Source organism: Mycobacterium simulans (assembly GCF_900232995.1).
Lineage (GTDB): Bacteria > Actinomycetota > Actinomycetes > Mycobacteriales > Mycobacteriaceae > Mycobacterium > Mycobacterium simulans.
The window spans coordinates 1,051,890-1,141,777 of the sequence record NZ_OCVX01000003.1 but is presented as its reverse complement, the minus strand read 5'-3'; the positions used below and the strand labels follow the sequence as shown (position 1 = coordinate 1,141,777).

Annotated in this window: 91 protein-coding genes and 3 pseudogenes (1 of these 94 only partly in view); 49 read left to right on the top strand and 45 right to left on the bottom strand. The window is 64.0% G+C overall.

Annotation, left to right across the window (positions count from 1 at the left end; all coding sequences use genetic code 11):
- Nucleotides 1–364 precede the first annotated feature (364 nt).
- Entirely contained in the window at nucleotides 365–607 is a 243-nt protein-coding gene (locus MSIMFI_RS05920; RefSeq protein ID WP_224770096.1) for a hypothetical protein, read from the bottom strand.
- Between the two features lie 86 nt (nucleotides 608–693).
- Here MSIMFI_RS05920 and MSIMFI_RS05915 point away from each other — a divergent pair, with 86 nt between their 5' ends.
- The gene (locus MSIMFI_RS05915) at nucleotides 694–2,049 is read left to right on the top strand and encodes an alpha/beta hydrolase-fold protein (protein WP_191496504.1); all 1,356 of its coding nucleotides are present in this window, start codon (nucleotides 694–696) and stop codon (nucleotides 2,047–2,049) included.
- Nucleotides 2,050–2,098: 49 nt separating this feature from the next.
- Here the strand turns inward: MSIMFI_RS05915 and MSIMFI_RS05910 are convergent, their stop codons facing one another.
- Together MSIMFI_RS05910 and MSIMFI_RS05905 are read right to left on the bottom strand one after the other, a co-directional pair.
- Nucleotides 2,099–2,701: an RES family NAD+ phosphorylase gene (locus tag MSIMFI_RS05910; protein ID WP_191496503.1), complete on the bottom strand. Its 603-nt coding sequence runs from the start codon at nucleotides 2,699–2,701 to the stop codon at nucleotides 2,099–2,101.
- Complete coding sequence (locus tag MSIMFI_RS05905; protein ID WP_186240968.1) at nucleotides 2,698–3,093, bottom strand: XRE family transcriptional regulator; 396 nt, start codon at nucleotides 3,091–3,093, stop codon at nucleotides 2,698–2,700. The genes MSIMFI_RS05910 and MSIMFI_RS05905 overlap by 4 nt, the downstream gene beginning before the upstream one ends.
- A gap of 169 nt (nucleotides 3,094–3,262) precedes the next feature.
- On the opposite strand from MSIMFI_RS05905, the gene MSIMFI_RS05900 reads away from it, so the two are divergent.
- The 4 genes from MSIMFI_RS05900 (at nucleotide 3,263) to MSIMFI_RS05885 (ending at nucleotide 6,908) form a co-directional block, all read left to right on the top strand.
- Complete coding sequence (locus MSIMFI_RS05900) at nucleotides 3,263–3,481, top strand: type II toxin-antitoxin system CcdA family antitoxin (RefSeq protein ID WP_186240969.1); 219 nt, start codon at nucleotides 3,263–3,265, stop codon at nucleotides 3,479–3,481.
- Entirely contained in the window at nucleotides 3,478–3,894 is a 417-nt protein-coding gene (locus MSIMFI_RS05895) for a type II toxin-antitoxin system VapC family toxin (protein ID WP_224770095.1), read from the top strand. Before MSIMFI_RS05900 ends, MSIMFI_RS05895 begins: the two co-directional genes overlap by 4 nt.
- A 428-nt stretch (nucleotides 3,895–4,322) precedes the next feature.
- Nucleotides 4,323–5,315, top strand: coding sequence for an ArsR/SmtB family transcription factor (locus MSIMFI_RS05890; protein WP_191496502.1), 993 nt, complete (start codon nucleotides 4,323–4,325; stop codon nucleotides 5,313–5,315).
- 60 nt (nucleotides 5,316–5,375) lie between these two features.
- A complete protein-coding gene (locus MSIMFI_RS05885) occupies nucleotides 5,376–6,908 on the top strand; it encodes an FAD-dependent monooxygenase (RefSeq protein WP_191496501.1) in 1,533 nt (510 codons plus the stop codon).
- Nucleotides 6,909–6,994: 86 nt separating this feature from the next.
- Here the strand turns inward: MSIMFI_RS05885 and MSIMFI_RS05880 are convergent, their stop codons facing one another.
- Nucleotides 6,995–8,419: an aldehyde dehydrogenase family protein gene (locus MSIMFI_RS05880; protein WP_191496500.1), complete on the bottom strand. Its 1,425-nt coding sequence runs from the start codon at nucleotides 8,417–8,419 to the stop codon at nucleotides 6,995–6,997.
- A gap of 93 nt (nucleotides 8,420–8,512) precedes the next feature.
- Here MSIMFI_RS05880 and MSIMFI_RS05875 point away from each other — a divergent pair, with 93 nt between their 5' ends.
- Together MSIMFI_RS05875 and MSIMFI_RS05870 are read left to right on the top strand one after the other, a co-directional pair.
- On the top strand, nucleotides 8,513–8,854 hold the full coding sequence (locus tag MSIMFI_RS05875) for an ArsR/SmtB family transcription factor (protein WP_191496499.1): 342 nt from the start codon (nucleotides 8,513–8,515) through the stop codon (nucleotides 8,852–8,854).
- Between the two features lie 3 nt (nucleotides 8,855–8,857).
- Nucleotides 8,858–9,343 (top strand): SRPBCC family protein, encoded by a 486-nt coding sequence (locus MSIMFI_RS05870; RefSeq protein ID WP_191496498.1) that lies wholly within the window; start codon nucleotides 8,858–8,860, stop codon nucleotides 9,341–9,343.
- Between the two features lie 37 nt (nucleotides 9,344–9,380).
- Here the strand turns inward: MSIMFI_RS05870 and MSIMFI_RS05865 are convergent, their stop codons facing one another.
- Both MSIMFI_RS05865 and MSIMFI_RS05860 read right to left on the bottom strand, forming a co-directional pair.
- Nucleotides 9,381–10,409: a fused (3R)-hydroxyacyl-ACP dehydratase subunits HadA/HadB gene (locus tag MSIMFI_RS05865; RefSeq protein WP_191496497.1), complete on the bottom strand. Its 1,029-nt coding sequence runs from the start codon at nucleotides 10,407–10,409 to the stop codon at nucleotides 9,381–9,383.
- A 52-nt stretch (nucleotides 10,410–10,461) separates the two neighbouring features.
- Nucleotides 10,462–11,142 (bottom strand): DUF998 domain-containing protein, encoded by a 681-nt coding sequence (locus MSIMFI_RS05860; RefSeq protein WP_191496496.1) that lies wholly within the window; start codon nucleotides 11,140–11,142, stop codon nucleotides 10,462–10,464.
- Between the two features lie 77 nt (nucleotides 11,143–11,219).
- On the opposite strand from MSIMFI_RS05860, the gene MSIMFI_RS05855 reads away from it, so the two are divergent.
- Both MSIMFI_RS05855 and MSIMFI_RS05850 read left to right on the top strand, forming a co-directional pair.
- Nucleotides 11,220–11,864, top strand: a complete 645-nt coding sequence (locus MSIMFI_RS05855; protein ID WP_191496495.1) for a TetR/AcrR family transcriptional regulator — start codon at nucleotides 11,220–11,222, stop codon at nucleotides 11,862–11,864.
- A gap of 50 nt (nucleotides 11,865–11,914) precedes the next feature.
- The gene (locus MSIMFI_RS05850) at nucleotides 11,915–12,742 is read left to right on the top strand and encodes an SDR family NAD(P)-dependent oxidoreductase (RefSeq protein WP_186240976.1); all 828 of its coding nucleotides are present in this window, start codon (nucleotides 11,915–11,917) and stop codon (nucleotides 12,740–12,742) included.
- A 168-nt stretch (nucleotides 12,743–12,910) separates the two neighbouring features.
- Here the strand turns inward: MSIMFI_RS05850 and MSIMFI_RS05845 are convergent, their stop codons facing one another.
- On the bottom strand, nucleotides 12,911–13,561 hold the full coding sequence (locus tag MSIMFI_RS05845; protein ID WP_191496494.1) for a hypothetical protein: 651 nt from the start codon (nucleotides 13,559–13,561) through the stop codon (nucleotides 12,911–12,913).
- Between the two features lie 88 nt (nucleotides 13,562–13,649).
- Here MSIMFI_RS05845 and MSIMFI_RS05840 point away from each other — a divergent pair, with 88 nt between their 5' ends.
- The 9 genes from MSIMFI_RS05840 (at nucleotide 13,650) to MSIMFI_RS05800 (ending at nucleotide 22,079) form a co-directional block, all read left to right on the top strand.
- On the top strand, nucleotides 13,650–14,225 hold the full coding sequence (locus MSIMFI_RS05840; RefSeq protein ID WP_191496493.1) for a TetR/AcrR family transcriptional regulator: 576 nt from the start codon (nucleotides 13,650–13,652) through the stop codon (nucleotides 14,223–14,225).
- Nucleotides 14,226–14,274: 49 nt separating this feature from the next.
- On the top strand, nucleotides 14,275–15,777 hold the full coding sequence (locus tag MSIMFI_RS05835; RefSeq protein ID WP_191496492.1) for an FAD-dependent oxidoreductase: 1,503 nt from the start codon (nucleotides 14,275–14,277) through the stop codon (nucleotides 15,775–15,777).
- Nucleotides 15,774–16,403, top strand: coding sequence for a TetR/AcrR family transcriptional regulator (locus tag MSIMFI_RS05830; protein ID WP_191496491.1), 630 nt, complete (start codon nucleotides 15,774–15,776; stop codon nucleotides 16,401–16,403). Before MSIMFI_RS05835 ends, MSIMFI_RS05830 begins: the two co-directional genes overlap by 4 nt.
- Before the next feature lie 35 nt (nucleotides 16,404–16,438).
- Nucleotides 16,439–17,068 carry a winged helix-turn-helix transcriptional regulator gene (locus MSIMFI_RS05825; protein ID WP_191496490.1) on the top strand — a complete coding sequence of 210 codons (630 nt, stop codon included), beginning with the start codon at nucleotides 16,439–16,441 and terminating at the stop codon, nucleotides 17,066–17,068.
- A complete protein-coding gene (locus MSIMFI_RS05820; RefSeq protein WP_191496489.1) occupies nucleotides 17,065–17,796 on the top strand; it encodes a hypothetical protein in 732 nt (243 codons plus the stop codon). The genes MSIMFI_RS05825 and MSIMFI_RS05820 overlap by 4 nt, the downstream gene beginning before the upstream one ends.
- Nucleotides 17,797–17,818: 22 nt before the next feature.
- The gene (locus MSIMFI_RS05815; RefSeq protein ID WP_191496488.1) at nucleotides 17,819–18,331 is read left to right on the top strand and encodes a nuclear transport factor 2 family protein; all 513 of its coding nucleotides are present in this window, start codon (nucleotides 17,819–17,821) and stop codon (nucleotides 18,329–18,331) included.
- Between the two features lie 330 nt (nucleotides 18,332–18,661).
- Nucleotides 18,662–20,098, top strand: coding sequence for an FAD-binding oxidoreductase (locus tag MSIMFI_RS05810; RefSeq protein WP_191496487.1), 1,437 nt, complete (start codon nucleotides 18,662–18,664; stop codon nucleotides 20,096–20,098).
- An 86-nt stretch (nucleotides 20,099–20,184) separates the two neighbouring features.
- Nucleotides 20,185–21,573 (top strand): ATP-binding protein, encoded by a 1,389-nt coding sequence (locus tag MSIMFI_RS05805; protein WP_191496486.1) that lies wholly within the window; start codon nucleotides 20,185–20,187, stop codon nucleotides 21,571–21,573.
- A 53-nt stretch (nucleotides 21,574–21,626) separates the two neighbouring features.
- Entirely contained in the window at nucleotides 21,627–22,079 is a 453-nt protein-coding gene (locus MSIMFI_RS05800) for a PaaI family thioesterase (RefSeq protein WP_318187377.1), read from the top strand.
- Between the two features lie 27 nt (nucleotides 22,080–22,106).
- On the opposite strand, the gene MSIMFI_RS05795 is transcribed toward MSIMFI_RS05800, so the two are convergent.
- The 5 genes from MSIMFI_RS05795 to helR all read right to left on the bottom strand — a co-directional run bounded on the left by MSIMFI_RS05795 (nucleotide 22,107) and on the right by helR (nucleotide 27,418).
- On the bottom strand, nucleotides 22,107–22,535 hold the full coding sequence (locus tag MSIMFI_RS05795) for a pyridoxamine 5'-phosphate oxidase family protein (RefSeq protein ID WP_191496485.1): 429 nt from the start codon (nucleotides 22,533–22,535) through the stop codon (nucleotides 22,107–22,109).
- 63 nt (nucleotides 22,536–22,598) lie between these two features.
- Complete coding sequence (locus MSIMFI_RS05790) at nucleotides 22,599–23,390, bottom strand: PIG-L deacetylase family protein (protein WP_191496484.1); 792 nt, start codon at nucleotides 23,388–23,390, stop codon at nucleotides 22,599–22,601.
- A gap of 18 nt (nucleotides 23,391–23,408) precedes the next feature.
- Nucleotides 23,409–24,266: an LLM class F420-dependent oxidoreductase gene (locus MSIMFI_RS05785; protein WP_191496483.1), complete on the bottom strand. Its 858-nt coding sequence runs from the start codon at nucleotides 24,264–24,266 to the stop codon at nucleotides 23,409–23,411.
- Between the two features lie 63 nt (nucleotides 24,267–24,329).
- The gene (locus tag MSIMFI_RS05780) at nucleotides 24,330–25,214 is read right to left on the bottom strand and encodes an amidohydrolase family protein (protein ID WP_191496482.1); all 885 of its coding nucleotides are present in this window, start codon (nucleotides 25,212–25,214) and stop codon (nucleotides 24,330–24,332) included.
- Complete coding sequence (gene helR, locus MSIMFI_RS05775; protein ID WP_191496481.1) at nucleotides 25,211–27,418, bottom strand: RNA polymerase recycling motor ATPase HelR; 2,208 nt, start codon at nucleotides 27,416–27,418, stop codon at nucleotides 25,211–25,213. The genes MSIMFI_RS05780 and helR overlap by 4 nt, the downstream gene beginning before the upstream one ends.
- Nucleotides 27,419–27,680: 262 nt before the next feature.
- Between helR and MSIMFI_RS05770 the strand changes: the two genes are divergently transcribed.
- Entirely contained in the window at nucleotides 27,681–28,337 is a 657-nt protein-coding gene (locus MSIMFI_RS05770) for a hypothetical protein (RefSeq protein WP_224770094.1), read from the top strand.
- On the opposite strand, the gene MSIMFI_RS05765 is transcribed toward MSIMFI_RS05770, so the two are convergent.
- From MSIMFI_RS05765 to MSIMFI_RS05755, 3 genes are read right to left on the bottom strand one after another with little or no spacing between them, the layout of a single operon-like run.
- Nucleotides 28,300–29,505 (bottom strand): glycosyltransferase, encoded by a 1,206-nt coding sequence (locus MSIMFI_RS05765; RefSeq protein WP_191496479.1) that lies wholly within the window; start codon nucleotides 29,503–29,505, stop codon nucleotides 28,300–28,302. The two genes, MSIMFI_RS05770 and MSIMFI_RS05765, sit on opposite strands and share 38 nt — an antisense overlap.
- A gap of 13 nt (nucleotides 29,506–29,518) precedes the next feature.
- Nucleotides 29,519–30,982 carry an FAD-dependent oxidoreductase gene (locus MSIMFI_RS05760; RefSeq protein WP_191496478.1) on the bottom strand — a complete coding sequence of 488 codons (1,464 nt, stop codon included), beginning with the start codon at nucleotides 30,980–30,982 and terminating at the stop codon, nucleotides 29,519–29,521.
- Nucleotides 30,979–31,386, bottom strand: a complete 408-nt coding sequence (locus MSIMFI_RS05755; RefSeq protein WP_191496477.1) for a hypothetical protein — start codon at nucleotides 31,384–31,386, stop codon at nucleotides 30,979–30,981. Before MSIMFI_RS05755 ends, MSIMFI_RS05760 begins: the two co-directional genes overlap by 4 nt.
- A gap of 94 nt (nucleotides 31,387–31,480) precedes the next feature.
- Here MSIMFI_RS05755 and MSIMFI_RS05750 point away from each other — a divergent pair, with 94 nt between their 5' ends.
- Nucleotides 31,481–32,038 carry a TetR/AcrR family transcriptional regulator gene (locus tag MSIMFI_RS05750; protein WP_191496476.1) on the top strand — a complete coding sequence of 186 codons (558 nt, stop codon included), beginning with the start codon at nucleotides 31,481–31,483 and terminating at the stop codon, nucleotides 32,036–32,038.
- Here MSIMFI_RS05750 and MSIMFI_RS05745 read toward each other — a convergent pair.
- On the bottom strand, nucleotides 32,014–32,613 hold the full coding sequence (locus MSIMFI_RS05745; protein WP_191496475.1) for a PadR family transcriptional regulator: 600 nt from the start codon (nucleotides 32,611–32,613) through the stop codon (nucleotides 32,014–32,016). The genes MSIMFI_RS05750 and MSIMFI_RS05745 overlap by 25 nt on opposite strands.
- A 121-nt stretch (nucleotides 32,614–32,734) precedes the next feature.
- Between MSIMFI_RS05745 and MSIMFI_RS05740 the strand changes: the two genes are divergently transcribed.
- The gene (locus tag MSIMFI_RS05740) at nucleotides 32,735–33,166 is read left to right on the top strand and encodes a nuclear transport factor 2 family protein (protein ID WP_191496474.1); all 432 of its coding nucleotides are present in this window, start codon (nucleotides 32,735–32,737) and stop codon (nucleotides 33,164–33,166) included.
- A 2-nt stretch (nucleotides 33,167–33,168) separates the two neighbouring features.
- Nucleotides 33,169–34,209 carry an LLM class F420-dependent oxidoreductase gene (locus tag MSIMFI_RS05735; protein WP_191496473.1) on the top strand — a complete coding sequence of 347 codons (1,041 nt, stop codon included), beginning with the start codon at nucleotides 33,169–33,171 and terminating at the stop codon, nucleotides 34,207–34,209.
- On the opposite strand, the gene MSIMFI_RS05730 is transcribed toward MSIMFI_RS05735, so the two are convergent.
- Together MSIMFI_RS05730 and MSIMFI_RS05725 are read right to left on the bottom strand one after the other, a co-directional pair.
- Entirely contained in the window at nucleotides 34,206–36,440 is a 2,235-nt protein-coding gene (locus MSIMFI_RS05730) for an NADP-dependent isocitrate dehydrogenase (protein WP_191496472.1), read from the bottom strand. The genes MSIMFI_RS05735 and MSIMFI_RS05730 overlap by 4 nt on opposite strands.
- Nucleotides 36,441–36,578: 138 nt before the next feature.
- Nucleotides 36,579–37,148 (bottom strand): TetR/AcrR family transcriptional regulator, encoded by a 570-nt coding sequence (locus tag MSIMFI_RS05725; protein ID WP_191496471.1) that lies wholly within the window; start codon nucleotides 37,146–37,148, stop codon nucleotides 36,579–36,581.
- A 19-nt stretch (nucleotides 37,149–37,167) separates the two neighbouring features.
- Here MSIMFI_RS05725 and MSIMFI_RS05720 point away from each other — a divergent pair.
- Nucleotides 37,168–37,770: pseudogene (locus MSIMFI_RS05720) on the top strand (oxidoreductase); the annotation flags it as partial.
- Nucleotides 37,771–37,774: 4 nt separating this feature from the next.
- On the top strand, nucleotides 37,775–38,719 hold the full coding sequence (locus tag MSIMFI_RS05715; RefSeq protein WP_191496470.1) for an alpha/beta fold hydrolase: 945 nt from the start codon (nucleotides 37,775–37,777) through the stop codon (nucleotides 38,717–38,719).
- Here MSIMFI_RS05715 and MSIMFI_RS05710 read toward each other — a convergent pair.
- The 4 genes from MSIMFI_RS05710 to MSIMFI_RS05695 all read right to left on the bottom strand — a co-directional run bounded on the left by MSIMFI_RS05710 (nucleotide 38,679) and on the right by MSIMFI_RS05695 (nucleotide 43,976).
- Nucleotides 38,679–39,155, bottom strand: coding sequence for a hypothetical protein (locus tag MSIMFI_RS05710; protein ID WP_224770093.1), 477 nt, complete (start codon nucleotides 39,153–39,155; stop codon nucleotides 38,679–38,681). The genes MSIMFI_RS05715 and MSIMFI_RS05710 overlap by 41 nt on opposite strands.
- Nucleotides 39,156–39,168: 13 nt before the next feature.
- Complete coding sequence (locus tag MSIMFI_RS05705) at nucleotides 39,169–40,764, bottom strand: FAD-binding protein (protein ID WP_191496469.1); 1,596 nt, start codon at nucleotides 40,762–40,764, stop codon at nucleotides 39,169–39,171.
- 95 nt (nucleotides 40,765–40,859) lie between these two features.
- Nucleotides 40,860–42,203, bottom strand: coding sequence for an aromatic ring-hydroxylating oxygenase subunit alpha (locus tag MSIMFI_RS05700; RefSeq protein WP_191496468.1), 1,344 nt, complete (start codon nucleotides 42,201–42,203; stop codon nucleotides 40,860–40,862).
- A 12-nt stretch (nucleotides 42,204–42,215) separates the two neighbouring features.
- On the bottom strand, nucleotides 42,216–43,976 hold the full coding sequence (locus MSIMFI_RS05695) for an N-acyl-D-amino-acid deacylase family protein (protein WP_191496467.1): 1,761 nt from the start codon (nucleotides 43,974–43,976) through the stop codon (nucleotides 42,216–42,218).
- Between the two features lie 191 nt (nucleotides 43,977–44,167).
- On the opposite strand from MSIMFI_RS05695, the gene MSIMFI_RS05690 reads away from it, so the two are divergent.
- Entirely contained in the window at nucleotides 44,168–45,616 is a 1,449-nt protein-coding gene (locus MSIMFI_RS05690) for an FAD-dependent monooxygenase (protein WP_191496466.1), read from the top strand.
- 125 nt (nucleotides 45,617–45,741) lie between these two features.
- Here the strand turns inward: MSIMFI_RS05690 and MSIMFI_RS05685 are convergent.
- From MSIMFI_RS05685 to MSIMFI_RS05675, 3 genes and pseudogenes are all read right to left on the bottom strand, one after another.
- Nucleotides 45,742–47,025 (bottom strand): annotated as a pseudogene (locus MSIMFI_RS05685) (acyltransferase family protein); the annotation flags it as partial.
- Nucleotides 47,026–47,185: 160 nt separating this feature from the next.
- Complete coding sequence (locus MSIMFI_RS05680; RefSeq protein WP_191498044.1) at nucleotides 47,186–47,626, bottom strand: DUF5078 domain-containing protein; 441 nt, start codon at nucleotides 47,624–47,626, stop codon at nucleotides 47,186–47,188.
- Nucleotides 47,627–47,876: 250 nt separating this feature from the next.
- Complete coding sequence (locus MSIMFI_RS05675; RefSeq protein WP_224770092.1) at nucleotides 47,877–48,254, bottom strand: hypothetical protein; 378 nt, start codon at nucleotides 48,252–48,254, stop codon at nucleotides 47,877–47,879.
- 204 nt (nucleotides 48,255–48,458) lie between these two features.
- Here MSIMFI_RS05675 and MSIMFI_RS05670 point away from each other — a divergent pair, with 204 nt between their 5' ends.
- The 3 genes from MSIMFI_RS05670 (at nucleotide 48,459) to MSIMFI_RS05660 (ending at nucleotide 51,557) form a co-directional block, all read left to right on the top strand.
- Complete coding sequence (locus MSIMFI_RS05670) at nucleotides 48,459–49,508, top strand: ABC transporter permease (RefSeq protein WP_186241005.1); 1,050 nt, start codon at nucleotides 48,459–48,461, stop codon at nucleotides 49,506–49,508.
- Between the two features lie 2 nt (nucleotides 49,509–49,510).
- Complete coding sequence (locus MSIMFI_RS05665) at nucleotides 49,511–50,503, top strand: ABC transporter ATP-binding protein (protein ID WP_191496465.1); 993 nt, start codon at nucleotides 49,511–49,513, stop codon at nucleotides 50,501–50,503.
- Between the two features lie 160 nt (nucleotides 50,504–50,663).
- A complete protein-coding gene (locus tag MSIMFI_RS05660) occupies nucleotides 50,664–51,557 on the top strand; it encodes a fructose bisphosphate aldolase (RefSeq protein WP_191496464.1) in 894 nt (297 codons plus the stop codon).
- 115 nt (nucleotides 51,558–51,672) lie between these two features.
- Here MSIMFI_RS05660 and MSIMFI_RS05655 read toward each other — a convergent pair whose 3' ends face one another.
- Both MSIMFI_RS05655 and MSIMFI_RS05650 read right to left on the bottom strand, forming a co-directional pair.
- The gene (locus MSIMFI_RS05655) at nucleotides 51,673–53,094 is read right to left on the bottom strand and encodes an RtcB family protein (RefSeq protein WP_191496463.1); all 1,422 of its coding nucleotides are present in this window, start codon (nucleotides 53,092–53,094) and stop codon (nucleotides 51,673–51,675) included.
- Between the two features lie 13 nt (nucleotides 53,095–53,107).
- Entirely contained in the window at nucleotides 53,108–53,530 is a 423-nt protein-coding gene (locus MSIMFI_RS05650; RefSeq protein ID WP_191496462.1) for an archease, read from the bottom strand.
- A 285-nt stretch (nucleotides 53,531–53,815) separates the two neighbouring features.
- Between MSIMFI_RS05650 and MSIMFI_RS05645 the strand changes: the two genes are divergently transcribed.
- Complete coding sequence (locus MSIMFI_RS05645) at nucleotides 53,816–54,046, top strand: DUF1918 domain-containing protein (protein WP_085250371.1); 231 nt, start codon at nucleotides 53,816–53,818, stop codon at nucleotides 54,044–54,046.
- Between the two features lie 12 nt (nucleotides 54,047–54,058).
- Here the strand turns inward: MSIMFI_RS05645 and MSIMFI_RS05640 are convergent, their stop codons facing one another.
- The 3 genes from MSIMFI_RS05640 to MSIMFI_RS05630 all read right to left on the bottom strand — a co-directional run bounded on the left by MSIMFI_RS05640 (nucleotide 54,059) and on the right by MSIMFI_RS05630 (nucleotide 55,928).
- Nucleotides 54,059–55,177 (bottom strand): CapA family protein, encoded by a 1,119-nt coding sequence (locus MSIMFI_RS05640; RefSeq protein ID WP_191496461.1) that lies wholly within the window; start codon nucleotides 55,175–55,177, stop codon nucleotides 54,059–54,061.
- Between the two features lie 78 nt (nucleotides 55,178–55,255).
- Complete coding sequence (locus tag MSIMFI_RS05635; protein ID WP_191496460.1) at nucleotides 55,256–55,717, bottom strand: DUF5709 domain-containing protein; 462 nt, start codon at nucleotides 55,715–55,717, stop codon at nucleotides 55,256–55,258.
- A gap of 67 nt (nucleotides 55,718–55,784) precedes the next feature.
- Nucleotides 55,785–55,928 (bottom strand): hypothetical protein, encoded by a 144-nt coding sequence (locus MSIMFI_RS05630; RefSeq protein ID WP_191498237.1) that lies wholly within the window; start codon nucleotides 55,926–55,928, stop codon nucleotides 55,785–55,787.
- Here MSIMFI_RS05630 and MSIMFI_RS05625 point away from each other — a divergent pair.
- Nucleotides 55,902–56,306 (top strand): annotated as a pseudogene (locus MSIMFI_RS05625) (acyl-CoA-like ligand-binding transcription factor); the annotation flags it as partial. The gene MSIMFI_RS05630 and the pseudogene MSIMFI_RS05625 sit on opposite strands and share 27 nt — an antisense overlap.
- 6 nt (nucleotides 56,307–56,312) lie before the next feature.
- Here the strand turns inward: MSIMFI_RS05625 and MSIMFI_RS05620 are convergent.
- Complete coding sequence (locus tag MSIMFI_RS05620) at nucleotides 56,313–56,771, bottom strand: ATP-binding protein (RefSeq protein WP_191496458.1); 459 nt, start codon at nucleotides 56,769–56,771, stop codon at nucleotides 56,313–56,315.
- Nucleotides 56,772–56,830: 59 nt separating this feature from the next.
- Entirely contained in the window at nucleotides 56,831–57,211 is a 381-nt protein-coding gene (locus MSIMFI_RS05615; RefSeq protein WP_186241016.1) for an STAS domain-containing protein, read from the bottom strand.
- Nucleotides 57,212–57,570: 359 nt separating this feature from the next.
- Here MSIMFI_RS05615 and MSIMFI_RS05610 point away from each other — a divergent pair, with 359 nt between their 5' ends.
- Nucleotides 57,571–58,182 (top strand): hypothetical protein, encoded by a 612-nt coding sequence (locus MSIMFI_RS05610; protein WP_191496457.1) that lies wholly within the window; start codon nucleotides 57,571–57,573, stop codon nucleotides 58,180–58,182.
- 13 nt (nucleotides 58,183–58,195) lie between these two features.
- Here the strand turns inward: MSIMFI_RS05610 and MSIMFI_RS05605 are convergent, their stop codons facing one another.
- A complete protein-coding gene (locus tag MSIMFI_RS05605; protein WP_186241019.1) occupies nucleotides 58,196–59,026 on the bottom strand; it encodes an alpha/beta fold hydrolase in 831 nt (276 codons plus the stop codon).
- 62 nt (nucleotides 59,027–59,088) lie between these two features.
- Between MSIMFI_RS05605 and MSIMFI_RS05600 the strand changes: the two genes are divergently transcribed.
- On the top strand, nucleotides 59,089–59,694 hold the full coding sequence (locus tag MSIMFI_RS05600) for a TetR/AcrR family transcriptional regulator (protein ID WP_186241020.1): 606 nt from the start codon (nucleotides 59,089–59,091) through the stop codon (nucleotides 59,692–59,694).
- On the opposite strand, the gene MSIMFI_RS05595 is transcribed toward MSIMFI_RS05600, so the two are convergent.
- Nucleotides 59,669–60,634 carry a LysR family transcriptional regulator gene (locus tag MSIMFI_RS05595; RefSeq protein ID WP_191496456.1) on the bottom strand — a complete coding sequence of 322 codons (966 nt, stop codon included), beginning with the start codon at nucleotides 60,632–60,634 and terminating at the stop codon, nucleotides 59,669–59,671. The genes MSIMFI_RS05600 and MSIMFI_RS05595 overlap by 26 nt on opposite strands.
- Nucleotides 60,635–60,728: 94 nt before the next feature.
- Here MSIMFI_RS05595 and MSIMFI_RS05590 point away from each other — a divergent pair, with 94 nt between their 5' ends.
- From MSIMFI_RS05590 to MSIMFI_RS05575, 4 genes are read left to right on the top strand one after another with little or no spacing between them, the layout of a single operon-like run.
- The gene (locus tag MSIMFI_RS05590; protein ID WP_222106454.1) at nucleotides 60,729–61,841 is read left to right on the top strand and encodes a hypothetical protein; all 1,113 of its coding nucleotides are present in this window, start codon (nucleotides 60,729–60,731) and stop codon (nucleotides 61,839–61,841) included.
- Nucleotides 61,842–61,872: 31 nt separating this feature from the next.
- Entirely contained in the window at nucleotides 61,873–62,460 is a 588-nt protein-coding gene (locus MSIMFI_RS05585; RefSeq protein WP_191496455.1) for a UGSC family (seleno)protein, read from the top strand.
- Nucleotides 62,457–63,725 carry a CaiB/BaiF CoA transferase family protein gene (locus tag MSIMFI_RS05580; protein WP_191496454.1) on the top strand — a complete coding sequence of 423 codons (1,269 nt, stop codon included), beginning with the start codon at nucleotides 62,457–62,459 and terminating at the stop codon, nucleotides 63,723–63,725. The genes MSIMFI_RS05585 and MSIMFI_RS05580 overlap by 4 nt, the downstream gene beginning before the upstream one ends.
- Entirely contained in the window at nucleotides 63,668–64,303 is a 636-nt protein-coding gene (locus MSIMFI_RS05575) for a hypothetical protein (protein WP_191496453.1), read from the top strand. The genes MSIMFI_RS05580 and MSIMFI_RS05575 overlap by 58 nt, the downstream gene beginning before the upstream one ends.
- Nucleotides 64,304–64,316: 13 nt before the next feature.
- Here MSIMFI_RS05575 and MSIMFI_RS05570 read toward each other — a convergent pair whose 3' ends face one another.
- Both MSIMFI_RS05570 and MSIMFI_RS05565 read right to left on the bottom strand, forming a co-directional pair.
- Entirely contained in the window at nucleotides 64,317–64,871 is a 555-nt protein-coding gene (locus MSIMFI_RS05570) for a DUF3558 domain-containing protein (RefSeq protein WP_191496452.1), read from the bottom strand.
- Nucleotides 64,872–64,884: 13 nt separating this feature from the next.
- Nucleotides 64,885–65,682, bottom strand: coding sequence for a PaaX family transcriptional regulator C-terminal domain-containing protein (locus tag MSIMFI_RS05565; RefSeq protein WP_191496451.1), 798 nt, complete (start codon nucleotides 65,680–65,682; stop codon nucleotides 64,885–64,887).
- A 107-nt stretch (nucleotides 65,683–65,789) separates the two neighbouring features.
- Here MSIMFI_RS05565 and MSIMFI_RS05560 point away from each other — a divergent pair, with 107 nt between their 5' ends.
- From MSIMFI_RS05560 to MSIMFI_RS05535, 6 genes are all read left to right on the top strand, one after another.
- On the top strand, nucleotides 65,790–66,941 hold the full coding sequence (locus MSIMFI_RS05560; RefSeq protein ID WP_191496450.1) for an aromatic ring-hydroxylating oxygenase subunit alpha: 1,152 nt from the start codon (nucleotides 65,790–65,792) through the stop codon (nucleotides 66,939–66,941).
- A gap of 58 nt (nucleotides 66,942–66,999) precedes the next feature.
- Nucleotides 67,000–67,677 carry a TetR/AcrR family transcriptional regulator gene (locus tag MSIMFI_RS05555; protein ID WP_186241028.1) on the top strand — a complete coding sequence of 226 codons (678 nt, stop codon included), beginning with the start codon at nucleotides 67,000–67,002 and terminating at the stop codon, nucleotides 67,675–67,677.
- A 71-nt stretch (nucleotides 67,678–67,748) separates the two neighbouring features.
- Nucleotides 67,749–68,954: a cytochrome P450 gene (locus MSIMFI_RS05550; protein ID WP_186241029.1), complete on the top strand. Its 1,206-nt coding sequence runs from the start codon at nucleotides 67,749–67,751 to the stop codon at nucleotides 68,952–68,954.
- Nucleotides 68,955–69,078: 124 nt separating this feature from the next.
- Nucleotides 69,079–70,050 carry an enoyl-CoA hydratase/isomerase family protein gene (locus MSIMFI_RS05545; protein ID WP_191496449.1) on the top strand — a complete coding sequence of 324 codons (972 nt, stop codon included), beginning with the start codon at nucleotides 69,079–69,081 and terminating at the stop codon, nucleotides 70,048–70,050.
- Nucleotides 70,051–70,069: 19 nt separating this feature from the next.
- The gene (locus MSIMFI_RS05540) at nucleotides 70,070–72,364 is read left to right on the top strand and encodes a CaiB/BaiF CoA-transferase family protein (RefSeq protein ID WP_191496448.1); all 2,295 of its coding nucleotides are present in this window, start codon (nucleotides 70,070–70,072) and stop codon (nucleotides 72,362–72,364) included.
- On the top strand, nucleotides 72,361–73,125 hold the full coding sequence (locus tag MSIMFI_RS05535; protein WP_191496447.1) for an SDR family NAD(P)-dependent oxidoreductase: 765 nt from the start codon (nucleotides 72,361–72,363) through the stop codon (nucleotides 73,123–73,125). The genes MSIMFI_RS05540 and MSIMFI_RS05535 overlap by 4 nt, the downstream gene beginning before the upstream one ends.
- Before the next feature lie 66 nt (nucleotides 73,126–73,191).
- Here MSIMFI_RS05535 and MSIMFI_RS05530 read toward each other — a convergent pair whose 3' ends face one another.
- Nucleotides 73,192–73,995 (bottom strand): polysaccharide deacetylase family protein, encoded by an 804-nt coding sequence (locus MSIMFI_RS05530; protein WP_191498042.1) that lies wholly within the window; start codon nucleotides 73,993–73,995, stop codon nucleotides 73,192–73,194.
- Nucleotides 73,996–74,489: 494 nt separating this feature from the next.
- Between MSIMFI_RS05530 and MSIMFI_RS05525 the strand changes: the two genes are divergently transcribed.
- The gene (locus MSIMFI_RS05525) at nucleotides 74,490–74,963 is read left to right on the top strand and encodes an SRPBCC family protein (protein WP_085250427.1); all 474 of its coding nucleotides are present in this window, start codon (nucleotides 74,490–74,492) and stop codon (nucleotides 74,961–74,963) included.
- A 1-nt stretch (nucleotide 74,964) separates the two neighbouring features.
- Here the strand turns inward: MSIMFI_RS05525 and MSIMFI_RS05520 are convergent, their stop codons facing one another.
- The 3 genes from MSIMFI_RS05520 to MSIMFI_RS05510 are packed head-to-tail and all read right to left on the bottom strand — an operon-like array spanning nucleotide 74,965 to nucleotide 77,222.
- A complete protein-coding gene (locus MSIMFI_RS05520) occupies nucleotides 74,965–75,519 on the bottom strand; it encodes a pyridoxamine 5'-phosphate oxidase family protein (RefSeq protein WP_191498041.1) in 555 nt (184 codons plus the stop codon).
- A complete protein-coding gene (locus MSIMFI_RS05515; protein ID WP_191496446.1) occupies nucleotides 75,519–76,565 on the bottom strand; it encodes an LLM class flavin-dependent oxidoreductase in 1,047 nt (348 codons plus the stop codon). The genes MSIMFI_RS05520 and MSIMFI_RS05515 overlap by 1 nt, the downstream gene beginning before the upstream one ends.
- Before the next feature lie 3 nt (nucleotides 76,566–76,568).
- Nucleotides 76,569–77,222 (bottom strand): TetR/AcrR family transcriptional regulator, encoded by a 654-nt coding sequence (locus MSIMFI_RS05510; protein WP_191496445.1) that lies wholly within the window; start codon nucleotides 77,220–77,222, stop codon nucleotides 76,569–76,571.
- Nucleotides 77,223–77,344: 122 nt separating this feature from the next.
- Here MSIMFI_RS05510 and MSIMFI_RS05505 point away from each other — a divergent pair, with 122 nt between their 5' ends.
- The 4 genes from MSIMFI_RS05505 to MSIMFI_RS05490 all read left to right on the top strand — a co-directional run bounded on the left by MSIMFI_RS05505 (nucleotide 77,345) and on the right by MSIMFI_RS05490 (nucleotide 83,382).
- A complete protein-coding gene (locus MSIMFI_RS05505) occupies nucleotides 77,345–77,989 on the top strand; it encodes a TetR/AcrR family transcriptional regulator (protein WP_191496444.1) in 645 nt (214 codons plus the stop codon).
- A gap of 51 nt (nucleotides 77,990–78,040) precedes the next feature.
- A complete protein-coding gene (locus tag MSIMFI_RS05500) occupies nucleotides 78,041–79,801 on the top strand; it encodes a flavin-containing monooxygenase (RefSeq protein WP_191496443.1) in 1,761 nt (586 codons plus the stop codon).
- A gap of 123 nt (nucleotides 79,802–79,924) precedes the next feature.
- Nucleotides 79,925–81,424 (top strand): flavin-containing monooxygenase, encoded by a 1,500-nt coding sequence (locus MSIMFI_RS05495; protein ID WP_224770091.1) that lies wholly within the window; start codon nucleotides 79,925–79,927, stop codon nucleotides 81,422–81,424.
- 320 nt (nucleotides 81,425–81,744) lie between these two features.
- Nucleotides 81,745–83,382 (top strand): PE family protein, encoded by a 1,638-nt coding sequence (locus MSIMFI_RS05490; protein WP_191496441.1) that lies wholly within the window; start codon nucleotides 81,745–81,747, stop codon nucleotides 83,380–83,382.
- A gap of 5 nt (nucleotides 83,383–83,387) precedes the next feature.
- On the opposite strand, the gene MSIMFI_RS05485 is transcribed toward MSIMFI_RS05490, so the two are convergent.
- Nucleotides 83,388–84,206, bottom strand: a complete 819-nt coding sequence (locus MSIMFI_RS05485; protein WP_191496440.1) for an SDR family oxidoreductase — start codon at nucleotides 84,204–84,206, stop codon at nucleotides 83,388–83,390.
- Nucleotides 84,203–87,361 (bottom strand): ATP-binding protein, encoded by a 3,159-nt coding sequence (locus MSIMFI_RS05480; protein WP_191496439.1) that lies wholly within the window; start codon nucleotides 87,359–87,361, stop codon nucleotides 84,203–84,205. The genes MSIMFI_RS05485 and MSIMFI_RS05480 overlap by 4 nt, the downstream gene beginning before the upstream one ends.
- A 49-nt stretch (nucleotides 87,362–87,410) precedes the next feature.
- On the opposite strand from MSIMFI_RS05480, the gene MSIMFI_RS05475 reads away from it, so the two are divergent.
- Entirely contained in the window at nucleotides 87,411–88,004 is a 594-nt protein-coding gene (locus tag MSIMFI_RS05475) for a class I SAM-dependent methyltransferase (protein WP_396820147.1), read from the top strand.
- On the opposite strand, the gene MSIMFI_RS05470 is transcribed toward MSIMFI_RS05475, so the two are convergent.
- The 3 genes from MSIMFI_RS05470 to MSIMFI_RS05460 are packed head-to-tail and all read right to left on the bottom strand — an operon-like array spanning nucleotide 88,001 to nucleotide 89,645.
- Nucleotides 88,001–88,819, bottom strand: a complete 819-nt coding sequence (locus tag MSIMFI_RS05470) for an SDR family NAD(P)-dependent oxidoreductase (RefSeq protein WP_191496437.1) — start codon at nucleotides 88,817–88,819, stop codon at nucleotides 88,001–88,003. The two genes, MSIMFI_RS05475 and MSIMFI_RS05470, sit on opposite strands and share 4 nt — an antisense overlap.
- On the bottom strand, nucleotides 88,820–89,233 hold the full coding sequence (locus tag MSIMFI_RS05465; RefSeq protein WP_191496436.1) for a nuclear transport factor 2 family protein: 414 nt from the start codon (nucleotides 89,231–89,233) through the stop codon (nucleotides 88,820–88,822).
- On the bottom strand, nucleotides 89,220–89,645 hold the full coding sequence (locus MSIMFI_RS05460) for an MDR/zinc-dependent alcohol dehydrogenase-like family protein (RefSeq protein WP_224770090.1): 426 nt from the start codon (nucleotides 89,643–89,645) through the stop codon (nucleotides 89,220–89,222). The genes MSIMFI_RS05465 and MSIMFI_RS05460 overlap by 14 nt, the downstream gene beginning before the upstream one ends.
- Before the next feature lie 113 nt (nucleotides 89,646–89,758).
- Here MSIMFI_RS05460 and MSIMFI_RS05455 point away from each other — a divergent pair, with 113 nt between their 5' ends.
- Nucleotides 89,759–89,888: the 5' end (the start) of a helix-turn-helix domain-containing protein gene (locus MSIMFI_RS05455; protein ID WP_191496435.1), read on the top strand. Its footprint extends 701 nt past the window's final position; only the first 130 of its 831 coding nucleotides appear in the window; it begins with the start codon at nucleotides 89,759–89,761; its stop codon lies beyond the right edge, outside the window.

The following is an 89,888-nucleotide window of genomic DNA, read 5'->3' as shown; positions in this document are numbered from 1 at the left end:
CTGCCGATGCACGTCAAAACCGCCTACCATCGTCATCAGCGGGACCTCCTCGAGCTCCTGAAAAATTACCGACGCATAGATCATCGAGCGTCTGTGCCGAGGGGGTCCCCATCACATGTCATCTTTCTCGTGTCACTACCAACAGTGGAATGCAACCTCAGCGCGATCGAACGCGCGGCGCGGACGCCGAACGCCGGTACGTACCGAATCCTACGTGGGCTCAGACAACGACCGCCGCGGCAACGCCAGCCGCGAGAATGGCTATTACATAAGCCTTTTGCCGAAGCGGCATTGGTGAACACGGGCGGTGGCCTGGCGGTGGCAGCGTTTGACCTCGGCGGGATCTTGGAGCTCGATCGCGACCTTAACGCCGGCCGCAGGCGCTTCGAGCAGGTTCTGGTCGGTCGGACACGGCGTGGCTGCAAAATTCATCGCGGCGCGCGACGAGAGGGAAGCGATACAGCCGCAGCGACACGACCACCTCGATGAGTTGCGCCCGTTCGCCGAGACCGGCAGGCCCGCCGATTGCAGGATCGTTGGCGCCGGGTCGATACGGATTGGCAAAGTCCAGGGATGTCTGTAATGCCTTGTAAGTCAATCGTTTCACGCTTTTGCGCGCCTACAATTGGTGGTGTCAGCGCAACCGTCTTCACTAGCGGAAGTTGGCGCCAGTGCGACTGAAGGGGTGAACGCATGGTCAGAACACATACGGTTGTGGCGGGGGACACGCTGTGGCAATTGGCGTTGCGCTTCTATGGTGACGCGGAACTGTATCGGTTGATCGCGACCGCCAGCGGGATCGCCGATCCCGGCGCGATCGATGTGGGGCAGCGGCTGATCATTCCCGACTTCACGAGATACACGGTTGTCGCGGGGGACGCGCTGTCGGCGTTGGCTACGCGTTTCTATGGTGACGCGCAACTGTATCGGTTGATCGCCACTGCCAGCGGGATCGCCGATCCCGGCGCGATCGATGTGGGGCAGCGGCTGATCATTCCCGACTTCACGAGATACACCGTTGTCGCGGGGGACACGCTGTTGGCGTTGGCTACGCGTTTCTATGGTGACGCCTCGTTCTATCCGCTGATCGCCAGCGTCAATGGCATCGCCGATCCCGCCGTCATCGACGTCGGGCAGGTACTGGTCATATTCCTCGGGCGCAGCGACGGGTTCGGGCTGCGTATCGTGGACCGCAACGAGAACGACCCTCGCATGTGGTACTACCGGTTCCAGACCGACGCGATCGGCTGGAACCCCGGTGTCAACGTCCTGCTGCCCGACGACTACCGCACCAGCGGACGCACCTATCCCGTCCTCTACCTATTCCACGGCGGCGGCCCGGACGCGGACTTCCGCCAGTTCGACTTTCTAGGCATCCGAAACCTGACCTCCGGAAGGCCGATCATCGTTGTGATGCCCGACGGCGGGCACGCGGGCTGGTACTCCAACCCGGTGGGCTCGTTCGTCGGCCCGCGAAACTGGGAGACATTCCACATCGCCCAGCTGATCCCGTGGATCGACGCGAATTTCCGAACGTATGCCGAGTACGACGGCCGTGCGGTCTCGGGGTTTTCGATGGGTGGGTTCGGTGCGCTGAAATACGCAGCCAAGTACTACGGCCACTTCGCCTCGGTGAGCAGCCACTCCGGCCCGGCGAGTCTGCGCCGCGACTTCGGCCTGGTCGTGCATTGGGCAAACTTGACCTCGGCGGTGCTAGACCTGGGCGGCGCCACGGTCTACGGCGTGCCGTGGGACGAGGCCAGGGTCAGCGCCGACAACCCGGTCGAGCGTATCGACAGCTACCGGAACAAGCGGATCTTCCTCGTCGCAGGCACCAGCCCGGACCCGGTCAACTGGTTCGACAGCGTGCAGGAGACCCAGGTGCTTGCCGGCCAGCGGGAGTTCCGCGAACGCCTCGGCGCCGCCGGCATCCCGCATGAATCGCATGAGGAGCCCGGCGGCCACGTCTTCCGGCCCAATATGTTCGTGCTCGACCTCGACGGCATCGTCGCCCGGCTGCGCCCAGCAAGTGCCGGTGTAGCACTATAAGAACTCGCCAATAGCCTGGCACTGCCGCAGGCACTTGCCCGACGGTTAGTTAAGACGCTTTCTGCATTTTGAGCTTCCACTCACCCGTGACAGTCAAAAGTGCATCGGGAGGCGGATCGGTCAACGCGACGACATCGCCCGCCTGGTGCACGATGCCGCGCCCTTCGAAGAGTGCGATACAGACCTTGCCGTCCAACCGGGACGGAAACTGCACAGCGGCAGCGCCGCGGTCGAACAGATCACTAGCAATCGTCTGTGTGACCTTGCGTCGTTTCGTCGTAATCTCGCTCAGATCGAGATGCTCTAGGCCGTACTCGACCAATAGTGCCGCGTGGCGGTCCTCAAGCTCTTGGCGGGTATCAGCGTCGAACTGGTGCCACTTCGCCGTCACAGGCGCGACCGGAAAATCATCGGCGGCCTCGGGTCCGTAACGCTCGATGTGGCGTTGACGTGCAGCCAGATTCGGCCGGAAGTCCGCCAGCACCTCGCGCAGGCTCGTCACCTCGAACTCGGCAAGATACAGTGTTCGGAACCGCTGGTCGACATCGCCGAACCGGTGCGAGAATCCGTACAGGTCCAGCGGAGTGAAATCAACTGGTGCGCGGTGATATCCGACTCGCCATAATGGGCCGTCGACCGGGCTGCCGCTCACGCCTGAAAGGTAGCCACCTGGCGCGCCGCTTGTATCACCATTGTGAAATCCGCTGTTTCAGTCGCGGCCCCTAGGACCTCGATCGGCGCTTGATCGTCCAGGCGCGTGTTTGTGCCGAACAGCCATGCTTTGGCGGTCTCGTCGTCGTACGCATCGACGAGCATCCGGACTACCTTGTAGCCTTCGCGCAGCCGACGGTCGGTCGTCGCGTGCGGTTGCGGGCCGTCCTCGCGGGTATAGCGGCCTATCTGTTTGGCGTCGGCCAAGCCAGCGATCGCCGCCGAGACGCGCTGGCCAACGGTGTCCTGCAAATACCTGGCGATCTCACGGATCGACATCGAAGCCGCGTCGATTTCGAGCCTGTGTGCAGCTGAAGGGGTCAGAACGGGCATCCCGCGCCTCCATCGCATGTAAAGCGGAAGATCCATACAAACAATACCGCCTACACCACAGTAAACCACCATTAAAACAACACCGCACTCCATCTGAGGACGCGCGGGTCAACTGATCAGGCTCAGGTCAGGTACACCAGCCGTTCAGACTGTGTGTATATTTGTGTGTATGGCAAGGCTGAATGTGTATGTGCCGGATGAGCTGGCGCAGCGTGCACGGGCGCGGGGGTTGAATATTTCGGCGCTGACGCAGGCGGCAATCAGTGCCGAGTTGGAGAATTCCGCAACTGATGTGTGGCTTGAGGGGTTGGAGGCCAGAAACACTGGTGCTCGGCATGACGACGTGCTGGCCGCGATTGATGCCGCTCGCGATGAGCTTGGCGCGTGAGCCAGGCCGCGTCCTCGCCGCCGGCAGAGCCTGTCGTCGTCGATGCCAGTGTGATGGTGGATTTGGTTGCACGCACTGATGATCGGTTCGCGCCGGTGCGTGCGCGGCTGGCTGGAACGGTGATGCATGCTCCGGCGCATTTCGATGCGGAGGTGCTGTCGGCGCTCGGGCGCATGCAGCGCGCCGGCGTGCTGACTGTTGCGCAGGTTGATGTGGCACTGGATGAGCTGCGTCAGGCGCCGGTGACTCGTCACGGCCTGCCGTCGTTGCTTGCCGGGGCGTGGGCGCGGCGCGAAACCTTAGGTCTGGCCGATGCCCTGTACGTCGAGTTCGCCGATACGGCGGGTCTGGTGCTGCTGACCACGGATCACAGGCTAGGCGGCGCGTGGCCCTCGGCCGAGGTCATCGCCTAATCGCAGCTTTCGCTGGCCGGAAGCAGATGCAGCAGGCCGACTGAAGGGCAGCGCATAACCACATTGGTAATCTATTGGCTCGATAGCCCCAATCCGACGGAGTGCCGGGCGCGCAGCGGCGGACCTGGCCCTGTTTGACGTTCACCGTCCGATCGCTGGCTGAGCCTCGGACCGACCCACGACTCCGCGACATCAAATAGCAACGGCCCTAATGCATTTCCCGCTGCGCTTGATGGTGGATCCGTAGCCAATCGGCGGACAACTCTGTGCGGTTGATTCGAAATAACCTGCAAAACTGCATAATTCGTGTCATCCCGTGATAGACCAAGAACGGGACCAGCGCAACGTCAACCGCGAATCGCCCGGCACCATGCTCGCCGGGATGACCACCCGGTACCCGTGCCGATCGAGTCGTAAAATGGATTGGCATGCTGCGGCTGTTCTTCACCGCCAACGATTTCGCGTCGACGCACTTCTTGGCTCAGCCCGCCCCGGCCTTGGAAATCAAGTTCGCGGCGCGCGCGTTGCGCCAAGGCATTTCGACACCGTGGGGTGCGCGGTGGCGATGTAGTGCGCTCGCGGCGCCGTCCACGTCGTCAGCATCGGTGCGGACCTTGACGGGCCCCTTCACGTGGTCGATCTCGCCGACCGTGATTGCGGACGACCTCGACGAGAGCCTGGAGACGGTCTCGAGGTTGAGCACACGCCAACTGCGCGCTGAGCTGGAACAGTTTCGTAGCTGTCCCTACGTCGGAGTTCCGCCATTCCTTCGGTACGCCCTCGAGGGCGACCGACAAGCCACGTTGTCGTTGTGCCGCGGGACGAGGAACCTGTTCACGACGGTGCTCGAGCCGCACTGGCCCGATATTCGGGCCAACCACCGCAGCGAGCGTGTCCGGCGCGGTCGCCTCGTGGCAGACCGCGGTCTGCGCACTGCGTTGACCGCCACCGTCCCCGGCTCCCGGTGGAGCGGCGACTGCCTGGAAATCAATACTCCGCAGGAGCGCACGGTGCGCTTGGCCGGCCGGGGTGTGGTGTTGACGCCCGTCGTCTTCTGGACGGGACCACCGCTGGTCGGCGACCTCGGCGACCAACCGGTCGTGCTCGCCTATCCGGCGCCGGCCGAGTTGACGTTTCGCGTCGGCAGCGAATCCGACACGCTCGCCGCCATTCTCGGATCCACCCGCGCGGCAGTGCTGCGGTTGTTGGTCGATGAACACACGACCGGCGACGTCGCGCGAACCCTCGGTATCAGTCCAGCGTCGGCGTCCGAACACACCTCGGCGCTACGGGCCGCTCGCCTGGTCAACAGCCGCCGCGACGGCAAAGCCGTCGTCCATCACGCCACCGGTCTCGGCGTCGACCTGCTCGATGCGAACCGCCGCCAGCCCGGCGTGAGGTTTCGGTCGTCCCCGAATTGATTGCACAACGCCGTCGCCTAGTCGCAGTGTCGGCGGTAACGCGTTGCCGGGAGGCGAGTCGTGGATGTAGTGATTGTCGGAGGTGGCCCGGTCGGGTTGATATTGGCCTGCGAGCTGAGCTTGGCCGGTGTGCGTCCCGTTGTGCTGGAACGGCTCGCCCAGCCACCCGACGAGACCCGTGCAAACGGATTGGTCGGTCAGGTGGTCCGGATGCTCGACCGGCGAGGCCTATATCAGCGGCTGACCGGGGATTCCGAGATTCCCCAGCCGGCCCCGACGTTTTTCTTCGGGGCACTGCCTCTAGATCTGGCCGCACTCGACGACAACCCGTTCTATCTTCTGCCGGTGCCGCAGCCACGCATTCAGCAAGTCCTGGACGAGCGTGCCGCCGAGCTGGGGGTGGAAATCCGCCGCGGTCATGAGCTCACGGGCCTGTCACAACGCGCCGATGAGGTGATCATCGAGGTCAACAGTCCCGGGGGCCGCTACGAGATGCGCTGCCGCTACGTCGTCGGGGCCGACGGCGGCCACAGCACGACCCGCGAGTTGGCCGGTATCGGCTTTCCGGGCACGACAAACGACGACGTGGTAGCCCGCACCGTCGAGGGTGCGGTGCCCGCCGACCTGGTCGATACCGCCACCGGTGGGCTGAATGTGCCTGGTTATGGACACATCCCGCCGTTCATCTCGCAACGCACCGACACCGGGCTGTTTGCCTTCGGGAATCTACCGTCACGTCCTCCGTTGATGTTCACGGTTGAGTGGACCGCCGGCGGCGTCGACGAAACGGTGCCATTCACGCTTGGCGAATTCCGCGAGAGTGTCCGTCGAGTGCTGGGCGCCGATCTGCCCCTACAGCCGCCAGCGCATCGGCTCACCCGCACGACCGGTGTCAACACCCGTCTGGCCGAGCGTTTCTCCGATGACCGCGTGCTCTTGGTGGGCGATGCCGCCCACGTTCAGTTCGTGCTCGGCGGCCCGGGATTAAATCTCGGCCTGCAGGACGCGATCAACGTCGGTTGGAAACTCGCGGCGTCGATACGCGGCTGGGCGCCGCGACGCCTGCTGGACACCTACCACGCCGAGCGCTGGCCAGCCGCGCGCCGGGCCGCCTTACACACCCAGGCACAGCTCGCGCTGCTCGCACCCGGCGCCGAAGTCACCGCGCTGCGGGAACTGTTCACCGAACTCCTCGACGACGTGCACACAGTCGCCCACATCGCGAACTTGATGGCCGGTGCTGACGTTCACTACGACATGGGCGCCGCCGGCGCCCACCCACTCGTCGGCCGCTGCGCCCCGGACCTGGTGCTCGATACTGGCCACGGCACGCTGCGACTGGCCGAGCTGACCAGGACCGCCCGACCACTCCTGCTCGACCTCACCGAAGACGCCTGCTACGCAACCGAAGTCGATGGGTGGCGGGACCGCGTCGATACCGTCACCGGCTGCACACGCGACTCCCGCGCGTGCGCCCTGCTGTTGCGCCCGGACTGCTACGTCGCCTGGGCCACCGACACAGCTCGGCCTGATCATGCACTTCGGGAATCGCTGCGCGCTGCACTCGCCACCTGGTTCGGAGCTGCGGCGTGACCAGTTCCTCGCCAGCTCTCGTGCGCCGCGATCCGGTCGAAATCGATTCCGTACTAGTACTTTTCGCCGGGCGCGACTGCTGCGGGCTACTGGGGCGCGTAGCCGACGGTGCCCTTGACCTCCAGGTACTCGTCGAAGCCGAACTCACTCCATTCGCGACCATTGCCGCTGCGCTTGTAGCCACCGAAGGGTGAGTTCAGGTCGAACGCGTGGTTGATCGCGACCTGACCGGCACGAATCCTGCGGGCCACCGCACGCGCCGCCTCTATGTCGCCGGCCGAAACATAGCCCGCCAGGCCATAGTCGGTGTCATTGGCGAGTTCCACCGCGTGATCGACGTCGTCGTACTCCAGGATGCACAGCACCGGCCCGGAGATCTCCTCGCGCGCGATCGCCATGTCATTGGTGACATCGGCGAACACCGTCGGCCTGACGTAGTAGCCGGTGTCGAGACCGTCCGGTCGGCCGAGGCCGCCGGCAACGACGGTGGCGCCCTCGTCGATGCCCGACTGGATCAGGCGCTGGATCTTGTCGAACTGTGCCTTCGACGCCACCGGACCGATCGCCGACTTGTCATTCGGGTCGCCAACCTTCACCGACTCGGCGGCGGCCCGGGCGGCGGCGAGGGCCTCGTCCTTGCGCCCCTTCGGCACCAGCATGCGTGACGGCGCGTTACAGCTCTGACCCGAGTTCGGCATCATCGCCTTCACACCGATCGCGACGTTCCGCACGAAGTCGTCGTCGTCGAGCACGATGTTCGGGCTCTTTCCGCCCAGCTCCTGCGTCACGCGCTTCCCCGTCGCCGCGGCGTTCTTGGCGACGTCGATGCCCGCGCGCGTCGAACCGGTGAATGACCCCATGTCGATGCCGGGATGGCTCGCCAGCGCCACGCCGACACCGGCGCCGTCACCGAAGACCATGTTGTAGACGCCCGCCGGTACCCCTGCCGCCTCGATCACCTCGGTGAAGATCTGCCCCGAGTACGGCGCGACCTCGGACGGCTTGAGGATCATTGTGCAACCGGTTGCCAGCGCGGGGTACACTTTGCAGGCGATTTGGTTGAGCGGCCAGTTCCACGGCGTGATCAGGCCGCACACCCCGATCGGCTCCTTGGTCACCAGCGTCGACCCGCGCGATTCCTCGAACGAGAAGTTCTTCAGCGCATCGATCGCATTGGTGAGTTGTCCGAGGCCGAGGTAAACCTGGGTACCCGAACCGAGCGACGGCGGCGCGCCCATCTCCTCGGAGACCGCCTCGCCGAGGTCGGCGGACCGCTTCTGATACTCGGCGAGGATCGCCCGCAGCAGGTCGAGGCGCTCTGCCCGGCTGCTCGTCGACCAGGTAGCGAACGCTGTCCTGGCGGCCTTGACGGCCTTATCGACGTCGGCCGCCGAACCCAGCGCGATCTTGCCGCTGACCTGCTCGGTGGTCGGATTGTCGATGTCGAGGCTGTTGGGCTCGACCGGATCGACCCACTCGCCGTCGATGTAGAACTTCAGATATTCGCGCATGGCTGTACTTTTTCACCACTGCGTGCTGCACACCAGGTTCGGAATTCGGCGAGGGCTTGACAACATACAACCGATCGGTTGTATGTTTGACGAGTGATCGGGATCGACGAGGACCGGGCGGACGCCCTGTTCCACGCGCTCGCCGACCGGACCCGGCGTGACATCATGCGCCGGGTGCTGGCTGGGGAGCACTCGGTTTCCACGCTCGCAGTGAAGTACGAGATGAGCTTTGCGGCGGTGCAGAAACACGTCGTCGTGCTGGAAAGGGCCGGGCTGCTCACCAAGCGACGCAGCGGTCGCGAGCAGCTGGCCAGCGGCGATGTGGCGGCGGTGCGGTCGGTGGCGTCCATGCTCACTGAGTTGGAACAGGTTTGGCGTGGTCGCATCGCACGCATCGACGAACTCATCTCATCCGACTCAATCAAGGAGGACTGAACCATGCCGGTGACCGACGTCCAGCAGGATCTCGACAACCTGACCCTGACCATCACCGCCGACTTCGCGGCGCCGGTGGCGCGGATCTGGCAGGTCTACGCCGACCCGCGTCAGCTGGAAAAGGTGTGGGGGCCGCCGACCTATCCGGCGACCGTGGTCGACCACGACCTCAGGCCAGGTTGCCGCACAACGTATTTCATGACCGGCCCGGAGGGTGACAAGCATGCGGGATGGTGGCAGATCACGGCCGTGGACGAGCCGACGAGCTTCTCCTTCGACGATGGCTTCGCCGACTTGGACTTCAACCCGCTCCCCGGAATGCCGGTCTCCCGGAACGTCTACACCTACGTCGAGCACGACGGCGGCACTCGCGCGACCTATGTGAGCACCTTCGAGTCCGCCGAGGCGCTCCAGCAGGTGCTGGACATGGGCGTGATCGAGGGCGCCTCAGCGGCGATCAACCAAATCGACGACCTGGTTGCCTCCTGAATCGCGCCGACGGGCGTGCCGGAGCAGGGACGCCAGATCAGCGGAAGCGGACGTTCATCGTCGCCAAGCCGAAGATCTTTCGGCCACCGGACCTGGCGGCAAGAACGACAACACCGGTGCGCGTGGCCGGGTCTAGTGACTTGATCCGGCCGCTGAATTCAATGTCGGCGCCGTCGATCGCCGGCACGATTGCGGGCGCGGACAGCCGCACCGCGTAGCGGCTGACCGCGCCGGGGTCGCCCGACCAGGCGGAGGCGAATCCGGCACCCAAACCCATGGTGAGCATTCCGTGGGCGATCACGTCGGGCAGTCCAGCCAGCTTGGCGAGGTTCTCGTCCCAATGAATGGGGTTGGCATCGCCGGCCACGCCGGAATAGTTCACTAGGTCGCCGCGGGACAGTCGGGCGTGGCGGACCGGTAGTTCGTCACCTACCCGCACGTCATCGAAGGACGGTGTCCCTGGCGTGCGGGTAGTGCCGCCCTCGGCAATCCGAACTTCGCCCTCGGGGCGCACCGTCTTGTGATAGGCGGCATCGGATTCGCCGATTGGGAGCGCGTACGCATCGTGCATCATCGCGTTCTGCACGGCGGACTTGATCGCCGGATCGACATCCTCGGCGGTGAGGCCGACGACGGTGGTGTGCAGGGTGTGCACCCGCTCGCCGGCAGTGTCGGTGAAGGTGTTGGTCACGGTGATCAGGTCTCTGCCAGCAATCCTGCGAACCGACGTCAGTTCGACGTCAACGTGCAGCTCGTCGCCGGCCACGATCGGGCGGTGCTGCTCGAAGACCTCTTCGGTCTGCACGTAGGTGTCGTAACCGACGACCACCGATTCGAACATGCGGCGATTGCAGGCCATGCCGGGGACCGACGTAAACGTGAGCGGCGCCACCAGGCCCGAATATCCCAGTTCTGCGGCGGCGGCGACATCCCAATGTGCTGGGTGGCTATCCTGCACTGCCCGGGCGTACTCGCGTACCTTCTCGCGGCCAACCAGGTAGGTGTCATCCATCTGGTAGTAGTGGCCAACCCGCGATTCGATCGCCGACGCTTCTGTTGTGGTCATGAATGTGCTCAACTTTTCTATCCGCCTGTTCGCTGAGGCGGACCAAAGCACACTAACGTGCGGACCCCGTAGCCGTATGGCCGACGTTGCGGTACAGCTTGACCGAGACGGCCGTTAGCCACGCCCAGACCACCACGACGGCCGCGGTGAAGGCCAAAATCGAAGCGGTGCTACCGGAGGACATCGTGAGGAAGCTTCCCGCGAACAAAAACCCGGCGATGCGCGAAAACCACGCCCAGCCGGCGCCGCCGGGTCCTCGCGCAAACCATCCGCCAACCACGAAACACGCGGCGACCAGGCAGATGAAGCCCACCGTAGCGACGGCGAAATGGGTCATGCAGTGCCAGCTCGGATGACCCATGCCCGGCGGTGTGCCGGGCGGGAACCCGTCGGACGGGTCGGCGCGAAAGGCCGCCGCGATCATCAAAGCGAGTCCATAGCCACCCAGCAGACCGGCCGCCCATGCTGAGCGACGTCCCTCGCCGAGTGCGCGGCGGAACCCTACGGCCGCCGCGATCGTCATCGCGCCGGTGATCAGAAAGGTCGCGATCTGGATCCACCCGAGGTCTCCGTTGGCGAGCTGGCTGGCGGCATGTCGGGTCGGGTCGAACCCGTCACGAGTGGCCGCCTGGGCGCCAACCGACAGCACATAGATCGGGCCGGCGATGACGCCGTATCCGAGAAGCGATTTGGTGATGCGGCCCGAAAGGGGCGGGCAATCGGTGATGGTCAAAGCGGGCCTCCGTGTCACTATGGAACTAGACCGTACAGTACCAAAAACTAGACTGTCCAGTACTCTCCGGAGGTGACATGACCGAGCCACTGGGTCGTTCCGCCCGCAAACGAATGACCATCCTGTCCGCGGGTCGGGAACTGTTCCTGGGCAACGGTTATCAGGGCACCAGCGTTGATGCGATCGCGGCGTCGGCCGAAGTGTCGAAACAGACGGTGTACAAACACTTCGGCGACAAGCACGAACTGCTGATGGCCATCGTGAACGAGGCCTTGGAGACCACGGTCTCCGCGTTCGTGGCCCGCGCATCGATGCTCGCGGAAACCACCGATCTGGAAAAGGACTTGATCGCACTGGCCGGCGACTACCTGCGCGCGGTCCTACAAGAACCCGTGGTGCAGCTGCGCCGGTTGGTGGTCGGTGAGGCCAACCGCCTACCCGACCTCGCTGCGCTCTACTACGACCGAGCCCCGAGCCGGATGCTGTCGGCGTTCGCCGACTGCTTTGCCCGGCTGGACCAGCGCGGCCTGTTGGAGGTACGTGAACCAGACACTGCCGCTGAGCATTTCGCGTTCCTCGTGGTCGGCCGATGCATCGACCAGGCACTGTTCTACGGCGGGCCACGAGTGGAGTCCGCCATCGACGTCGACCGCCACTCACGGTCCGCCGTACGAGTGTTCCTCGCCGGTTATCGGCCTGCCGGAAAGGCGCGCCGACGCTAAGTTCCGGACGTGGTCGCTGGGTCGACGCGTTAGCAGGGTATAAGACGTATATGCAATCCGTTAGCGGGATCAATGTCCTAGTCACCGGGGCGGCCATGGGCCTTGGCAAGCTGTTCGCCACCAAGGCCGTCAAGGAGGGGGCCGCGGCGGTGGTCCTTTGGGACGCCAACGAAGCCGCGCTGAAGGAGACCGCTGCCGAGTTAGAAGCCGAGCTGAAAGCGGCTGGGGGCACGATCCATTGCGAGACCGTCGACGTCACCTCGCAAGCCGGGGTGGCCGAGGCGGCCGAGCGGGTCCGCGCCACTGTCGGCACGATTCATGTGCTGTTCAACAACGCTGGCATCGTGCGTGGCAACGGCTACTTCTGGGAGAATCAGCCGCGCGATTTCACGCTCACCATGGAAGTCAATTCCATTGGCCCCATGCTGGTGGCCCGGGAGTTCCTGCCGGCGATGATCGAGTCGGGCGCGCAGTGTCGCGTCGTCAATATCGCATCGTCGGCCGGGCTGAACGCCATCCCTCGCATGGCCGCGTACGCCGCTTCCAAGTGGGCGGCGATCGGCTTTTCTGATTCCGTTCGGCTGGAGCTTGAACAGGCCGGTCACGAGGAGGTCAGGGTCACGACCGTCTGCCCTACCTACATCAATACCGGCATGTTCGACGGCGCTAAGGGCATCCTGTTCACTCCGATGCTCAAGCAGGAAGACGTTGTCGAGCAGACATGGACAGCGATGTTGGAGGGCCGGCCGTTCGTCATCATGCCGTGGACGTCGAAGATGAATAAGGTGCTATCGGCTGTGCTGCCTACCCGGCTGCGCGATGTGTACCTCCGGCGCGTCGGCGTATACAACTCCATGGACGAGTTCCGCGGGCATTAGGTCCGGACGCAACGGGCCATCGCATGCCATGCGGATATCCACCTCCACCGAAGCGAGAAGGCTTGGGCCATGGATCATTCCGCGACGGTGATCGTCGACTGGTTTACCCATACGACGTTGAAGTAGACCGGGGCCGGCCGACGTGTTTGGCTGCTTCGACCGCGATGATCACCGTGCCGCGGCGACGGTGTGGGTAGATCGACCTCGTTCATCCGATGAATTTAGTTGGGGTAGCAGATATTCCAGCTGACCAACCTCTTCGATGTTGTGCCTGATCCAGGCATGGAGCATGTCGTCGGGGAAGCGTCTGCAGGCGATGCGGTTGATCGGCGCGAACAGCGGCGTGCGCGCCCCGACGTCGAGCACGGTGACGTAATGGACGCCATCCGGCCCCGCCGACCAGGTGTGCTCGAGCTGAAAGGCGATGACGCCGGCAACCCGCTCCACCAGGCGAATGCCCGTCTCGTCCAGCTTTTCTACGCGGTCGACGACGTCGACTTTGAACTCTGGCCTAGCGCCGAAGGCTTCGACGATGCGAAAGCGGGCTCCCTCGGCTGCGCCGCCCCCTGGCGCCGGCTTCGCCAATTCCCAGTGAATGTGATCGATCGGGTGCCACGCGAGGTAGCGGGGGATGATCTCATCGCCGTACGGCATGGTTCCGTCCAGCTGGGTGAACCAATCGAAAAGCATCGTCGGGGTGACGTCAGCTAGCACTCGATGGTCGATGGTGACGCGACGGCGGTGATGCGCAAATCTGCTGAAGCGCACAGTCGCGGTGTCTACCGAGCGCAGCGGGTACAAAACCGGTCGTGCCTTCATGAGGACCTCCAAGATACGATACCGTTTCTTGCAACAGAGAGTACGAGTCGGAGCTAAGAAACGCAATCGTTTCTTGGAAGGATCGTCGATGCGGCGACGCCACGGTCAGGAACTCGATGCGGCGATCAGGGACGCGGTGCTCCGGCTCGTCGTTGAGCACGGCGCGGCCAGTGTCACCATGGAGGCCGTCGCGAGCGCCGCGGGCACCAGCAAGGCGGTGCTCTACCGGCGCTGGCCCGACAGCCCGGCGCTAGTCCGAGACACTCTGCTACGCATAGCTGTCGCAGCGATCCCACACGAGGACACCGGGAGCTACCGCCAGGACATGCTGGCGGTACTTCGCGGCTGGGCTGACCTATTCACCGGTCCACAGGCCGCCGTCATCCAGGCCGGGATCGCCGCGGCCGCACACGATTCCGAACTCGCCGAGGCCTTCCGCACCGACGTAATCGGCTGGCGCAAAAAGGAGATGGCTGATCTGCTGGCTCGTGGTGTCGCCCGTGGCGATGTGCGCGCAGACGTGCCGATCGAGATCGCCCGCGAGCTCGGTCAGAGCGTGCTGTGGCACCGGCTGCTGGTGACCGGCGACCCGATCAACGACGAGCTGATCGTGCAACTCGTCGACGAGGTGCTCGTACCGTTCGTCACGCCTCGACGGTCCTGAGGACGATTTTGTTATCGATAACGTACCGTTAATAAACTACGCTGGCAACATGCATAACCCTGAGGTTCTGGTCGTCGGCGCGGGCCCGACGGGTCTGACGCTGGCCTGTTCGCTGCGGTTGCACGGGATTTCGGTATGCGTCGTCGATCGTGCACCCGGCCCGGCGACGACGTCACGGGCCAACTTCATGCCCGCCCGCGGGTCCGAGGTGCTCGACCGGCTGGGCGCGCTGGGCACCCTGCCGGACGAGTCGCTGCGCGCGATGCGGGTCACGACATACCTCGGCGACCGCCCGATCATGAACCTGAAGTTCGGCGATCCCGGACTGCGAACCGCCGGCCCGCCAATGGTGGTGTCACAGACCAGGGTTGAGGCGGCCCTTCGCGCTCGGTTGGCCGAACTCGGCGGGGCCCCGGGGTGGAACAGCCCGCTCGTCGAGGTCCAGCAGGACGAGAACGGCGTCACCGCCGTACTGGGCAACGGCCGCTCGGTGCACACGCGATGGCTCGTCGGGTGTGACGGCACGAGCAGCACCGTGCGAGAGCTTGCCGGCATCGGTTTTCCCGGCGTCAAACTCACCGAACGCTTCCTGTTGGCTGACCTGCACCTGGACTGGGACCTCGATCGAGGCGGAACCACCGGCTGGATTCATCCGACGGGCATGATTGGCGTGATGCCGATGCCCGACCCGGGTGGACGAAATGACCTGTGGCGGATCATCGCCTATGACCCCGGTTACGACGAAAAGCCGAGCGACCAAGACATTCTCGACCGACTTCGACAGATCCTGCCCGAGCGAACCGAGCGCGATGTCCTCATCGGCGGGGCCGAGTGGGTTTCGCTCTTCTCGGTGCATCGCCGGCTTGCCGACAGCTACCGTCGAGGCCGGATCCTGCTCGCGGGCGACGCAGCCCACGCGCACGCGCCGTTCGGCGGGCAGGGAATGCTCACCGGTGTTGGGGATGCGGAGAATCTGGCGTGGAAACTCGCTCTCATCTTGCGCGGCAAGGCGATCGAGTCGTTGATCGACACGTATCAGGCCGAACGCCGGCCGCTGGCCGCCGAGGTGCTGCGGGGCACCAGCACGGTGACCCGAATCAACATCGCGAGCAGTTCGGTGGGTCGCTTTCTGCGGGACCGAGTTGTCGCCCGGCTGTTCAACGTCCCCGCAATCCAGCGGTGGGCCACCTACACCACCTCGCAGCTATGGGTGAGCTACCGCAAGGGCCCGCTGGGCGGACGCGGGCGCAAGCCGCGGCCCGGTGATCGGATCGCCGACGTTGAATGCGAACGCGAAGACGGGTCGCCGTCGCGGCTGTACGCGGAGCTTGGCAGCCACTGGGCGCTGTTGGCTCCGAAGAGTGTCGAGCCCGCCTGCGAACCAGCCGCCCGCCGGCGCATCGGCGAATATCTCGGAGTACTGCGCTACGACGGTAATCAAGCGATGCTCGTGCGTCCGGACGCCCACCTAGCCTGGCGGGGCGAGCCGGACGATGCCGCGGGCCTTGACCGCTGGCTGGCGAATGCCTTGTCGGAACCTTCAGTTCGATGACGCAGAGCCGAAGCCGTGGCCGACCACGGGACCCCGCCACCGATGACGCGATCCTGCGCGCTGGCCTCGAGCTCTTCATCGAACGTGGCATTGACGGTGCCAGCATCGAGCAGATCGCAAAGCGTGCTGGCGTCGGCAAGCTAACCATCTACCGCCGATGGTCCAGCAAGGAGGAGTTGATTGCCGCGGCCATCGAAACGCAGGTAGCGCATGAGGTGGAGTGTCCATCAGAAGATTTGATTAACCGGGTTTCGCCACATCAACTGGTTGAGGCCGCGCTGTCGAAAGCGGCCGAAACGGGTGCGGCGCCCGAGTTCCGGGCACTCGTCGCGCGGATTCTGGGCTCTACCGTCAGCCATCCATCGCTGATGGCGACCTATTGGAAGCATTACGTGCTACCGCGCCGCCACCTCGTGGCGCGGCTGCTCGAACGGGCACGCAACGCCGGCACGGTAGCGGCCGACGCAGATCCAGATGTGCTGATCGACATGATGGCCGGCGCGGTGATGTACCGGGTGCTCCAGCCCGATCCGCCCGATGTACCCGAGATGGTGGCCTACCTCAAGGCGATCTACCGTCAGGTCGGCCTCCTTCCGCCGGCGCAGGACGGCGGGCCGCAAGACTAGATTCTATCAAGCGCGCTTGATATTCTCAAGCAAGAATGAGTCGAAGCTACGGCCAGTACTGCGGTCTCGCTCGGGCGCTCGATGTGGTGGGCGACCGGTGGAATCTGCTGATCGTTCGCCAGCTCCTCATGGCACCCGCCCGCTTCCGCGAGCTGCTCGACGGGCTCCCCGGCGTGGCCACCAACCTGCTCGCCGACCGCCTCCGCGGCCTCGAGACCGCCGGCGTGGTCGAGCGACGGCTGGCCGAGGAGGGCAATGCCATCGTGTACGCGCTCACCCCATGGGGCGCTCAGCTGCGTGAGCCGATTGAGGGCCTCATCCGCTGGTCCGCGCCGCTGATGGAACGCGGCCCAGGCGGCGACATCCTGCAGCCTCGCTGGCTGGCTGTGGCCCTCCCGGCGCTGCTCCGCGGAAGGAGGGCAGAACCTCCGGCTGAGCTTGGCATCGAGGTCGGCGGTGTTTGCATGACACTTCGGATCGGCAAGGACGGTCCCCGCGTGAGCGTCCAACCCGCCCGGCGTCCAGACACGGTCCTGGTAGCAGAGCCCGAGGAGGTGCTAGGACTCGCCGCCGGTGTGATCAGTGTCGACCAAGCACTTTCCCGAGCAAGTCTCCATGGCGACCCGAGCGTCCTTACCACGGTGCTGGGCGCGGCGCAGACATGAACCGCTTGCTCGACGAGGTCCTCGCCGCCCATGGCGGCCTTGAACGGTGGCGCGCCGTTACGGCGCTCACCGCCCATGGCAGCTTCGGCGGTCTGCTGCGCTCGCGCTTCCCCGGCAACCGAATGGAAAGCGTCAACGTGCGTGTTCAGCTGGCAGAACAGCACGCCATCTTCTTCGGCTTCCCGCAGCACGACCAGCGAGCGGTGTTCGACCGAGGTGACGTACGAATCGAGACCCGCGACGGCGAACTGATCAGCGCCCGGCGTAACGCCCGCGCCGCCTTCGCTGGCCTCAGCGGACTCCGTCGCAACCTTCACTGGGACGCTCACGATGCCACGTACTTCGCCGGATACGCATGGTGGAACTACCTCTCGCTGCCCATGCTCCTGACGCGCGACGGAGTGTCCGTCACCGAAGCCGGCCCGTGGCGGGAGGCAGGCCAGCAGTGGCGACGCCTCGAGGTCGGCTTCTCACCAGAGATTCACACCCACTCCCGACGACAGACGTTCTACGTTGATGCTGCCGGCCTCATCCGTCGACACGACTACGTTGCCGCGCCGATCGGTCGGTGGGCGCACGCCGCCCACTACTGCGACGACCACCGACACTTCGCCGGACTGGTCTTTCCCACCCGCCGCCGGGTGCGCCCACGAGGACCCGGCGGGCGAGCTCTCCCGTATCCGATCCTCGTCGCGCTCGACATCGACCAAATCGAGATCGAAACATAACCACACACGAGAGGGGAGTTCAATGTCTGTCTCCAGCCACACCACCGCTACATCGGTGATTTCGACGGCGATCACCGCCCTGCGCGCCGCCGGGGAACGCGGCGACGCCGATGCCTTCGCTGAGCTCTTGGCGCCCGACGTGGTCTTTCACTCCCCGATTACCGAGCGAGTGCGGTTCGAGGGCCGGGACGAAGTCGCAGCACTGCACCGCGATATCTTCGCCGTCCTCGAGGACATCCACACCACCGAACCACTCGCGCTCGGTGATGCGCGAGCGTTTTCGTTTCGCGGACGCGTTCGCGGGGTGCCGCTGGAAGCCATGAATCTGGTGCGCTGCAACGAGCAGGGGCAGATCGTTGACTGCAAGGTTTTCATCCGTCCGCTTACTGGTCTCGCGACGCTATTCGCGGCGCTGCCGCCGCGGGTTGCGGCGAGGCGCCGCGGACGTCTGCACGGTGCGCTCGTGGCAATCTTCGCCCGGCCTATCGCCGTTGTGTTGCGCATCGCCGACCGCTTGACGCCCAAATTGATCTAGTCCCACAGCCGCCCGGCCGCCAAACGGACTTTCGATGAATTCGGTCATTGAGCCGGATTGGGTAAAGGTTCGGGCACGTTTCAGGTGTCACGCAGCACGGCACCGCGATATTTTTCGTCCCGTCAATGACGATGCCGGGCATGACGCATTTTGCGGGATGGTGCCGGCCCGCAGCGCCCGGCTGCGCCGGCCTCGCGACCGTCAGGGCCCGATGGTGCCGGCCCGCAGCGCCCGGCTGCGCCGGCCTCGCGACCGTCAGGGCCCGATGGTGCCGGCCCGCAGCGCCCGGCTGCGCCGGCCTCGCGACCGTCACGGCTCGGGAGCCCGGCGTTGGCGCGTGAAATCTCGCGCCAGACGTTTCTACGGGGCGCCGCCGGAGCGTTGGCCGCTGGCGTGGTTTTCGGCCCCGTCCGGGCTACCGCCGATCCGAATACCTCAGGCGTGGACGGCCTATCATCCGCGCTCGGCGGGCGCGTGTTACGACCGGACGACCCCCAATTCGCAACGGCCAAACAAGTTTTCAACACCAACTACAACGGATTAACACCGGCGGTGATCGTCACCCCCACATCGTCGGCGGACGTTCAAAAAGCGATGGCATTCGCTACCGCCCACAACCTAAAGGTCGCGCCGCGCAGTGGTGGCCACTCCTATACAGGGGCATCCACGGCGAACGGCGCAATGGTGCTCGACCTGCGCCAGCTGCCCGGCGAAATCAACTACAACGCAGGGACTGGGCAGATCACGGTGACTCCCGCGACCAGTTTGTACGCGATGCACGAGGCGCTGGCTGCGGCCGGCCGGGGCATCCCGACGGGTACCTGCCCGTCGGTCGGTGCCGCTGGGCACGCCCTGGGCGGTGGAATGGGCGCCAATTCCCGGCACGCGGGCCTGCTCTGTGACCAATTGACCTCCGCCTCGGTGGTGCTGCCCAGCGGTCAGGCGGTCACCGCATCTCCCGCCAGCAATCCCGACCTGTTCTGGGCCCTGCGCGGCGGCGGTGGCGGCAACTTCGGGGTCACAACCTCGCTGACGTTCGCCACCTTCCCCGCTAAGGACGTCGACGTCGTGAACCTCAATTTCCCGCCGCAGTCGTTCGCTCAGGTCCTCGTCGGTTGGCAGAATTGGCTGCGCACCGCCGATCGAAACAGCTGGGCGCTGGCGGACGCCACCGTCGACGCGCTAGGTACGCACTGTCGAATTCTGGCGACCTGCCCGGCCGGTTCGGGCAGCAGCGCGGGGGCCGCCATCGTCTCAGCCGTGGGAGTGCAACCGACCGGTACCGAGAACCACACGTTCAACTACATGGACCTGGTGAGGTATCTGGCCGTCAATAACCTCAACCCGTCACCGCTGGGATATGTCGGCGGATCGGATGTCTTTCCCACCGTCAATTCGGCCGTCGCTCAGGGGATCGCCTCGGCTGTCGACGCCTTCCCCCGCGGGGCTGGCCGCATGTTGGCAATCATGCATGCGCTCGACGGCGCCCTCGCCAGTGTGGCGCCGGGAGCTACAGCCTATCCGTGGCGTCGGCAGTCCGCGCTAGTGCAGTGGTACGTGGAGACATCCGGTGACCCATCGGCAGCGACCGGCTGGCTCAACGCGGCACATCAAGCGGTGCAAGCGTATTCGGTTGGCGGCTATGTGAATTATCTCGAAGCGAATCAGCCGCCGTCGCGGTACTTTGGCCCGAATCTCTCCCGACTTAGCGCGGTGCGGCAGAAGTACGATCCCGGCCGGGTCATGTTCTCGGGGCTGAATTTCTAGCCGCCGTGTTCGTCAAAATCAGTTGACCTCCTGCCGGGCAGGTGCGATGGTGATCGGTTGCCCTACAACGAAACAACCACAAGACCATGACCCTCACCGACAACGAACTGACCGACCTGCCCACCGGACTGGCCGACGGCAATGACGCGCGCCGCCGGCCCATCGCCGACATCAATGCCTGGCTGGATGGCCTGGACTACGGTGTTCGTCCCGCGTTGCGCGCACTCGGCGAATTGCTGGTCGGGGTCGTCGAGCGTGAAAGTGTCGAAAGCGCAGAGCGATTCACCGCTCGCTGCTTGGGCGTGCCGGACTGCGGGCACCTACTCGATGAGGAACGCGAACTCAATCCAGTGTCCAGATTGACCGCCGCGCTGGCGCTGGCGGAATGGATCGACGAACACGAGCACGTCTGCGAGATCGGTCCGGGCGAGTGCGCCGATCCGCCGAAGTGGACGCAGACCGAGATCGGCGGCCAGCGCTACCGGCACCCACTGTGCTTGCGCGTGCATTTTCCCGCCGGGACCCTCCTGGATGACGTGGGATCCGTCATCCACATCGAGGCGCGCCAGACCGTCATGCACGACGCCCTCGTCAGCGCGTACGTGAAACCGGACGACCAGGCCCAGGCCCGCGCCGTGCTCGACCGGCTCGCCGCGCGAGCCAACGAGCTGAACCCATACCGGGGCCGGGCGGTGCGCGCCACCAACAACCGCGGATTGAGCTTCACCGTCATCGATCTGCCGTCGACCGCGACCCGCCACACCGTCATCGTCCCCCACGACGTGTGGACCGAAGTCGACCTGGGCGTCACCGCGGTGCGCGACCGCCACGAACTGCTCGCCGCGCACGGCCTCGGCGCACGGCGCGGTGTCCTGCTGTGCGGCCCGCCCGGCACCGGCAAGTCGGCGGTGAGCGCGGTCGTGGCGCGGGAGGTCGTTGGGGAGTTCACCGTGATCTATGTCGAGGCCAGGGCGGGGGCCGAACTGCTGACCGTCGTCGTGGAGGAGGCGCAACGCCTGGGCGGTCCGGTGCTGATCGTGCTGGAGGACATCGACCTGTGGTGCCGGGACCGTGCAGCCGGCGATGCCGGACTCTCGGAGCTGTTGCAGGCCATGGACGTCAAAGCCGACGCTCGCATCCTGACGTTGGCGTCCAGCAACGACGCCGCGACCTTGGACAAAGCGGCGATCCGCACCGGGAGGTTCGACTCCGTGGTGGAGGTCGGCTACCCCAACCGCGCCGACGCGGCCCGCATCCTGGCGACGCTGATCCGCACGATCCCCGGCGGCCACGCCGTCGACACGGCGGCGGTCGTGGCGGCACTACCCGAACAGACCAGCGGCAGTGACATCCGGGAAGTCGTGCGCCGGGCGGTGCTGGCGGGCGACGGCGGTACCGTCAGCTCGGAGACGCTGCTGGCCGAGGTGAGCAGCGGACGGTACCAGGCCACGGTTCCGGGAGGGATGTATCTCTGAGATCGACGGCAGTGCGTGACCGGCGGCGTGTGGCGTATGTAACGATCGACGATGTGACTGACTCGCTTGTCGAGATGATGAATGCCGGCATGGCATCGACCATTCCGACCGCCGACCAGATGGGTGTACGGGTGCTCGAGGCGGGCCGAGGATTCGCCGCGGCCAGCGTTCCGGCCGAGGGCAACGGCAACCACTTCGGTGTCATCTATGCCGGCGTTCAGTTCACCGTCGCCGAAATCCTCGGTGGCATCATCGCTTTGGCGACGTTCGACGCAAGCAAGTACTTCCCGCTGGTGAAAAAACTCGATATCACATTCGTCGGTATGGCTACCACAGCGCTACGAGCCAAGGCGAGGATGGACGACCAGACGATCACCCGCGTCGAAGCCGAGGCCGCCGCGAAGGGTAAATCCGACTACACGCTGGATGCGGTGGTCACCGATGCCACCGGTGCGGTCGTCGCTACCACCCATGGGCTGTATCAGCTACGCGCACACCGTAGTTGAGGCGGTCAATCGCGACGTTTCCAACGCCTAGAACTCATCGGAGAAATCGGCGCTGAGCCAACGGTCGGGACGGATGGTGAACAAAACGCTGTCCTGGCCGTCGAGACTACGGACGAAGGCGCGTCCACCCTCCTCACCGAGGTATCGGATGGCAATGGCCTCCCGTGCCTCCAACGGGGCCGGCGTGGTGGTCTCGACGAGGGTGCCCTCCACGACCACATATTGGTATGGCGGCTCTTCGCGTTGCACGACCAACGTCACCGCACCGGCATGCTCGATGAGCCTCGCCTTGCGAGTTGATGGGCCGGTGTTAATCCGGATGTGCCCACCGGGGGTGTAGTCGTACCAAATCGGGGCGCTGGCCGGTGGGCGGCCGTCGGCCGAATCGATTGACAGCACGGCGACGTGCTTTGCTGCAAGGAACTCTTGACGCTCGGCCTCGGTGAAAGCTTTCATGTGCGGCTCAACACGGCAGGCCCGCAAGGCTATTCCCGAGCTCGAAGTGTTTATCGCGTCAATTCAGTCGAAGATGTCGTCCTGCGGAGGCCTCGGAGGCCCCGATGGAGCGGCCGGATCGACAAACCATTCATGGCTGAAGATCAAGCCGAGCACCTGGGGCGGCAGGCGAAGCAACACGCCGAACATCCGCGCATTGAGCCCATCACCGATCTGCGATCGATGGGCAGCGAAAGCATCGCGCTTCTGCTGCGCGAACCGGCGCACGTTGATCCGATGGGTAATGGTGGCCCGCGGCGCGTATGCCGCGCGCACCACGTCGGGCTCGTAGGGTGCCGGCAGCCGCAGCAGGCGCGCAACATCCCCGATGCGGGTGAGCACTTCCCGCGGCATTGTCGCTTCGAGTACGCGTGGAGTCGCTGCCAATTCAGCGGCCCGCTGACCAACATGATGCACTTGCACGTGATCCCGGTGGCCGTACCCGCCGTTGCTCTGATAGCTGAGCAGTAGCTGCGCATCTTCGGCGCGAAGTATCGAGGCGAGCCGCTGGGCCGCCTCGTCGACATTGGCTCGACCGAACCGGACCCGTCCAGGCGGATCCGGGTAGAAGTCCGGTCCGTAGCCGCTGTCGGCGTAGTCAAGGCACTCGAGGCGGTGCACTCCGAGAATGCTTGCGCTCGACCGTAATTCATCCAGCCGCGGGTTGTCGGCCTCGTTTCCCATGCGTCCGTCGGTCGCGGTGACGACGACGACGCGATGCCCCGCCGCTGCCGCTTTCGCGAGCGTGCCGCCGGTGAGGATCACCTCGTCGTCAGGGTGGGCGTGGAAAGCGACGACCACTTGAGGCTGAGCCATGAATTGCAGTATGCAGGGTTATGCGAGCCCGGCGGCGATCCGCTCCAAGGCAGCGAGGTGGTCGTCGACATTCGCCAGGCCAGCCTTCATGGTGTTCACCGACACGTGCGTGGCCCCCGCCGCTTTCCAGGCGACGATGTCCGCCGCGGTCTTGTCGGCGTCACCGGTCCAACTAACCCGGCCTTCCATCCCGAGGTCATTGGCGTCGCGGCCAGCAACTGTTGCCGCGCGCACGACCTGCTCACGGGCGTAGTCGAGACCAGGTCCGGGTTCCATCATCGGAAACCAGCCGTCGCCAAGCCGTCCGGCGCGTTCGTAGGCGCGGTCGGACGCGGCGCCGAACCACACCGGGATGGGCCGCTGAGTAGGCAGCGGGGCTAGGCCCGCTCCCGTCACCGTGTGGTGCTCCCCGTTGAAGGTCACCGATCGCTCGGTCCACAGCTTGCGCATGACCTCGACCTGTTCCTCGGAACGCCTGCCACGGTTGGTGAACCTTTCGCCGAGCGCCTCGTATTCGACGGCATTCCAGCCCAACCCAACACCGAGCCGAAACCGCCCACCGGTGAGCAGGTCAACCTCGGCGGCCTGCTTGGCCACCAACACCGTCTGTCGCTGCGGCAGGATGATGACGCCGGTGACCAACTCCAACGAAGTGACCGCGGCGAGATAGCCGAACAGGACGAACGGCTCATGAAACGTCGAGTCGATGTTGTAGGGGCCCCACCAGCCATGATGGATGTCCGGGTCGGCGCCCACGACATGGTCGTAGGCGAGGATGTGGGTATATCCGAGTTCTTCGACGCCCTGCCCGTACGCGCGTACGACCGCGGGGTCTCCACCAAGCTCCGTCTGCGGGAACACAACTCCAATGCGCATTTAGGGTTCAACCATGCGGCACCGCAACTGCTTCCCGTATCGCGTATTCGTGATCACCCAGCGTTAGCTTCCAGGCAAACCGAAGAGGCGAGCAGCATTGTCGTGGAACACCTTTCGCAGCCACACGTCGTCGATGCCGGGTAACCGGGTCAGGACGCGCATCGCGTCGATGAAGCCATACGGGATGTTGGGAAAGTCGCTCCCAAAAAGGATGTGATCGGCGTGGTCGCGCAAGCGTCGGTATTCCGACTTTGGGAAGGGCATGGTCTCCTCCACGAACGGGGTGAACGCCATGGTGGTGTCGAGCCGCATGCCGTCGTACCGGTCGGTCAGATCGAGAAAGTCGGTGTACTCGGGCATGCCCATGTGAGCGACGACCAAGCATAGGCGGGGATGACGCTTCAGCAACGCCGTGACGGGCTCGGGGCCGGGGTGTTTGCCGGGGGCGGGACCGGATCCCCAGTGGATGACGACCGGGACGGCGGCGGCTTCGATGACGCCCCATGCCGTGTCGAGCAGCGGATCGGGGGGGGCGTAGCAGCCAACCTGAATGTGGGCCTTGAACAACCGTGCACCAGCGTCAACAGCCTGCCGGACGTAGACTTCCACGCCGGGCTCAGGGTAGAGGGTCGCCGTGTGCAGGCAATCAGGCGTCATCTCGGCGAACGCCATCGCCCACTGGTTGAGCCAGGTTGCCATCTGGGGCTTGTGGGGATAGACCAGCGACGTGAAGGCCCGCACCCCGAACGCGCGCAACGTCTCCAGCCGACGCTCCTCATCGCTGCGGTAGGCGATCGGCCATTGGCGTCCCACCAGCGGACCGGCGTCGTCGAAGTACCGCCACACCTTTTCCATCACCTGCTTAGGCATGAAATGGGTGTGCACGTCGACGATGCCTGGCAGGCCGAGCGACCGCCAGATCTGACGGACCGAATGAGCCTCATTCATCTGTTTGCCCGTTCGGCGAGTCCGGCCAAGGCCGACGGCAGGGGGCCGCGGTGCAGCACACCGAGGCGCTGGGTGGCGCGGGTGAGGGCGACGTAGAGATCGGCCGCACCGCGTGGGCCTTCGGCGAGGATTCGCTCCGGCTCCACCACCAGGACGGCGTCGAATTCGAGGCCCTTGGTTTCCGACGGCACCACCGCGCCCGGCACGTCCGCCGGCCCGATGACGACGCTGGTGCCTTCACGACCGGCCTCGTCTCGAACGAATTCCGCTATAGCAGAAGCTAATTCGTCATCTGTGATGCGTCGGGACCATGGGTGCACGCCGCACGCGCGGACCGACTCCGGTGGCTGCACACCGGGAGCGAATTGGGCGAGCAGCTCGCCTGCTACGGCCATGATCTCCGCCGGGGTGCGGTAGTTCACCGACAGCGACCGGTAGACCCAGCGGCCGGGCACGTGCGGCTCCAGCATCGTGTCCCACGATGTGGCTCCGGCCACTGAGCGGCGTTGCGCGAGATCGCCGACGACCGTGAAGGATCGGGCCGGGCAGCGCCGCATCAGCACCCGCCAGTCCATCTCGGACAGTTCCTGGGCCTCGTCGACCACGACGTGCCCGTAGGTCCAGTCCCGGTCAGCGGCGGCTCGTTCGACGAGTTGTCGGGTATCGCGTTCGTGAAAACGATCGGCGAGATCCTCCGCATATAGCAGGTCGGTTGCGAGCAGGTGATCCTCGTCGTCCATCAGGTCCTCGCGGCTGATCATGAGGTCAAGTACACCGGCTGCGTACTCGGCTTCGGCCGTGCGTTCGCGCTCGGCGGAATGGTCTGCCGGCTTGTCGCGGCCCAGCAGGTCGATAAGTTCATCGAGCAGCGGTATGTCCGACAGTGTCCAGGCTTGGCCATTGGGGCCATCTGGGCGCCACAGCGCCTGGTCGGCGCCGGCGGCTCGCAACCGCTCTGGGGAGGTGTACAGCGATGCCAACAGTGTTTCCGGTGTCAAGATCGGCCAGAGTTCGTCGAGGGCGGCGACGAACTGCGCGTTGCCCGCGAGTTCTTCGAGCAGGTCCCCACGCAGCTGCTCCCACGCTTGGCTATCTTGCCGGGTCAGCCAGCCGCGGCCGATCCGGGCGATCGCCCTTTCGGTGAGCACCCAGGTGACGATGTCGCTGAACACCGCGCGGGCGTCGTTGTGCGGTAGCCCGCTGTCGCGCGCCTCCTGGCGGGCCCACTCCGCGGTCTCGGCGTCGATGCGCACCGTGACGTCCGACAATTCGATGGGCAGCGGATCCTGCGGTAGCCGTTGCCGATCGGCGATCGCCGCCGCGAGCACGTCCAAGATCTTCAGCGAGCCCTTGAGCCGCGCGACATGCGGGGTGTCCTCGGCGGTGATGTGCAGACCGGGCACCAGGTCGCCGGTGGTCATGAACACCACTTCCGACTCGCCCAGCGACGGCAACACGCGGCCGATGTGGTTGAGGAACGCGTGATTGGGCCCAACGACGAGCACACCGTGACGTTCGAACCGCTCCCGCTGGGTGTAGAGCAGGTAAGCGACGCGGTGCAGCGCGACCACCGTCTTCCCGGTGCCAGGTCCGCCTTCGATGACGAGAACCCCCGGATGATCGAGCCGGATGATCTGGTCCTGTTCGTCCTGGATCGTGGCCACGATGTCACGCATCCCTTCGCCGCGTGGTGCGTTGACCGCCGCCAGCAGCGCTGAGTCACCGCGGCCGCCTCGCTCCGCTGCGCTGGGATGCCCAAAAACCTCGTCGGTAAAATCGAGCACTTGACGACCGCGTGTCAGGAACTGGCGGCGTCGGCGCATGTTCTCCGGACTCGCGGCCGTGGCGATGTAGAACGCGCGTGCCGCGGGTGCCCGCCAATCGAGCAACAGCGGCTCGTGCTCGTTGTCCTCATCGAAAATTCCGATCCGGCCGATATATAGGCGTTCGCCCGAAAGGCTGTCCAACCGGCCAAAACACAGCCCGTTGTCGGCGATGTCCAGCCGCTTCACCGCCCTGGCCAGTGAACGCACCTCGACATCTCGTTGGACGAGGGTCCCGCCGTCCTGGACATCGATCGGGCCGCGCAGCGCCGCGTTGTAGTTAGCCCTCAATCGCACGCGCTCGGCGTCGAGCCGCGTGTAGAGCCCGGCTACATAGCTTCGCTCGGACCGCAATTCGTCGTCGTACCGTTGAGCTGACACATTCCCCCATTCCGCAGCTTCTGGCCCAGGTCAGCGATTGTGCAGCATGACCCGGGTCTTGCCGCAAGCCCCGGGGTCCGAGATACGGTGGAATGGGATTAATCATTGTCGTGTCGCGGCGCATGACGACTTGCGGGTGCCATAGGGTGCGAATAAAGGGCAGTGCATTTAGGAAGCAAATCAAATGGACCTCGACCGCATTACCCATCCGTTGCGACTGGCCAGCGGATCCCACCAGCCCGGATCCGCCAAAGGGTGTGCCATGAACGCGATTTCATACATCAATGGCGACGCGCACATCACCGACTTTCCAGCGACTTCGGCGCGCCCGCTGGCCGCGTTCGTTCAGTTGTGCAATGACACGCTGGCTGGGCCCGACGGCCACCTGTCGCCAGAAGACAGCGTGCTGGCACTCGACCTGGGTTGGCTGACGGTAGGAACCGCCGAATTCACCGACAAGGTGATGCATACCTGGGTGGACAAACTGTTGACCAGTCCACCGTGGGGTGTCGTTCGATACGCCAGCAATGCCGCGGCCGAAGCGATCAACGACATTGCCGAACTACATCGCAGGCTTGCCCCCGGCGACATGCCGTCGATCGCCGCATGGGACGGCGCCGCCCGCAACGCACGCGACATAAGTGCGAGGTTGCCCGTGGGTGCCGAACGCTATGCGCTCCGCGCGGCATACCAGTCAACCGCACTGGTTGACACCGACGACACGGCCACGCTCGACGCCGTAACCGGCAACGCCCTGCGTGCCCACAGACTGGCGGTCGCCGAAACCGATCCCAGGCGGATCGTCGAAGTCACGCGCCAGGCTATTCGATCGTGGCGCCGTCTGGCGGGGCTCAGCGTTGTCAGCAACACTCCGATACCGGTCACGGGTGCCGTGCGGCGCGTCGGGATAGCGGCGTAACAAGCTGTTCGAGCAGATCGCCGGCTGTGGCAACGCTTTTGGTGGGAGCGGTCATCTGCGCGGCCATTTCACGGGCCTTAGCAACGCATGGCGGAGCCAAAATGGCACGCAGGTCCGCCACCAGTGAATCCTGGGTGGTGGCTGAAAAGGGCTGCGCAGCACCGACTTCCAGTTGTGTGATCGCGGCTGCCCAGATCGGTTGATCGAGCCAGAGCCAGAGGATCAACATTGGTATACCCGCCCGCATGCATGCGGCGGTAGTGCCGGCGCCCCCATGGTGGACGACCGCGCGGCACGCCGGAAGGATGGCCGCGTGGTTCACGTCGTCGACCATCTTTACGTGGCCGGGTTGCGGAAGCCCGTGGAAGTCGTTCGGCCCACTGCAAATTAGCGCGCGCTCGCCCAGTCGCTCACAGGCCCCGCTGATCATGGCGACCGTATCAGCGGCCGACGCAATCGGTGTGCTGCCGAAGCCGAAGTAGATTGGCGGCGTTCCGGCGGCGATCCAGGACAGCACCTCATCGTCGGAATTGGTCGGCAACTGCAGCGTCAGCGCTCCGACGAAGGGCCGTCGACGGTCCGGTTCCACCCATTCGAATGCCGGCCCGGGCAAGCAGAGCTCGTCGTAGGCCTGGATCTCCAGTGGTGGTGTCAAAGGTCCGGATGACTCCGGCAAGCCCAGTGCGCGGCGTTGCGCGTCTTCCGCCGCCTTCGCTATAAGCGGTGCCGGGCCTCCAGATGCCCAGATCCGCGCCGGGAAGAAGTGCAGCGCCGCCAGCGGAATACCATGGTACTCAGCGACATTGGCGGCCAATCCCTGTTCGTTGAAGCTCGTCACGAGCAGATCGGCCCCGTCCGTCAGTGACGTCAGCGCCGTGCTCTTCTCCGCGTGGACGTGGCTAACGTGCTCAATGACTTGCGTTAGCATGCTGATCGGATTCTGGATGTTGGTCGCTAGGTTGCGGACCAGATTGGATGCCGGGTTCATCTGCTCCCGTGAGTCCGGCCCGTAGGCGGCCGCAGCGAGACCCGCCGATTCGACGAAGCCAACCATGTTGGGCGGGACCGCCATGTGCACGTCATGGCCTCGGTGCAGCAGCTCCCGGCCAACGGCGGCGCAGGGTTCGACATCGCCGCGACTTCCGTAGCCCGCCAGCACAACTTTCATCGCTGTATGCACACTACCGTGCACGCTGGGCGCGAGCGGGCACACAAGAAACTGGTCCCGTCCACCGGGTAAGAGCCGCGGACCATGCGGCCCGATCGGCCGAGTCGCCGGCCCACGCTGCGTAGCCGTCGGGCCGGACCAATACAGCTGGACCGCGATCGGAGCGTTCCGCCTGGAATGCCGCTACTTCAACCGGAGTCGCAGCGTGCTCGCGAACGAAAACAAAGCCGGGCTGACGTTGTAGTTGTGTGAGTCGGCCTTGCGTCAACGGAATCTGCGTCGCACGGGCGCCTACCAGACGGCTCTCGCGGCTGCGACGCGCGTACCGCAACGTCGTTCCCGCGAAGCTGCCGGCTACCGCGTCGCGCGCGCGGGGGACACGAAGTAACTTGGGCACCAAGAGGTTTCGAATCAGTCGAGCACCTCGCGGATGAAGCGTAATGGCACGCGCCATGAGTCCGGACTGCAGCAGCACCCGCTTGCCAATCGGATGACGTTCGTCGTGGTAGCTGTCAAGCACGGCGTCGTCGGCACCCCCGATCACCGCGTCGATCTTCCACGCGAGGTTTGCCGCGTCCTGAATTCCGGTGTTCATGCCCTGCCCGCCCATGGGGGAGTGAACGTGGGCCGCGTCTCCGGCCAAGAACACGCGACCATGCCGGTATTGCGCGACTTGTCGTTCGTCGCAATGGAATCGGGACTTCCACCCCACATCGATCATGCCGGGGTCCATGCCCATTGCCCGTGTCAAGATGGCGACGATCTCCCCCCGGTCCACCGGTGCGTTGTCGGGCACTTGATTGCTGCGGTCCCATAGCATCGCCCGGTACCACGAAGATCCGTACGGGGCCAGGAACGCGAACACGTCGCGGGTGCTGTTCAGCGTGAGCCCGCCATCGGATGGTCCGCGCGACAGCTTCACATCGGCGAGCACGACCGACGACAGGACCGGCTTACCCCGAAAATCCGCGCCTACCAAGGCGCGAACGGTGCTGTGTGCCCCGTCGGCGCCGATCACATAGCGCGCCCGCCAGCGGGAGCGCTGGTCGGCTTCCGCCCGTACGGTCACCATCACGCCATCAGCATCCTGCTCGACTCCGATGACCTCGATGCCACGCCGGATTTCGGCGCCCTGCGCGCCGGCGTACCCGACCAGCGCCCGATCAACATTGGTCTGCGCCGTGATCATCACGAATCGATAGGGCGAATCCAGGTGCGTGAGGTCAATGCGGGCACCGGCGAAGATTGTGACCCCCGGCGCCCTGTGCGAGTGCTCTAACAGGTCGTCAGCGAGTCCGCGGGCGTCGAGAACTTCAAGCGTGCGCGCCATCGTGGCAAACGCGCGGCTCGACGGGTTGACCGTTGGCCAGCGCTCCAGGACGGCGACTGAGCGACCCGCCCGTGCGAGGTCACCGGCGGCCGTCAGCCCCGTCGGCCCCGCGCCGACGACCAGGACGTCAACTTCGCGCGTGGTCATCGCGTCACCGCCTCCGGATATGGATACCAGCGGCGGATATCGTCGGGGGTCGCGGTGGCCGCGCGATTGAAAACGAAGCGGCAGCCGGGCTGGGTGATGTGTGCGGCGTTGACGACCGACTCGAACAGCAGCGTGTTGCTCGCGACCAGCCGCACGCCGGCACCGATGAGCACCGCGTCATAGCGTGTGGCGCCGAGCCACCGACGGGCTTTCTCGGCGCCCGCTTCGCCGAAGGCGATAAGGCAGTTGTCGACGTGATAGCCGGCGGCGCGCAGCGCCGCGACGTTGTCGTCGTTGGCGGCCCGTAGCTTCTCCTTGGACAGGCCGGGGAATTGGGCGAAGTCGGCGGACGAGTAGTCAATGACCTCGGGGTCGAGTCCGATCTGGATGGCTGTGACGGTCATTATCGACCTCCTGCCAGGGAGTTCAACAATTGTTGAACTCAACCATACGACTCGAAGCGTGCGGTGTCAACAGTTGTTGAATACACTGCTCGACATGGCGACGAAGGTGCGTGATGGCGAGGCCACCCGAGCGACGATCCTGGCCGCTGCGCGAGCGCAGTTCGGGAACCATGGCTTTGAGCGCACCACCATTCGTTCGGTCGCATCGGAGGCCGGCGTCGATCCCGCGCTCGTCATGCACTACTTCGGCAGTAAGGCAGAACTCTTCGCAGCGGCATCCCGATTCGACATCACATTTCCCGATCTCTCCGATGTCGCACCCGACAGCGTTGCCGACGTGCTCGTTCCGATGTTCGTCGGCGTTTGGGGTCCTCAGGGGCCATTTCTTCCACTGTTACGCGCGGCCGCGACAAACCGCGCCGCCGCAGACGCCCTACTCGAGGTGTTTGTCGACCGGGTGGCCCCCGCACTGGCCGTGGTCGTTGCCGACCGCGCTGCCGAGCGTGCTGCCCTCGTGGGATCGCAACTGCTTGGCCTCGCGGTGGCTCGCTACATCCTGTGCATCCCTGCGCTCGCCGACATGGACGACGCAACCCTCATTGACTGGCTGCGACCGGTGCTAGCCCACTACCTCGCGGGCCCCGCGCCATAGGCGAATGGTTCGCCCGAGTCATGCCGGTGCCGACGTTCGATGACGGTCAGCGCGTGTTCGGCCCACCGAATGTTCTCTTGCTCGAACGAGATTCCGCGTTGCAGCGTCAGGTAGGGTCCCACTCGTTCGGCTTCTGCCAAGAAGGCTTGCTCGGTGCGACCGTCGAGCATGCGGTTCCGTATCCGTTCGTAGCGTTGCAGTTTGGCTGTGGCCCATTGCAATCGTTCGGCGATGAAGTCGCGGACGGCCTGCGTATCGCCGGCGTCGGCGGCCTGGACTTTGACCAGCAGCTCATCGCGGATCACCGATGGTTTGGGCGGCCGGGCCGTGAATTGCCGGATCGCTTCGTGGCCCGCCTCGGTCAGTGAGTACATGCGTTTGTTGGGTCGGCGCTCTTGGTGAACGACGCGCGCTTGAATGAGTCCTTGCTCGGCAAGCCGGTCGAGTTCGCGATACAGCTGCTGCGGGGTGGCCATCCAGAAGTTCGCCACCGACGCATCGAAGACCTTGGCCAGGTCGTATCCCGACGACTCACCCTCCAGGAGTGCGGCCAACACCGCGTCTCGGAGCGACATCGGCTGATAGTACAACAACACTACTAATCAACAAAATGATTAATCGCCTATAGACATACTGACGAAACCCCTCTAGCGTCAATCACGCCTACTCAACAAATTGACTATGTGAGGTGTGCTGATGCATCCCTTCCGCAAGGCAGTCGAGGATCGCGACGAGGCTGCCATCCAGGCGATGCTGTCCGAAACCGTGGTGTTCAACAGCCCGGTGGCATTCAAGCCGTACATCGGCAAGCCGATCACGGCCGCGATTCTGCGCGGTGTGCTGCGGGTGTTCGAAGACTTTCACTATGTTCGCGAAATCGCCGACAGCAACGGACACGACCATGCGTTCGTGTTCGAGACCGGGATACGCGGTGTATCGGGCACCAGGATCACCGGTTGCGACTTTCTGCACTTCGACGACGACGGTCTGATCGACGACTTCATGGTGATGGTGCGGCCGTTGTCGGGTGCGACGGCGTTGTCCGAGGCGATGGGGGCCCAATTCGATCGGATCCAGCGAGAAGCTGTGGAACTGGCCGAAGAGTTCGCCCACGCGAAGGCGGGTTGATCATGCGGATCGGATTGGCCATCAACTACGCGGGTGGCTTCAAGGAAGTGGCAGCCGAAGTGGCCGAGCTTGAGCGCGCCGGTTTGGATATTGTCTTTGTCCCCGAGGCGTATTCGTTCGACGCGGTTAGTGCGCTGGGCTACCTGGCCGCCAGCACTGAGCGGGTGCAGCTGGCCTCGGGCATCCTGCAGCTGTACACCCGAACACCCACGTTGACCGCGATGACCGCGGCCGGGCTCGACTACGTTTCCGACGGCCGCTTTACGCTCGGCCTGGGCGCCTCGGGCCCACAAGTCATCGAGGGTTTCCACGGCGTGCCCTATGACGCCCCGATCGCCCGCACCCGCGAAGTCATCGAGATCTGCCGTCGGGTGTGGCGTCGCGAGAACCTGCAATACCAGGGCAAGCATTACACGATTCCGCTGCCCGCCGACCAGGGCACCGGCCTGGGTAAACCGCTCAAGATCATCAATCACCCTGTCCGCGAACGCATCCCGATCCTAGTTGCCGCGCTCGGCCCGAAGAACGTTGAGCTGGCCGCCGAAATCGCCGAGGGCTGGCAGCCGATCTTCTTTCTGCCGGAGAAGGCCCAGCAGGTGTGGGGCCAGGCTTTGGCCGCAGGCCGGGCCAAACGCGACTCTGTGTTGGGTGAGCTCGACGTGTACGCCGGCCCAATGCTGGCCATTGGAGAAGACGTCGAGCCGCTACGCGAATTCGTCAAACCGCAGCTGGCCCTCTACATCGGCGGAATGGGAGCCAAGGGCAAGAACTTCTATCACGCCCTGGCCACCAACTATGGCTACGGACCTCAAGCCGATCGCATTCAAGAGCTCTATCTAGCGGGCGACAAGGACGGCGCCGCCAAGGCCGTGCCCGATGAGCTCGTGCGAGACATCAACCTGATCGGCGCACCCGGGTTCGTCCAAGAACGCGTCGCGGCGTTTCGCGAGGCCGGCGTTACCACCCTGAACGTGGTGCCCATCGCGGGAACGCCGGCCGAGCGGGTCAAGCTCATCGGGATGCTTCGCGAACTGATCGACTAAAACGCCGCCGCCAGTGCTGTGTTGAACGTTTTGCTCGGCCGCATCACCGCCGCGGTCTTGTCGGGGTCCGGTGCGTAGTAACCGCCGATGTCAACCTCTTCGCCCTGTGCCTCGTTGAGTTCGGCCACGATGATCTCTTCGTTCTTGGTCAACTCATCGGCGAGTGCGGTGAAGCGCTTTTGCAGCTCCTCGTCCTCGGTCTGCGCGGCGAGTTCTCGCGCCCAGTACATGGCGAGATAGAACTGGCTTCCCCGGTTGTCCAGCTCACCGGTCTTGCGCGACGGGCTCTTGTTGTTCTCCAGGAGCTTGCCCGTAGCGGCATCCAGCGTCTTGGCCAGGATCTTGGCCCGCTTGTTGTCGGTCTTGATGCCCATGTCTTCCAGGCTGGCGCCCAGAGCGAGGAACTCACCGAGTGAATCCCAGCGCAGATGATTCTCCTCCACGAGCTGCTTGACGTGCTTGGGCGCCGAACCGCCGGCCCCCGTTTCGTACATGCCGCCGCCGGCCATCAGCGGCACGATGGACAGCATCTTGGCGCTGGTGCCCAGCTCGAGAATCGGGAACAGGTCGGTGAGGTAGTCGCGCAGGATGTTGCCGGTGGCGGCGATGGTGTCCAGCCCGCGCATCAGCCGTTCCAGCGTGTACCGCATGGCCCGCACCTGCGACATGATCTGGATGTCGAGGCCCTCGGTGTCGTGATCCTTTAGGTATCTCTTGACCTTCTTGATCAACTCGTTCTCGTGCGGCCGATAAGGGTCCAGCCAAAACAACACCGGCATGCCCGACAGACGTGCGCGGGTGACCGCCAGCTTGACCCAGTCTCGGATCGGCGCGTCTCTGACGATGGGCATACGCCAGATGTCGCCGGTTTCGACATTCTGCGTCATGAGCACTTCGCCGGTGGCCAGGTCGACGATGTTGGCGACGCCGTCCTCGGGAATCTCGAATGTCTTGTCGTGTGAGCCGTACTCTTCGGCCTGCTGCGCCATCAGGCCGACGTTGGGGACGGTACCCATGGTGACCGGATCGAAGGCGCCGTTGGTCTTACAGAAGTTGATGAGTTCTTGGTAGATGCGGGCGAAGGTGGACTCCGGCATCACGGCCTTGGTGTCCTTGGTCCGCCCGTCGGCGCCGTACATCTTGCCGCCCGCGCGGATCATTGCCGGCATCGAGGCGTCCACGATCACGTCACTGGGCGAATGGAAGTTCGTGATTCCCTTGGCCGAATCGACCATGGCGAGCTCCGGGCGGTGCTCGTGGCAGGCGTGCAGGTCTCGGATGATCTCGTCGTGTTGCGATGCGGGCAATGATTCGATCTTGTTGTAGAGATCGACCATCCCGTTGTTGACGTTTACGCCCAGTTCATCGAACAGCTCTTGGTGCTTGGCGAACGCATCCTGGTAAAAGACCTTCACGGCATGGCCGAAGACGATGGGGTGCGAGACCTTCATCATCGTCGCCTTAACGTGCAGCGAGAACATCACGCCGGTCTTGCGGGCGTCCTCCATTTGCTCTTCATAGAACTCGCACAATGCCTTCTTGCTCATGAACATGCTGTCGATGATGTCGCCCTCTTGCAGCGACTCCTCGGGCTTGAGCACGATCGTCTTGCCGCTCTTGGTCAGCAGTTCCATCTTCACGTTGCGCGCGCGGTCCAGTGTCATCGACTTTTCGCCGTGATAGAAGTCGCCGTGCTTCATCGTCGCCGCATGGGTGCGCGAAGCCATTGACCACTCGCCCATGCTGTGGGGGTGCTTACGCGCGTATTCCTTGACCGCCTTGGGCGCGCGGCGGTCCGAGTTTCCTTCCCGCAGTACGGGATTCACAGCGCTGCCCAGGACATTGGCATAGCGCTTGCGTAGCTGTCGTTCTGCGTCGGTCTTCGGATTCTCCGGATAGTCCGGTAGCTTGTAGCCCTTGCCCTGTAGTTCCTTGATGGCAGCCACGAGCTGCGGCACCGACGCGCTGATGTTCGGCAGCTTGATGATGTTGGTGTCGGGGGACTGCGTGAGCCGGCCCAGTTCGGCAAGGTTGTCGGGCACCCGCTGCTCTTCGGTCAGGCAATCGGGAAACTCGGCCAGGATACGGGCGGCCAGCGAGATGTCACTGGCCTCGATCTTGATACCCGCAGGCTCGGCGAAGGCACGCACGATCGGCAAAAAGGCGTAGGTCGCCAACAGTGGCGCCTCGTCGGTCAGCGTGTAAATGATGGTCGGCTGCTCGGCGCTCATGGTTTTTCTCCCGGCGTCACTGTCGGTCAGATTTCGAAAAGACTCCGCGTTGCAACGACTATCTGCCATCGATAGGCCATTGCGTACTCGACCTTACTGATGGCAGTGGCATCGGGCACGCTCGCCGTCGGGTCGGGTTCAAGATCGGCTTGCCCGAAGGCCGTCGAGGGCCACATCGGTCACCCGCTCGGCTATGTCGGCGTTATAGCCCTGCATGGCTTGACACCCGACCAGCAGCGCCTTTACGTCATGCACGTCCACGTCCCGCCGTGCGGTGCCGGCATCCTGAGCGGCGCGCAACAGATCGGCGAGCAGACCCAAGTAGTCCTCCTCGGCCTGGGGGACTGCGCTGTTGACATCGATCCCGACACCAGCCAGTGCCTCGACGAGGCCGCGGTCCGCTGCGCCCCATTGCAGCACCATCGACCGCAGGAACGTAAACAGCGCCTGACCCGGCAGCTCGGAGTCAAGCAACGCGTAGCCCTCGTCGATAATGCGACGCATCCGGTCGGCGATCACCGCCTGAAACAGCGCTTCTTTGGTCGGGAAATGCCGGTACACAGTGCCGGCACCAACTCCTGCGCGCCGAGCAATCTCATCGATCGGCACTGATAGTCCCTCGGCGGCAAAGGTCTCGTAGGCAACCTCCAGGACGCGCGCCCGGTTACGAGCAGCGTCGGCGCGTACCGGCCTATCGCGCTGCACCAAGTCGCAACCTCCTAGGGCATTGCTAAACGGGGCGCTCGTTCCGTATAGTCCGAGGAGTCAAGCGGAGCGCTCGCCCCGTTTAGTGAATCATAGCGAGGAGTGGCTCCTGCTTGATCGATTGTTGCCGGTCGTGGGCTCGCGGGTGGTGACAGTCAGTAGCATTGGCCACCGTATCCGCGCCGCAATCCACTTCGACGACCTGCAGCGGGAACGCCGCTACAGCCGGGTCGGGGCCTACGGGCAATCCAAGCTCGCCAATCTGCTTTTCACCTATGAGTTGCAGCGTCGACTGGCCCCAAGCGGGACCACCATCGCGGCGGCCGCCCACCCGGGTGGCTCGAACACCGAGCTGATGCGCAACCTGCGCCGATTGCTCGCCGCGGCGAGCGTGCTCATCGAGCCGTTGGCTCAAGACCCCGGCATGGGTGCTCTGCCGACCTTGCGTGCCGCCACCGACCCTGCCGTGCTCGGCGGCCAGTACTTCGGGCCCGACGGCTTCGGTGAAATTCGCGGCTACCCGAAGGTCGTGGCATCCAGCGCCCAGTCTCACGACACCGGGCTGCAGCGACGGCTGTGGGCGGTCTCCGAAGAACTCACCGGGGTGGTCTATCCGACACAATGACGCGATGCACCGATTTCTGTTGACCGCCGGATTGCTGCTTGCGCTCGTGGGTTGCGGCGCCGAATCGGTAAACAGCGGCCGGCCACCGGCATCGGGCGCGGCGGGCGACTTCAACGGGCCGGTTGAGATCGGCAACGGGCGGCACCTCTACCTCGAGTGTCGCGGAAAGGGCGGCCCCACCGTCATTTTGGAGTCCGGCTACCACGACTCGTCCGATCCATGGACCGAGTCCGACGCCACGGCGCCGGCGGTAGGTCCTGCGGTACTGCCCAGCATTGCCGGCGACCACCGTGTCTGCGCCTACGACCGGCCCGGCGCATTGCGCTATTCCAATCCGCCTAGCATTTCCGACCGCAGTTCACCGGTTCCAATGCCACGCACCGCGCGGGACGTAGTCGGCGACCTGCATGCCTTGCTCGCTGCCGCACATGTGCCGGGCCCCTACGTCCTCGTCGGGCATTCGCTGGGCGGGCTGTTCGCCCGGCTGTATGCGCAGACATACCCCGATCAGGTGCGCGCAGTAGTGTTCGTCGACGCCTTTCCCGTCGAGATACCGAGCCTGATGGGTTCGGACTGGCCGGCTTATCGGCAGGCATTGGATGGACCCTTGCCGCAATTTGCGAACTCGTCGTCGTTCGAAATAGTTGATATCGATAGGAGTGTCGCCGAGGTTGCCGCCGCTCCGGCGTTCCCGCCCATCCCCACCATGGTCCTGACGAAGACCGAGCCGTTCGCGATTCCCCCGACCGTTCCGGACGCGCTGGGTGCGAAGTTGGAACAGGTATGGCAGGAAGCGGCGACAGACCTCGTGGCGCTGCGGCCACAAACACCGCACATCTTCGCGACTGGCAGCGACCACTACATCCAGGTCCACCAACCCGACTTGGTCGTGGCCGGCGTCCGTCTGGTCATGCAACGGGCTGCGCGTGAAGGTTTGTCGCGCCCTTGACATTCCGTAGTCCCGAGCAATTCACGCAGCCAATGCACCCCACGCAGTCGGTGCAGCGTACGCACCCGATGCAGGCAACACATCGTGTGCAGGCGATGCATGCCAGGCATGCCACGCATTCGCGGACCATCACGCATAAGACGGTCAGCAGGCTGACGATCACCGCGACGCTGCCCGCGGTGGCTGCCGAGCCTGCGACCGCGACGCTGCCCGCGGTGGCTGCCGAGCCTGCGACCGCGACGCTGCCCGCGGTTGCAATTGAGCCCGCCACCGCGACGCTGCCGGCGGTGCTAGCAGCCCCCGCCACTGCGACGCTGCCCGCGGTCGCCACCGATCCCGCGACCGCGAGACTGTCCGTGGTGGCTATCGAGCCCGCGACCGTGTCACTGTCGACGCCCACCGCCGAATCCGACGCCGAATCCAACGCAACTGTCATGGGCCTCATCATCTCAGCCGGATGCTGTCTGAGCGGCGTGCGTCCCGGCACGCCGACCGGCGAAGACGCAGTCGGCCAGCGATAACCCGCTGACATAGGAATTGGAGCAGATCCCGATTGCGGTGCGTCCCGCGCTGAATAGGCCAGGAATCGGCCTGCCGGATTCGTTGACCACCGCTCCGGTGTCTTCACTGACTCGGATACCGCCGAGGGTAAGCATCGGCGTGGGATTGAGCAGGCTTCGCCGTACCGAGATGTTCAGGAGCGTATACGGCGGCTGCGAAATGGGACGAACAAATTCGGCGGGTTTCCCGGCTGGGTCCGGCGCCTCGGAGTCAAAGGCGTCGTTGTGTGCCTTGACGGTCTCCGAGAGTCCTTCCGGATCAATGCCGGCAGCCAGTGCGACCGCACGCAAGGAGGGAGCCTTTACCGAGTCCGCGTAGATCAGCGCCGTGGACTGCGCGCGCTGAAACCACAATGGCTGCTTGATCATTTGGCGTCGGGCCTCTCGCATCAGCGCGGCATCGGCGAGCAGCCATCCGTTACCACCGTGGTCTCGCACCATGGCTTGCCCGACCGCCGCGCCATATCGACTCTCATCGATGATGCGCTGCCCCAGCTCATCGACGATGATGGCGCTGATGAATGCACTCGGCGGCGTAATGAAGCGCCAAGCCGAAATGTTGTCCATCCGCTCTACGACCGCTCCAGCGCTCTGCGCAAGCGCGATGCCGCTGCCATCGTCACCGCTGGTCCCCAGTTGCAGCCCGTTTGAGTATTGCGGCGCAAACCGTTGAATCCATTCGGTATTCGCGATAAAGCCACCGGCGCAGATGATTACCGCGCGTCGCGCGTTGATCCGCACGGGCCGTGCGTAGCGTTGCTCGAGCTTGCGGAGGCGGTGTTCCATCAACCGGCGCAGCGGTGGGTAGTAGATGCCAGGTTTGGCCGAAAGGGCCGCCGTCTCGGCATACAAGCGGCGGATACGCGGCGGCGCGTGGTTCATTGTCATGGCGTCCACCCCGGTAACCCGGCCGGAGGAATCCTGGACAAGCCGCGTCACAACCGTGTGCGGCCGAAGCCGAACACCAAGGGCCAGTGCAGATTTAGCTAGAGGCCCGTACAGCTTCTTACCGGATGTCCCCCTTCCCTTCACGCGATGTCCGCGCTGCACGGGCGGGGTGTGGCAGCGGAATGCTCCGGCGTTCTCGTTGCCCGAGTGATACAGGTAGTAGCGATTGTTGGGAAAGGATGTCTTGTAGGGACACAACGTGGAATCGAACGGGACGCCGTACTTGATCAGCCAGTCGATCATTTCCGGGCTGTCGCGCACGAATGCTGCCAACGTCGCCTCGCTGACGGCGTCGCCCACCTCGAGGCGAAGGTAGGTCAGCATCTGCTCGAAGCTGTCGCGGACGCCGGCCTGCCTCTGAATCGTCGTACCGGCGCCGGCGTAGATAATTCCGCCCGACATTGCGGTGGCCCCGCCGCCGTTGGCGCGGTCTAGCGCGATGACCTCCGCACCATGTTCGCGGGCGGCGATAGCCGCGCACGCACCTGCCGCACCAAAGCCGACCACCACAACGTCGGCGGATTCGTCAACGGTCACGGGATCTAACTGTAGACAGCCCGCGAGTGTGCGTGTCTGCACACCGACGCGCCGTAGAACCTGTACAACTGTGAACACTCGCGGCCACTGGCCACTTAGGTCTTCACCGAGGGGCCGCCGTCAGTCATCCGCTCCGGCTCCGGCAGGTCGAGGTAGTGCTCGAGGTTGCGGTGCATGTTGATCACGCGTCGCTCCTCACTCGACAGCACGAGGTGGGTGAAGCCAGGCTGGTGCAGGCCGCGCTGTAATCCCGGGAGCAGCTGGATGTCCTGCGTCAGAACGACACCCGGCTCGGCTTCCGTGGCAGACATTCGGATGTCCGTCGGCTTGGTGTGCGGTGCGCCGGGCGGCAGCCGCGTCATCAGGAACATGACCATCTCGCCATGATCGGGATCGGGCCCGGGCCGCGAGCACATGATCGTCAAGTGGTCGGCGTTGGCCAAGAACGTCATGTTCGGGAACACGTTGTACTGATGCAGCCGGGTAATCCGGTCGGTGTCGGCCCAGTCGAGATCGACTCCGCGCGTTACCGCAAACGCCCTGGTGCGTGCCGCAATCACATCCTGAACCGTCTGCCCGGGAAGGCGTTCGTCGGCGGGGAACGGCGTGCCTTCGGCTGCACCCATAAGCGCGCCTTGCGTGTAAACGTAGGCGTCCCAAACCTCTTCGTCGCTCAACGCGCCGTCAAAGCGTGGACTCTGGACGCCGTAGGGCTGATCTGACTTGCCGGTGTGGCCCCAGATACGTTGTGGTGCATGGATATCGTCGACGCAGCGCAGTAATTCGGGATGCAGGGTCTGAATGTGATAGGTCTCGCTGTAGCCGTCCGCGATGGTCTTCCAATTGGCTTCGACCTCGACGGTGAGCGTGGCGTAACAGCGGAAGTCGCCGAGGTTGCACCAGGCGATGTCGTCGGGCACCTGCTCCAGGTACTCAAGCAACGGCGCCGCGTTGACGTCGAGGTTAATGAAGACGAGACCCTCCCACACCTCGACCCGCGCCGGCACCAGTGGGAAATCCGACATTCGTAACGAGCCGAAGCCCTTGCGGTTGGGCACGCGCTTGAGCACACCGGCCAGATCCCAAGTCCAGCCGTGGTAGCCGCATTTGATCTCGCGCAGTCCCGAGCCCGACCCCACACATAGCGAATTGCCGCGGTGGCGACAGGCATTCTGGAATGCGCGCAGTACGCCGTCGTCACCGCGGACGATCAGTACTCCGTATGGCCCACAGCGGTATTCGAAGTAGTCACCCGGTTGCCAAACGTGGTCGACCATGCAGGCGATCTGCCACACCTTCGGCCACATCCGTTCGGTCTCAAGCGCGGCGAACTCCGCAGAGTAATAGCGCTCGGCCGGCACCAGCGTCGGGGACACGGGCGGCGTGCCGATCGCGTCCTCGTCGCGGGTGCGGGCCGGATTACCGGCAGCCACGTCCATGGGCCGCTGTCCTTATCGCGCGCCGCGCACCAGGCGGCCGGGGCGTGCCCCGGTGTCGCGACCGTTGCGACGGGTCACCGTTCCGCTGACAATCGTCGCCGCGTATCCCCTTGCACCCTGCAGGATTCGGCGCCCACCTGCCGGCAGGTCGTAGGCCATGGCCGCGGGATGCAGTGTCAATGCGTCCATATCGATCACGTTGATGTCGGCCTTCTTGCCAACCTCGATCGTGCCGCGGTCGGTGAGCCCGAACAGGTGTGCCGTATCGCGGGACTGTTTACGGATCACATATTCGAGCGACAGCTTCTCGCCGCGGTGACGGTCGCGCGCCCAATGCGTTAGCAGGAAGGTGGGATAGGAAGCGTCGCAGATCATTCCGCAGTGCGCGCCCCCGTCGGACAGGCCCAGCACGCCGGCCGGGTGCAGCATCATCTCCCGGATCGCGTCGTGGTTGCCGTCGGCGTAGTTGAACAGCGGCAGCATCAACATGGCGGTGGCATTGGACTCGAGCATGAGGTCGTAGAGGGTCGCCAGCGGGTCCTCGCCGCGCGCCCTGGCAATCGCGGCAACGGGGCGATCGGGTGTTGGCTCGTAGTCTGGCGGGGCACCGAGCGCATAGAGACGTTCCAGCGAATGCTGCACGAAGGCGAACATTCCGTCGAACAACACGGTTGGGTCGATGGGCAGGTCGTCCTCGGACAGGATCGCGGCCTTGACCACGGGGTCGGTGAGGCGCTCCGCGAGCTCTTCGCGGCCGCATTCCTCCTTGAGCCGGCGGTAGGTGGGCCGATGGCTGAAGCCGTGATGCCCTGCAAATCCGATCATCATTCCGAAAGGACGCGCCGCGATCTGCGGATACAGTCGACTGCCTGCCGCGTGTGCATCGGCCGAGAGGTCCAGCTGCTCTCGCCACAGATTCGGATCGGCATCCACCTGAATGAGAGCGAACGAGAGCGGTCGGTCGATTTCGCCGCCCAACCGGCGCATCCATTCCAGTTCCTTCTTCGGGCCGACGATGTCCTCGCCCGCGGCGCCCTGCGGGGCCAGCTCGAAGACACCCTGACCACCGGCTGCCATGGCACGGCCAAGGCCGAACAGCTCTTCCTCGGCGGCGAACGTCCCGGGCACGGGTTCGCCATCCATCGCCCGGTGGGCCAGCGTGCGGGACGTCGAAAAACCCAATGCACCCGCTTCCATCGCTTCGGTGACCAGCCGGCTCATTGCGGCAATGTCGTCGGCCCTAGCGGGTTCGTTGCGGGCGCCGCGCTCGCCCATCGCGTAGGCGCGAACCGCGCCGTGGGCGATCTGGCTGCCGACATCGATCGAAAACTGCTGCTTGCCAATCGCATCGAGGTACTCGGGATAGGTCTCCCAGCCCCACGCGATTCCCTCGGTGAGTGCGGTACCGGGAATGTCCTCCACACCTTCCATCAACTTGATCAGCCAGTCCTCGGTACCGGGCCGCACGGGCGCGAAACCGACGCCGCAGTTGCCGGTGACCACCGTCGTGACCCCATGACCGCTGGACGGCTCGAGCATGCTGTCCCAACTCACTTGACCGTCGTAGTGGGTGTGGATATCGACGAAGCCAGGCGCTACCACATGACCCGTCGCGTCAATTGTCTGCGCCGCCGCGCCGGCCAGCGTGGGATCGTCGGCGCCGCGGCGGCCAACCTCGATGATCGTGCCGTCCTTGATTCCGATGTCGGCTTGAAAGCGCGGCGCGCCGGTGCCGTCGACGACAGTGCCGCCGATGATCTTCAGGTCGAACATGACTTCCTCTGAATCTTTCTTGGTCGCCTGGCTGTGACGCGAGACGGGGCGGCAAACCCGGATTGAATCGTTATTACGCTACGCGTAGTAGCGTATGTCTTAACCGTATGCGTCACCGGCTATCGAGTCAATGAATCGCAAAATGCTATTGGTGCACAGGGGGCCTACGAGTCATCACGGCTGGAGGGTGGATGCCTGAACATGCTGTTGTGATCGCAGGCGGCGGCCCGACTGGGCTGATGCTGGCAGGCGAACTGGCACACGCGGGAGCCGACGTCGTTGTGGTCGAGCGACGCACCGCGCGCGATCTGACTGGTTCGCGCGCTGGTGGCCTGACGCCGCGAACCATTGAGGTGCTCGATCAGCGCGGCATCGCCGACCGGTTTCTCTCCGAAGGCACCGTCGGTCAATATGGCCACTATTCCGGGATATTCTTCGACGTCTCCGAATTGGCGACCCGCCACAATTACGGGCTCGGACTGCTGCAATACCGCGTCGAGAAAATCCTTGCCGAGTGGACCGCCGAGCTGGGCGTGCCGATTCGCTACGGCCGTGTGGCGACCGGTTTCACCCAAGACCCCACCGGTGTCGACGTCACACTGTCGGACGGGACGACTCTGCGAGCCACGTACCTCGCGGGGTGCGACGGAGGCCGCAGTCTGATCCGCAAAACGGCCGGCATCGCATTCCCCGGATGGGATCCGTCGACCAGCTGCCTGGTTGCCGACGTCAAGATGACCGAGGAGCCGCCCTTGGGGCTGCATCGAGAGGGCGGATTTCACTCGTTCTTCGAGTTCGAAGGCGAAGACACCGTGCGGGTGATGGTGACAGAACCGCACGTCGGAAACACCGGTGAACCCACTCTGGCCGACATTAGCAATGCGCTCACCGCTGCGCGTGGCACCGATTATGGATTACGCAGTGCCACTTGGATTTCCCGCTTCACCGATGCAACACGGCAGGCCGCAACCTACCGCGACCGGCGTGTGCTGCTGGCCGGAGACGCTGCGCATATCCACTTTCCGATCGGCGGGCAAGGTCTCAACACGGGGATACAGGACGCGGTGAACCTGGGCTGGAAACTGGCGCAAGTCGTCAACGGCACATCCGGTGAGGAACTGCTCGACACGTATCACGCTGAGCGACATCCCGTCGCCACCCGGGTGCTGCACAACACAATGGCCCAAACCGCACTCAACGGGCCCGGTGAACGCGTCGACGCACTGCGCGACACCGTGGCCGAACTGCTCAGCATGAAAGAACCTCGCACGCGGATCGCCGAAATGATGTGCGGTCTTGACATCCATTACGACTTCGGCGAGGGCCATCCGCTCCTTGGTCGCCGCATGCCGGACCTCGACCTGGGTACCTCCGACGGTTCCACGAGGCTGTTCACGCTCCTGCACCAGGCCCGCGGCATACTTCTCAACTTCGGTTACCCGTGGGATTTTGACATCACGCGCTGGGCCCATCGGGTATCGGCACTCGACGCCCACTACACCGGAGGCTGGCAACTCCCGGCGTTCGGCGAGGTTGCAGCCCCCGATGCGGTATTGGTCCGACCCGACGGCTACGTCGCTTGGGTAGGGGACGGCACCACCAAAGGACTACCGGAAGCGCTCGACAAGTGGTTCGCATAAGCCGCACCGCGATCGGCAGGCATCGCGGGTAATGCGTTCCACTGCACTGGATTTGGCGAAATGCTGGAAACGGACCCTTGGGGAGAGGCGAGCGGCCTGGTCGACGTGAGCTGTGGCAGCACCGCGGCAAACGATCTAGCGGCGACGAGCGCGGCGACCATCACCGCGACGCAGACAAGTCCCTCATCTTTGAGTCCCCACTTCACCGAAGCCAAGGTCGCAACCCCCGCCACGCATAGCAGTACGCCGGCTGCCGTGCCCCGCCAGAGCGAGGTGGTTGCGGCGGCGCCATCCCAGCCGGGTAGCGGTTTGTTCTCCAGGGGCCGCAACGCCGTAAACAGCACTGCGATGAGGGCGGCCATGATGACCAGCTGCGCCGCGCTGATCACGACGAAGTGCTGCTGGTCGGGAAAGCGCGGATAGCCCAGGTCGTCGAAGACCAGATGCACGCCCAGTAGCGCAGGCATGTGCCAGAGGTACAGCGTCATCGCCCCGGAATTTCCTACCGCGGTCCACCACCACACACGTGGCCGCCGCGCCCATCTGGCGATTGCCGGCGCGGCTGCGATTGCCAACGCGCTCAGAATGATTGCGTGTCCGGCCAACAGCAGCGAGGGCGGGCTCATATTTGGGAAATGCTGGCCTTCTACGCCGACCAGGCTCATCTCATAGGGTCCCCAGCGCAGTAGTGCGACGTCGACAGCCAACAGGGCCACGGCTGTACCCAGCGCGGCGCGGCCGGTGAGCAATTGGCGGCGGTAGGCGATCCCGAACATGCCGGGCACGAGCCACACCGCCATGTTGAGATAACCGAGCGGCGTCGTGGCGGGCCAGTGCAGCCGGACCGCATCCACGATTGCGACCGCCCCGTAGACCGCGACGACGCCAGCGGCGAGGCGGGCCGATGTGGTGATTCGCCGCAACAACGGCATCGCGGCCAGCACCAGAACATAGGCACCAAGAAACCACAACAATTGAATGCTGATGCCGGCAATCGGCTCGTACACGTGCCGGGGCAGCACCGGGCACAGCACGGTCAGCGCGATCGCCCAGAAACCGAGGTAGTAGAACACCGGTCGAAACAACCTGGTGCAGCGTTTCATCAGCCAGCCGCCCCAGTTGGTGCCCGGCCGCCACGACGCCTCGCACGCCGCAACACCGGCAAAAAAGAACAGCGGCATGATCTGAAAAATCCAGGTCAACGCCCGAAATGTGGCCGAGGTAGTAAGCAGGTTGTCCCAGATGAGCACGCCATCGCGGATAACGCTGGTTGCCATCACGGTGTGGCCGATCACCACGCCGATCAGGGCCGTGATCCGGATGACGTCGATGGCGCGGTCGCGGTCGATCGGCGTGCGTGCGGCAAGTTCGGTGGGACCGGGAAACGAGCCGGGAAATGGGCCGCGCAAACTCCTCGGCGTTGCGGTCGCGGAAGGTTCGTCGGATTTCACCCAGGAAGCATCGCTGACCCGCCAGCCCACGCGCCTGCGTAGTTTTACTCGTCTTGCGGAAGATCCCGAAGATCCCGAAGATCCCGAAGATCCCGAAGATCGCGAAGATCCCGAAGATCTAAGCCCAGTTCCACACCGACATGTCGCCGGCCGGGTAGTTGTTGCAGACGTCGGTGGACTTGGCGACGACGCCCTTGTTGTTGAAAAAGATCTTCATGTGGTTGGGCCAGGCGAACCACAGCGGATCGCCGTTGTAGAAGTGTTCGGAGTAGTCCCGACGGTCGGCCGGGCTGAGCGAGAAGAACCAGTGCGCCTTGTCTTGGGTCGCCTGCTGGACGTTGGGGTGGTTGTTGTAGTCGATCATGTAGCGCTGGTAGTAGACCGGGCTGGTGTCCCTGGTGGCCGCCAGGATCTGTTCGGCGTCGCAGGTGGTGGCGATCATCCTGCGCGGTATCGGAAAGTCCTCCGTGGAATCGGCGGCGGCGATCTTGGGCTCGGCCGCGGCGCCGATGACGAGGATCACCAAGAGGGCCCCGAGAAGGGCTACATAGAGGGCTATGGATACCGGGCCGGATCGCGACCCCAAGACTCTATTGCGCACGGCAGGAGATCCTCTCGATCAAACTGATTGGGGCTAAGTGGTTTCCGCTCGACCGACGTCAGTTGCAGGTTTGTGAGCTGAATTTAGCCGCGTGATCTCGACAAGGCCATGGACATAATCACCGGTGCAACCCCACCGCTTTCGACAGTCTGCACAAGCCGAGTTTGTCAGTGCCGCTCCCATTGTTTCTGGGAACAAGGGTGATTCACTACGGCGACGACTGCTGGGTCAGGTTTACGAAGACGTAGGCCATGCAAAAAAGGAAGTTCAGCACGACGAGGACCAGGCCCGCGAATATGGCCATGCGTGTGCTGCGGCGCTTTAGTTGATTGAATTTCGCGACGCGCTTTTCATGAACTAGCTGGGTCGCTATGAAAGCAAAATTGACGTTCGTCAATTCGCAGGCGGAGGCGGGCACGCCCGCCAGCATCTGTTGCAGGCGCCCCGGCGGGACTTTGACGCCGACGCCGACGAAGCGGCGGCTGAGCCTGCGAGCCTGCCTGTGACTAAGAATCTGATCTCGCATGCGGAGCTGATGCGAGAGGTACCGTCGTTCGTCGCCCCAGGGGTTCGACGGGGTCGCCACAAGGGGATTCTAGTTCTCTTGGGCGCTATTCGCGCGGTCCGTGACGATTTCCGAACATGTCGTCGAAAAAATTTCGCACCGCTCAACGAGCTACGCAGGCGTGGCCCCGTGATCGAGTTTGATCCCGGGGTTGGCCGCGGCGCACTGCTACGCAATGCGCGGAGACTCTGCCCGAAACGAGGTAGGCGTTGGTAGCGTCGGGGAATGCTGTTTGCTGCGTTGCGTGACATGCAATGGCGAAAGCGTCGCCTCGTCATCGCGATCGTCAGCACCGGACTGATCTTCGGGATGACGCTCGTTTTGACCGGACTCGCGAACGGCTTTCGAGTCGAGGCCCGGAACACCGTCGATTCGCTGGGTGTCGATGCATTTGTGGTCAAAGCCGGCGCTGCCGGACCATTCCTGGGTTCGACTCCGTTCCCAGACGTGGACCTGGGCCGAGTGGCCGCCACGCCCGGTGTCGTTGCTGCGGCCCCACTGGGCTGCGTTGGGACGATCATGAAGGAAGGTATGTCAGGGCGAAACGTCACGGCCTTCGGCGCGCCTGAGCACGGACCCGGAATGCCGCAGGTCTCGGAGGGCCGGGTGCCGTCGGGGCCGGGGGAGGTCGCGGTGTCCAGCACGCTGGGCCGGCGCATCGGCGACACAATTCAGATCGGTGCGCACACTTTGCGGATCGTCGGTATCGTGCCGAATTCGACTGCGCTGGCGAAAATTCCGAATGTGTTCCTCACGACTCAAGGCCTCCAGCAGGTGTCGTACAACGGGCAGCCAATGGTTACGTCGATCGGCATCGTCGGCACCGACCGACAGGTCCCGGACGGCTACCAGACCTACGATCGAGCGGGCGCTGTTAACGACCTGTTGCGCCCGCTGCGGGTCGCGGTGAATTCGATCTCGATCGTGGCTGTCTTGCTGTGGATCGTGGCGGCGCTGATCGTTGGATCGGTGGTGTACCTTTCCGCGCTCGAGCGCCTGCGCGACTTCGCAGTGTTCAAGGCGATAGGCACGCCGACGCGTTCGATCATGGCTGGACTCGCGTTGCAGGCGTTGGTCGTCTCGCTGGTCGCCGCGATCGTGGGTGTCCTCCTATCGAAGCTGCTCGCGCCGCTGTTCCCGATGATCGTCGCGGTGCCGGTCGGTGCGTACCTAGCGCTTCCGGGGGTCGCGATCGTGATCGGCCTAGTCGCCAGCCTCGCAGGACTAAGACGCGTCGTCGCGGTCGATCCGGCGCTGGCGTTCGGAGGTCCCTAGCGGTGGGCGATCTCAGCATTCAGAACCTCGTCGTCGAGTACTACAGCGGCGGATACGCACTGCGGCCGATCAACGGATTGAACCTCGACGTCGAAGCCGGATCGTTGGTGCTCTTGCTCGGGCCCAGTGGCTGTGGGAAAACGACGCTGCTGTCCTGCCTCGGCGGCATCCTGCGGCCGAAGTCCGGGGCGATCAAGTTCGAGGACGTCGACATCACGACTCTGGAGGGCCCCGCGCTGGCGAAGTACCGGCGCGACAAGGTGGGCATCGTCTTCCAGTCGTTCAACCTTGTGCCCAGCCTCAGCGCCGTCGAGAACGTGATGGTTCCGCTGCGATCGGCTGGGTGGTCGCGCGCTGCCGCGCGTCAGCGTGCCGAGGAATTGCTGACCCGCGTGAATCTTGCGGAGCGGATGAAACACCGACCGGGCGACCTGAGCGGCGGGCAGCAACAACGCGTCGCAGTCGCCCGCGCGATTGCGCTGGATCCGCTCTTGATCCTCGCCGACGAACCCACCGCACACCTCGACTTCATCCAGGTGGAGGAGGTGCTGCGGCTGATCCGCGAACTCGCCGACGGTGACCGTGTGGTGGTGGTCGCGACCCACGACAGCCGGATGCTGCCGATGGCCGATCGCGTCGTTGAGCTGGCACCAGATTTCGCCGACGCGAATCGCGAGCCCGAAACTGTGCAATTGAAGGCCGGTGAGGTGCTGTTCGAACAGAGCACGATGGGTGATCTGATCTACGTGGTGTCCGAAGGCGAGTTCGACATCGTGCACGAATTAGCCGACGGCGGTGAGGAATTGGTCAAAGTTGCCGGGCGCGGGGATTACTTCGGCGAGATGGGCGTGCTATTCCACCTGCCTCGCTCTGCGACCGTGCGTGCCCGCACCGACGCGACGGCGATCGGCTACACGGCGCAGGCGTTTCGTGAGCGACTCGGTGGAGGAGGTCTGCGCGATCTGATCGAGCACCGTGCGCTGCCCAGCGACTAATCGGCACTGGCCACGCGAGTTGTTCGACCCAGCGGCGCTGCGGCGGCCTCGGGGCCTGACGGCGACCTGGCCGTGCAGAGGAAGGCCGAATACGATCGGCAGTATTCGAGTCTGACTGTGGGGCGTCGCGTGTGATGGCCACAGGGGAGTGGAGAATTCCATGACGAACGAAAAGCAAGCGGACCGGATGACGTCGGGCAAGGGATTCATCGCAGCGCTCGACCAAAGCGGCGGCTCAACGCCAAAGGCGTTGCGCCTGTACGGCATCGAAGACAACGCGTACTCCTGCGAGAAGGAGATGTTCGACCTCATTCACCAGATGCGGTCGCGGATCATCACGTCCCCGGTGTTCAACGGCGAACGGGTGCTGGCGTCGATCTTGTTCGAGCAGACCATGGACCGCGAGATCGGGGGGCAGCCGTCGACCACCTACCTATGGGAGACCAAGGGGGTCGTGCCCATCCTCAAAATCGACAAGGGACTAGCTGAGACGTCCGACGATGTGCAGCTGATGAAGCCGATACCTGGGCTGGATGAGTTGTTGGAGCGGGCGGTGCGCAAGGGCGTTTTCGGCACCAAGGCACGGTCGGTGATCGGCGGCGCCAACGCTGACGGCATCGCGGCGGTGGTCGCCCAGCAGTTCGAGGTCGGCCGCCAGGTGTTGTCGCACGGCCTGGTGCCCATCGTCGAACCTGAGGTCACCATCTCGATCTCGGACAAGGCGCAGGCCGAGGACATCTTGCGCGATGAAATCACCAAGCAACTTGAAGCCGTGCCGCACGGGCAGGGCGTGATGCTCAAGTTAAGTTTGCCGAGCGAGGTCAACCATTACCGTGCTCTGGTCGAACATCCGAAGGTGATGCGGGTGGTTGCGCTCTCCGGCGGCTACTCCCGGGAGCAGGCCAACAAGCTGCTGGCGCAGAACACGGGAGTGATTGCCAGCTTCAGCCGTGCGCTGACCGAGGGGCTCCTCGTCGACCAGTCCGACGAGCAGTTCAACGCCACACTCGACAAGGCGATCCAGTCGATCTATGAGGCCTCCGTCGCCGGCTGAAACCACAGCACGCGAACAGTGAGCTAATCCTGCCATGCGCGAGCAGACGCAAAATCGCCAATTTCTGCGGCGTGTCGGATGCTTCTGCGTCTGCTCGCGCCGCCGCGACGCGTGCTCACCCTTTCACCACTCCCAGCGGGACAAGCCGGACGACCTTATAGGCGAGCCCAGCGCGGTGGCTGGCATCGACGACGGCGTCGACGTCCTTGTACGCCTCGGGCTTTTCCTCGGCGAGCCCCCGGGTGGACCTGCCCCGGACGAGGATCCCGCGTCGCTCGAGGACGTTGCGCAGCGCCGCGCCGCTGGTCTGGCGCGCGGCCAAGTGGCGGCTCTGCAGTCGGCCGGCGCCGTGAGCGGTGGAATCGAACGCAGGGTTGTCGGGGACTCCCGCGAGCACATAGGAGGCGGTGCCCATCGTGCCCGGGATCAGGACGGGTTGACCGACTTCCGCGAATTCGGCCGGTAGGTCCGGGTGATGCGGCGGCAGCGAGCGAGTCGCGCCTTTCCGATGTACGCATAAGGTGCGCAACCGGCCGTCGACAGGATGTGCCTCGATTTTGGCGAGGTTGTGTGAGACGTCGTACAAGAGATCTAGCGATGCGCCGGTGCGTGCTTCGAATACCCGGCGCGTTGCCTCGGTGAGTAGTTGCCGATTGGTGCGTCCGTAGTTCGCGGCCGCGGACATCGCCGCCAAATACGCCTGGCCCTCGGGAGAGCGGACCGGCACGCAGGCCAATTGGCGAGCGGACACCTGAATGTTGTAGCGGCTCATGGCTTTTTCCATCTTCTGGACATGGTCGGTGCAGATCTGGTGCCCCAGGCCGCGCGAGCCGGTATGAATCATCACGCAGACGGCGCCTTCGGCCAGGCCCATCTGGGCGGCCGCGGCAGTGTCGTAGATGTGGTCCACGGCTTGGACTTCCAGGAAATGGTTGCCCGATCCGAGGCTGCCGATCTGCCCGAGCCCGCGTTCGACGGCACGGTCGCTGATTGTGGCGGCGTCGGCACCCTCCAACGCGCCGCCGTCCTCGCAGCGCTCCAAGTCCCGGGCCACGCCGTGGCCCTGCTCCACGGCGAACCGGGCGCCCCCGGTCAACACCTCGTGCAGCAAACCGCGGTGCGGCAACCGCCACACGCCTCCGGTGCCCACGCCACGCGGTATTTCGCGGTCAAGATCGTCCAGCACCTCGCGGATCCGCGGGCGCAGCCGATCTCGGTCCAGATCTCGGCACACCAGCAGACGCACACCGCACGAGATGTCAAAGCCCACCCCGCCGGGTGAGATGACCCCTCCGGCATCGAGATCGGTTGCCGCCACGCCGCCAATCGGAAAGCCGTATCCCCAGTGGACGTCGGGCATCGCATACGAGGCGCGGACGATTCCGGGCAGCGCGGCGACGTTGGCTACCTGGGCCAGCGCCATATCGCTGGGTTCGTTCGGCAGGATCGACTTCGATGCGAACACGATCCCGGGCACTCGCATGTTGCCTTGTTGCTCTATCCGGAACCGATACGGAGTCTCCTGGACAATCTTCACGGGTCCGCCTCAATCACACATCAAGGGTCACCGAGCACCGCCAGCAGTTTTGGTCCAACGTCAGGCGAAGCTCGGTGAGCGACACCGCCTTGGGTACGGCACCCACTTGGGGAAGGGTGCCCGCATCCGCCATCGCGAAACACACCTCGACACCACCGTCGAAGTCCTGCAGATCAACATCAACGGGGGCTTCACAGGCGGTGTCAAGGCGGTAGATGACCTCGTCGAGCACGGCCACCAGCAGGTCGTCGTCCCGGTCGGCGACCAGCCGGCATCCGCGAGAGCGTTGTGGACGAGCCAAGGACATATCTAGGAAGCTTTCGACGGCGCCAAGCACCGCCTGCCTGATGCAGCCGTCGCGGGTGGGCGCCCACGCCTCGATCCTCAGATCCGCTGTTTGCGGAACCGTCCGATGCCCTGACGCCGTCTCCGCCATACTCTCTTTCTGGTCTACAGGTCTGGCACTCTGATGTTCAAGGGTCGGGACCACGGCGAGCTTGCAGTCCCCGGAGTATTTGTGCTGATCAACCCCACGTTTTGGCCGTCATCGTCCGGCCGCACGTGGCTAAAGTCCTTTGTCGAGTTATCATTTGACCCATATCAAGCGTCGGGGAACCTGTGCCCACAACACGTCTTTCGGCCGGGCCAAGGTGATGACTTATCACCCTGGTCGCGGCGCGATAAGCCGCTAATGATCGAAATCCGTGGGAAGGAGCAGGCAATGAAGGCTGACGTTGGCGACTGGCTGGTGGTCAAGGGCACAACAACCGAGTTGGCCGATCAGCGTGGGTTGATCATCGAGGTGCATGGGGAAAACGGTTCACCGCCGTACGTGGTGCGGTGGCAGGCTACCGGGCACGAGGCCACCGTGTTTCCTGGCTCGGATGCGATTGTCGTCACGGCCGCCGAACAACAGCAGGCGGACACGCGGCCGAAGTCGCGGTTCGCATAGGCGCGATCCGGGTCAACTCTTCGTCTGAGCGCCTCGGGCGAAGACCGCTAGCAATCCGTCTTGAGTTGCCACAACATCGATTCCGAATCGGCTACTGATGTGCTCCATTGTTTCGCGTAGCCACTCGGCGTCGGTCCCGACGATGTGCTCGAGGCGCATCTTCCGTACGCGTAGCGGCAGCATCCGCAGCGCGGTGAGTCCGCCGCCTCCGAGATCGATCGAGATCAGATATAACAGCCGCAATTCGGAGCGGTAGGACTCATGTCCGCCGATGCCTTCGTAGTCATCGATGACATCGCCGCAGCCGTAGAGGATCGGTTTGCCGCGATATATCTCGATCGGCCGAGGGTGATGTGAGGAATGCCCATGCACGATGTCGATGCCGGCGTCGATCAATTGGTGCGCGAACTGGATATCACTCACCCCCACTCCGTAGCCCCAGTTGGATCCCCAAGGCACCGAAACGACCGCAACATCACCGCTGCGCTTGAGCGGGAGTAGCCGTGCCGCGACATCGTCGGCGCTACTACGCGTCGTCGGATCCCGGATCAGCCACACCCCCGGCTGGTCGCGGTGCGCTGCCCATGATCCGGGAACCCCGCAGGATTTCATGCAAACCGAGCCGATGATCACCCGTTGGTTGCCGCGCGGCGTGATCACCGCGAGGCGCTGTGCGGCTTCCAAGTTGGGGCCCGCCCCGACGCCGTGGATCCCGGCTGCGGCGAGCGCGTCGCACGTGTCGGTCAAGCCACGGCGACCGAAATCGAGAATGTGGTTATTGGCCAGCGCGCATACATCGGGCCGGATCGCGGTCACCGCGGGGAGATTGTCTGGATGCAATCGATAGTGAACCCCCTTGCGGTCCGCGAATTCGCCACCGGCGGTGATCGTGGTCTCCAGATTGATCAGCCGCACATCGGGCGCAAGCTCTTCGAGGATCTCCGCGGCGTCACCCCAGGGCCATCCCCAGGCGACGGGGCGCGGTATGGGTCCGTTGGCCAGCTCGGCCATCTCGACGTAGCGGCGCGCATCGCGGACATAGGGTTCACGTAACGCCGGGTCTCCTGGATGCGGAAGGATCTGGTCGACGCCGCGTCCGAGCATGACGTCGCCCCCCAACAGGACTGTCATCACGTTGGGGTGATCGACCACGGTTGCAAGTCCCGTAACAGCCGCCCAAAGTCACCAGCGCCGCATCCACGTGCGCCGTCAGTAGTCCGCATCCTCGATGATGTGCACAGCGGCCTCCTCGGCGGACGCGGCGCCTCCGCTGATGCCGACGTCCTCGGCCAGCAGTTCTGCCTCGACGTCTTCGCCAAACCCATGGTCCGGTGCGATAAGTCGACCCGCTCGCGCGCGTCCCACCTCGCCTTGCGGTGGGAATTCGGCGTCACGTTCGGCCTCGTCGGATCGTTGCTGCTCATCTTTGTCGAACGCAACATTTAGCCGCGTTGCGGGATCCTGTACCTCCTCCGCAAGCAGCTGGTCCAAACTTTCACGCGAAGTGCCGAAGGAGCCACGTCCGTACAGTCGTTCGGGCGGCGAATATCCTTCGTCGAGTACGTCGTCGACGCCGCGGTCGATGAGGGTATCTGCTGGCTGGAGTTGGTCGTCGTCTTCCTCGCTGTATGCACCTGCCGATGACTCCATACCACTATCCGCAGTGCTCATGACTCAATGATTCCCCTCGTTGCACCGGGCTGCTTCCAGGAGTGCCCAGTCGTCCCAGAGCAGTTGGCTATCGCGACTGCTCGGTCGGCATTTCGTACCTGTCCTGGTAGGCGTTCACCCGCTCGCGTACTTCGGCGGCGTTCAGTCCGGTGTCCGACCAGGTGTAGCGGCCGCGGCCGCCATCTCTGTCGCTGAGGGCATGAATGCCCATTGGCTCGACCGGATCACTGCCGCACTGGCCGCGCAGCCGGAGATGCTGTTGGCCACCGAGGCCGTCGTCGGCGCGTTTCATGAACTCGGTCTTGGATTCGTTGAAATCGAGGGTCAGGTTCGTGAATTGGCCATGCTTATCCGGTCGTCGGACACGCTGGACGCGTGGACGCTACACATCTATGTGCGATACGAATTGGCGATTGCGGAGCTGATCGCGCCACGAATGCCGCAATTGGCCCCCCACGATCCCAGACCTCGTCTGATCGGGGCGCTGGCAATGGCCACGATACGCATCGCGCTGGACGACTGGCTTAGCCAAGGCGGTTCGCTACCCGAGCGGGTGCGCCAGGGTCTGGCCGCCATCACGATCACGTGATGCTGGTTATGCGGTGGATCTCGACGATTGCATCAGGTGGGTCCAGGTCAACGTGACGTGGGTTCCGTGTGGAGTGGCATCGATGGTCGCCTCATCGGCGAGTGCCCGCATCAACGGGATACCGCGGCCCCGGATCGAATATGGGGATGTTCCCACCGGGGGCGGTTCCGGAACCCGCCAGCGTCCGTGATCATTGACGGTTACCGCGAGGGTGTCGGAATCGAAGTCGTACGCTGCGTTGACATCCATTGTTCCGCCCTGCGGCGTGCCCGTATAGGCGAATTCGGCGGCGTTTGCAAGTGCTTCGTTCACCGCCAGCAGCAGGTCGCTAAAACGTTCCGCGCTGAGCGTGAAATGTCTTTGCAGCCAACTGCCGAACTCGACTCGGGTCTGAGTAGCGCTGAGTGCGTCCGCGGCAACTCGCATCCGCGAGAACCGCGCGGAGTCATCGAGGTAGGAAACCATGTACGGCCGATCATTACAGCGTCGCATCGTGTCATGCCGTATACCCGCCTCGGCGTGATTCACGCATCATCTGTGATTCCGCTGAGCGCGCTATCAAGTTTGCGGTACAACGGGACCACCGTGTCGATTCCCATGAGTTTGATCGGCCGACTGGTGGCCGCGGCGTCCGCGACGACCGCGAATCGAGTCTGCGGCAGTGCCTCAGCGTGAGCTGCAACCAGGACACTTATGCCGGCCGAGGCGAGGAATTCCACTTTCGAGAGATCAACGATCAGGGTCAGGGGCTTGGCGGCCAGCGCCGTGTCTATCGCCGCTTCCAGTTGCGGCGCAGTCAGCATGTCCACCTCACCTGAGACGGTGAGCACAACAGCGCGATCTACCTGGCGTTCCTCAATTCCAAACGCTCGCGAGTCGCCTGGAGCGCCGGACTGTTCAATCATGCCGTACCTCACATCCGTTGCTAGTGGCGAAGCACCAGTTGGCGGTCGACCACTGCCGGTCGAAGGGCTGCTAACTCAACCCTGTGGGAATCACATGCCTTCCGATGGAAACCCACTGCCGTCGAGCCTGCGCACGTGAGTCGAGGGGTAACGGCATCCCTTGACATTAATACGCGTCTCGGGCATGCCGCTCGGCAGGCATGGTGCGGTTGGCAACCGCCGCGCGATGATCGACAACCTGCATGCGCGCTCTCGATCATCAACCTGGTCACACGCGGAATACCCAGGGCTGCAATGATTTTCGATACAACTGAGCTTTCGGACGCGCGGTCCGGACGCGTGCTGATAGGGTCCGCGAGGTGGGCTGGTACGAGTGGTTGCTCATCGCCGGGGTTCTCTACACCGGAATTGGATCCGATCTGGGCCTCAATTGGTTTGCCGGCCTGATCACTGGCAAGCGGCTCCTGCCTGATGCGGGAAACGTCTTCGAGCGGCTGTATTACCGGGCTCACGCGGTCAATGACCCAAACATGCGCGGAACCCAACCGCTTGCCGGCCCGGCCGACAGGATCCCCGCATGGAATCACGCGCTCGCGGTTGGCAATGGCACCATCGTGATTGCGCTCGAGGTCTTGATAGTGATCGGCTTCTTCCGTATGGGCGCGACCGGTGTGGTGCCCAAGTTCGCGCTGCTGGCCGCGTTCGCGTGGCTAATGCGGAGCACCTGGGGCGAGATCGCATACTGGCACGAACTGACCCGCAATCAGGTGGCACCACTGCGGGGCCGTGCGCTCCTGTGGTGCTGGACGATAGGCATCCCGCAGGCTTTCTCCCCGTTCCTTGTCGCCGAGCGCTTCTACGGCGGGACGCTTGACTATGCTGTCGAGCCGTTACGGATAGCGGTGTTCCTCGCGATTCCGGTCGGTCTGATGGTGTTGACCCGGATTTCCTACCGCGGTCGCGTCTGGTGACGGTACTGACGGGCTAAGCCGACACCGCGATCGTCGACAGCAGATCGGCGAGTCGGTCGGGCTGGTCAACCATCGAGAAGGTCCGCGCTCCCTCAATCACCTCGAAACGGGCGTTCGGGATGGTCGCGGCCAGCCGTTCACCGTCGTCGAGCGCAAAGAATACGTCGTCGGCTGACCATGCGATAAGCGCGGGCTTGTCGAACTCGGGCAATCGGGCAGCGACGCCCATGGTGACTTCCCGGCGCAGCGACAGCGTGAACTGGCGTAGGTCCTCGGCGATCTCGGGATCGGATAGGCCCGGACGCACCCATGTCTGGACGAGATCGTCGATGTCGCGGTGCGCGAGGCCGGCATAGGCGCGTCGGCGCGCAACCGGTGCCCGCATCGCCTGGCTCACGGCCCGGAACAGCGTCTTCGATTTGGCTGCCAGGATCACCGGTTTGAGAACTGGTGGCGGAAAGTGTTCAAACGCATCGCAACTCGTGAGCACCAGCGCACCAAGACGCTCGGGGTGGTGCACGGCGACCAGTTGTGTGACCACGCCGCCGGTGTCGTTGCCGACGAGCACCACGTCCTCGAGGTCCAGGGCGGCCAGTACGTCGGCGACGATGCGGGCGACACCGGTGATGGTTCGGTCGGCGCCTGGGCGTAGCGGTTGTGGATGAGCGCCGAGCGGCCACGTGGGGGCGATGCAGCGCAGACCGCGCGCGGCAAGTCGTTCGCCGACCTGGCGCCACAGCTGACCACCCATTAGGTACCCGTGCACGAACACGACAGGCCTACCGCTCTCGGGTCCGGTTGCTTCGTAATGGATGGTTCCGCCACTAATGTCGATCGTCGACATAGGTATCCCCCAGCTCGATGTACAGTTACAAACAGTCTGCTCGTAACTTACCAACAGGTTGTATGGAAATCAAGAGACGCACCCAGGAGGAGCGCTCCGCGGCCACCCGCGAGGCGTTGATCTCGGCCGCTCGAAAGCTGTGGGGCTTACGGGGATATGCCGAGGTCGGAACGCCCGAGATCGCCAAAGAAGCTGGGCTGACCCGCGGTGCGATGTATCACCAATTCGCCGACAAGGCGGCTCTTTTCCGCGATGTGGTCGAGGCAGTCGAGCAGGACGTGATGGCCCGGATGGCCACCTTGGTTGCCTCCTCGGGAGCCTCGACACCTGCCGATGCGATCCGGGCTGCGGTCGACGCTTGGCTTGAGGTGTCCGGCGAGCCCGAGGTGCGTCAGCTGATCCTGCTCGATGCGCCCGCGGTACTTGGCTGGGCCGGCTTTCGCGAGGTCGCCCAGCGATACAGCCTGGGCATGACCGAACAGTTGCTCACCGAGGCCATCCGGGCCGGCCAGTTGACGCGGCAACCGGTGCGGCCGTTGGCAACCGTGATGATTGGCGCGCTGGACGAGGCCGCCATGGCCATCGCCACCGCCGACGATCCCAAGCAGGCTCGTCGCGAGATTAGGCAAGTGCTGCGCCGGCTCATCGACGGGATGCTCGACGCCTAGTGTCCGGAGACGCGAGTTGCGGATAGTGCTGGCTCAGATCGCGCAAGTATTGCGGTGCTGTCTGGGTGGCCACCTCGAGAAAGCAACGCACGCTTGGCGATTGGTTGGTGGAACGCCATGCCAAGGCCAGTGGACGGTGCGGAAGAGGGCCGTGTAGTGGGACGAACCGGACACCCTTGCGGTTGAGGTTGATGAATGACGTTGGTAGCAAGGCGGTTCCGGCCCCCGACGCCACCAACGCGAGAATCGTTTGGATGCGCGGAACTTCGTCGACAATGGGCGGCTCAATGTCGTGCAGCCGGAACAGCTCGACGACGTCGGCGTAGGTGGTGGCTGCCGCCGCGCGTGTCCACAGGATGATGGGTTGGTCTTTCAGTTGTGCCGGGTCGATCCGCTCGTGGGTGGCGAGTTCGTCGTCCGCGCACACCACCGCGGCAAGCGGGTCGTCAACCAGCGTCTGGATGGACAGCGACGGCTCATCGACGGGCCCGCGCAGGAAGCCGATATCGAGGCGGTGTTCGACCAGTTGGGCAACCTGATCGGCGGTGCCCAATTCGGTGAGTTCGAGTTTGACGTCCGGATATAGGCGTCGATGCGCCCGCATGATGTACGACAGCACGCCGTCGACCGCCGCTTGCAAGGCACCGATATGCAGATGGCCGAGATGACCGGCGGCCGCCCTGCGTGCGGCCGCAAACGCCCGCTCGGCGTGAGTGAGCGCGAGCCGAGCCTCCTCGAAAAGTGCGTTGCCGGCATCCGTGAGTTCGATCGGGCGCCGAGACCGATCGATGAGTTCGGCGCCCAGTTGGCGTTCGAGCTTTTGGATCTGCTGGCTCAGCGGGGGTTGCGCGATGTGCAGCCGCTCGGCCGCACGGCCGAAGTGTCGTTCCTCGGCGACGGTCACGAAATACCGAAGCAAGCGCAGCTCCGGATCGCTCATATGTGCAGAATATAATAGCTGTCCCAATATGTCTTGGACAGTGAAGATATGGTCGACCTACGGTTGTCCCACGAGCAACGTAGGAGGCAACCAAATGACCGCCGTAATTACCGACGAACGGGATCTCGTCGAGTACTACTTCGACCAACCGTGGAGCGACGGACTGCCCGTGGTTGCGCCAACACCCGAGCGCGTCGCCGCGGTGCTGGACGTATTGGGCGGTCTCCCATCAGAACTGGTGGCACGGATCCCACCGCGGTGGGGAAGCCTGACTCGCGAATTGCTGGCCGTGAACATGGTGATGGCCGGCTGCAAGCCCGAGTATGCCCCGGTCGTGCGCGCCGCGATCCTCGCGCTGGCCGACGCCCGGTTCAACCTCAACGGCATTCAGGCCACGACTCACGTCGTCGCACCGCTGGTGGTGGTCAACGGACCCATTGCCCGCAAGATCGGAATGAACTCCGGCGGAAACGTTTTCGGCTCGGGAAACCGCGCCAACGCCACCATCGGCCGCGCCATTCGGCTGATCCTGCTCAGCGTGGGCGGGGGCATCCCGGGCGAACTGGACAAGAGCACCCTGGGCCATCCGGGCAAGTACACGTTCTGCATCGCCGAGAACGAGGAGGCCAGTCCGTGGGCGCCGTATCACGTCGAGCACGGGTACGCGCCCGAAGAAAGCACCGTGCTAGTGATCGGTGCCGAAGCCCCGCACAGCGTCACCAATCACATTTCCGATGATCCACAAGGGATTCTGGATTCGATCGCCTCGGCGATGAGCACCATTGCCCACAACAACGCGGTGCTTGGTGGGTCGTGCACCGTTGTCATCGGCGTGGAACATGCGCGCACCATCGCCTCCTTCGGCTGGACCCGCGACGACGTCCGTCGTTATCTGTGGTTCAACGGCACCAACGACTGGGACGACGTGAGTTACGGCGATCGCTATGCACTTCCCGGGGAACACACCTATAACCGCAACCTGCCGAAGTGGTACCCCCGGATCTCGGGCAGGCAGCTGCCAATTGTGTTCACTCCCGACGACATCCACCTGTTTGTTGCCGGCGGATCCGCAGGCCGGTTCTCTGCCTTCCTGCCCGGCTGGAGCACCGCGACGACACCGGTGCTGCGCGCCATCGATGACGACGTGGTGGGCATCAGCGGCAGCGGCCGCGAGCTCGATTGCTCCGACGGCGCCTGCCGGCTGTGACAGATCTCGAATCAATAGAGGGAGAAAAGCTATGAACGCCTTTGTATATGACCCGCGTGGTGTGGTCGAGGTATCGACCGTCCCGATGGCCCCACGGCCGAGCCGCTTCGAGGGACTGCGCTTAGGGGTGCTGAGCAACACCAAGTGGAATGCCGCCAAATTGTTGCGTGCCACGGTGCGTGAGTTGGCCGATCACGGGGTTACCTTCGCTTCGGTCAACTACTACGACAAGCACCACTTTTCCTCGGATGCCAGCTTAGAGTTGATCAATCAAATCGCGGCCGAAAATGACGTCGCGCTAACGGCTATCGGTGACTGCGGCTCGTGCTGCTCAGCATGTATCAACGACGCGGTGCGACTGGAAGAAGCAGGGCTGCCCACAGTGGCCATCGTGACAACCGAATTCGAGCTCGAAGCCCGGTTGCAGTGCGAATCGCATGGCATGGCCGATCTGGAACCGGCTGTCGCGACTCATCCCATCAGCAGCCTGACCTTGGAACAGCTCGACGTCCGTGCCGCCGAGATAGCGCCGCAAGCTTGGCGCATTTGGTTTGATGCTGGTGCGGCACCAAGCGGAAAGGGTTCGGCGGCAACGGTGTTCGAGGCTGCAGCGTTATGACCAATCGGTTGGTACCGCAACCACTTTCAGGTCTACTGGTAGCCGACTTCTCCCGGATACTGGCTGGGCCGTACTGCACCATGACGCTCGCGGACCTGGGTGCCGACGTCATCAAGGTCGAGCGACCGGAGGGCGATGACACCAGAGCCTGGGGACCTCCATTCGTCGACGACGAGAGCACCTACTACCTGGGCGTCAATCGCAACAAGCGCAGTATCGTGCTGGACCTGCGCGACGACAACGACCTGCAGACGGCCAGAACCCTGGCCGAGCACGCCGACGTTCTGGTGGAAAACTTCCGCCCCGGCACGATGGCGCGATTCGGCTTGGATGAGCCTACGATTCGCCGGGCCAACCCCGCGCTGGTGTACTGCAGCATCTCGGCCTTCGGGCCCGGCGCAGGTCGTCAGCTCGCCGGCTATGACCTCCTGGTGCAGGCGCTGGGCGGCTTAATGAGCGTCACCGGGCCTGACTCCGATACCCCAACCAAAGCCGGTGTGGCGCTGGTCGATGTGCTGGCGGGACTGTTCGCGACAGTCGGCATACTGGCGGCGCTGCGTGAGCGCGACCGATCCGGACGCGGCCAGCACGTCGAGATCAACTTGATGTCGACGATGCTGTCGGCTCTGGCCAATCAGTCCGCCAGTTATGTACTGGCCCACCAAGTCCCACACGCGATGGGCAACGGGCACATCAGCATTGCCCCCTACGACACCTACGCGACCGGCGACGGGAAGATCGTGCTAGCGGTGGGAAACGACAAGCAGTTCGGCCAACTCTGTAATGCCCTGGGAATTTCCGCACTGGCACGTGATCGACGATTCATCACCAACGAACTGCGGGTGCGCAACCGAGCACCGCTGCGTGAGCACTTAGAACGCGCGCTAGCGTCCAACTCGGCCCTGTATTGGACGAAGTTACTACCCGCGTTGGGAATACCTGCCGGCGCGGTCAACAACATTGCCGAAGCTTTCGCGTTCGCCGAGCAGCTTGGCCTGCAACCGATCCAGAACACTGAAGACGGCGATAACCGACTCGGCCGCCAGGTGGCCAGTCCAATAACCCTGTCCGCCACGCCCGTGTCCTACCGGACCAGGGCGCCGTTGCTGGGGGAACACAGCACCGACATCCGTAGCTGGCTGGCCGGCCTGCCTTTCGCGACAAAGAGAACCTCGGGATCTGCTGGTCGGCTAGGCTTCCTGGAGTTATGGCGTCGCGGATTGGTATTAGCAGCGCAGTGTGTGTGTTGGCATTCATGGCTCTAGCGGGCTTGCCCACGGCACACGCAAACCCCGACGTCGCGCTGCCCCCGATCGCATCGACTGGTGGCGGGCCGATTATCGGCGGCGGCGACGAGGCCGCCCAGTACCGGATCGCGCGGCAGTTGAGCAGCCTCGGCAATCCCGACGTGCAAGAGGGGGACGGAGCGGATGCGGCGGCGTTCATCATGGACTCGGCCGCTTTGCCTAGCAGCGGAGCCAACCCGCGTCTTGCCGCTGCCTTCGTGCCGTTGCAGCGGGCGTTGGGATGCCAGAGGGACAACACGTCGTTCGGGGCACGTGCTTACCGACGGTCCGACGGACAGTGGGGCGGCGCGGTGCTTGTCATCGCCAAGAGCGCTACGTCGGACATCGAGGCCCTGACGACCTGTGTCAAGTCGGTGTGGCCGGCGCCCACTGCCGGCGGGGCCACGTCGATGTGCGCCAGCGGGTGGACCTATCCGACCTCCGGGGAGAACCATCGCCCGGAGACCTATTACATCTTGCTCGCCGGCACCGACGGCGACTTCTGCAGCACGCGCAACGAAAGCTATGCCAACTACGCCACCCGGTGGCCCGCCTAAAGTAGGGCTCGGGTCATTTGGCGGCCGCGATCGATCGGCGGGATAGCTCAATCGCGACGTCGCAGAGATTGCGGTCCGGCCTTCTTGTGAATTGGATTGACCATTCGAAGAAGTCGGCCTCGTACCGGATGGCGACGTCACAGAGCCTGTTGCCGAGTCGGGGGTCGGAGGCCACCGCGACAAAGCCGTCATGCCCATCGAGGTTGATGTCGGTGACGGTGCTGCGCATCCGCTCCTCGTTCTTGCGTTCGCGGCCGATCGGGCTGCCGCGAAACCAGCTGAACGAGATCCACGGCCCGATGATGGCACCCGCGACCAGCCACTGACAGCCCACCGAGTTGCGGGCCGTCACGACCAGCCCGCTAACCCCGGTTAGCTGGCTGACCGTCTGATCACTGACACCGCCGCATTCTGGGAAGAAGGGACCGTGCGACCCGCTTGGCGCGGCAGACGAGGACGGGGGCTGTGTCGGTTGACTGCGCGATCCCGGCGAGCCACCCCAGCACCCCGCCAGCAGCGTTGCCGCAACAGCCAGCACCAGCAGTCGTCTCAGGAGTCGCCGGCTCATCACAATCCCACGATCAGCGGAACTCGCTATTCAATCGTCGCTTGAACGCGTCGTCGAAACGGCGGTAGGTGCTACGCAACGTGTGCCCGGGCCAGTTGTCTTCAACGAGCTCGGCGGGTAGCAACGGATCCAGCTGAAGATGCCGGACCACCGCGATCGATAGGGCGAACTCGTAGGTGAAGCTCTCGGCCGAGCCGCGTTCGCTGGTATTGAGCGCGACGTTCATCGCATCGATGAGCGCCCTGGCGTCGTCCGTCCACCCATCAAGGGAAAACAGCGCGCGCATCTTGTCGGGGGTGATGTCTGTGGCGGCGCCGTGAAAGTGGGTGCATTGCCGATCCAGCACCGCACGGGATGCCGGAAGTCGTTGTGGGTCAAGGTTGTCCGGGCGTATCCACACGCCCTCCCGAAGTTCCGCCAGATGCAGCGCCGTTGCCGCCTTCCTAAGCTCGAGACGGTCGCCAGCCGAGCGACGATCCAGCGAGACAATCGCCAGCTCCCAGGTTCCGTCCCATTTCGCCGCGCCATCGATCCGGGATGCCGCATCGACACGCTCGCGGCGCTCCAACAAGTGCCCGGCGAGCGTGTAGCTTCCGCCGTCACCGATGAGTTCGCCATTGGAGACCATCCGCCAAAGACAGGTCCGGGCGGCGCCGTCGCTGATGCCGAACAGGGAGGCCACCGCAACCAATTCCGCCACCGCAAGCCGGGCCTCGTCGGCACCCAATAATGCCGACGCGAGGACCGAGCGCGCACTGAGCGGGCGGTTGTCGATCAGGTCGCTAACCCGGGATCGGGGAACTGTGGGCACCCATCCATCTTCCCCGATTACCGTCGATATCACTAAACAATTGACACGTGACGATCATACCGTGATACTGACACTCATGAACTCCCCAACGACGTCGTTGGTGGCTGATGATTGCTAAAGACACTGAGATCGTTCGGCGGGTGCTGGCCCATATCGACGCCGGCACGACCGATGAGGGTGCACCGTGGCGAGAGCCCGTCGAAAACTACTTGAACCCAAGCCGATTCACCGCGGAAATCCGGCTGTTGCGCGCGATGCCAAGCGTGTTCGTTCCCTCCGCGGCGATTCCGAATCCGGGCGACCATGTGCAACGATCCACTTTCGGGGTGCCGCTATTTGCCGTGCGTGGCCGCGATCGACGGGCGTGGGTTTTCCGCAACGCCTGTCGGCATCGTGGCTTCGCCCTCGTCGAAGACACCGGATGCTCCCACGCGCTGGTATGCCGCTACCACGGCTGGACATATCGCCTGGACGGTTCGCTCGCACATGTGCCCCACGACGACGCATTCCCCGGTCTCGACATGTCGGAGCGCGGTCTCGTCGAGGTCAGCAGCCGGGAAGTGGATGGGCTGATCGTCATCGGATCGCTCGACAGGCCGCAAGAGCCCGGCGACGAGACGATGCCATGGCTGGGAGACGGAACCCCGTGGCGCGACAAACTTCTCCCGGCGCAACGGCTTGTGTACGTGGATTCCACTGTGCGAGCGATAAATTGGAAGGTACTCGTCGAGCAGTTCCTGGAGGGGTACCACATCCGCTCGACGCACAAGGACACCTTCTACCCGGTGCAATACGACGACCTCAACGTGGTCGAACGGTTTGGACCCAATAGCCGAATCACGTTCCCATACCGCAATATTGAGCGTCTCCGCGACCGTCCGGAGACCTCGTGGACGATCGACGCGCGGGTGACTTATCTGTATCAGCTGTTCCCCAACGTCATGTTGGCGACGTTCCCGGACCTGATGCTCATGGTTGTGATCGACCCGCTGGACGTCGAGCACAGCTCGGTCATCACTTATGCGATGGTCAGGCCCGACCTCGCCGAGCGGGCCGCGCGTGACCCTGGACCGAATAACCCGGCAGGTGCGGCGAGCTTCATCGCGCGCGGCGCGGTGGAGGATAACGAGATGTCGGAGGGCGTTCAGCGGGGCTTGCACTCCGGCGCAAACGAATTCGTGGAGTTCGGACGGCACGAAAGCGCGATCGGCCATTTCCACGCCAGCCTTGACGAGCGCCTGGCGCGATTCACAGCATAGGCACTACGAATATAGAGTAAGCTTTCCGGCACTACCGTCCTCGCCGGAAAGTTTCCTCATGGCCCGCCGCAAGCCCAATCCCGTTGAACGCCGCCGCGAACTATGCGACGCAGCGATTGCGCTGTTGGCCGTCGATGGCGCTAAGGGATTGAGCCATCTGAAGGTTGACCGGAAGGCCGGGGTGGCTGACGGTACGACGTCGTTTTACTTCCGTACCCGCTCGGCGCTGCTGCGTGGCGTTGCCGAGCGGTTGGCCGAGCTGGATCTGGCAAATTTACAGTCTGTCGCAGACAGCGCCGGTGCCGACGGGGAGCGTTCCTCGCCGTCCCAGTTGTCGGTCATGGTTATCCAATCCGGCGTTGAGCCACGGTTGTCGTTGACCAAGGCCAGGTACGAACTGACGATGCAAGCCACTCGCGATCCGGAGTTGGCGGCGATTCTGCGGCAAAGCACGGACGCATTTACCAAGCTGCACCGTGACATCCTGGTGCGCCTAATGCCGCACGGTGCGGACCTGGAGCCGGCCGTCGTCGAGGATCTGAGCAACGTCACGCTGACGTTCATCAACGGGTTGTTGCTGCGATTCGCCCATGGCGACCGGATTATTAGCAGCCCGGAGCAGCTCGACGACATCCTGGCGGCAATCGCCGTGGGCGTTCTCAAAAGCTCGAAGAAGGGGCGGCTAACCCACGCGACGAGTGAGCGGGTCTTGTCTGAGCGCTCTCTACAAGAATAGAGTGAGCTAACAGCGGCAGTCCGCCGTGGACAGCATTCGCGTCCGGAAATCGCGGTGACAGGGAGGATTTCGTGACGGCGAGCACCGATAGCCAAGTACATTTCGATCCGTACGATGTCGAACTCATCGCTGACCCGTATCCCATGTTCGCCCGCCTGCGCGACGTGGCACCGCTCTACTACAACGCCGAATACGACTTCTATGCACTGAGCCGGTTTGCCGACGTCAACAAGGGCCTGGTCGACCACGTCACGTTCAGTTCCGCTCGCGGCGCGATCCTGGAGTTGATCAAGGCCAACCTCACCATCCCGTCGGGAATGCTCATTTTTGAGGACCCGCCGATTCACGACGTACATCGCAAGTTGCTGTCGCGGATGTTCACGCCCCGCAAGATCGGCGCGCTGGAGCCGATGATCCGCGAGTTGTGCGCGCAACTATTGGATCCACTGGTCGGATCGGGGCGGTTCGACTTCGTCGGCGATCTGGGTGCGCTGATGCCCATGAAGGTCATCAGCATGCTGCTCGGCATTCCCGAAGACGATCAGGTGTACATCCGTGACCGTGGCAACGCCCAATTGCGGACCGAGGCCGGCAAACCGATGTCGGCGGCCGAGCGGGGGCTATCCGTGGGAGAGGCCTTCGCCGCGTACATCGACTGGCGTGCCGAGCATCCGTCCGACGACATCATGACCGATCTGCTCAATGTCGAGTTTGTCGATGAAACCGGCACAACGCGGCGGCTGACTCGCGACGAGATACTGGTCTACGTAAACGTCGTGGCCGGTGCGGGCAACGAGACGACGACACGACTGATCGGCTGGGCGGGAAAGGTTCTCGCCGAGCACCCTGACCAGCGTCGCGAACTCGTCGAGAACCCGGCGCTTATTCCCCAGGCGATCGAGGAGCTGCTGCGCTATGAGCCGCCCGCGCCGCACGTCGCACGGTACGTGACCCGGGACGTGAGCCTGCACGATCAGACGGTGCCCGCAGGCAGCGTGATGATGATGCTCATCGGAGCGGCGTGCCGGGACGAGCGCCAGTTTGGATCCGATGCCGGCCAGTTCGACATCCATCGCGCCATCCGGCCGCACCTTACCTTCAGCGTGGGCACGCACTTTTGCCTGGGTTCGGCGCTTGCGCGTCTGGAAGGCCGCATCGCCTTGGAAGAGATCCTCAAGCGCTTCCCGGAGTGGGAGACCGACCTGACCAATGCCAAACTCAGCCCGACGTCGACGGTGCGCGGCTGGGAATCCATGCCGGCTCTGGTGCCGCAATGACCGGCCGGAGTGACTTCACCGCTGACGAATTTCGTTATGTCACAGGAGTTTCGCTTCCCGTCGAAGCGGGCGGCTAGCTCAACTAGGCCCTACTCAAATAAGCAACAGAAGCGGGAGAGAACTCATGCCTGAATACGACTACGAAGAGATGAAGAAGGAAGCCGAGCCGTACATCAAGTTCGAGAAGGACGTCAAAAACAGAATCGCTTACATCACGTTCGATCGTCCCGAAGCGCAGAACTCCACCACGTTGGGGATGCGGCAGAACTACGCCGACTTGATTCACAAGTGCAACGTGGACGACGACGTCAAGGTCGTGGTAATCCGCGGGGAGGGCGAGGATTTCGGTAGCGGAGGAGACTTGCCCGAGCAGCGGGGCATGCTGGAGAACCCTGGGATGGCGCTGCTGCATGAGCTTGCGATCAACGACGACAACGTCAAGTATCCGCCGGGCGGATCGTACCGTTACCTGTCCACCGTCACCGATTTCTATGCCAAGGCCCGCGCGGGAAACAGACCGCTGCAAGAACTTCGGAAGATCAGCATCATCGAGGCCAAGGGCTACTGCTACGGGTGGCATTTCTATCAGGCCGGCGACGCAGATCTGGTGATTTCCTCTGACGACACCCTGTTCGGACATCCCGCTTTCCGATACGTCGGCTGGGGACCGCGACTGTGGTGGTGGGCGGAGACCATGGGCCTGCGGAAGTTTTCCGAGATGCTGTTCACCGGACGGCCATTCAGCGCGAAGGAGATGTACGACTGCGGCTTTGTCAACAGCGTGGTGCCGCGCGAGAAGTTGGAAGAAGAGACGTTGAAGTATGCGACGGCCTGCTCTCGGTCGCGCCCCACGGATACGGTCGCGGTGCAGAAGACCTTCCTTGAGCTCTACAAGCAGCACAAGGGCGAATATTTCGGCAGTCTGCTCACCGGCATGATCGAAGGCATGCTGCCGATGATCACCAACGACCGCGACAACGAAGTCGACCTCACCGAGGGCACATTCGGTAAAGGTCTCAACAACGTGGTCAAGGACAACGATATGAACTTCCCGCCGGAATGGCGGCTCAGCCGCTCTGGGCGCGCGAAGCCCTGATCACGTTGGGAGCAGGGACATGTCGGCGCTGAGCGGTATCACGGTCATCGAACTGGCCGACTCTGTCGCGGGGGAGTACTGCGGGAAGCTGCTGGCCGACTTCGGTGCCGACGTGATCAAGGTCGAGGCACCGGGGCCTGGTAACGGCACGCGTAGCCGCACTCGGGCCGCACTGTTCGGTTACCTCAATACCAACAAACTGTCGGTCGTCCTCGACGCGGAGCGTCTGCACGAGCTCATCGGTGCCGCCGACGCGGTCATCGAGGACCGGTCGAGTTCGTGGGCCGATCAGCATCCACATGTGGTGGTCTGCTCGATAACGCCATTCGGTCAGGGGGCGGCCGTGGAGTTCGACAACGCCAAGAGCATCAACGTATTCCACGCCAGTGGTTGGGGGTATCACACGCCAAGCCACGCCGATCCCGCGGAGCCGCCATTGCAGGGGCCCGGACGTTTTCTCGCCGACTACGAAGCCGGGCTCGATGCCGCCCTGTGTATCACGGCTGCGTTGTTCGGGCGGCTGCACAGTGGGCGCGGCGAGTTCATCGACGTCTCGCAACACGCCGTGCTGGTTTCGCGCGCCGACTGCATCCTGGGCCGATTGATCGCCGGCGAGGTGCCGGCGGACGGCGCGCGGTGCGATTACGACCAGCAGGGCCCGGCAACGTTTTTCGCCTGCGCCGACGGCTTTGTCTACCTGTACATGACCAGTCGCGCGCATTGGCTGGGCGTCAAGACGCTCATGGGTCATCCGCAATGGCTCGACGCTTTCGACGACGACTGGCTGGAATTCTCCGTCACGCCGGAGAAGGTCGCGGAATTTCAGCGCGGCTTCGCGGTTTGGGTCCGCGATCTGGCGAAAGAAGCCGCGGCGCACGATGCGCAGCGCCTGGGGGTGCCGCTGGTCCCGGTCAACGACGCCGCGGATCTGCACCACTCGCCGCAGTATCGGCACCGCGGCTTCTTCCAGGATGTAAATGGCGTTGCCTATCCCACCGTCCCTTACCTGCTTAGCGCAACTCCAGCCGAAATAACATCTCCCGCACCGCCTCTGGGTCGGCATACCGCGCAGGTCCTGGATGGGTTGGGCGCCACATATATTGCGCCGACGCCAAGGTCGACACAACGCAAGCAGCCAAAGAACCCTCGCGGTGGCCCCCTGGAAGGGGTGCGGGTCGTCGAGCTGACCAAGGTGTGGGCCGGTCCGTACGCGGGAAAACTGTTGGCGATGCTGGGTGCTGAGGTGATCAAGATCGAGACGGCGGCGTTCCCCGAGGAGATGCGCGCTTACGGCGGCACCGATATCAACCACGCGCCCTACTTTTTGAGCATCAACCCCGAGATCCTCAGCGTGGACCTCGACATCAAGTCGTCGACGGGCATGGCCCGGCTGCGTGAGCTGATCGCCCGCAGCGATGTCGTCATCAATAACCTTCGCCCGGGTGCGATGGAGCGCCTGGGCCTGGGGTATGAGGACCTGAAGTCGATCAAGCGGGACATCATCTCGGTGTCGATCAAGATGTGGGGCAACGACGGACCGTTGGGGCATCAGACGGGGTACGCGCCGTGTTTCGCGGCGTTGGCCGGAATCGCGGCACTGGTCGGCCATCCGGGTGGGCCTCCGCGCGGGACTAATATCCGCTACGGAGATTCCACCGTCGGTGCCGCCGCCGCGTACGCGGCCATGGTGGCGTTGCTGTATCGCGAGCTCAGCGGCGAAGGCCAATTCGTCGATGTGTCGGCCGTCGAAACCCTGTCCTCGATGATCGGGGACTGTCTGCTCGAACAGAACCTCACCGGAATGTGTCTCGGGCCCACCGGCAACAGCCATCCCGATATGTGCCCGCACGGCTGCTACCCGTGCGCAGCAGGCTCGTGGATCGCTGTGGCGGTGGCCAATGACGCTGAATGGCAACAACTGTGCGACGTCCTGGATGCCGGGTGGCTGGCCGAGCGCTACCCAGCGATGGATGACCGGCGCGCTCACTGCGAGGCAGTCGATGCCGAACTCTCGCGCCTGACTCAATGCCACGATCCCGAGCAACTCGCACACCGGCTGCGGATGTCTGGGGTGCCGGCGAACAAGAGCGCCACTTCGGTGGATGTGATTGGCGATCAACGGCTCTGGGACCGCGAATTGTATCGTTTCGTCAGCGATCACCGCGAAGGCCAGCGCCCCATCCTGGGACCGTCGTGGCGGATGACGCGGAACCCCGCCGGTATCGAGCGTGGCGCCCCCGACCTCGGCGAGGATAACGACTACGTGCTGTACGAGATGCTCGGCGCCGGAACGCGAACGGTGTTCACGACATGACGGCGAGCCTGGCGCATACCGCCGCCCTGGTCACCGGGGCCAGTAGCGGGATCGGCGCGGCAACGGCGAAGGCGCTCGCCGAGCAGGGCGCCGCCGTCGCACTGCTAGCGCGCCGGGCCGATCGGTTGCAGGATGTACGAGCCGATATCGAATCCTCCGGCGGGACAGCGCTAGTGGTGCCCGCCGACGTTACCGACGCCGATCAGGTAGCGACGGCCGTCCAGCGCACCGTCGCAGAGTTGGGACGCCTCGACATCGTGGTGAACAACGCCGGCCTGATTCGGACCGGGTCTGCCACAGAGGCGCCTCTGCAGGACTGGGACGACTTGGTGGCAGTCAACGTGCACGGCGTTCTCTACGTCACCCGCGCGGCGCTCCAGCATCTGATCGACGCGGCGGCCGATTCGCCGCGCGGAGTGGCCGACCTCGTGACCGTCAGTTCGACCGCCGGCTGGGTGGCCCGACCCGGCACCGCGGTCTACTCGCTGACCAAATTCGGTGTGAACGCCTTCAGCGAGGGCATCCGCCAAGAGGTGCTGGGCAAGCGGGTCCGGGTCGGAGTTGTGGGTCCCGGAACGGTCGATACCGAGATCTTCACGCATCTGGCCGCACCGTCGCGGGAGGCGTTCGAGCGGCAGACTGCCGACATGGTCAAGTTGCGGCCGGAAGACATCGCCGACGCGGTGCTGTACATGGTGACCCGCGACCGCAGGGTGGCGGTCAACCACATGCTGGTACGGGCCGCCGAGCAGACTTGGTGATCGCTTCAGGAGCCCAACGTCAGACCGTCCGGCCGCTGTGAATCGGGCGTGTCCATCCCGGAGACGCTATGGCGTTTTGAGGAATACGTCGTTGAGGGTGACGGTACGAAGATTTCGAGTGTGGATGATCTCGACAAGTTGCGGGTAAACGTGGGTGACCGGTAGGTGATTGAGGTGGCCGATCACGATTGCCTGCGGGGTGAAGTACTGATCGGCCATCTTCACGATGTATTCCTCGGTGATCAGTGTCGAATCCGACAGTGTGCCCGACCAAAGGACCGGGACGGTATAGCCGAGGTCGGCGGCGACAGCGTCAACCGCGGCATCGTGTTTGGCATACGGTGGCCGCCAGTACGGTTTCGCGCCGATGTCATAGGTCTTCTTCAGAAATTCGTCGTTCCGCGTAAGTTGTTGGGCGACCTGGCTTTTCGTCAGCGTGGTCAAGTCCGGATGCGACCATGTGTGATTGCCGAGTTGTATCTGGCCGGAATCGACCAACGGTCGAAGGATTTCGCGGTTGTCGGTCCAGGAGTCGTAGGTTCCGTTGACAAAGAACGTCAGCCGCACACCGGTGTCCTTGGCGAACTGTGTGTACGCCCGCACTACGTCGGTGTTGACGCCGTCGTCGACGGTCAGCGCAAGCAGATCACCATTGCCCGGAAGTCGCGATAACACCCCACCGCCAGGCAACCGAATGCGCGCACTCGGTGGTGGTGGCGGCAACAGCCCTGCGACGGTCGGTCCGGAAGTCGGCGGGGCCGCCGGCGTCTGTGCGAAGGTGCGCGGTTGCGGGTCAACCATGCACCGGGCCGCGCCCACCCCGACGACGGTGGCGGCGGCAAGGGACCCGAGGAAACGGCGCCGGTTCAGATCGGACACTAGACGACCGCACTTTCGGTGCGCCACAAACCTGGCAAACCCCCGATAGGTAAGCCTGTGTTGAATAATGACGCCACCACAGCAGCGAACCGTACCATTACCAGGGGCGATATCCCGTGTTGATCGCGGGAGCGTCGGCTATCCGTTTCCTGTCAAGGCTGCGGCTAACACTTGCTCGACGACGGCGGCGACTGAGCGCAGGCGCTAGCTGCTGCCCACGACGAACACGCTGGAAAAGGCCATCGCGGCGCCGGCAAGCGTGGGGTTGGGCGGCCGAACACGGCCAGCGGGGTGCGGCGACGTTGTATCTCGAACGCCTGATTAGGTTCGTCTTGATTGTGGCCAATGTCATGCGGGAGGGAGAAGATTGCGCGGCGCCTCGAGTGTGAATCCATGGCTTTTGACGGTGTGGCCAGGGCCGCCGAATCGCGTAGATTCGATCCTGAGCGCCCACTCGATGGGGAACCGACGCGAAGGGGTATGCCGTGACTGTCATCGTTGTCGACAGAGGACCCAGGCGAGTCAGCCGAAGGGTTGAAGTGGCCGCGCCAGCGGCCGAGCTATTCGCGATGGCGGCTGATCCCCGGCGCCACAGTGAGCTGGACGGATCGGGGACGGTTCGGGACAACATCGACGCGCCAGCGAATTTGGTTGAGGGATCGAAGTTTTCGACAAAGATGCGGATGTTCGGCCTGCCGTACCGGATCACCAGCACCGTGACCGCCTTCAAACCCCACGAATTGATCGAATGGCGCCACCCCTTAGGCCACCGTTGGCGATGGGAATTCGAGTCGCTCTCGCCGACTCTGACCCAGGTCACCGAGACGTTCGATTATCACGACGCCGGTTCACTCAAGAACACGCTGAAGTACTACGAGTTGATGGGTTTCGCAAAAGCCAATGCGAAGGGTATCGAGGCGACATTGGCCAAATTGCGCGATCGCTACGCCGCAACGTAGCTCAGGACGGATCGTCGGCGTCCCATGGCACGACGCCGGAAACCCAGTGGCTCAGTTGTTGCACTTGGTCATTGCGGTGCAGGTGGCGCGGCGGTGTGGCGAACGTCGCATAGGGCCGGCAACGGATCACAACGCGGTTTTCTCGCTCGCACATTGCTTCGACGGACGCGCGCGCCTCTTGGCCCAGCGGCTCGCCCGACATTCGACCGGCTACTGCCATCATCACGTCCACCGCTGCATCACGGTCTCGATCGAGGGTCGCATCGGTGTAGACCTGTACGTAGCTAAACGGCCACCGCTCGTCGAGGACACACAGACTGATTTTGCCGTCACGTTCGATGACGCGGGCCTTACCGCGGCCGGCCATGGTCGACACCAGCAGCTCGTCGTCGTCGGTTGGGATGTAGTAAACGATCGACATGCCAGGGCCGTCATTGCGGCGGCGGTAACCGAACACACAGGTGCGGTGCGTACGAACGAACTCGCGGCGCTCCGAGGGGAGCATGTCGCGGTCGGTCGGGGCCGTGAAGGGCTCTGCCGCGAGAGGGAGAAACATCACGAAACATCCTTGCTATCACGGGCGTCGGGTTCAGAGCTCGTTGTCGCCGGCTGCAGAGACGGCAACCGTACATGGGGGAGGACGTCATCGGTGAGCAGGTGCAGACTGGCCCAGCCGACGTCAATGGGTAGCCCACCAATAAGCGGGTTCATTACAACTTCTCTTCTGCCGCAGCGGATTTGATCGAGCAATTGTCCAGGCGTGAGGATCTCAACGTTCTTCAGGCGCCGTAGGTCGTCGATCGAGTTGGCGGGAGTTTCATTTGGCCGCGGTACGCCGGTGACCTTCCAGGCACTGTATTCGGCGGCTTCGTTCATCACGAATTTTCCATATCGGGACCAGGCTTCGTCGGGGTCAGCGTGCAGCAGGGTAACGGTACTGCCGTTTTCGGGGTGATAGACGAACCCGGACTTACCCTGTCTGCGCAGTTCCTGCTCGTAGAGCGCCTCCACTTCGGGCATGGCCATGGGTGGTGAGAACGGAAGCCCGAAGCGCGCCGCTCGCCGGGCCGCCGCAGCGGTCATGCCGCCGACGAAAACGACCGGATGCGGGCGGGTATGCGGTTTCGGTGTGACGTTGATGAGTCTGCCGCCATACTCGAAAGGCTGATCGCTCCAGGCATTGAGCAGCACCGACAGGCAGTGATCCATCAGCGAGCCGCGCTGCGACCAGTCCTTGCCCGCCGCGTGGTATTCCTCGGGGCGGTAGCCCATTCCGGCTACAAAGCTAAATCGTCCCTCGGCCAGGTTGTCCAGCACGGCGATGTCCTCGGCGAGCCGAACCGGATCGTAGAGGGGAACGATAAGCGCGTTGATGCTGATACGAACCCTGCGGGTGCGCCCTGCGATGGCGGCGGCCAGAATCAGCGGCGACGGAAGCCAACCCGTCGCGGCCAAGTGATGTTCTTCACCGCTGACGGCGGTGAATCCGCGCTGATCGGCGTACTCTGCCATCTCCAGCGCCGCCTGATAGCGTCTGGCGTGGCGTGCCGCCGGGTCGGCGATATTGGTCATGTTCAGCCGTAATGCGGTGAGCAGACTCATCATTTATGACGTGCGCTGGAGACCAGCGAACAGGGTTCCCCTGACGAGCTTTTTCACCGAACTCAAAGATGCTTCATAGGCCTCCGGGGAGAGACTGGCCGCCTGCTCCGACAGACCACGCGTCAGGGCGCAGATGGCCTCCACCGCCGCCACAGGTCCACTTTGCGGGCTGTTGTCGGACAGCACGCCCTGCGTTCGGGCGTCCTCGATGATCTCGCTGACGACTTCGCGCAGCGCCTTGGAGCCCGGATAATTAGTGCCGCCCCGCCGCGACTCGGCAGCGCCCTCGGCGCGGACCGCTCGCAAGAAAGCCGCAAGGTGGGGATAGTCGCGCATCAGGTGTTTCGACTCGTCCAGTACCGCATCGAGCCGGTCGACAACGTCATCGGACCGCGCGGCGGCGGCACGCAACCGCGGCAAGACGATGTCCTCGATCTCCTCACCGGTTGCCTTGAGCAGCTCGGATTTGTTGGGAAAGTAGTGATACAGGCTGCCGCTGGTCATGTCGGCTGCCCGGGCGATCTCCCGGATCGTCGCCTGTGAATAGCCGATCTCGGCCACGCAGCGCATCGTAGCGATGATGATCCGTCGGCGGGTCTGCTCACCGCTGGCGCCGACAGGGCGGCCGAGCTGCGGGCCCGATTGAGACGCGGTCATGCCGCGCGACACCGGCCGTCGGCTTGTCGGACACCCACCACGCACCCCCGTCGACGCCGAAATCAACTGACCAGTCGAATATATTCGACCATATTGGTGACCGCGAGTGAGGAAACGAGTCAATGACGCAAACGCAGCTGGGCCGCCCGGTTGGTGCCAGCGGCGAGGAAACCCGCCAGCGCATCATCGTCGCAACGATGCGCTGTGTGTCCGAAGTTGGCTATTCCCGAGCCACAATCCGCCAAATCGCCCGTACCGCGCACGTGACCAGCGCCAGTCTTTACAACTACTTTCCGAACAAGTCGGAACTGATAAAGGCGACGATCGTGGCCAGAGCCGACGCCGCTATGCCGCGGCTGCGACAGGCCGCGGCTATCGAAGGCAACATCATCGACCGGATCGAAGCAATTCTCGATGAGTGCGGCCGTTTGATCAGTGAGTACCCGGACTTGGCCGCCTTCGAGTGGGCGATCCGGGCGAACAACGCCATCGAATCCGACAGGCTGGAAGCAACCAGGGAAAGAGCCCCGCAAATAGAACCGGCGTTCGCGACCTTCCGCGAGATCATCGAGGGCGTCGTGGATGAGGCCTGCAGGCAGGGCGATCTCGGTGACCACCCGGACCCCGGTGGCACTGTGGACGCCATCTATGCGCTCATGTATGGCCTGACCGAGCTGGCAGCCACGTTGCCGCTGGAGGCATACCAGGCGGCGCTGAACTCTTCGAAGGCTTTGGTCAGGGGCGCGCTGTTTCGCCATACCCCTTGATATGATCAAGCGTTTAATTATAGTCGAGGTCATTTAGAGGAAGTCGAGACCTTGACCGACACTGTTGGGTGCGCGTTCGACGTCGACGCGCTGCGACAAAAGTACGCAGAGGAGCGGGCTCGGCGACTGCGTCCGGACGGGATTGCGCAGTACGTGGAGATCGCGGGTGATTTCGCGCGGTTCGCCGAAGACCCGTGGGCAGACGGGCAGTCTGCGCGAGACCCGCTCACCGACGAGGTGGATGTCGCGATCGTCGGCGCCGGCTTCGGTGGGCTGTTGACCGGCGCCCGGTTGCGCGAGCTCGGCGTCGAGAGTCTGCGGCTGATCGACAGAGCCGCCGACGTGGGTGGGACCTGGTATTGGAACCGATATCCGGGCATCGCCTGCGACGTCGAGTCCTATGTGTACATCCCGCTGTTGGAGGAGCTCGGCTACATGCCAGCCGAAAAGTATGCCAAGGGCGCCGAGATCTTCGCGCATTGCCGCCGAATCGCCGAGCATTACGACCTGTACCGCAACGCGTGCCTACATACCGATGTGTACGAGATCCATTGGGACGCCCAAGATTCGCGCTGGATCATCCGAACCAACCGCGGTGACGAGATGCGCGCCAGGTTCGTCTCCATGGCTAATGGGTATCAGGCGAAACCCAAACTGTCAGGAATCCCCGGTATCAATGCGTTTCGCGGACACACCTTTCACACCAGCAGGTGGGACTACGGCTACACCGGTGCGCAGTTGGAAAACCTGGCCGACAAGCGTGTTGGCATCATCGGTACCGGGGCGACGGCGGTCCAGTGCGTGCCGCATCTCGCCGCGGCCGCGCAACAACTCTTCGTCTTCCAGCGCACGCCGTCGTCGGTCGACGTGCGCGCCAACCGGCCCACGGATATGCGGTGGGCCGACGCGTTACCGCCCGGATGGCAACGGAGGCGCATCCAAAATTTTCAGATCCTGACCGCCGGAGGCCGGGCAGAGGAAGATCTGGTCGCCGATGCCTGGACGAGCATCACGCGAAAGCTTCCGGTCATGCATCACGACACCGACGGGACTCGAGACATCGAACTCGCGGACTTCGCGAAGATGGAGGAGATCCGGGCGCGGGTCGATGAGATTGTGACCGACCGCGCCACCGCCGAGGCGCTCAAGCCCTGGTACGGCTACTTTTGCAAACGGCCCTGCTTCCACGACGAGTACCTGCAAACGTTCAATCGTGACAACGTCACATTGGTGGACACTCGCGGTCGTGGGGTGGAGCGCATCACCGAGTCCGCCGTCGTCGTCGATGGCGCGGGCTATGACCTCGACTGTCTGATCTTCGCGACGGGTTTTGAGGTGGGCACCGACTACTGCCGTCGCACCGGTTTCGAATTGATCGGTCGCGACGGGATGACGCTGACGGAGCGGTGGCGCGACGGTGTGCGGACGTTTCAGGGCTTGTACGCCAACGGTTTTCCTAATTGCTTCATCGAAAGCATCGCTCAGGCGGGCTTGACGGTGAACTTCCCATATTTGCTTGATGTGCAAGCGACCCACGTGGCATGGATCATCGCGTGGGCCTTGCAACGGGGTGTCACCGAAGTTGAGGCTGCAGCCAGTGCCGAGGCCGCATGGGTCGACACGGTCGTACGGCGTTCGGTCGCCACCGCAGAGCGGGCCAAGACGTGCACGCCCGGCTATTACAACCGGGAGGGAATGGCAGACGCCAAGACACGGCAGGGGAGCTTCTTCTTCGGTGCACCTACCGAGTACGCCGACATCTTGCAGGAGTGGCGGGCGAAGGGAGACATGGCGGGCCTCGAGATTCGCTGAGGAGGAGCGGCGCAATGATGCACAGCCGGCGACGATGCAGAGCGAAGCGATGAGGAGGAGCGGCGCAATGATGCACAGCCGGCGACGATGCAGAGCGAAGCGATGAGGAGGAGCGGCGCAAAGATGCACAGCCGGTACCTTGTCGGCCGGTTGCGAGCGGCGACGCGGCACCGTCGCCCGCCGAGAGTCGCGATCATCGGCGCGGGGTTCGGCGGCCTCGCCGCAGCGGTGGCGTTGCGGCGCCGGGGCATCGACGACCTGGTGATCATCGAGAGCGCCGCTGGTGTCGGCGGAACCTGGCGGCGCAACACCTATCCGGGCGCGGCCTGCGATATCCAGAGTCACCTGTACTCGTTCTCGTTCGCGCCCAACAAATCCTGGAGTCGCACGTACGCTCGCCAGCCAGAGATCTTGGCCTACCTCGAGTCGGTGGCTGGCGATTTTGATTTGCGCCGACACCTGATGCTTGGCACTAGGGTGCGTACCGCTCGTTGGAACGAGGACACTTGGCAATGGGACTTACATCTAGACCGTGGCGGACGCTTCCTGATGCTGACCGCGGATGCGGTGGTCAGTGCCGTCGGTCTGTTCGGATCGGTGAAGCTTCCCGACATTGCCGGTCTGGCGGACTTCGGCGGTGACCTCATGCATACGGCGCAGTGGGATCACAATGTCGACCTGACGGGCAAGAGGGTCGCCGTCGTTGGCACCGGAGCCAGCGGGGTGCAGGTGGTGCCCGAACTGGCAAAGGTGGCAAGGCAATTGACGGTGTTCCAGCGCACACCGCCCTGGATGGTTCCCAAGGACGATCGACCTTACAGCCCAACCGAATTGACTCGGTTCCGGCGCAACCCTCTTGCGATGCGTCGAACACGTTGGCGCATCTGGAAATTCCAGCACGACATCACCGCGACTTTTGTCCACGATCCGGTGGTAACCGCTCGAACCGGCGTCGCGACCGCCTTCCTGGAGCGCACGGTGTCCGACGAGCGCCTTCGCCGGGCACTCACGCCGGACTATCCGTTCCGCTGCAAGCGGGTGTTACTGGGCGACGACTACTACCGGGCGTTGCTGCAAGACCATGTCGAGTTGGTGACCGATCCGATCGAGCGCGTCACGAAGACTTCGGTCGTTACTGCCGGTGGTGAGTCCGTCGATATCGATGCGATTGTGCTGGCCACCGGATTTGAGACCGCGCGTTACCTGGCGGGCATCGACGTCATCGGTGCTGCGGGTCAGCGTTTGCACGAACGCTGGGGCACGGACCCCAGCGCTTATCTAGGCGTGGCCGTCGGAGGATTCCCAAACTTCTTCATGCTTTACGGCCCCAACACAAACCAAGGTGGCAACTCGATCGTCTACATCCTCGAGGCGGGTGCACGGTTGGTGGCCAGCGCGGTAGCCCGGCTAGCGCGCCGGGGTGGATGCCTTGAGGGACGGCCCGAAGCCGAAAAACGGGATAACGACCAGCTTTACGCAGATCTTGAACGAACCATCTGGACTCAGTGCGACAGCTACTTCCGTTCACCAACCGGCCGCATCGTTACCCAGTGGCCTTATAGCGAGCTGGAATACGCCCGCCGCACCTGGCGCCTGCGGCCGACAGACTGGATGCATCGGTGACCTGACTCGTACAGCACGCTAGCATCGGGATGTCGATCTTGGGATTGCGGGAGCCAAATGCCGTGCCGCACAACGTCTTTATTCATCAATAAAGCGCCTTGCAGCCCGCCGGCGATGGAGTTCAAGCCAGGCGACGGTAGCCCGGTGATCACACATGTACCGCCCGTGCGGGTGAGTGTGAGTGCCATCCCGCCATGCGCCCGCCAATCGCCGTGGCCAAATAACCTCGTCTCCGGAATCGACCGTGGGAATGATCCTTCACGTTACTATCAACTGATTGATTATATGTATCGGTGAAGACGGCCGGCGGAAGGATGGCGATGTCGTATCTGGTGGCGGTCCCGGAGTTGTTGTCGTCGGCGGCGCGGGAGGTGGTCGGCATCGGCGCGGCGCTGAGCGCAGCGAATGCAGCGGCGGCGCTTCCCACGACCGGACTCTTGCCCGCTGCTGCCGATGAGGTGTCGGCGGCGGTTGCGGCGTTGTTCGCGGGTAACGCCCGGCAGTATCAGGCGGTGAGCGCTCAAGTCGACGCATTTCATCAGCAGTTCGTGCAGTCGTTGGCGGCGAGTTCGGGATCCTATGCGGCCGCTGAATTGGCCAATACCAATCCGCTGGAGCAGGCGGCGCTCAACCTGATCAATACGCCCACCCAGACATTGTTGGGCCGTGCGCTGATCGGCAACGGCGCCGACGGGACGCCTGGGACCGGTCAGGACGGCCAACCCGGCGGTTTGTTGTACGGCAATGGTGGAAACGGCGCTTCCGGCGCGGCCGGCCAGGCCGGCGGCGACGGCGGCAGTGCCGGGCTGATCGGCAACGGTGGTGCCGGCGGCCAAGGCGGGGCTGGCGCAACCGCCGGCGCGCCCGGTGGTCGTGGTGGCAACGGTGGGCTGTTGTGGGGCGACGGCGGAAACGGTGGGACGGGTGGGTCAGGAGCCAATCCCGGGCCGGGCGGAGCCGGCGGCGCCGGCGGGCACCTGGCCGGCCACGCCGGCACGGCCGGAGCTCAGGGCGCAAAGGTCAACGGTCCAAACGATCCTGGCAGTCCAGGCGACCCCGGCAATCCGGGCGACCCGGGCGGGCCGTCGCAACCGCCCGGACAGAATGCGGTTGACGCGGCCCGTGACGGTGACCTCGCATCCTCCAACGGAGGAACCATCACGAACGGCGATCTCGAGGAGATCTCCGGCATTGATGCCGGCATCAACAATCCCAATGTCTATTGGGTGCATAACGATTCGGGGGACTCGGCGCGAATCTTCGCGATCGACTCAACGACGGGCCAAACGCTGGGTACCTACAAACTCAGTGGTGCAACGGCTATCGACTGGGAGGACATCGAGGTCGCCAAGGGACCGGACGGAAAGTCCTATATCTATGTCGGGGATATCGGCGACAACGGCCACTCGCGAAGCGACGTCGTGATCTACCGAGTCCCCGAGCCGATTGTCACCGGCACCGCGTCCAGCCCAACCAACACCACGCTGTCCGGAGTTGAGCGGCTGCGCGTGACCTATCCCAACGGCGAAAAGATCAATTCCGAGTCGCTAGCGGTCGACCCACGCTCAGGCAACGTGATGCTCGTGGAGAAGACCGATGCCGATGTCTCCCGCGTCTACACGGCGCCGGCAAGTGCATGGGGCGGCAGCGCCGACACGACACTGCAACAGGTCGCCACGCTGGACTTGTCGGACGCCCACTCCCAGCTGACCACAAGTGCCGACTATTCGGCGGACGGTTCGCAGTTGGTCGTGCGCACCTATGACGACGTGCTGCTGTGGAACCGCACCGAGGGAAGTAGCGCCTGGTCGCCGTTCAGCCAGCAGCCAGTTGACGGGCCGTTGGTAGATGAGCAGCAGGGCGAAGCGATCGCCTTCCATCCCGACGGGACGGGTTACGTCACGGTGAGTGAGGGTTCCAACCAAACCCTGCACAACTACGGCCCGCGGACCACGTGATCCGTCTATGTTGTGGGGCTACCGGCCTTCGCCGCCGCGACGACCCCGCCGTCGACCAGTAGGTCGGTGCCGGTGATGTAGGTGGCGTCGGGGCCAAGGAGGAAGGCGGTCGCCGCGGCGATGTCATCGGGCGTTCCCATTCGTCCGGTACCAGACATTGCGATCATCGACCGCATGCCGTCGCCGACTGGGGAAGCAAGTTCCTGCTGACCCATTGGTGTCGAGATGATTCCGGGGCTGATCGAATTGATTCGGGCGCCGCGCCGGCCCCACTGCGTGCTGGCGGCGCGGACTCGAATGTGGTTGGCTTGCTTGGCAATTGCGTATGCGATACCCGGATTGTCGAGCTGGCTGACGAAATCCAGCTGCAGCAATTCGTGAGCCGGAGTGTGCGCCAATGCTGCATCCTGTTCGGCGGTCAGTGGGGGGAACAGGTGCCCGGCCATGCTTGCGATAACTACGCCGGCGCCACCCGGCGCGATGACTTCGCCGAACTCGTGCAGAACCAGCGTGACACCCAACAGATCGACAGCCAGGATTGCCTGGGCCGTGGCCTGCGCAGGGGAGAGGCCGGCGGTGTGTGCCACCTGGGTGACGCTGCCGAGTGAGGCTGCGTATTTGGCAAGTGTGCGAACCGATTCCGGTGACGAAACATCGACCGGATGGCTTTCGACGTGATGGCCTTCTGCAGACAGCGATTCGGCGAGCGTCGCCAGGGTTTGTTCGTTGTAGTCGGCCAACAGCACCGTCTTGCCCGAACCAAGGCGCCGGGCGATTGCTCGACCCATCCCTCCCGCGCCGATAACCGTCAGCACTGCTGTCACTCCATTTCCGACGCCCAGGCGATATGTCCCTCGAAGCCAAGAGAATTCGCCATCGTGCGATAGCGGTCCCGATACTGGCGATACGCCATTTCGTCGGCGCGCGCTCGTGCTAGCAGTGTCTGCATCTGGAGTAGCCAGATTTCATGCAAGACGAACCCGGGTTCGGTCGGCACCGCCGCCAGCCGGTCGATGGCCGCCTGCGCTTCGAGAAAGTCCGCCGGGCCGCCTCGGCGCAGCAGCGCTTGTACCAAAGTGGCGGTGGCGGCCGCGAGATTGATCATGTCGTCGCAGGCGTATTCCGCCTCGACGGCAGGGCGGGCCAGTTCGATTGCTCCGTCGAGATCTCCCATGCGGGCCTTCTCGCTAGCAAATACCAGGTCAACGAATGTGGCCGCCATCAGCGTGAAACGCTCTTCTAACGCGGCTTCACGGGCCGCGGCGAGCAAAGCGAAAGCATCTTCGAGCCCGGGACCGCCATTGGCCACAAGCGCGCGAGCATGCGCATACCGGGCGCAGGCGAGCGTGAAGTTGTCGCCCGACCGCTCAGCGATTTCCAGGACCTCGGCGGTCTCCTGCGGGGCCGCCGCATCCGGCACCCATACTCCATTGGCGACCAACATGTATTTGAAGAGCAGCATCAACGCTCGCAACGTGGGATCGAATGCTCGGACCATCCTGGTGGCCGCCTCGATATCGGCTCTCCCGCGCTGGTCCCCAAGCAGACATCGTGCGCAGCCCCCGAGCATGGTTGCGGCCACCAATGGAGAGCCGATGATGAAGTTACCCTTGGTGGCGTCACCGTCGGCCAGTTCGATCATCCGTTGCGCCACCCGCACAACTTCGGCCATCTCGCCGCGTTCAAGCTTGGCGGCGAGTGCACCATACGCGAACCCGAGGATCAACGTCGGGTCGCCGATCGACTCGAGCAGGTTGGTGAGTTCGGAGGCCAACTCGGATGCTTCGCGGAATCGGGCGTGGACGATCAGCGCCGGCAGCCACCCCGCTATTCCCATCGCCAGCGAAACCTTGTCGCCGCTCGCGGTAGCGAGTTCGCGTAGTTCGTCGAACCCGGTGTCGGCCATGCTCCCGCCCGCCAGCCAGGCGCTGGCGCACAGCAGCGTCCGAGGGGCGATCCTGCGTGCGGCGCGATCGGTGTCGGCGTCGGGCAGTTGGTCCGCGACGTCTCGCGCGTGTCGCCAACTCGCACGCGCCGCAGTGATGTCGCGGTGTGTGAGCCAGCTGCCCGCGCGCATGTACCAGCCGAACGCCGCGTGCAGCGCCCCCGCCGCCTTGAGGTGTTCGGCTATCAGCGCGGCATTTTCGTCGGCGGATTCCGGCTCGCGCTGTTCGATCGCGGCGGCCAGCCGCCCGTGCAGCTCGGCGCGATCCGATATCAGCTGCGATTCATAGGCCACAGCGCGAATTAGCGGATGCCGGAACGCGTACTCGATCTTCGGGGTAAACGCGACCTGGTCGATAAGCTCACCCTTGACCAGTTCGTCGATGACCGGGTCGGTGCCGAGGGCGCCAATCAGCTCGGGGCTAAACCGTGATCCGATAACCGCCGCGGCGTTGAGCGTGCGTTTGGCCGCCAGGCTGAGGCGGTCGACGCGGGCAGCGATAACGGCATGCAATGTCGGCGGCACCGTGGCATCAGCGGCGTCGCCGTGTAGTAGGCAAGAGCCGCGGGCACCGCGGAGCGCTCCGCGTTCGGCGAGGTCTCGCACGATTTCCTCGGCGAAAAATGGGTTGCCGCTGGCCCGTTCGGCGATGACCTGAGTCAGCTCGTGCACCGAGGAGTCGGTGCCTAGCAACTCACCGACCAGCGCCTCGGTCTGCGTGGTGTTGAGCGGTCGCAGCGCGATTGTCTGCGCACCGGGGATCGTAGCCAGGGCACCGCGGTACTCGGGGCGATACGTGATCAGCACTATCGAGCGGGTTCGCTGGATGACCGCTAGGAAGTCGGCCAGCATCGACTCGCTGACCTCGTCAATCCAATGGGCATCCTCGATCGCATACAGCACTGGCTCAGCCCGGGCCATCGACGCGGCATTGATCAGCGCGGTGAGGCGCCGCCGTCGCGCGGCGGCATCGATGTTAGGCACCTCGACGTCAGGATCAGCGATGCCGAGCAGGTCGTCGAGTAGCCACAGATCTTCGCGGTCGGCGTCCGCGAATCGGGTGCGGACCTGTGTCCTGGCGGCCTCGCCGTCGAGGCCGTCGACACCGAGGCCGGCGCGCAACAGACCCGTCACCGCGTGGAAGGGGACATCGCTGGTATGGGATTCGCAGTAGGTGGTGAACACTTCCACGCCGCGGCTTCCCGCCAGTGCCGCCGATTCGCGAACGATGCGGCTCTTGCCGATACCCGGTGGTCCTAGGACACCGATCACGCATCCGTTGCCACCGATCGCCTCGTCGAGGATCCCCGCGATGGTGCTGAGCTCCCAGGTGCGCCCGACGAGTCGGGGGTCGCTGCGCCGGCGATGATCGTTTGCCGTCGCGATCAAGCGGCGTGCGGATACCGGATGGGTCGCCCCTTTGATATGCAGAAGTTCCGGTTCTGCCAGGGTTGCGGCATCCTGGACCAGGCGAGCGGTTGACTCGCTGAGCATCACCCCGCCCGGCGGCGCAACCGACTCCATCCGCTGCGCCATGCCCACCTGCTCACCCATCGCCGTGTAACCCAAAGCACCGGAGCCGATTTCGCCGGCGATCACCTCACCCGAATTCAGGCCAACACGCAGCTGTAGGTCCACCCCGTCGTGACGCGCGACCTCGTCCGCCAGGTGCTCCGCCTCTTCCTGAATTCCCAGAGCAGCCAGACACGCACGAAAGGCGTGATCCTCCAAAGCGACCGGCGCACCGAACACCGCCATGATTCCGTCGCCGGTGAACTTGTCCACCGTGCCCCCGAACCGCTGCACCACTGCCGCCGCATTCGCGACGAGCTCGGTCATGATCTCGCGCAACCGCTCCGCACCCACTGCCGCAGCGATGTCCATCGAATGCACGACGTCGGCGAACAGCACGGTGACCTGCTTGTACTCGGCAGACACGGGTGCTGCGGTCGGCGACCCGCATTCGTCGCAGAATTTCGCCGTGGCCCGCAGTTCGGTGCCGCACGTCGCGCAGGCAAACGCTGCCGCAGTCATGCGAACACCACCGATACAGGATCGCACAAGATCTGGTATGACGGCAGGCGTGGACCAACCGTGGAACATCAACATCCACTACGACGGGCTGCTGGATTCCAGCGTCCCGCCCGATGCCAGGCGCGTCCTCGACGTCGGTTGCGGCGACGGGTTCCTGGCCGCTCGGTTAGCTCAGCGCATCTCTGATGTCACCGCACTCGACGTCGACGGACCGGTACTGCAACGCGCACAGTCCCGGTTCACCGACGCACCGGTCCGATGGATTCACGGGGATGTTATGACGGCCGAGTTGCCCCACTCCGATTTCGACGCCGTGGTCTCAAACGCCGCACTGCACCACGTCGAGGACACCCGCGCGGCACTCCGACGGCTTATCGACCTGGTGAGTCCTGGTGGGACGTTGGCGGTGGTGACTTTCGTCCGGCCATCGGTGCGAAACATCTTGTGGCACATCACCGCATGGTTGGCTTGCGGGGTAGCCAATCGCGCGAAGGGCAAGTGGGAGCACACCGCGGTCATCAAATGGCCGCCACCGGATACATTGGCGCAGCTGCGCGCGCACGTCTCCACGGTGCTTCCCGGCGCCCGCGTCCGTCGGTTGCTCTACGGTCGGGTGTTGATCACCTGGCACGCACCCGCTTAACACGGCGGACCCATCGCCGCGGCCGCGGCTTGCGTGAACAGTTCGACGGTCTGATTACGGGTCAGTGAACCCATCAAGCGTTCCGCGGCGCGCATGGCCTCGCCCACCATCAGCGTCGGTCCCTTGCTCAGGTTTTCGAACGCTTCCGCGATTACCTCGTCCACGGCGCCAGCACCCGCTGGCACCTCGTCGGGCGAACTTATCTGCCCGCGGCTGTGTTCTAGTCGCCGGAGCGCGGGTGTATCGGTCTTGCCGAGGATGAGGCCCAACACCTCAACGCCTTTGTCGTGCAGCTCGGCCCACAGCGCTTCGGCGAAGACCATATCGAATGCCTTGGAGGCGCCATAGGCGACCATGTTGGGCCCGCCTGCTAGTCCGGCTCCGGACCCGAAGATGACGATTCCGCCGCTGCCCCGCTCGACCATCGCCGGAGCGAAATGGTGGCACAGCTGCATCGGCACCATACAGTTTCGTTGCATCATTTCCTCTGCGGCAGTGATCGGGCTGGCCAGGAACGGCTGGTAGTTCGGGTCGGCACCGGCGCAGTACACAAGAAACCCGATCTCCAGATCAGCGGTGGCTTCGGCGACCTTGACCGAGGCGTCCGGCTTCGCGAGATCTATAGCGACAGTGCGTGTTTGCGCGGATGTCTCCGACTTGATCTCTGCCGCAACCTGATCGAGCAAGGCCTGCCGACGCGCGAGCAACACGACATTCACGCCGCGCTCGGCGAGTTCCCTAGCGAACGCTGCGCCCAGTCCGTCTGAAGCGCCAGCGACCAGCGCCCATGGACCGTACTTTGTGGCAAACGTCATTTAGGTGCTCCCAACCGTACTAACTCGCACCGCGGTGAACCTGCGCCGGGCGATGCGCCACCCGTGAGGTGTACGGATGATCTCGTCGTCGTAGAAACCGATTCCGTTAACACCGCTTTGGTTGTCACCGGCCATGATCAGTGCGTCGACGTAGGTGCGGGCCACGGCGTTGTCGCCGTCGATTGTTATGGCCTGATTGCTCAACCGGTGCAAGGTGTGGCCGGCCATCGCATGCACCTTCTCCATGAACTCGGTGACGGCGTCGACCCCGTCCCACGCACCGATCTCGCCGTAGTCGAGTTCGCAGTCCTCGGTGAACACGGTGCGAAACAGCGGCCAGTCACGCCGATCGATGCCGGTGGCGTAGCGCACCAGCAGGTCGGAAATATCGTGGCGGTCTTCATGTTCGGTCATGTGACGTCTCCATTGGGATGGACCACGATCCGCGGCGGGCCCAGTCCTGCGGGGGCGGCCCGCCGCCGAATTGGATTGTGACGCCCTGGCGAGTGGCGGTGGTGATGTCCAGCGTGTCGCCGGTGTACCAGCCACCGGCGCAATAGATTCGAGTGGCCATCTCGGCTGACTCGACGATGTTCTGAATGAGCCCGGCGGCGCCCACGCACTCGAAAACGACCGCGGGACCGGGCAACCCGCGCTCGGCGCGTACCTCGTGAAACACGTCGAAAGGCGACTGGTCCATGAAGTACGCGTCGGACGCGCAGATCGCGGTGCTCAGGGTACGTAACAACAGCTCACCAGGTCCGGGCGTGGCGTCGGCTGTCTCGCGGATCGCTACCCGCCCTTCCCGCAACACCACAGCACGCAAGGGATCTTTCTCGAATAATCGATATATGATTTCGAATGTTCGCAATTACTGTAAGAAGCTCCGGATAAGGGAGTCAAGCCATTCGCGGATCGACATCGGCGCCAACCGGCAGGGTGCTCGACGTTGTCGAACTCCTAGCCCGCCCGGGAAATGAGCAATTGCGATTTTCCGACGTGGTGCGCGAGCTCAGGTTGAATCAGGCGACGGCGCACGCGATCCTGAAAACACTGTGCGACCGCGGTT

Coding starts and splice junctions, on each gene's coding strand:
- MSIMFI_RS05645 (WP_085250371.1), top strand. CDS start 53,816: ATGAAGGCTGACGTTGGCGACTGGCTGGTGGTCAAGGGCACAACAACC.
- MSIMFI_RS05830 (WP_191496491.1), top strand. CDS start 15,774: ATGACGCAGAGCCGAAGCCGTGGCCGACCACGGGACCCCGCCACCGAT.
- MSIMFI_RS05840 (WP_191496493.1), top strand. CDS start 13,650: ATGCGGCGACGCCACGGTCAGGAACTCGATGCGGCGATCAGGGACGCG.
- MSIMFI_RS05770 (WP_224770094.1), top strand. CDS start 27,681: ATGAACGCGATTTCATACATCAATGGCGACGCGCACATCACCGACTTT.
- MSIMFI_RS05760 (WP_191496478.1), bottom strand. CDS start 30,982: ATGACCACGCGCGAAGTTGACGTCCTGGTCGTCGGCGCGGGGCCGACG.
- MSIMFI_RS05615 (WP_186241016.1), bottom strand. CDS start 57,211: ATGATTGAACAGTCCGGCGCTCCAGGCGACTCGCGAGCGTTTGGAATT.
- MSIMFI_RS05765 (WP_191496479.1), bottom strand. CDS start 29,505: ATGAAAGTTGTGCTGGCGGGCTACGGAAGTCGCGGCGATGTCGAACCC.
- MSIMFI_RS05470 (WP_191496437.1), bottom strand. CDS start 88,819: ATGACGTTTGCCACAAAGTACGGTCCATGGGCGCTGGTCGCTGGCGCT.
- MSIMFI_RS05805 (WP_191496486.1), top strand. CDS start 20,185: ATGACCCTCACCGACAACGAACTGACCGACCTGCCCACCGGACTGGCC.
- MSIMFI_RS05650 (WP_191496462.1), bottom strand. CDS start 53,530: ATGGCGGAGACGGCGTCAGGGCATCGGACGGTTCCGCAAACAGCGGAT.
- MSIMFI_RS05540 (WP_191496448.1), top strand. CDS start 70,070: ATGTCGGCGCTGAGCGGTATCACGGTCATCGAACTGGCCGACTCTGTC.
- MSIMFI_RS05815 (WP_191496488.1), top strand. CDS start 17,819: ATGTCTGTCTCCAGCCACACCACCGCTACATCGGTGATTTCGACGGCG.
- MSIMFI_RS05730 (WP_191496472.1), bottom strand. CDS start 36,440: ATGAGCGCCGAGCAGCCGACCATCATTTACACGCTGACCGACGAGGCG.
- MSIMFI_RS05575 (WP_191496453.1), top strand. CDS start 63,668: ATGGCGTCGCGGATTGGTATTAGCAGCGCAGTGTGTGTGTTGGCATTC.
- MSIMFI_RS05865 (WP_191496497.1), bottom strand. CDS start 10,409: ATGACCACAACAGAAGCGTCGGCGATCGAATCGCGGGTTGGCCACTAC.
- MSIMFI_RS05595 (WP_191496456.1), bottom strand. CDS start 60,634: ATGAGCGATCCGGAGCTGCGCTTGCTTCGGTATTTCGTGACCGTCGCC.
- MSIMFI_RS05515 (WP_191496446.1), bottom strand. CDS start 76,565: ATGAGTCTGCTCACCGCATTACGGCTGAACATGACCAATATCGCCGAC.
- MSIMFI_RS05635 (WP_191496460.1), bottom strand. CDS start 55,717: ATGAGCACTGCGGATAGTGGTATGGAGTCATCGGCAGGTGCATACAGC.
- MSIMFI_RS05535 (WP_191496447.1), top strand. CDS start 72,361: ATGACGGCGAGCCTGGCGCATACCGCCGCCCTGGTCACCGGGGCCAGT.
- MSIMFI_RS05630 (WP_191498237.1), bottom strand. CDS start 55,928: ATGGGCATTCATGCCCTCAGCGACAGAGATGGCGGCCGCGGCCGCTAC.
- MSIMFI_RS05785 (WP_191496483.1), bottom strand. CDS start 24,266: ATGCGCATTGGAGTTGTGTTCCCGCAGACGGAGCTTGGTGGAGACCCC.
- MSIMFI_RS05755 (WP_191496477.1), bottom strand. CDS start 31,386: ATGACCGTCACAGCCATCCAGATCGGACTCGACCCCGAGGTCATTGAC.
- MSIMFI_RS05735 (WP_191496473.1), top strand. CDS start 33,169: ATGCGGATCGGATTGGCCATCAACTACGCGGGTGGCTTCAAGGAAGTG.
- MSIMFI_RS05570 (WP_191496452.1), bottom strand. CDS start 64,871: ATGAGCCGGCGACTCCTGAGACGACTGCTGGTGCTGGCTGTTGCGGCA.
- MSIMFI_RS05845 (WP_191496494.1), bottom strand. CDS start 13,561: ATGAAGGCACGACCGGTTTTGTACCCGCTGCGCTCGGTAGACACCGCG.
- MSIMFI_RS05640 (WP_191496461.1), bottom strand. CDS start 55,177: ATGACAGTCCTGTTGGGGGGCGACGTCATGCTCGGACGCGGCGTCGAC.
- MSIMFI_RS05660 (WP_191496464.1), top strand. CDS start 50,664: ATGACGAACGAAAAGCAAGCGGACCGGATGACGTCGGGCAAGGGATTC.
- MSIMFI_RS05855 (WP_191496495.1), top strand. CDS start 11,220: ATGACCGAGCCACTGGGTCGTTCCGCCCGCAAACGAATGACCATCCTG.
- MSIMFI_RS05505 (WP_191496444.1), top strand. CDS start 77,345: ATGACGCAAACGCAGCTGGGCCGCCCGGTTGGTGCCAGCGGCGAGGAA.
- MSIMFI_RS05590 (WP_222106454.1), top strand. CDS start 60,729: ATGACCGCCGTAATTACCGACGAACGGGATCTCGTCGAGTACTACTTC.
- MSIMFI_RS05870 (WP_191496498.1), top strand. CDS start 8,858: ATGCCGGTGACCGACGTCCAGCAGGATCTCGACAACCTGACCCTGACC.
- MSIMFI_RS05465 (WP_191496436.1), bottom strand. CDS start 89,233: ATGACCGAACATGAAGACCGCCACGATATTTCCGACCTGCTGGTGCGC.
- MSIMFI_RS05750 (WP_191496476.1), top strand. CDS start 31,481: ATGGCGACGAAGGTGCGTGATGGCGAGGCCACCCGAGCGACGATCCTG.
- MSIMFI_RS05560 (WP_191496450.1), top strand. CDS start 65,790: ATGATTGCTAAAGACACTGAGATCGTTCGGCGGGTGCTGGCCCATATC.
- MSIMFI_RS05915 (WP_191496504.1), top strand. CDS start 694: ATGGTCAGAACACATACGGTTGTGGCGGGGGACACGCTGTGGCAATTG.
- MSIMFI_RS05710 (WP_224770093.1), bottom strand. CDS start 39,155: ATGACAGTTGCGTTGGATTCGGCGTCGGATTCGGCGGTGGGCGTCGAC.
- MSIMFI_RS05605 (WP_186241019.1), bottom strand. CDS start 59,026: ATGTCGACGATCGACATTAGTGGCGGAACCATCCATTACGAAGCAACC.
- MSIMFI_RS05850 (WP_186240976.1), top strand. CDS start 11,915: ATGCAATCCGTTAGCGGGATCAATGTCCTAGTCACCGGGGCGGCCATG.
- MSIMFI_RS05905 (WP_186240968.1), bottom strand. CDS start 3,093: ATGCCCGTTCTGACCCCTTCAGCTGCACACAGGCTCGAAATCGACGCG.
- MSIMFI_RS05580 (WP_191496454.1), top strand. CDS start 62,457: ATGACCAATCGGTTGGTACCGCAACCACTTTCAGGTCTACTGGTAGCC.
- MSIMFI_RS05715 (WP_191496470.1), top strand. CDS start 37,775: ATGCACCGATTTCTGTTGACCGCCGGATTGCTGCTTGCGCTCGTGGGT.
- MSIMFI_RS05900 (WP_186240969.1), top strand. CDS start 3,263: ATGGCAAGGCTGAATGTGTATGTGCCGGATGAGCTGGCGCAGCGTGCA.
- MSIMFI_RS05695 (WP_191496467.1), bottom strand. CDS start 43,976: ATGTTCGACCTGAAGATCATCGGCGGCACTGTCGTCGACGGCACCGGC.
- MSIMFI_RS05600 (WP_186241020.1), top strand. CDS start 59,089: ATGGAAATCAAGAGACGCACCCAGGAGGAGCGCTCCGCGGCCACCCGC.
- MSIMFI_RS05690 (WP_191496466.1), top strand. CDS start 44,168: ATGCCTGAACATGCTGTTGTGATCGCAGGCGGCGGCCCGACTGGGCTG.
- MSIMFI_RS05700 (WP_191496468.1), bottom strand. CDS start 42,203: ATGGACGTGGCTGCCGGTAATCCGGCCCGCACCCGCGACGAGGACGCG.
- MSIMFI_RS05890 (WP_191496502.1), top strand. CDS start 4,323: ATGCTGCGGCTGTTCTTCACCGCCAACGATTTCGCGTCGACGCACTTC.
- MSIMFI_RS05480 (WP_191496439.1), bottom strand. CDS start 87,361: ATGACTGCGGCAGCGTTTGCCTGCGCGACGTGCGGCACCGAACTGCGG.
- MSIMFI_RS05520 (WP_191498041.1), bottom strand. CDS start 75,519: ATGTTTCTCCCTCTCGCGGCAGAGCCCTTCACGGCCCCGACCGACCGC.
- MSIMFI_RS05510 (WP_191496445.1), bottom strand. CDS start 77,222: ATGACCGCGTCTCAATCGGGCCCGCAGCTCGGCCGCCCTGTCGGCGCC.
- MSIMFI_RS05620 (WP_191496458.1), bottom strand. CDS start 56,771: ATGGTTTCCTACCTCGATGACTCCGCGCGGTTCTCGCGGATGCGAGTT.
- MSIMFI_RS05545 (WP_191496449.1), top strand. CDS start 69,079: ATGCCTGAATACGACTACGAAGAGATGAAGAAGGAAGCCGAGCCGTAC.
- MSIMFI_RS05795 (WP_191496485.1), bottom strand. CDS start 22,535: ATGAAAGCTTTCACCGAGGCCGAGCGTCAAGAGTTCCTTGCAGCAAAG.
- MSIMFI_RS05585 (WP_191496455.1), top strand. CDS start 61,873: ATGAACGCCTTTGTATATGACCCGCGTGGTGTGGTCGAGGTATCGACC.
- MSIMFI_RS05490 (WP_191496441.1), top strand. CDS start 81,745: ATGTCGTATCTGGTGGCGGTCCCGGAGTTGTTGTCGTCGGCGGCGCGG.
- MSIMFI_RS05780 (WP_191496482.1), bottom strand. CDS start 25,214: ATGAATGAGGCTCATTCGGTCCGTCAGATCTGGCGGTCGCTCGGCCTG.
- MSIMFI_RS05790 (WP_191496484.1), bottom strand. CDS start 23,390: ATGGCTCAGCCTCAAGTGGTCGTCGCTTTCCACGCCCACCCTGACGAC.
- MSIMFI_RS05555 (WP_186241028.1), top strand. CDS start 67,000: ATGGCCCGCCGCAAGCCCAATCCCGTTGAACGCCGCCGCGAACTATGC.
- MSIMFI_RS05740 (WP_191496474.1), top strand. CDS start 32,735: ATGCATCCCTTCCGCAAGGCAGTCGAGGATCGCGACGAGGCTGCCATC.
- MSIMFI_RS05880 (WP_191496500.1), bottom strand. CDS start 8,419: ATGCGCGAATATCTGAAGTTCTACATCGACGGCGAGTGGGTCGATCCG.
- MSIMFI_RS05495 (WP_224770091.1), top strand. CDS start 79,925: ATGCACAGCCGGTACCTTGTCGGCCGGTTGCGAGCGGCGACGCGGCAC.
- MSIMFI_RS05745 (WP_191496475.1), bottom strand. CDS start 32,613: ATGTCGCTCCGAGACGCGGTGTTGGCCGCACTCCTGGAGGGTGAGTCG.
- MSIMFI_RS05670 (WP_186241005.1), top strand. CDS start 48,459: ATGCTGTTTGCTGCGTTGCGTGACATGCAATGGCGAAAGCGTCGCCTC.
- MSIMFI_RS05825 (WP_191496490.1), top strand. CDS start 16,439: ATGAGTCGAAGCTACGGCCAGTACTGCGGTCTCGCTCGGGCGCTCGAT.
- MSIMFI_RS05820 (WP_191496489.1), top strand. CDS start 17,065: ATGAACCGCTTGCTCGACGAGGTCCTCGCCGCCCATGGCGGCCTTGAA.
- MSIMFI_RS05835 (WP_191496492.1), top strand. CDS start 14,275: ATGCATAACCCTGAGGTTCTGGTCGTCGGCGCGGGCCCGACGGGTCTG.